The sequence below is a fragment of the Streptomyces sp. NPDC058145 genome, from assembly GCF_042884245.1.
Lineage (GTDB): Bacteria > Actinomycetota > Actinomycetes > Streptomycetales > Streptomycetaceae > Streptomyces.
Genome location: NZ_JBHVUH010000008.1, coordinates 224441 through 337094, shown reverse-complemented (window position 1 = coordinate 337094; position 112654 = coordinate 224441). Strand labels below are relative to the sequence as shown.

Here is a 112654-nt window from a genome sequence, read left to right as displayed (position 1 = left end):
CGGCCGTCGGCCCACGTGTCTCGCCTCTCGGGAGAGCTGTGACCTGCGGCACGGGCATTCTGCACAATGCCGAGCGGCCTTGGCCAGGCCGACCACGCGACATTGTGCGGCGGAAAACCGACGTCGTGCGGCCGGAACAAAACGGCCCGGACGGCCGAACCGAGCCACGCCCGGACGGCGCAACGGCGACGGCCGGGTCAGCCGAGACGGGCGGCCACCAGGTCCCAGACGACGTCCGCGAGGGCCTCCTTGGGACCGTGCGGCACGGGGGTCTCGCTGCCGTCGGCGCCCAGCACCACGGCCTCGTTCTCCTCGGAGCCGAAGGTCTTGCGCTCCCCCACCTCGTTGACGACGAGGAGGTCGCAGCCCTTGCGGGCGAGCTTCGCGCGGCCGTTGGCGAGCACGTCGTCGGTCTCCGCGGCGAAGCCGACGACGACCTGCGCGGGCCGGGCACGCTCGGCCGAGATCTCCGCGAGGATGTCCGGATTCCGCACCAGGGTGATGGGGGCGGGCTCCTGGTCGTCCTTCTTCTTGATCTTCCCGGCCGCGTAGACGGCGGGACGGAAGTCGGCGACGGCGGCGGCCATGACCACGGCGTCGGCGTCGGCCGCGGCCTTCAGGACGGCCTCGCGCAGCTGGACGGCGGTGCCCACCGGGACGACGTCGACGCCGGCCGGGTCGGGCAGCCCGGTGTTGGCGGCGATCAGCGTGACCCGGGCGCCGCGGGCGGCGGCCGTGCGGGCGAGGGCGTAGCCCTGCTTGCCGGACGAGCGGTTGCCCAGGAAGCGGACCGGGTCGAGGGGCTCGCGGGTGCCGCCGGCCGAGACCACGACGTGCCGTCCCTGGAGATCGGGCGCCTGGGCACCCCGGGCCAGGACCCGGCGGCACACCTCGAAGATCTCCACCGGGTCGGGCAGCCGGCCCTTTCCGGTGTCGACCCCGGTCAGACGGCCGACCGCGGGCTCGATGACGACGGCGCCGCGATGGCGCAGCGTCGCCACGTTCTCCTGGGTGGCGGGGTGCTCCCACATCTCCGTGTGCATGGCCGGCGCGAAGACGACCGGGCAGCGGGCGGTGAGGAGGGTGTTGGTCAGCAGGTCGTCCGCGAGGCCGTGGGCGGCCTTGGCGAGCATGTCGGCGGTGGCCGGGGCCACCACGACCAGGTCGGCGTGCTGGCCGATGCGGACGTGCGGCACCTCGTCGACGTGGTCCCAGACCTCCGTGGAGACCGGGTTGCCGGAGAGGGCGGACCAGGTGGCCGCGCCGACGAAGTGCAGCGCGGAGGCGGTGGGCACCACGCGCACGTCGTGACCCGACTCCGTGAACCTCCTCAGCAGCTCACAGGCCTTGTATGCGGCGATGCCGCCACTGACCCCCAGAACGACCCTCGGCTTGTCCACCATCTCTCCCGGGCTCGGCGACGTACGGGAACGTACGGGACCATCACACACCACAGGCCCGGCAGCATGACTGCCGGGCCTGTGGATAAGTCAACCGCGATCTGAAAGTACTACCGCGCGGTTCTACTGGGCGGGGCCCTCGATGGCCTCGGAGGTCAGCAGACCGGCGTTGATCTCACGCAGGGCGATCGACAGCGGCTTCTCGTGGACGTGGGTGTCGACGAGCGGACCGACGTACTCGAGCAGGCCCTCGCCGAGCTGCGAGTAGTAAGCGTTGATCTGGCGGGCCCGCTTGGCCGCGTAGATCACGAGGCTGTACTTCGAGTCGGTGGCCTCGAGAAGCTCGTCGATCGGCGGGTTGATGATGCCCTCGGGCGCGGTGATGGAAGAGGACACGCTCTACCTTCCGATGGATGGGAAAGAATCAGTCGGTGCGACCGGCCCGCTTGCACCTGGGTGCGGCGGTATCGATCACACAACGTCCATCAAGGCTAGCAGCTCGCGGGCCACGTCCTCGACGGAGGTGTTGACGAGGGTCTCGTGGAACTCCGGCTCGGCCGCCAGCTCGGTCTTCGCCGCGTCCAGCCGGCGCTCGATCACCTCGGGCGGCTCGGTCCCCCGGCCGGTCAGCCTGCGCACCAGTTCGTCCCAGGAGGGCGGGGCCAGGAACACCAGCTGGGCGTCGGACATCGACTCGCGGACCTGCCGGGCGCCCTGGAGGTCGATCTCCAGCAGCACGGGCTCGCCCTTCTCCAGCCGCTCCTGCACGGCGGCGCGGGGCGTGCCGTAGCGGTTGCCGGCGAACTCGGCCCACTCCAGCAGCTCGCCGTTGGCGATCAGCTTGTCCATCTCGTCGTCGGTGACGAAGAAGTAGTGGACTCCGTGCTGCTCGCCGGGGCGCGGCTTGCGGGTGGTCGCGGACACCGAGAGCCAGACCTCGGGATGTTTCTTGCGCATATGGGCGACGACCGTGCTCTTGCCGACCCCGGAGGGGCCGGAGAGCACGGTCAGCCGCGGACGTGCGTCCGGGGGCACGGGGGTCGTCCCCCGGGGTGTTACAGCCATGCAGCGATTATTCCAGCAATCCCGGCATGCCCGGGACTCCCGGTCCGGCGGGGGCCGGACTCAGGAGCCGGTGCTGCCGAACTCACGCTCCAGGGAGGCGATCTGGTTGGAGCCGAGACCGCGCACGCGACGGCTCTCGGAGATGCCCAGACGCTCCATGATCTGCTTGGCGCGGACCTTGCCCACGCCCGGCAGGGACTCGAGCAGGGCGGAGACCTTCATCTTGCCGATGACGTCGTTCTCCTGGCCCTGCTTGATGACCTCGTGCAGGGAGGCGCCGGAGTGCTTGAGTCGATTCTTGACCTCGGCCCGCTCCCGGCGAGCCGCGGCGGCCTTTTCGAGCGCGGCTGCGCGCTGTTCAGGGGTAAGGGGCGGAAGAGCCACGCCTACGTCACCTCGGATGTCGAACTGTCGGATACGGACCGGTGAGGAACCTAGTCGCCCCACACCTGGGGAGCCACGAGCAACACGCTGCCCGTTCTCCCCCACTACCTGCGGAGGCGCGGGAGGTGCCCCCACTGCTCGGAGACTAGCGGGCAAGTCCGCCAGAGTCAGCGAGAACAGCGGAAAAGTACAGGTCAGCCGCCGCCAGGCCGGACATTTCAGACATACTGCCCTGGATTTGAGGATGTATTCACACTCAAGCCGCCCGCCCGCCGCGCACCGGACCGCCCTCCCGGCAGCTCAGCCGCCCGCGACGGCGGTCCGGATCTCCTCCGCGAAGCGCTCCGTGGCCGAGCGCAGGGCTCCGACGTCGGGACCCTGGCGCAGCACGCCCCGGCTGACGTTCGGCACCACGTTGCGCACCGCCGACCCGAACACGCGGGGGAGGTCGGCCGCCGTCGCCCCCTGCGCCCCGACGCCGGGTGCCAGGAGCGGGCCGTTGACACCGAGGTCGTACGAGGACAGGTCGCCCACCGTGGCGCCGACGACCGCGCCGAACGAGCCCAGCGGCTCCTCGCCGGCGTTCTCGGCGGCCAGGTGCGCCAGCATGGTCGCGCCCACGTCGCGCCCGTCGGCGCGGACCGCGTGCTGGACCTCCGCGCCCTCCGGGTTCGAGGTCAGCGCCAGCACGAACAGCCCGGTCCCGCTCTCCCTGGCCAGCGCGACGGCCGGGCTGAGCGAGCCGTAGCCGAGGTAGGGCGAGACGGTCAGCGCGTCGGAGAACAGCGGGGAGTCCTTGTGCAGGTAGGCCTCGGCGTACCCGGCCATGGTCGAGCCGATGTCGCCGCGCTTGGCGTCCATCACGACCAGGGTGCCGGCCGCGCGCGCCTCCTGGACCGTCCGCTCCAGCACCGCGACGCCGCGCGAGCCGAACCGCTCGAAGAACGCGCTCTGCGGCTTCATGACGGCGACCCGGTCGGCCACCGCCTCGACGACCGTGCGGCTGAACCGCTCCAGACCGGCCACGTCGTCGGTCAGGCCCCACTCGGCGAGCAGGGAGGCGTGCGGGTCGATGCCGACGCACAGCGGGCCGCGTTCGTCCATCGCGCGGCGCAGGCGCGCGCCGAAGGGTTCCAGAACCGTCATGCGTCGTTCCTCACGTCGGCGCCGACCGCGTCGGCGAGGGTGGCGTACGGGCTGGTCCGCAGGCGCGCGGCGAGGCCCTTGTGGATCGCGCGGGACCAGAACGGGCCCTCGTAGATGAATGCGCTGTACCCCTGCACCAGCGTGGCACCGGCCAGGATGCGCTGCCAGGCGTCCTCGGCGGTCTCGACGCCGCCGACGCCCACCAGCGTGATCCGGTCGCCCACGCGCGCGTACAGGCGGCGCAGCACCTCCAGGGAGCGCGCCTTCAGCGGTGCGCCGGAGAGGCCGCCGGTCTCCTTCACCAGCGACGGCGCGGAGGTCAGACCGAGGCCTTCGCGCGCGATGGTGGTGTTGGTGGCGATGATGCCGTCCAGCCCGAGTTCCACCGCAAGGTCGGCGACGGCGTCGACGTCCTCGTCCGCGAGATCGGGAGCGATCTTCACCAGCAGCGGGACGCGCCGGTCCGGGACCGCGCGGTCGGCGGCCTCGCGCACCGCGCCGAGCAGCGGGCGCAGCGCCTCGGTCGCCTGGAGGTTGCGCAGGCCGGGCGTGTTCGGGGAGGAGACGTTCACGACCAGGTAGTCGGCGTAGGGCGCGAGGCGCTCGGCGGACTTCACGTAGTCGCCGACGGCCTCCTCCTCGGGGACGACCTTGGTCTTGCCGATGTTGACGCCGACCACGGTCCGGAACACCGGCTCGCGGGCGGCGAGGCGGGCCGCGACGGCCAGTGAGCCGTCGTTGTTGAAGCCCATGCGGTTGATCAGCGCGCGGTCGGCCACGAGCCGGAACAGTCGCTTCCTGGGATTGCCGGGCTGCGGTTCACCGGTGACCGTGCCGATCTCGACGTGGTCGAAGCCCAGCATCGACATGCCGTCGATGGCGACGGCGTTCTTGTCGAAGCCGGCGGCGAGCCCGAAGGGGCCGTGCATGCGCAGCCCGAAGGCCTCGGTGCGCAGCTCCCTGTGGCGGGGCGCGAGGGCGGCCGCGACGAACGTGCGCAGCACGGGGACGCGGACGGCCAGCCGGATCCAGCGGAAGGCCAGGTGGTGGGCCGTCTCGGGGTCCATCCGTTTGAAGACGAGGTTGAAGAAGATCTTGTACATGATGTCCTCATGAAGAGGGGGACACCGTTTCCGGTGTCCCCCTCAGGGCTGCTAGTCGCGGGCCGCGGTCAGGTGTTCCGCGTGTTCCTGGAGCGAGCGGACGCCCACGTCGCCGTGGTTGAGGGCGTCGATGCCCTGAACGGCCGCCGCGAGCGCCTGGACGGTCGTCAGGCACGGCACGGAGCGGGCCACCGCCGCGGTGCGGATGTCGTAGCCGTCGAGGCGGCCGCCGGTGCCGTACGGGGTGTTGACGATGAGGTCGACCTCGCCGTCGTGGATGAGCTGGACGACGGTCCGCTCACCGTTCGGGCCGGTGCCCTCGGACTGCTTGCGCACGACCGTGGCGTTGATGCCGTTGCGCCTGAGCACCTCGGCGGTGCCGGAGGTGGCGAGCAGCTCGAAGCCGTGCGCGACCAGCTCGCGCGCCGGGAAGATCATCGAGCGCTTGTCCCGGTTGGCGACCGAGATGAACGCGCGGCCCTTGGTGGGCAGCGGCCCGTAGGCGCCGGCCTGCGACTTGGCGTACGCCGTGCCGAAGACCGAGTCGATGCCCATGACCTCGCCGGTGGAGCGCATCTCCGGGCCGAGGATCGTGTCGACGCCGCGGCCCTGGATGTCGCGGAAGCGCGACCACGGCATCACGGCCTCCTTGACGGAGATCGGCGCGTCCAGCGGCAGTTCACCGCCGTCGCCGTTCGCCGGGAGCAGGCCCTCGGCGCGCAGCTCGGCGACGGTCGCGCCCAGCGAGATCCGGGCGGCGGCCTTGGCCAGCGGCACCGCGGTCGCCTTGGAGGTGAAGGGCACCGTACGGGAGGCGCGCGGGTTGGCCTCCAGGACGTAGAGGATGTCGCCCGCCATCGCGAACTGGATGTTGATCAGGCCGCGCACGCCGACGCCCTTGGCGATCGCCTCGGTGGAGGCGCGCAGGCGCTTGATGTCGAAGCCGCCGAGGGTGATCGGGGGCAGAGCACACGCCGAGTCGCCGGAGTGGATGCCGGCCTCCTCGATGTGCTCCATCACGCCGCCGAGGTACAGCTCCTCGCCGTCGTAGAGCGCGTCGACGTCGATCTCGATGGCGTCGTCCAGGAAGCGGTCGACGAGGACCGGCCGGGAGGGGCTGATCTCGGTCGACTCGGCGATGTAGGAGGCCAGGCGGGACTCGTCGTAGACGATCTCCATGCCGCGCCCGCCGAGGACGTACGAGGGCCGGACCAGGACCGGGTAGCCGATCTCGTCGGCGATGGCCTTGGCCTCCTCGAAGGTGGTGGCCGTGCCGTGCTTCGGGGCGGGCAGGCCGGCCTCGGCGAGGACCCGGCCGAAGGCGCCGCGGTCCTCGGCGGCGTGGATCGCCTCGGGCGAGGTGCCCACGATCGGCACGCCGTTGTCCTTCAGGGCCTGCGACAGGCCGAGCGGGGTCTGGCCGCCGAGCTGCACGATCACGCCCGCGACCGGGCCGGCCTGCTGCTCCGCGTGGACGATCTCCAGCACGTCCTCCAGCGTCAGCGGCTCGAAGTACAGCCGGTCGGAGGTGTCGTAGTCGGTGGAGACGGTCTCCGGGTTGCAGTTGACCATCACGGTCTCGTACCCGGCGTCGGACAGCGCGAAGGAGGCGTGGACACAGGAGTAGTCGAACTCGATGCCCTGACCGATGCGGTTCGGGCCGGAGCCCAGGATGATCACCGCGGGCTTCTCGCGGGTCGCGACCTCGGACTCCTCGTCGTAGGACGAGTAGAAGTACGGCGTCCTCGCGGCGAACTCGGCGGCGCAGGTGTCGACCGTCTTGTAGACCGGGCGGATGCCGAGGGCGTGCCGGACCTCCCGGACGACGTCCTCGCGCAGACCGCGGATGTCGGCGATCTGCTGGTCGGAGAAGCCGTGGCGCTTGGCCTCGGTGAGCAGGTCACCGGTCAGCTCGGGCGCCTCGGCCAGCTCGTCCGCGATCTCCTTGATCAGGAAGAGCTGGTCCACGAACCACGGGTCGATCTTCGTGAACTCGAAGACCTCCTCGGGCGTGGCGCCCGCGCGGATGGCCTGCATGACGGTGTTGATCCGGCCGTCGGTGGGGCGCACGGCCTCGTGGAGCAGCGCCTCCTTGTCGCCGGGCTCGCCGGTGAAGGCGAACTGGCTGCCCTTCTTCTCCAGCGAGCGCAGCGCCTTCTGGAAGGCCTCGGGGAAGTTGCGGCCGATGGCCATGGCCTCGCCGACCGACTTCATGGTGGTGGTCAGCGTGGAGTCGGCCTGCGGGAACTTCTCGAAGGCGAACCGCGGGGCCTTGACGACCACGTAGTCGAGCGTGGGCTCGAAGGAGGCCGGGGTCTCCTGGGTGATGTCGTTCGGGATCTCGTCGAGCGTGTAGCCGACGGCCAGCTTGGCGGCGATCTTGGCGATGGGGAAGCCGGTCGCCTTGGAGGCGAGCGCCGACGAACGCGACACGCGCGGGTTCATCTCGATGACGATGACCCGGCCGTCCTCGGGGTTCACCGCGAACTGGATGTTGCAGCCGCCGGTGTCGACGCCGACCTCGCGGATGACGGCGATGCCGATGTCGCGCAGGATCTGGTACTCGCGGTCGGTCAGCGTCATCGAGGGCGCGACCGTGATGGAGTCACCGGTGTGCACGCCCATGGGGTCGAAGTTCTCGATGGAGCAGACGACCACGACGTTGTCGTGCTTGTCGCGCATCAGCTCCAGCTCGTACTCCTTCCAGCCGAGGATGGACTCCTCCAGGAGCACCTCGGTGGTCGGGGAGAGCGTGAGGCCCTGGCCGGCGATGCGGCGCAGCTCCTCCTCGTCGTGCGCGAAGCCGGAGCCGGCGCCGCCCATGGTGAAGGAGGGGCGGACGACCACGGGGTAGCCGCCGAGCGTCTCGACGCCCTTGAGGACGTCGTCCATGGAGTGGCAGATGACCGAGCGGGCGGACTCGCCGTGCCCGGTCTTGCGACGGACCTCCTCCACGACCCCCTTGAACAGGTCGCGGTCCTCGCCCTTGTGGATGGCCTCGGGCTTGGCGCCGATCAGCTCGACGCCGTACTTCTCCAGGACGCCGTTCTCGTGCAGCGCGATGGCGGTGTTGAGGGCCGTCTGGCCGCCCAGGGTGGGCAGGAGCGTGTCCGGGCGCTCCTTGGCGATGATCTTCTCGACGAACTCGGGGGTGATCGGCTCGACGTAGGTGGCGTCGGCGATCTCCGGGTCGGTCATGATCGTCGCCGGGTTGGAGTTGACGAGGACCACGCGCAGGCCCTCGGCCTTGAGCACCCGGCACGCCTGGGTGCCGGAGTAGTCGAACTCGGCGGCCTGGCCGATGACGATCGGGCCGGAGCCGATGACCAGGACGGACTGGATATCGGTGCGCTTAGGCACGCTGGCCCTCCATCAGGGATACGAAGCGGTCGAAGAGGTAGGCGGCGTCGTGCGGGCCCGCTGCCGCTTCGGGGTGGTACTGGACGGAGAAGGCCGGCTGGTCGAGCAGCCGCAGCCCCTCCACCACGTCGTCGTTCAGGCAGACGTGGGAGACCTCGGCGCGGCCGAACTTGGTCTCGCTGACCTTGTCGAGCGGCGCGTCGACGGCGAAGCCGTGGTTGTGCGCGGTGACCTCGACCTTGCCGGTCGTACGGTCCTGGACCGGCTGGTTGATGCCCCGGTGGCCGTACTTCAGCTTGTAGGTGCCGAAGCCGAGGGCGCGGCCGAGGATCTGGTTGCCGAAGCAGATGCCGAACAGCGGCGTCCGGCGCTCCAGGACGGCGGCCATCAGCGCGACCGGGCCGTCGGCGGTGGCCGGGTCACCCGGGCCGTTGGAGAAGAAGACACCGTCGGGCTCGACGGCGTAGACCTCGTCGGGCGTGGCGGTGGCCGGGAGCACGTGCACCTCGATGCCGCGCTCGGCCATGCGGTGCGGGGTCATGCCCTTGATGCCGAGGTCGATGGCGGCGACGGTGAAGCGCTTCTCACCGACCGCCGGGACGACGTACGCCTCCTTGGTGGCGACCTCCTCGTAGAGGCTCGCGCCCTTCATGTGCGGCTGCGCCTGCACCCGCTCGACCAGCTCGGCCTCGGGGGCGACGCCCGCGCCGGAGGCGCTGCTCAGCGCGGTGCCGGAGAAGATGCCGGCGCGCATCGAGCCACGCTCGCGCAGGTGGCGGGTGAGCGCGCGGGTGTCGATCCCGGAGATGCCGACCACGCCCTGCTCGACCAGCGCGTCGTCCAGGGACCGCTTGGCGCGCCAGTTGGACGGCACGCGCGCGGGGTCGCGCACGACGTACCCGGAGACCCAGATGCGCCGGGACTCGTCGTCCTCGTCGTTCCAGCCGGTGTTGCCGATCTGCGGGGCGGTCGCGACGACGATCTGGCGGTCGTAGGACGGGTCGGTGAGGGTCTCCTGGTAGCCGGTCATGCCGGTGGAGAACACGGCCTCGCCGAAGGTCTCCCCCACGGCCCCGTAGGCGCGGCCGCGGAAGGTGCGGCCGTCCTCCAGGACGAGTACGGCGGGAACCTTCGCGGTTCCCCTGGTGGAGGTCGTCATCGTGCGCCTTCCGTGTCGTTGATCATCTTGTTCAGGGTGTCGGCCCACTCGGTGTGCTCGGCCGCGTGGTCCGAGCGGAAGCCGGAGTCGATCAGCCTGTCGCCGAGCGCCCAGGTCACCACCAGCAGTCCGCCCTCGGTGAGGACCTTGCCCGCGATGCCCTTGTCGAGCCGGGCGCCGCGCAGCGCGGCCGTGGGGACGAAGAAGTCGGTCGCTCCGGGGCGCTCGACCTCCAGGCCCGCGTCGGTCAGGGTGAGCTCGGCCCGGCTGCGGGTGCCGAGGCCGTGGGCCACGATGCGGTCCAGCCACTGCCCGGCGGTCGTGGAGCCGTGGTAGCGGCCGCTCATGCTCAGTCTCACCGGGCCGGTCTCGTCCGGCGCGCTGGGCGGGGCGGGCAGGTCCCCCTGGAGGGTGCCGCGCCATTTCCAGCCCTCGCGCATCAGCCAGTAGAGGAGCGCGACGAAGAGGGCGAGTCCGACGAGCCAGCCGATGCGGGCGCCCCAGTCGGTGACCTCGGCCGACTTCTTCGCCTCGGCCAGCAGGATTACAGGTGTCACGTGAGCTTCCCGTCGACGAGCGTGGCCTTGCCCCGGAGCCACGTGTGCGTCACACGGCCCGGCAGCTCGCGTCCCTCGTACGGGGTGTTGCGGCTGCGCGAGGCGAAGCCCGCGGGGTCCACCTGGCCACGGTATGCCGTGTCGACGAGGGCGAGGTTGGCGGGCTCACCAGCCGAGACGGGGCGGCCGTGCCCGGTTGCCTGCCCGATCTGCGCGGGCTTGACGGACATCCGGTCGGCGACGCCGGCCCAGTCCAGCAGGCCCGTGTCGACCATCGTCTCCTGGACCACCGACAACGCGGTCTCCAGGCCCACCATGCCCATGGCGGCGGCGGCCCACTCGCAGTCCTTGTCCTCGTGCGGGTGCGGGGCGTGGTCGGTGGCGACGATGTCGATCGTGCCGTCGGCGAGCGCTTCGCGCAGGGCGTGCACGTCGCGTTCGGTGCGCAGCGGCGGGTTGACCTTGTAGACCGGGTTGTACGTGCGCACCAGCTCGTCGGTGAGGAGCAGGTGGTGCGGGGTGACCTCGGCGGTGACGTCGATGCCGCGGGACTTGGCCCAGCGGACGATCTCCACGGACCCGGCGGTCGACAGGTGGCAGATGTGCACGCGGGAGCCCACGTGTTCGGCGAGCAGCACGTCCCGCGCGATGATCGACTCCTCGGCGACGGCCGGCCAGCCGCCCAGGCCCAGTTCGGCGGAGACGACGCCCTCGTTCATCTGGGCGCCCTCGGTGAGGCGCGGCTCCTGCGCGTGCTGGGCGACGACGCCGCCGAAGGCCTTCACGTACTCCAGCGCGCGGCGCATGATCACCGCGTCGTCCACGCACTTGCCGTCGTCGGAGAAGACGGTGACGCCGGCGGCGGACTCGTGCATCGCGCCCAGCTCGGCGAGCTTCCTGCCCTCCAGGCCGACGGTGACGGCGCCGATGGGCTGCACGTCGCAGTAGCCGTGCTCCTTGCCGAGCCGGTAGACCTGCTCGACGACGCCGGCGGTGTCGGCGACCGGGAAGGTGTTGGCCATGGCGAACACGGCCGTGTAGCCGCCGCTCGCGGCCGCGCGGGTGCCGGTCAGCACGGTCTCGGAGTCCTCGCGGCCCGGCTCGCGCAGATGGGTGTGCAGGTCGACCAGGCCGGGGAGCAGTACCTTGCCGGCGGCCTCGACGACCTCCGCGCCCTCGGCACTGAGGCCCTGGCCCACCTCCGCGATCGTCTCGCCGTCGATCAGCACGTCCTGCGGCTCGCCGCCGAGCACCTTCGCACCACGGATCAGGATCTTGCTCATGGTTCTTACTTCTCCTCGGTGGCGCGGGCGTGGGTGAGGGCGGGCTCGTTGCCGCCGAGCAGCAGGTACAGGACGGCCATCCGGATGGAGACGCCGTTGGCGACCTGCTCGACGACGGTGCAGCGGTCGGAGTCGGCGACCTCGGCGGTGATCTCCATGCCGCGGACCATCGGGCCGGGGTGCATCACGATGGCGTGCTCGGGCATCTTCGCCATGCGCTCGGCGTCGAGGCCGTAGCGCCGCGAGTACTCGCGCTCGGTGGGGAAGAAGGCGGCGTTCATGCGCTCGCGCTGGACCCGCAGCATCATCACCGCGTCGGACTTCACCAGCGTGCTGTCGAGGTCGTACGAGACCTGGCAGGGCCAGTTCCCGACGCCGACCGGCACCAGGGTGGGCGGGGCGACCAGGGTGACCTCGGCGCCGAGGGTGTGCAGCAGGTCGACGTTGGAGCGGGCGACCCGGCTGTGCAGGACGTCGCCGACGATGGTGATCCGCTTGCCGCTCAGGTCCTGGCCCAGTCCGGCGTCCCGGCCGACCAGGCGGCGGCGCATGGTGAACGCGTCCAGCAGGGCCTGGGTGGGGTGCTGGTGGGTGCCGTCGCCGGCGTTGACCACGGCGGCGTCGATCCAGCCGGAGGTGGCCAGGCGGTAGGGGGCTCCGGAGGCGCCGTGCCGGATGACGACCGCGTCGACGCCCATCGCCTCCAGGGTCTGCGCGGTGTCCTTCAGGGACTCGCCCTTGGACACCGACGACCCCTTGGCGGAGAAGTTGATGACGTCCGCGGACAGCCGCTTCTCGGCGGCCTCGAAGGAGATCCGGGTGCGGGTGGAGTCCTCGAAGAAGAGGTTGACGATCGTGCGGCCGCGCAGGGTCGGCAGTTTCTTGATCGGCCGGTCGGCGACCCGGGCCATCTCCTCGGCGGTGTCGAGGATCAGGACGGCGTCGTCGCGGGTGAGGTCGGCGGCCGAGATGAGATGACGCTGCATCTGTCAGGCTCCGTAAGGCAGTTCATACAGGGAGATTCGGTGCGGACCGGTGCGTGTACGGGCGCGCCGGGGCGGCCGTACGCCGGACTCGCTACTGGTCGGCCGGCTTCACACCGAGCAGCACGGTGTCGCGGCCGTCCTCCTCGGTGAGCTGGACCTTGACCGTCTCCCGCAACGACGTGGGGAGGTTCTTGCCGACGTAGTCGGCGCGGATGGGCAGTTCGCGGTGGCCGCGGTCGACCAGGACCGCGAGCTGCACCGCGCGCGGGCGCCCGATGTCGTTCAGGGCGTCGAGGGCGGCGCGGATGGTGCGGCCGGAGAAGAGCACGTCGTCGACGAGGACGACCAGCTTGCCGTCGATGCCGTCACCGGGGATCTCGGTGCGGGCCAGCGCACGCGGCGGGTGCATGCGCAGGTCGTCGCGGTACATGGTGATGTCGAGCGAGCCGACGGGGACCTTGCGGTCGGTGATCTGCTCCAGCTTGGCGGCGAGCCGCTGCGCGAGGAAGACCCCCCGGGTCGGAATGCCGAGGAGCACCACGTCGTCGGCGCCCTTGGCGCGCTCGACGATCTCGTGGGCGATGCGGGTCAGAACGCGTGCGATGTCGGGGCCCTCGAGCACGGGCCGCGCATCGGACGCGGAGGAACTGGCGTGTGTGTCCATACGAAACGGACCCCCTTCTCCGCCTCACGGGACGGACCTTAAAGGACGTCGGATTTGCGCCATCCACCGTATCAGGTCCCCGGGAGTCTCCGATCACCCGTCCGGCGTAATCGGCCGCCACCGGAACGGAAGAGTCGGGGTGGACCATTCGGCTTGACGCGCAAGAGTCACGCTGCGTAACCTCACAGTGAGTTACCAGCCGCGCGGCGGAAATCACAGCCGACCGCGTCGACACAGTGCCGGGGAGCTATATGTCCAGCGAATACGCCAAACAGCTCGGGGCCAAGCTCCGGGCCATCCGCACCCAGCAGGGCCTTTCCCTCCACGGTGTCGAGGAGAAGTCCCAGGGTCGCTGGAAGGCCGTGGTGGTCGGTTCCTACGAGCGCGGTGACCGTGCCGTGACCGTGCAGCGCCTGGCCGAGCTGGCCGATTTCTATGGCGTCCCGGTGCAGGAGCTGCTGCCGGGCACCACGCCCGGCGGCGCCGCCGAGCCGCCGCCGAAGCTGGTCCTGGACCTGGAGCGGCTGGCCACCGTGCCGGCCGAGAAGGCGGGCCCGCTGCAGCGCTACGCGGCGACGATCCAGTCCCAGCGCGGCGACTACAACGGCAAGGTGCTCTCGATCCGCCAGGACGACCTGCGCACACTCGCCGTCATCTACGACCAGTCCCCCTCGGTGCTCACCGAGCAGCTGATCAGCTGGGGTGTCCTGGACGCGGACGCGCGCCGCGCCGTGGCGACCCACGAAGAGGCCTGAGCCGCACAGCGCCTCAGCAGAAACGTGCCGCCGGGGTGGCCGGAACTCTACGGTTCCGGCCACCCCGGCGGCTTTGCGCGCCCTCTCAGGGCCTCCCGAGGGGGCACCGGCACACCACGCCACAGGGCCCGCGGCGATCGCTCACCGCGGGCCCTGTGGCGTTCGTCGTACCGTCTACGCCTCGTCCCGGCGCAGTGACGGCTTGAGTTCCTTCAGCCGGCCCAGGAGGCCGTTGACGAACGAGGGGGACTCGTCCGTGGAGAACTCCTTCGCCAGCTGCACCATCTCGTCCAGGACGACGGCGTCCGGGGTCTCGTCGACCCAGATCAGCTCGTAGGCGCCCAGGCGCAGGATGTTCCGGTCCACCACCGGCATCCGGTCGAGCGTCCAGTCCACCGCGTACTGCGCGATCAGCTCGTCGATCCGCTTCGCGTGCTCGGCGTAGCCCTCGACGAGTTGCATCGTGTACTCGCTCACCGGCGGCTGCCGGGTGTCGGACCGGGAGAGCCGGATCCAGTCGGCGAGGACCGTCAGGACGTCGGCGCCGCGCTGGTCGCCCTCGAAGAGGATCTGGAAGGCGCGCTTGCGGGCCGTGTTGCGGGCGGCCACGGTTAGTTGTTCACCCGGCCGAGGTAGTCGCTGGTGCGGGTGTCGACCTTGATCTTCTCACCGGTGGTGATGAAGAGCGGGACCTGGATCTGGTGGCCGGTCTCCAGGGTGGCGGGCTTGGTGCCACCGGTGGAGCGGTCGCCCTGGACGCCCGGCTCGGTCTCCTGCACGACCAGCTCGACGGCGGCCGGCAGCTCGACGAAGAGCACCTCGCCCTCGTGCTGGGCGACGGTGGCCGTGAAGCCCTCGATGAGGAAGTTGGCGGCGTCGCCGACGGCCTTGCGGTCGACCATCAGCTGGTCATAGGTCTGCATGTCCATGAAGACGAAGTACTCGCCGTCCATGTACGAGAACTGCATGTCGCGTTTGTCGACAGTGGCCGTCTCGACCTTGACACCGGCGTTGAAGGTCTTGTCGACGACCTTGCCGGAGAGCACGTTCTTGAGCTTGGTGCGCACGAATGCCGGGCCCTTGCCGGGCTTGACGTGCTGGAACTCGACGACGGACCAGAGCTGGCCGCCTTCGAGCTTGAGCACCAGGCCGTTCTTGAGGTCGTTCGTGGAAGCCACGGTTGCGGAATCTCCTGGACTGACGTACGACCCCGGGGCACGCACCTGCCTGCGGCTCCAGAGAGGTCCGGGTGCGTTCCCGCGTCGTTCGGTGCGTGCTCTCGGTGTGCCGGGTGAAGGTTCTCGTAGCGGGGCTACCAAGGCCTTCGGCCGGTGCGGCGAGAGTGCGTGCCGGGCGGCGTGGGGATGTGCCTGGACTTCGCTGGGGTCACTCAGAGGGCGAGCAGCTCCTTGGTCGTGATGGTGAGTAGCTCGGGTCCGCCGTCCGCCTCTGGGCGTACGACGAGCGTGTCATCGATCCGGACACCGCCCCGGCCCGGGAGGTGGACCCCCGGTTCGACGGTGACCGGCACGCAAGCGTCCAGTTTACCCATGGCGGCGGGGGCCAGCTGCGGGTCCTCGTCGATTTCGAGTCCGACGCCGTGTCCGGTCAGCGGTGGCAGTGCTTCCGCGTAGCCCGCGGAGTCCAGCACCTGGCGGGCCGCGCGGTCCACCTCACGGTACGCGGCACCCGGCATCAGGGACTCGCGTCCGGCCCGCTGGGCGGAGAAGACCAGGTCGTACAGCTCGATCTGCCATTCGGCCGGCGAGGTGCCGATGACGAACGTGCGGCCGATCTCGCAGCGGTAGCCCCGGTAGGTGGCCCCCAGGCAGACGGAGAGGAAGTCGCCCTCCTCCACACGCCGGTCGGTGGGCCGGTGCCCGCGCCGGCCCGAGTTGGGTCCGGTGGCCACGGAGGTGGGGAAGGCCGGCCCGTCGGCACCGTGGTCGACCAGCCGGCGCTCCAGCTCCAGGGCGAGGTGCCGCTCGGTGCGGCCGACCAGGATGGACTCCAGCAGTTCCCCGAGGGCCTGGTCGGCGATCTCGGCGCCGATGCGGAGGCAGGAGATCTCCTCCTCGTCCTTGACGACCCGGAGCTGCTCGACGGCTCCGCCGAGGTCGGCCAGGCGCAGCCGCGGGGCGACGGAGGACACGGCCCGGTACCGGGCCACGGTGAGGTCGTGCTCCTCCACGGCCAGGGCGTCGGTGCCCTGGACGTCGGCGAGGCCGGCCGCGGCGACCGCCGCGTCGCCCCCGGGCGAGGAGAGGACGTGCACTCGCACGTTCTCGTCCGGCCGTCCGTCGGCGGGGCGGTCTTCCGGGGGCGCGGCGCACACCAGGAGGTCCTCCGGCCCGCCGAGCAGCAGGACGGCGCCCTGGGGGGCGGCGCCCGCCAGGTAACGCACATTGGCGGGGCGGCTGACCAGGGCGGCGGGGGCGCCGGCCGCGTTGCAGCGCTCCCTCAGGCGGGATCGGCGGGTCGCGTGCACCTCTGACATGAGATGAGCGTAGGAGTTCTGGGCGAATTGTGCTGGTTGGGTGGGGCCGAGTGGGGCTCGGAGGGGGTGATGCCGCCGGTCACCAGCTCGGCGGGCTGGCCATCGCCCTGGCGAGGACCTCGTCCAGCAGCCGGGCCGTGCCCGGGACGTCCAGCTGGGAGTTGTCGATGATCGGCAGGCCCGAGCCGTACCAGCCCGCCATGCGGCCGTGGATCCTGGCCACCTCCTCGTCGGTGAGGCGGCGGTTGCCGGAGCGTTCGGCGTTGCGCTCCAGGACGATGTCGAGGCCCGGGAGCAGGACGACCGGGAGCAGGCCGGGGCCGACATGGCGCTTCCAGCCGCCGAGGCCCACGACCGGCCGGTCCGGGAAGACGGCGTCGTCGAGGATGCAGGAGATGCCGTTGGCCAGGAAGTTCCGGGCGGCGAAGCCGCAGGTCCGGCGGGCCAGGCGGTACTGAGCCTCGGAATGGTCGTTCCAGCCCGACTGGGGGTCGGCGAAGCCGGAGCGGACCCATTCGCGCACGTCGTCCAGGCTGATGTGGGCCGTGGGCACCCGCCGGTGATCCGCCCAGTACTTGGCGACGCTGGTCTTGCCGGCGCCCGCCGGGCCGATCAGCAGGATGGCCAGGGTGGTGGCCGCCGGATCGGGCGCGGGGGCGGAGGCCGGCGGCGCGACGGGCACACCGACGAGGCCGCCGGGCGGCAGCGGCACATGACCGGTGGAGTCCGGGGGCGGTGGGGCGGGGGCGTGCCGCGGGGCGGGAGGCCGCGCGTGCGACGGCGGCACCGGACCGGACGGAGGCACGGGCGCGGACGGAGGCACGGGTGCGGACGGAGGCACGGGCCCGGACGGGGGTACGGATCCCACTCCGGCTCCCGGGTAGCCGGGTGGCGGCGGAGGTACGGGTGCGGGACCCTGCGGGGCTCCCGGGTGGTGCGCGGCCGACGCCCAGCCGGCGTGTGGTCCCCGCCCCTGCTCGTGGGGCGGTGGCAGCGGAGACCCCACTGCGTGCTGCATCCGTTGCCACTCCGTCTCGTACACACATCTGGCACTGGCAGGCGGGTGCGGAGCCCGCTCTCCCCCACAGCCTAAAGGGCGTGGGAGGGACCCCCACCCGAACGGTACCGCCCCCGGCCGTCGTTTGGTGCAACGACCGGGGGCGGTCCGAAGTGCCCGTTCCGCAATGGGAATCGAACGGAGTGGTACAGCGGGGTACTTACTCCCCCACTTCTCCGTAGGCGGCGAGCAGGACCGCCGGGTCCGGGCCCTCCAGCACGGTCGGCTTGGCCAGTCCGTCGAGCACGATGAACCGCAGCAGGTCACCGCGGGACTTCTTGTCGACCTTCATCGTCTCCAGCAGCTTGGGCCACTGGTCGTAGCGGTAGTGCAGCGGCAGGCCGACCGCTTCGAGGACGGTCCGGTGGCGGTCCGCCGTCGCGTCGTCCAACCGGCCCGCCAGACGTCCGAGTTCGGCGGCGAAGTGCATGCCGACCGCGACCGCGGCGCCGTGCCGCCACTGGTAGCGCTCGTTCTTCTCGATGGCGTGAGCGAGGGTGTGGCCGTAGTTGAGGACCTCCCTGAGGCCCGACTCCCTCAGGTCGGAGGAGACCACCTCGGCCTTCACCCGGATCGAACGCTCGATCAGCTCGGCCGTGTGCGGTCCCACCGGGGTACGAGCTGCCTCGGGGTCGGACTCGATGAGGTCCAGGATCACCGGGTCGGAGATGAAGCCGGCCTTGATGACCTCGGCGAGCCCGGACACGTAGTCGTTGACCGGGAGGGAGTCCAGTGCGGCGAGGTCGCACAGCACACCGGCCGGCGGGTGGAAGGCGCCCACCAGGTTCTTGCCCTCGGCGGTGTTGATGCCGGTCTTGCCGCCGACGGCCGCGTCCACCATGGCGAGCACGGTGGTCGGGATCGCGATCCAGCGCACCCCGCGCAGCCAGGTCGCGGCCACGAACCCGGCGAGGTCCGTGGTCGCGCCGCCACCGACGCCGACGATGACGTCGGTGCGGGTGAAGCCGGACTGGCCGAGCGCCTTCCAGCAGTAGGCGGCGACCTCGGCGGTCTTGGCCTCCTCGGCGTTGGGCACCTGGACGGCGACGGCCTCGAAGCCCTGCTCGGCCAGGTCGGCGCGGAGCGCGTCGCCGGTCTCGGCCAGTGCCTCCGGGTGGATCACCGCCACCCGCTTGGCCTTCGTGCCGATCAGCCCGGCCAGCTCGCCCAGGAGTTGCCGGCCGATCAGCACCTCGTAGGGGTCGGTGCCCGCGCTGCCGGCGACCTGGATCCGGGTGACTGACTCGCTCATGCTTCTTTCAACTCCAGTGCGTCCAGCGCTGCTTGGGTGACCTCTTCGGGCGTGCGGCCGTCCGTCGCCACAACGGCGGTGGCGATCTCCTCGTACAGGTGCCGCCGCGCCTCCATCAGCTCGCGCCACTGCTTGCGCGGATTGACCGCGAGCAGCGGGCGGGCCACGTTGAGGCCGGTGCGCCTGACGGCCTCCTCCACGTCCATGGAGAGGTAGACCACCCGGTGGCCGGCGAGCAGCGCCCGGGTGTCCGCGTCGAGGACGGCTCCGCCGCCGAGCGCGAGGACGCCTTCGTGCCCGGCGACAGCCTGGTGCACCGCCCGCTTCTCGATGGCGCGGAAGACGGGCTCGCCCTCCTCCACGAAGATGTCGGCGATGGTCCGGCCCTCTGCGGCCACGATGTCCTCGTCGGTGTCCCGGAACCCGGTTCCGAGGCGCTCGGCCAGCAGCCGGCCCACCGTGGACTTGCCCACGCCCATCGGACCGACGAGTACGACGGCAGGCATCGCGCTCACCGGATCCTCAGGTTCTCGAGGTACGACCGGACGTTGCGGCTGGTCTCGGCCACCGAGTCGCCGCCGAACTTCTCCGCCACCGCGTCCGCGAGGACGAGGGCGACCATCGCCTCGGCGACGATGCCCGCGGCCGGCACGGCGGAGACGTCGGAGCGCTGGTGGTGCGCCTGGGCGGCCTCGCCGGTGGACACGTCCACCGTCTGCAGGGCCCGGGGCACGGTCGCGATCGGCTTCATCGCGGCCCGCACCCGCAGCAGCTCACCGGTGGTCAGACCGCCCTCGGTGCCGCCGGAGCGGCCGGACACGCGCCGGATGCCCTCGTCGGTCCGCACGATCTCGTCGTGCGCCTTCGAACCCGGCACCCGCGCGAGCTCGAAGCCGTCGCCGATCTCGACACCCTTGATCGCCTGGATGCCCATGAGCGCGCCGGCGAGGCGCGCGTCCAGCTTGCGGTCCCAGTGCACGTGCGAGCCCAGGCCCACCGGCACGCCGTAGGCGAGGATCTCGACCACGCCACCGAGGGTGTCGCCGTCCTTGTGGGCCTGGTCGATCTCGGCGACCATCGCCTTCGACGCGTCGGCGTCCAGGCAGCGCACCGGGTCGGCGTCCAGCCGCTCGACGTCGGCCGGCGTCGGGTAGACGCCCTGCGGGGCCTTGGCGGAGGCCAGTTCGACCACGTGGGAGACGATCTCGATGCCCGCGGTCTCCTTCAGGTACGACCGGGCCACCGCGCCGAGCGCCACGCGGGCGGCGGTCTCGCGGGCGGAGGCGCGCTCCAGGATCGGGCGGGCCTCGTCGAAGCCGTACTTCTGCATGCCGGCGAGGTCGGCGTGGCCGGGCCGGGGCCGGGTCAGCGGCGCGTTGCGCGCGAGCCCGTCGAGGATCTCGGGGTCGACCGGGTCGGCCGCCATGACCTGCTCCCACTTGGGCCACTCGCTGTTGCCCACCATGATCGCGACCGGCGAGCCGAGGGTGAGGCCGTGCCGGACACCACCGAGGAAGGTGACCTCGTCCCGCTCGAACTTCATGCGCGCACCGCGGCCATAGCCGAGCCGCCGCCGCGCCAGGTGGTCCGCCACCATCTCCGTGGTGATCGGCACGCCGGCGGGAAGCCCCTCCAGCGTCGCGACAAGTGCGGGACCGTGGGACTCCCCCGCGGTCAGCCAACGCAGCCTGCTCAACGGTGCTCCTCAGTGCTCGCGCCCGGTACTGCCCTGGGTACGCGTGTCCTCGCGTACGGCGACGACGTGACCGGGTGCGCGACCCCGGCCCGCCACCTCCGATCCTCCCACGTCCGAGGCCCTGATCCGGCGGCCGGTCCAGCAGGCGGACGCGATATCGGGCGGTCAGCGCCCGGCGAGCGCCTTCTCGCCGGCGTGCCGCATGGCCTCCAGAGGTGCCGGGGAGCGGCCGGTCATCCGCTCGACCTGCAGGACGGCCTGGTGGACGAGCAGGTCGAGGCCGCCGACCACCGCGCCCCCGAACATGGACCAGCGGGCCGCCAGCTCGGTCGGCCAGGGGTCGTAGAGCACGTCGAACAGAGTGGTGGGACGCTCCGGCACGGCGGCGGCGAGGGCGTCGGTGGTGCCGGCCGGGGTGGTGGCGATCACCAGCGGGGCGTGCAACGCCTGCTCGGCGTCCGCCCAGTCCACCGTGCGGACGTCCACCTCGAGCCGTTCGCCCCACTGCCGCATCTCGGCGGCGCGGGCCTCGCTGCGCACGTAGGCGACCACCTCACCGGTGCAGATCCGGGACAGCGCGGCGAGCGCGGACGACGCGGTGGCGCCGGCGCCGAGGATCGCCGCCGACTCGACCTCCTCGATGCCGTGTTCACGCAGCGCGGCCACCATGCCCGGGATGTCGGTGTTGTCGCCGACGCGGCGGCCGTCCTCGCCGAGGACGACCGTGTTGACCGCGTCGACGGAGGCCGCCGTGTCGCTGATCTCGTCCACCAGCGGGATGACCGCCCGCTTGAGCGGCATGGTCAGCGACAGCCCCGCCCACTCCGGTCCGAGCCCGTCGAGGAAGCCGGGCAGGGCGGCCTCGTCGATCTCGAAGCGGTCGTACGACCAGCCGCTGAGCCCGAGGGCGTCGTAGGCCGCCCGGTGCAGCACCGGGGAGAGCGAGTGGGCGATGGGCGAACCGAGCACGGCGGCCCGGCGGGCGTCAGTTGCCCGAGGAGGCATTGAACTTTTCCTTGAGCTGCTTGAATTCCTCGTACGTCTTGGCGAATTCGGTGTTGGTGGTGCCGTCCGTCGCCACGAAATAGAACCAGCCGTCGTGTGTCGGATTCAGCGTCGCCCGCAGTGCGTCGTCGCCCGCGTTTCCGATCGGACCGGGCGGAAGCCCCTTGTTGGTATAGGTGTTGTAGGGGCTCCGGTTGCTGTTGATCTCCTTCTCGGAGATATGGATGTTGCTCGTGCCCTTGAGGTAGTTGTAGGTCGAGTCGAACTGCAGCAACTGGTTGGTCTCGGTGTTGGTGGGCTTGAGACGGTTGTAGATCACTTCCGCCATCTTGCGGAAGTCGTCGTGCGTCTTGCCCTCCGCCTGGACCAGGCTCGCGACCGTGAGCAGCTCGAACGCGTTCTTCAGGCCCATGGCCTTCGCCTTTGCGGGCAGGTTGTACGGGGCGTACTTCTGCTTCGACTGGGCGACCATCTGCTTCAGGACCGCCTCGGGCTTCATGCCCTTCGCGGCCGGATACGTGGCCGGCCACAGGAAGCCCTCCAGCGGGTCCTGGACGGAGCCGCTGTTCTGCGCCCAGCTCGGCAGGCCGAGGTTCTTGTACTCCGCCTTGGCGATCTTCTTCGTGGTGCCGGCGGAAACACCGAGCTGTTTGTCGATGGCCTGGTACACCTGTGCGTTACGCTCGCCCGGCTTGACGAGCACATTGCTCTGGCTCCTGGGGTCCAGCATCAGCTGCACGGCACTGGCGGCGGACATCTCCTTCTTCAGGAGATACGCGCCGGCCTGGATGGTGTCCCCCTTGGGGTTCTGCCCCTGGGCGCTTACGAAAGCGTCGGCGCTCTTGACCACGCCCGCTTCCTTCAGCCGCCGCCCGATCTCCCAGCCGCCGGCGCCCTTGGGGATCTCGACGGTCACGCTCTCGCTGGTCCCCTCGCCCGCGTAGTCGGGGGCCGGGGCGAAACGATTTTGGTAGAACTTCCAGCCGAAATAGCCGGCTCCGCCGAGGCCCCCGCCGAACACCAGGCAGACGACCAGGCAGGCGCAGCCGTTGCGCCGTTTCTTGCCCTTGACGGGTTTCTTGCCCTTGCCCCGCCGCTCACGCCTGCTCTGCAGCTCGTGTTCGGTGTCGTCCTCGTCGTCCTCGCCGGTGAAGAAGGCGTGCTCCTCCTCGTCGGCCACGGGTTCCGGTTCCGGTTCGGGACGCCGGCGGCCGGGCGGCTCGGGCGGCGGGTAGGCGTCCTCGGTGCGGTAGAAGTCGTGCTGCTGCGCGGCGTAGGCGGCGGGCTGCTGGCCGTAGGGGTCGCCGGGATCGGGCGGGTACGGCACCTGGCCCTGGGCGCCGCTCGTGTTCCAGGCGTCCTGGTGCTGGTACTGCTGCTGGGTGTGCGCGGCGTACTGCTGGTCCTGGCCGGGGTACTGCTGGCCGTACTCCTGCCGGCCCTGCTCGGGGTAGTACGGGTACTGCTGCTGGTCGTAACCGGGCTGCCCGCCCTGGGTCCAGTCGCCGTGCTGCGGCTGCTGGGGGTACTGCTGCTGCGCCTGGCCGTCGTAGAGGGACTGCTGACCCGCGTGGGTCTGCTGCCCTCTCCATCCGTCGTCCCCGTACAACGGGTCCTCCGGATGCCACGGTTCGGGGCCAGGGCCCCGGCCATACTCAGTCATCGATCCCCTAGAGCCGCGAGGCGGACGGTCACGCGGCCGGGGCCGGATCCCGTTCCGCCTCTTGCTGTGCGGCGGCTGTTCGAACACCGCCGCATCGCGCGGAACGTTACCGTATCGCGATCAGATGACCACTTCGACGCCCTCGCCGGGTGCTTTGCCTGACACCCGTTCGGATTCCAGGGCCTGCTGCAGGATGATGACGGCGGCGGCCTGGTCGATCACGGAGCGGCCTTTCTTCGATTTGACCCCCGAGGCGCGCAGTCCCTGACTGGCCGTCACGGTCGTCATCCGCTCGTCCACCAGGCGGACCGGCACCGGTGCGATGCCCTTGGCCAGCTCCTGGACGAAGGCGCGGACCTTGGCGGCGGCCGGACCCTCGCCCCCCTTGAGGGAGCGAGGGAGTCCGACGACGACCTCGATCGGCTCGTACTCCTCCACCAGCTGCCGCAGCCGGCGGTGGGCGGCGGGGACGTCCCGGCCCGGGACGGTCTCCACCGGGGTGGCGAGGATCCCGTCGGGGTCGCACGAGGCGACCCCGATCCGGGCGTCCCCGACGTCGATCGCGAGCCGGCGTCCTCTGCGCATGTCCGGCCGCTCCCCTACTTCGCGGTCTCGGCGACGAGCCGCTCGACGGCGTCGACGGCCTCGCCGACCGCGGCCGGGTTCTGGCCGCCGCCCTGGGCGACGTCCGGCTTGCCGCCACCGCCGCCGCCGAGCGTCTTGGCGGCGGCGCGGACCAGGTCACCGGCCTTGAGACCGCGCTCGCGGGCGGCCTCGTTGGTGGCGATGACGGTCAGCGGCTTGCCGTTGTTGACCGTGAACAGGGCGACCACGGCGGCCCGGCCGCCCTGGATGCGGCCGCGCACGTCGAGGACCAGCTTGCGCAGGTCGTCGGGGGTCGTGCCGTCCGGGACCTGGCCGGTGACGAGCGCGACGCCCCGGACGTCCTTGGCGGACTCGGCGAGACCGGCGGCGGCCTGCAGCACCTTCTCGGCGCGGAACTTCTCGATCTCCTTCTCGGCGTCCTTCAGCTTGCCGAGCATGGCGGAGACCTTCTCCGGAAGCTCCTCCGGGCGGCCCTTGACCAGTTCCTGGAGCTGGGCGACGACCGTGTGCTCACGGGCGAGGAAGTTGTAGGCGTCGACGCCGACCAGGGCCTCGATGCGCCGCACACCCGAGCCGATCGACGACTCGCCGAGCAGCTTGACCAGGCCCAGCTGGGCGGTGTTGTGCACGTGCGTGCCGCCGCACAGCTCCTTGGAGAAGTCGCCGATGGTCACCACGCGGACGCGCTCGCCGTACTTCTCGCCGAACTCGGCGATGGCGCCCTGCTTCTTCGCGTCGTCGATGCCCATGACCTCGGCGTGCACGTCGAGGTCGCGGGCGAGCACCTCGTTGATCTTCTGCTCGACGTCGGTCATCACAGCCGTCGGGACGGCGGCCGGGGAGCCGAAGTCGAAGCGGAAGCGGCCGGGCTGGTTCTCGGAACCGGCCTGGGCGGCCGTCGGGCCGAGGGCGTCGCGCAGCGCCTGGTGGGTCAGGTGCGTGGCCGAGTGGGCGCGGGCGATGGCCTTGCGGCGCCGGGAGTCGATCGAGGCGTGGGCCTTGGCGCCGACGGTCACCTCGCCGACCTGGACAACGCCCTTGTGGACGTAGACGCCCGGGACCGGCTTCTGGCAGTCGCGGACCTCGATCACGGCACCGGAGTCGACCTTGATCCGGCCGGTGTCGCCGATCTGGCCGCCGCCCTCGGCGTAGAACGGGGTGCGGTCGAGGACGACCTCGACCTCGTCGCCCTCGGTGGCGGCCGGCGAGGAGACACCGTCCACCAGGATGCCGACGATCGTGGTCTCGCCCTCGGTGTCGGAGTAGCCGATGAAGTCGGTGGCACCGGCGGAGTCGGCGATCTCGCGGTAGGCGCCCATGTCGGCGTGGCCGGTCTTCTTGGCCTGGGCGTCGGCCTTGGCGCGCTCCCGCTGCTCCTTCATCAGGCGGCGGAAGCCGTCCTCGTCCACGGAGAGGCCCTGCTCGGCGGCCATCTCCAGGGTGAGGTCGATCGGGAAGCCCCAGGTGTCGTGGAGCAGGAAGGCCCTGTCGCCGGAGAGGACGGTGCCGCCGGACTGCTTGGTCTCGGTGACGGCGGTGTCGAGGATGTTGGTGCCGGCCCTCAGCGTCTTCAGGAAGGCGTTCTCCTCGGCGACGGCGACCTTCTCGATGCGCTCGCGGTCGGTGACCAGCTCCGGGTACTGCTGGCCCATCATGCCGATGACGACGTCGATCAGGTCGTTGACGACCGGGCCGGTGGCGCCGAGGAGGCGCATGTTGCGGATGGCGCGGCGCATGATGCGGCGCAGCACGTAGCCGCGGCCCTCGTTGCCCGGGGTGACGCCGTCACCGATGAGCATGGTGGCGGTGCGCATGTGGTCGGTGACCACGCGCAGGGAGACGTCCGAGCCGTGGGCTTCCCCGTAGGCCACGCCGGTCAGCTCGGTGGCCTTGTCGATGACGGCCATGGAGGTGTCGATCTCGTACATGTTCTGCACGCCCTGCAGAATCATGGCGAGCCGCTCGAGGCCGAGGCCGGTGTCGATGTTCTTGCTCGGCAGTTCGCCGAGGATCTCGAACTTGTCCTTGCCGGTGCCCTCGCCGCGCTCGTACTGCATGAAGACGAGGTTCCAGATCTCCACGTACCGCTCGTCGTTGACGGCGGGGCCGCCCTCGACGCCGAACTCGGGGCCGCGGTCGTAGTTGATCTCGGAGCAGGGGCCGCAGGGGCCGGGGACGCCCATGGACCAGTAGTTGTCCTTCATGCCCAGGCGCTGGATGCGCTCCTTGGGCACACCGACGACGTCGTGCCAGATGCGCTCGGCCTCGTCGTCGTCCTTGTAGACGGTGATCCACAGGCGCTCGGGGTCGAGGCCGTAACCGCCCTTGTCCTGGGGCGAGGTGAGCAGCTCCCAGGCGTGCTTGATGGCACCTTCCTTGAAGTAGTCGCCGAAGGAGAAGTTGCCGCACATCTGGAAGAACGTGCCGTGCCGGGTGGTCTTGCCGACCTCTTCGATGTCGGGCGTGCGCACGCACTTCTGCACGCTGGTGGCGCGCGCGAAGGGGGGCTTGACCTCACCCAGGAAGTAGGGCTTGAAGGGCACCATGCCGGCGGGGACGAGGAGCAGAGTCGGGTCGTCCGCGATGAGCGACGCCGAAGGGACGACGGTGTGCCCGCGCTCCTCGAAGAAGCTCAGCCAGCGGCGGCGGATCTCGGCCGACTCCATCAGTGGTCCTCATTCCGGTTGTGCGAGTACGTCGTGTTCTCGATGTACTTCGGGTTGCTGCGGTTGTCCTCCAGGGCGGCGTACCGCCCGGGCGCGGGGAGTTCGGGGTCGGCGTCGATGCCCAGCGCCTCCCCCAGTTCGGCCTCCCGCCGGGCCATGTTGTCGCGGACGTCGAGCGCGAAGCCGACCGCGCCGTCCTTCAGTCTCCGGCCGGTCTCCAGGGCCTTGTTGGCCGCGGTGGCGGCGAGGCTCTCCGGAGTCAGCTGCCTCAGCTTGCGGTTGACCTTGGTGGTGGCCCACACACCGGCGGCGACGCCAGAGGTGAACCAGAACGTACGGCGGAACATCGCTGGGTCTCAGTCCTTCTTCCGCTTGCGTCGTGCGGCGGGAACCGTGCGGCCCACGATCACCGTGCGCCGGGGCGGCTTCGCGGGCGCGTCCTCCCTGCGGCCGCCCAGGGCCCGGCGCACGCCGTAGCCGAAGGCGGCGACCTTGACCAGCGGGCCGCCGAAGGTGGAGGCGACGGTGGTGGAGAGCGCGGAGGCGTTCGACGTGACTTCCTGGACGTCGGAGGCGATCGCGTCGACCCGGTCGATCTGGGTCTGCGCGGAGCGCACGGCCGCGGAGGCGTCCGCGAGCAGGGGGACGGCCTGGTCGGTCACATCCGCCACGAGCTTGGTGGTCGCCTTGAGCGTCTGGGCCACCCTCACCAGTGCGACGGCGAGGAAGGAGACCAGGATCGCCCAGAAGACGGCCACCAGGATCCCGGCCACCTCTCCACCGGACACTGTGCGCACCCGCTCCCTGAAACGTGCTCTGAACATCGGAACCATGAGAAAAGCAGTGCACCGAGCCTATCGCGCCGGTGGTGGGGCTCCGTACCGGATTACCGTCGGCGGCGGGTGGAGTCGCGGGAAGCGATTGTACGGAATGAACACGGTTCAGTACGCTCCGTGTCCCATGCGAGGTCCTCAGCGCCCCGGCCCGTGCGCGGACGGCGATCCGCCCCTTGAACTCACCGCCTTCGTCGGGCGCTCGGCCGAACTCGACGGGCTGGCCGAGACGATGGCGGCGGCCCGGCTGGTGACGGTGACCGGCGCCGGCGGGGTGGGCAAGTCCCGGCTCGCCCTGCGGGCGGCGATGCGGCCGGCGGCCGGGGGCGGGGTGTCGCGGGTCGAGCTGGCGCCGGTTCAGGACCCGCTGTTCGTCGAGTACGCGGTGGCGGAGGCGCTGGGTCTGACCGACCACACCACCCGGCCGCTCCGCGAGACGCTGCTCGGCCATCTGGCGGGCCGCCGCTTCCTGCTGGTGCTGGACGGGTTCGAGCATCTCGTGGAGGCCTGCGCCGAGCTGGTCGCGGAGCTGCTGCGCAGGCTTCCGGAACTGCGGGTGCTGGCCGTGGGACGGCGTCCGCTGGGACTGGCGGGCGAGCGGCTGTTCCCGCTGGCGCCGCTCGGCGCCGACGAGGCGGTGGAGTTGTTCGCCGACCGGGCCCGGCAGCACGGTGCCGAGGTGGCGGACTGCCCCGCGGTGCGGGAGCTGTGCCTGCGGCTGGAGGGGATCCCGCTGGCGGTGGAGCTGGCCGCGGGGCGGCTGCGGGCGCTGTCCCCGGCCCAGTTGCTCGAGCGTCTCGACGACCGGTTCCGGCTGCTGACCGGCGGCGGCCGGGACGCCCTGCCGCGGCACCGGACGCTGCGCACGGCGATCGGCTGGAGCCATGAGCTGTGCACTCCGGCCGAACGGCTGCTGTGGGCGCGGCTGTCGGTGTTCGCGGGGACCTTCGACCTGGACGCGGCCGAATACGTGTGCAGCGGCGACGGGCTGCCCGCCGAGGACGTCCTGGACGTGCTGTCGGAACTGCTCGCCCAGTCGCTGGTGACCCGCGATGAGACGGCGACGGGTCCCCGTTACCGGATGCTGGACACCGTCCGCGCCTACGGCGCCGACTGGCTGGAGGCCACCGGGGACACGACCCGGCTGCTGCGGCGGCACCGCGACTGGTGCCTGGGCCTGGCCACGATGTGCGAGCTGGACTGGTTCTCGCCGCGGCAGCGGGAGGTGGCCGCGCGGGTCGAGGCGGAGCTGCCGAACCTGCGGGGCGCCCTGGAGTTCTGCCTCACCGAGCCGGAGGAGGCGCATCTGGGCCAGTACCTGGCGGGCTCGCTGTGGTTCTGCTGGGCGGGCTGCGGGCGGCTGTCGGAGGGGCGGCGCTGGCTGGAGCGCAGCGTGGAACTGGAGTCGGGGTACGAGCGGTCGCGGCTGAAGGCGCTGTGGGTGCTCGGATATGTGGCGATCCTGCAGGGCGACACCGTGCCGGCGCTGGCGGCGCTGCGGGAGTGCCGGGAGCAGGCGGAGCGGGTCGCGGACGGCACGGCGGTGGCGTACGCGGAGCACCGCACGGGCTGTCTGGCGCTGGTGACGGACGACATGGCGCGGGCGGAGCGGCTGCTGCGCTCGGCGCTCGGGCGGTACCAGGAGATCGGCGAGCTGAACAGCAACGTCCTGATGAGCCAGGTGGAGCTGGCGATGGCGCGGGCGTTCCAGGGCGACCTGGCGGACGCGGTACGGCTGTGCGAGGACGTGCGCCGGGTGTGCGAGGACCACGGGGAGCACTGGGCCCGCTCGTACGCGCTGTACGTGCTGGCGTACGCGTCCTGGCGGGACGGGGACCAGCACCGTGCGCGGGAGCTGCTCGTGGACTGTCTGGGCGACGCGCACGCCTTCCACGACCTGCTCGGCTCGGTGCTGTCGCTGGAGCTGCTGGCCCTGGTGACGGCGTCCCAGGGCGACCCGGCCGAGGCGGCGGTCCTGCAGGGTGCCGCGGGCCGGCTGTGGCCGTCGGTCGGGCTGCCGCTGTTCGGCTCGGTCCACTACAACGCCCCGCACGAGCTGTGCGAGGCGGCGGCCCGGCGGGCCCTCGGCGACGAGCGGTACGAGGAGCTGCTGGGCGAGGGGGCCCGGCTGGGCCGGGAGGCGGCCGTGGCCCGGGCGCTGGCACACGACGGGGTCGGGCCGCCGCACGGGGTGCCCGGCCCGCGCGGACCGGTGCCGCACGCGCGCGGGGAGGCCGGGAAACGCGAACCCGCCGCCTCCCGCACCCTGAAGGGCGGGGAGGCGGCGGGCGGAGTGCCTACGCCGTGACCGGGATCAGCGGGCGTAGTACTCGACGACGAGCTGCTCGTCGCAGATCACCGGGATCTCCTTGCGGTTCGGCTCGCGGTCCAGGCGGAACGCCAGGGCCCTGAGGTTCACCTGCAGGTAGCGCGGGGTCTCACCGTCGGGGGCGAAGCCACCCTCACGGGCGACCTGGAAGAGCGTCTTGTCCTTGGAGCGGTCGCGGACCTGCACGACGTCGTCCGGACGGACACGGAAGGACGGCTTGTCGACCTTCTGGCCGTTGACCTGGATGTGGCCGTGGACGACCATCTGGCGGGCCTGGTAGATCGTGCGGGCGATGCCCGAACGCAGGACCAGCGCGTCGAGACGGCGCTCGAGCTCGATGATCAGGGCCTCACCGGTCTTGCCCTGGACCTTGGAGGCACGCTCGTAGGCGCGGACGAGCTGACGCTCGGACACGTCGTACTGCGCGCGCAGACGCTGCTTCTCGAGCAGACGGACCTTGTAGTCCGAGTTCTGCTTGCGGCCGCGGCCGTGCTCACCCGGCGGGTAGGGGCGGGCCTCGAAGTACTTGACGGCCTTCGGGGTCAGCGCGATGCCGAGGGCACGCGACTTCTTGACCTTGGGGCGGGACTGGTTCGCCACTGTCTGTTTCTCTTTCCTGGATTCGGCTTGTCAGGGTTGAGGGAGGTCGCATCCGCAGCCGGGGAAACCCGCCGGGTCCGCTTGGGACCTGCCGGGCAGCCGCTCCCCTGATCTGGGCACATACGTGCAGCACGCGAGTGGCCCACCGACCGCTCCCGAAGACTCCGGGTGGTGGTGGGCTGCCCGCGACACCGTTCGACGGTGCGCGACGCTCCTGGAGCCGGTCCTCGAAGGACCGGGCCTCCGGCTGGCTGTCCCGCTCTGACTGCGCGGGACTCAGCACTTCGGGGCAGTCTACAGGCTGCTCAGGGCCGCTTGCGACCGAGGTGCTTCCGCGTCCACTCCACCGCGTCCGCGTACCGGGCCTCCGCGCCGTGCCGGGTCGGGGCGTAGTACTCGCGGTCCTTGAGGGCGTCGGGGGCGTACTGCTGCTGGGCGATGCCCTCGGGCAGGTCGTGCGGGAACACGTAGCCCTGGGCGTGGCCGAGCTTGGCCGCGCCCTTGTAGTGCCCGTCCCGCAGGTGAGGCGGGACGGGGCCGGCCTGTCCCTTGCGCACGTCGTCAAGCGCGGCGCCGATCGCGGTGGTGGCGGCGTTGGACTTGGGGGCGAGCGCGAGGGCGATGGTGGCGTGGCTGAGGGTGAGGGCTGCCTCCGGGAAGCCGATCATGGCGACGGCCTGGGCGGCGGCGACCGCTGTGGGCAGGGCGTTCGGGTCGGCGAGGCCGATGTCCTCGCTCGCGGAGATCATCAGGCGGCGGGCGATGAACCGGGGGTCCTCGCCGGCCTCGATCATGCGGGCCAGGTAGTGCAGCGCGGCGTCGACGTCGGAGCCGCGGATGGACTTGATCAGGGCGCTGGCGACGTCGTAGTGCTGGTCGCCGTCGCGGTCGTACTTCACCGCGGCGCGGTCGACGGTCTGCTCGAGCGTCTGCAGGCTGATCTCGCTCTCGCCCTTGTCGAGGGCGGCTCCGGCGGCGGCCTCCAGCGCGGTCAGGGCGCGGCGGGCGTCGCCGCCGGCGATGCGCAGGAGGTGGTCCTCGGTGTCGTCGGGCAGGGCGACGGCGTCCCTCAGACCGCGCTCGTCGGTGAGGGCCCGCTTCAGCAGCCCCCGGACGTCGTCGTCGGTGAGCGGTTCGAGGGTGAGCAGCAGGGAGCGGGACAGCAGCGGGGAGATCACCGAGAAGTACGGGTTCTCGGTGGTCGCCGCGATCAGGGTCACCCAGCGGTTCTCGACCGCGGGGAGCAGGGAGTCCTGCTGGGCCTTGCTGAAGCGGTGGATCTCGTCGAGGAAGAGGACGGTCTCCTTGCCGAAGCCGCCGGTGGCGCGGCGGGCGCCGTCGATGACCGCGCGGACCTCCTTGACGCCCGCGGTGATGGCCGACAGCTCCACGAAGCGCTTGTTGGTGGCCTTGGACACTACGTACGCCAGGGTCGTCTTGCCCGTGCCTGGCGGGCCCCAGAGGATCACCGAGGACGGTCCGGCGGGGCCGCCCGCGCCCTCACCCACCAGTCGGCGCAGGGGCGAGCCGGGCTTCAGCAGGTGCTGCTGGCCCACCACCTCGTCGAGGGTGCGCGGGCGCATCCGCACCGCCAGGGGGCTGGCGGCGGGGTCCTTCTCCTGGCGTTCTTCTGCTGCGGCGGTAAACAGGTCGGGCTCCACGCAGAAACCCTAAAACACCGCACTGACAGTCCGGCGCGGGCGGTCAGCCGGCCGTCAGCCGGTCCAGAAGTCCCACCATCGGGTGAGCACCAGCATGCCGATGACGCCGACGTGCAGGACCGGCACGACCCAGGTGAACTCGCCGAAGAAGGACTTCAGCCAGCGCGGGGAGGGCAGGAAGTCGTTGCGGACGTTGAACGAGGTCACGTACCAGAACATGACGATCGTGGCGACCCAGGCCAGCGAGCACCACAGGCAGAGCGCGTTGATCCGGTACAGGGACTGGAACTGCAGCCAGGTGCAGAAGGCGACGCCGAAGAGCGTGCCGAAGTTGAAGGTCAGCCAGTACCAGCGCGGAAAGCGGGCGCGGGCCAGCAGGCTCATGCCTACGCAGATGACGATGCCGTAGCAGACCAGGCCGAGCATCGGGTTGGGGAAGCCGAAGACGGCGGCCTGCTTGCTCTCCATGACGCTGCCGCAGGACACGACCGGGTTGAGACTGCAGCCGGGGGTGAAGGTCTTGCCCGCGACCTTGGCCTCGAGGATCTTGAACTTGTCGAGCGTGATGACCCAGGCGGCCAGCAGCCCGGCGGCGCCGGTGATCACCAGCAGGATGGCGAAGGCACGGCTGCCGCCCGCCGCGCGCGGTGCGCCGGCGGCCTGCCCGGACCCGGGCTCGCTGGAGACGTCCTTCACTGTCGTCTTGCTCATCACGCCGATTCCGTCACTCGAGAGGTGGACCTTCTTCGGGCAAGCCTCATTCTGCCGCACGCGCGCGGGGGTTCACCGTTCGCTCCGCATAAGGATGTACGTATGACCGCTGCCGTTCGTTCGGCTCCGGACAGCGGCCGTGCCGCCACGCCAAGGGCGCCGGACGCCCCCGTCGGGAAGTCTCCGGCGCCCACGCGCGCGTGCGCTCAGCCGAGCCGTGCCTCCAGTTCCGCCACGATCTCGTTCACGCCGACCGCCGTCTGCTCGCCGGACTCCATGTCCTTGAGCTGCACGACGCCCTCGGCGAGATCCCGTTCGCCGGCGACGATCGCGTACCGGGCGCCGCTGCGGTTGGCGTTCTTCATGGCGCCCTTCAGGCCCTTGCCGCCGTAGGCGAAGTCCGTCGCGATGCCGGTCCTGCGCAGTTCGGTGACCTTCGCGAACAGGACCCGGCGGGCCTCCTCGCCGAGCGGGACGGCGTAGACGCTGGTCGTTGACGGCAGGTCGAGCGTGATGCCCTCGGCCTCCAGGGCGAGGACCGTGCGGTCGACGCCCAGGGCCCAGCCCACCGACGGCAGCGCGGGGCCGCCGATCATCTCGGACAGGCCGTCGTAGCGGCCGCCGCCGCCGACCGCGGACTGGGAGCCGAGGCCGTCGTGCACGAACTCGAAGGTGGTCCGGGTGTAGTAGTCCAGGCCGCGGACCAGCTTCGGGTCGTTCTCGAAGGCCACGCCGGCCGCGGTGAGCAGCTCGCGGACCTCCTCGTGGTACGCCTTGCAGCCGTCGCACAGGTAGTCGCGCAGCAGCGGCGCGCCGGTCAGCTGCTTCTGCACCGACTCGCGCTTGTCGTCGAGGACCCGGAGCGGGTTGATCTCGACGCGGCGGCGGGTGTCCTCGTCCAGGTCCAGGGCGCGCAGGAACTCCTGCAGCGCGGCCCGGTACAGCGGCCGGCACTCCTTGTCGCCCAGGCTGTTCAGCAGGATGCGGAAGTCGCGCAGGCCCAGCGAGCGGTAGGCCTGGTCGGCCAGGATGATCAGCTCGGCGTCCAGCGCCGGGTCCTCGGCGCCGATCGCCTCGGCGCCGACCTGGGAGAAGTGCCTGTAGCGGCCCTTCTGCGGGCGCTCGTAGCGGTAGTACGAGCCGGAGTACCAGAGCTTGACCGGGAGGTTGCCCGACTTGTGCAGGTTGGCCTCCAGGGCGGCGCGCAGCACGGACGCCGTGCCCTCCGGGCGCAGGGCGAGCCGGTCGCCGCCCTTGGTCTCGAAGGCGTACATCTCCTTGGTGACGATGTCGGTGGACTCGCCGACACCGCGCGCGAACAGCTCGACGTTCTCGAAGCCGGGGGTCTCGACGTAGCCGTAGCCGGAGTTGCGCAGCGGGGCCGCGATCGCCTCACGGACCGCCAGGTAGGTGGTGGAGTCCGGGGGGATCAGGTCGTAGGTGCCCTTGGGGGCCTGGAAGGTGCTCACGGAAGTCTCTCGTCACATTCCTCGTCGGGGAGCCTGGAGGGCTCCCTGGCCGGCCGCCACCTGCCGCAGATAGGGGTTGGTGGCGCGCTCCTGGCCGATGGTCGTCTGGGGGCCGTGGCCGGACAGCACCACGGTGGAGTCCTCGAGCGGCAGGCACACGCGGGCCAGCGAGTCGAGCATGTCCTCCATGGAGCCACCCGGCAGATCGGTGCGTCCGACGGAGCCGGCGAACAGCAGATCCCCGGAGAAGAAGACCGGCGGGATGTCCGCGGTCTCGGGCATCTGGAAGGTCACCGACCCCTTGGTATGGCCCGGTGCGTGCGCGACGGAGAACGTGAGACCGGCCAGCTCCAGCCGCGCGCCGTCGGTCAGCTCCCGGACGTCGTCCGGCTCGCCCACGGTCAGCTCGCCCATGAGCGGCATGCCGAAGGAGCGGCCGAGCGCCTTCTCGGGGTCGCTCATCATGTACCGGTCGCTCGGGTGGATCCAGGCCGGTACGTCGTGCGCGCCGCACACGGGGACGACCGAGGCCACGTGATCGATGTGGCCGTGGGTGAGGACGACGGCGACGGGCTTGAGCCGATGCTTCTTCAGTGCTTCCTCGACTCCGTCGGCGGCCTGGTGGCCCGGGTCGATGATCACGCACTCCTCACCGGCGGCGGGGGCGACGAGATAACAGTTCGTCCCCCAGGCCCCGGCGGGGAACCCGGCAATGAGCACGATCGTCCTTCGTTGTGTCGATACGGGAGGGCCTGCGAGCAGGCCGCCTGTGGTCCGGAAGCCTACCGGCGCTGCCGTTTCCTCAGCGAACCCATATACGGTACGGGCCTACACGCGGCCGTCGGCTCACAGGACGCACGCGTACCGTCGGCAACACGACACGCATGAGGAGAGAACCCGGTGGTCAGCCAGGAGCAGCGGCGGCGTCAGCTCGCCCGGGAGAAGTTCTTGCGGCAGCAGCAGCGGCGCACCAGCGCGCGGAACAAGGCACGCATGCGCAACTCCGTGATCGCGTCGGTGCTCGGCGTGGTCGTGATCGGCAGCGTGGCGCTGTACACGACCGGCGTGCTGAAGAGCGACGACGACAAGAAGACCAGCGCCGGCGCGGACGTGTCGCCGAGCGCCTCGCCGAGCAGCAAGGCGCCGGACCCGTGCGGGAAGCCGGCGGCGGGCTCGGTGAAGAAGCTGAGCTGGAAGAAGGAGCCGGCGGTGACGATCGACACGTCGGCGAAGTACACGATGAAGCTCGCGACGACGTGCGGCGACATCGACATGTCGCTGAAGGCGTCGGCGGCCCCGCACACGGTGAACTCGTTCGACTTCCTCGCGGGCAAGGGCTACTTCGACCACACCAAGTGCCACCGGCTCACCGCCGAGGGCATCTTCGTGCTGCAGTGCGGCGACCCGTCGGCCACCGGCAGCGGCGGACCCGGCTACACGATCCCGGACGAGAACCTCAAGGACAAGAGCCTGAAGGCCAACGTCTACCCGGCCGGCACGGTCGCGATGGCGAACACCGGTCAGAAGCACACCGGGGGCAGCCAGTTCTTCCTGGTCTACAAGGACAGCCCGCTCCCGCCCAGTTACACGCCGTTCGGAACGATCACCGAGGCGGGCATGAAGGTGCTCACGAAGATCGCCGCGGCCGGTGCCCAGGCGGCCGATCCGACCACCGGGAACACCGCGCCGAACGCGACGGTCGTGATCGACAAGGCGACGGTCACCAAGTCCTGACCCGGCGGGAAACCGGGAGCGGCCGCCAGCGCAATTTCGCCCGCGCTGGATGCGGACAGGTCACCCGCCGGTCGCCTATGTTGGCCGTGACGAAACTGTGGACGATGCCTGGGGGCGCTGAGGCCCCCCGCAGGCATCATGTGGAGGAGGCGCTGTGAGCAGCGACCCGTGGGGCCGCGTCGACGAGACGGGGACCGTGTACGTGCGTACGGCCGACGGTGAGCAGGTCGTCGGTTCCTGGGCGGCCGGCTCCCCCGAGGAGGCGCTTGCCTACTTCGAGCGCAAGTACGAGGGCCTGGTTGTCGAGATCGGCCTCCTCGAGAAGCGAGTCAAGACCACCGACCTGTCGGCGAAGGACGCCCGGACCGCGATCGACCACCTGCGCGAGCAGCTGGACGCGCACCACGCGGTGGGCGACCTCGACGCGCTGCGGACCCGCCTCGACAAGCTCGTGGAGACGGTCGAGGCCCGGCGTGAGGAGCGCAAGGCGCAGCGGGCCAAGCAGTCCGACGAGGCACGCAGGTCCAAGGAGGACCTGGTCACCGAGGCGGAGCAGCTCGCGCAGTCCGATCAGTGGCGGGCGGCCGGCGAACGGCTGCGCGCCCTGGTGGACACCTGGAAGGGCCTGCCGCGGCTCGACCGCAAGTCGGACGACGACCTGTGGCACCGCTTCTCGCACGCCCGGTCGGCGTTCTCCAAGCGGCGCAAGGCGCACTTCGCGCAGCTCGACGCGCAGCGCGAGGAGGCCCGCCGGACCAAGGAGCGGCTGGTGTCCGAGGCCGAGGCGCTGTCCGGTTCGACGGACTGGGGTGTGACGGCGGCCCGTTACCGCGATCTGATGACGGAGTGGAAGGCCGCGGGCCGCGCCCAGCGCGAGCACGAGGACGATCTGTGGAACCGCTTCCGCGGGGCCCAGGACGTGTTCTTCGCGGCCCGAAGCTCGGTCTTCGCCGAGCGGGACGCGGAGCAGGCCGAGAACCTGAAGCTGAAGGAGGAGCTGGCCGAGGATGCCGAGAAGCTCCTGCCGATCTCGGATCTGAAGGGCTCGCGGGCGGCCTTCCGCTCGATCAACGAGCGCTGGGAGGCCATCGGCCACGTCCCGCGGGACGCGCGTCCGAAGGTCGAGGGCCGGATGCACGCGGTCGAGCGGGCGCTGCAGGAGGCCGAGGAGGCCGAGTGGCGCCGGACGAACCCGGAGGCACGCGCGCGTGCCGCGGGTCTGACCGGCCAGCTCCAGGCCGCCGTGGACAAGCTGCGGGCGCAGATCGAGCAGGCCCGCGCCCAGGGCAACGGCGCCAGGGCCGACAAGCTGGAGCGGGAGCTGGAAGGCCGTCAGGCGCTTCTGGACCAGGCTCTGAAGGGCCTGCAGGAGTTCGGCGGCTGAGTTCCCCACCGCGCGGACGAGAGGGCCCCATACAGGCGTATGGGGCCCTCTCGTGTGTCCGGTTACGCCCGGCTGCGCGCCGAGGTCACGCGGTAGACGTCGTAGACGCCCTCCACGCCCCGCACGGCCTTGAGGACGTGGCCGAGGTGCTTGGGGTCGCCCATCTCGAAGGTGAAGCGGGAGGTGGCCACCCGGTCGCGGGACGTCTGCACGGCCGCGGACAGGATGTTGACGTGCTGGTCGGACAGCACCCGGGTGACGTCCGACAGCAGCCGGGAGCGGTCCAGCGCCTCGACCTGGATGGCGACCAGGAAGACCGAGGACTGGGTGGGCGCCCACTCGACGTCGAGGATGCGCTCCGGCTCGCGGGACAGCGACTCGACGTTCACGCAGTCGCTGCGGTGAACCGAAACACCGCTGCCACGGGTGACGAAGCCGATGATCGGGTCGCCGGGTACGGGCGTGCAGCAGCGGGCCAGCTTGACCCACACGTCGTCGACGCCCTTGACGACGACACCGGGGTCGGCGTTGGAGCGGCGCTTGCGGCCGCGGCCGCGGGCCGGCGGGACCGTCTCGTCGATCTCCTCGGTGGCGGCCTCCTCGCCGCCGAGGGCCTGCACCAGCTTCTGGACGATGTTCTGCGCGGAGACATGGCCCTCGCCGATCGCCGCGTAGAGCGCTGAGATGTCCGAGTAGCGCATCTCGTGCGCGAGCGTGACCAGCGAGTCGCCGGTGAGGATGCGCTGGATGGGCAGGTTCTGCTTGCGCATGGCCCGCACGATGGCGTCCTTGCCCTGCTCGATCGCCTCGTCGCGGCGCTCCTTGGAGAACCAGGCCCGGATCTTGTTCCGGGCGCGCGGCGACTTGACGAACCCGAGCCAGTCGCGGGACGGGCCGGCGCCGGGCGCCTTGGAGGTGAAGACCTCGACCAGGTCGCCGTTGTCCAGAGTGGACTCGAGCGGTACGAGCCTGCCGTTGACCCGTGCTCCTATGGTGCGGTGGCCGACCTCGGTGTGGACGGCGTACGCGAAGTCCACCGGCGTCGCCCCGGCCGGGAGCGCGATGACGTCGCCCTTCGGCGTGAAGACGAAGACCTCGTTGCGGGAGAGGTCGAAGCGCAGGGACTCCAGGAACTCGCCGGGGTCCTCGGTCTCCTTCTGCCAGTCCAGCAGCTGCCGCAGCCACGCCATGTCGTTGATGGCGTCCTTGTCCTTACCGGAGGCCTTGGGCACGTCCGTGCGGACCTTGGAGGCGCCGGCGACGGCCTCCTGCTTGTACTTCCAGTGCGCCGCGATGCCGTACTCGGCGCGCCGGTGCATGTCGAAGGTGCGGATCTGCAGCTCGACGGGCTTGCCGTTGGGCCCGATGACCGTCGTGTGCAGCGACTGGTACATGTTGAACTTCGGCATCGCGATGTAGTCCTTGAACCGGCCGGGCACCGGGTTCCATCGCGCGTGCACGGTGCCCAGGGCCGCGTAACAGTCCCGGACCGTGTCGACAAGTACACGAATCCCCACCAGGTCGTAGATCTCCGCGAAGTCACGGCCGCGGACGATCATCTTCTGGTAGACGCTGTAGTAGTGCTTGGGGCGGCCGGTGACGGTCGCCTTGATGCGGGCGGCGCGCAGGTCGGACTGGACCTCGTCGGTCACTATGGCGAGGTACTCGTCGCGCTTCGGCGCCCGCTCCGCGACCAGCCGCACGATCTCGTCGTACATCTTGGGGTAGAGGATCGCGAAGGCGAGGTCCTCCAGCTCCCACTTGATGGTGTTCATGCCCAGCCGGTGCGCCAGCGGGGCGTAGATCTCGAGCGTCTCGCGCGCCTTCTTCTCCTGCTTCTCGCGCTTGAGGTAGCGCATGGTGCGCATGTTGTGCAGACGGTCGGCGAGCTTGATGACCAGGACGCGCGGGTCCTTCGCCATCGCCACGACCATCTTGCGCACGGTCTCGGCCTGCGCGGCCTCACCGAACTTGACCTTGTCCAGCTTGGTCACGCCGTCGACGAGCAGGGCGACCACGTCGCCGAAGTCGCGGCGCAGGTCCTCCAGGCCGTACTCGGTGTCCTCGACGGTGTCGTGCAGCAGCCCCGCCATGAGGGTGGCGGGGTCCATGCCCAGCTCGGCGAGGATGGTGGTGACGGCGAGCGGATGCGTGATGTACGGATCGCCGCTCTTGCGCTTCTGCCCCCGGTGCCAGCGCTCGGCGACCTGGTAGGCGCGCTCGATCTGGCGCAGCGTGGCGTTCTCGATCTTGGGGTCGTTGCTGCGCACTATCCGCAGCAGCGGCTCCAGGACCGGGTTGTACGGGTTCGCACGCTGGACGCCGAGGCGGGCGAGGCGGGCGCGGACGCGGTTGGAGGAGCCGGTGCGGGCGGGCTGGCCGGCGGCGGGGCGCACGGGCGGAGCCGGTTTGGGGCGGGTGGCCTCGGGTGTCTTCTCGACGGGCGCGGACTGGGCGTGCTCGACCGCCCCGCGGGTGTCGTTCTTGGCGGACGACACGTTCCGCGCGGGCTTGGCCGCGGGCGCCGAGGCGGGCTCGGGCTTGGCGGCGGTCAGTGGCTGGGCCTCGTCTGGCAAGAGGACTCCTCGTGCGCGATCCGGGTCCCCCGGTCAGGCTCCGGAAACCCCATGGTATCGATCCTGTGCCTTGTCATCGCCCGGAGGCGGCTGTGAGGACCGTCTACCCGTGAAACGCGAGGGACTCCCCCGGGATTCCGCACGGGTCACGTGGAGAGGGATTCGGGGCGGGCGGCGGGTGACCGCACGACGAACGGCCGCCCCCGGGAGGTACCCGGGGGCGGCCGTTGCCGGCAGCGAGGTGTCAGATCCGCAGGAGCGCCCTCAGCGGTGCCTCGCCGAGCGCCGGCTCCAGGCGGTCCCGGCCGCTCAGGAAGCCCAGCTCCATGAGGACCGCGAGCCCCGAGACCTCGGCGCCCGCGCGCTGGATGAGCTGGATCGCGGCCTCGGCGGTGCCGCCGGTGGCAAGCACGTCGTCGACGATCAGCACGCGGTCGCCGGACACCAGGTCCTCCGCGTGCACCTCGATCTCCGCCGAGCCGTACTCCAGGTCGTACGCCTGGCGCAGCGTCGCGCCCGGCAGCTTGCCCGCCTTGCGGACCGGGATGAAGCCGAGGCCCGCGCGGACCGCGACCGGTGCGCCCAGGATGAAGCCCCGGGCCTCCAGGCCGACGACCTTGGTCGCGCCGGTCTCGGCGGCGATCCGGGCCAGGGCGTCGGTCAGCACGGAGAACGCCGCGGGGTCCGCGAGCAGCGGGGTGATGTCCTTGAACATCACGCCCGGCTCGGGGTAGTCGGCCACGTCCCGGATGCGGCTGAGCAGCAGCGACGTGATGTCGGCGAGCTCGGTCATCGGCGCTTCCCGGAGGGTCGGCCCCGGCCCCGGTTGCGGGAGGCGGGCTGGTTGCGGGGACCCACCACGGCGGGTGCCGCCTCCTCGGCCTCGTCACCCTCGCCGGGCCGGCCCGCCACGCCGTCCTCGCCGGCCGCGGCCTGCGCGCGCTTGGCCATGACGCGCTTGCGGAGCGCCCTCATCGCCGGCTCGCGCTCCTTGAGGTCTGCGACGAGCGGTGTGGCGATGAAGATCGAGGAGTACGCACCGGCCGCGAGACCGACGAACAGCGACAGCGAGATGTCGTTCAGGGTGCCGGCCCCGAGGAAGCCGCCGCCGATGAACAGCAGGCCCGCCACCGGCAGCAGGGCGACCACGGTGGTGTTGATGGAGCGGACCAGCGTGCCGTTGATCGACAGGTTGGCGATGTCGCTGTAGGTGAAGCGGGTCTGCTTCGTGATGTCCTTCGTCTGCTCCTTGAGGCTGTCGAAGACGACGACCGTGTCGTAGAGCGAATAGCCGAGGATCGTCAGCAGACCGATGACCGTACCGGGCGTGACCTCGAAGCCGACCAGGGCGTAGATGCCGGTCGTGATGGTGATGTCGTGGATCAGCGCGACGAGGGCCGCGATGGCCATGCGCCACTCGAAGGCGATCGCCAGATAGATCACGACGAGCACCATGAAGATCGCCAGGCCCTGCCAGGCCTTACTGGCGATCTGCTCGCCCCAGCTCGGGCCGACCAGGTCGGCGTTGAGCTTCTCGGGGTTGAGGTTCAGGTCCTTGGCCAGCGTCTGCTTGATCTGGTCGGACTTGTCGGTGTCGATGCCCGCGATCTGGATGCGCAGGCTGCCGTTGCCGAGCTTCTGCACGACGGCCTCGTGGCCGGAGGCGTTCGTCGCGAACTCCTCCGCCTGGGCCACCGACGCGCTCATCTTCGTCGGCGTGGTGAAGACCGCCCCGCCCTGGAACTCGATGCCCATGTTCAGGCCGCGCACCGCCAGGCCGACGATGGCCGTGATGGTGATCAGGATGGAGATGCCGTACCAGATCTTGCGCTTGCCGACGAAGTCGTAACTGATCTCGCCGCGGTGCAGTCGAGCGCCGAGGTTGCCGAGTTTCGACATCGCTCACGCCTCCTTCGGGTCGACAGGGCCGGCGGCGGGACCGGCGGGACGGCGGGTGCGGCGCAGCGGCGGCTTGGCACCCAGGCTCTTCGGGTCGAGGCCGGACCACTTGTGGCCGTTCGCGAAGAACTTGCGGCGGGCGAGCAGCGTCATCAGCGGCTTGGTGAACAGGAAGACGACGACCACGTCGAGCACGGTGGTCAGACCGAGCGTGAACGCGAAGCCCTGGACCTTGCCGACGGTCACGATGAACAGCACGGCGGCGGCGAGGAACGACACGAAGTCGGAGACCAGGATGGTGCGCCGGGCGCGCGGCCAGGCCCGCTCGACGGCGGGACGCAGCGAGCGGCCCTCACGGATCTCGTCCCGGATGCGTTCGAAGTACACGATGAACGAGTCCGCGGTGATGCCGATGGCGACGATGGCACCGCAGACGGCCGGCAGGTTCAGCGCGAAGCCGATGGCCGGGCCGAGCAGCGCCATGATCACGTAGGTGAGGATCGCGGAGACCAGCAGGGATGCCATGGCCACGAGCGACAGGCCACGGTAGTAGGCGATCAGGTAGATCACGACCAGGGCGAGGCCGATCGCGCCGGCGATCAGACCCGCGCGGAGCTGCTCACCGCCGAGCGCGGCGGTCACCGTGGTGACGGTCTCCTCCTTGAAGGAGAGCGGGAGCGCGCCGTAGGACAGCATGTTGGCGAGGTTCTGGGCCTCCTGCTGCGTGAAGCTGCCGGAGATCTCCGCCTGGCCGCCGGTGATGGCGTTCTGGACGTACGGGCTGGAGACGACCTCGCCGTCGAGGACGATGCCGAACTCGTTCTGCGGGGACTGGTTCTTGGCCAGCTCGCCGGTGATGGTCGCGAACTTCTTCGACCCGGTGTTGGTGAAGGTCATCTGGACCTGCCAGCCGGAGGCGCCCTGGGTGTCGAAGACCGCCTGGGCCTTCTTCACCTCGGTGCCGTCCACGCCGGCCGGGCCGAGCAGGTACTTGTACCAGACCTTGTCCCGCTGGCCGCAGGCCACGGTGGGCTCACCGGGCTTGGCGTTGGTGCCGGCCTTGGCGCGCTCGGCGGGCTTGGCGCAGTTCAGAGCCGTGTACTGGGCCTGAAGCTTGGCGGTGTCCACGCTGCCGGTGGCCGAGGCGGAGGGGCTGGCGGAGGTCTTGGCGCCGGACGAGGCGCTCGGCGAGGACGAGCCCGACGGCGTGGCGTCGGCCTTCAGCGCGTCGGTGACGGCGCGGCCCTGCGAGGTGGCGGAGGCCGTCGGGGAGGCGGAGGAGGACGAGGACGCCTTCTCCTTGCTGGAGCCCGACGGGCTCGGCGAGGCGCCGCCACTGGAGGACGCGCTCGGCGAGGGGCTCGCCGGGGTGGCGCCGCTGGGCTCGCTGGTGAGCACCGGGCGGAAGTACAGCTTGGCGGTGGTGCCGACCTGCTGCTGGGCCTCCTTGGAGTTGGTGCCCTTGGGGATGTTCACGATGATGTGATCGGCCCCCTGGGTCTGCACCTCCGCCTCGGAGACGCCCAGGCCATTGACACGACGGTTCATGATGTCGACCGCGGTGTCCATGTTGGCCTTGTTGATCGCGGACCCCTGGTCGGCCTTCGCCTTGAGCGTGATGCTCGTACCACCGGCGAGGTCGATGCCGAGGCGCGGTGTCGTGTGCCCGGAGACGAACATCCCTCCGGTGAGCGCCACGATGGCGATCAAAATGAGGGCCAGCGAGCGCCCTGGCTTGCTCTGGGCGCTCGCGCTCCGGCCCCTCTTAGGTGCTGCCACCTTCTCGTACTCCCTCTCGGGCCGCCCCGCGCCAGGTCGGCGCGGTCAGCCATGACATGGTGTCGGGCTCCGTGCGGCGAACAGAAGCGCCCGGGGTGCGCGGGGCGCGGCCGGGCCGCGCCGCACACCCCGGGACGTGACTACTTCGCCTCGGAGTCGCCGTCGGTCTTCTTCGGCTCTTCGTCCGTCTTGGCCTCGGCGACCTCGGCATCGGCGGTCCCGTCCTCGGCGACGTCCTTCTTACCGAGGTCGACGGCCTTGTCGCCGGAGGCGGCGGCAGCGGCGGGCTCGTCGGTCTCGGTGAGGGAGGAGGCGTCGTCCGGGACGACGTGGGCGTCGGCCTTGAGGTCGTGCTCGATGCCGTGGACGATCCGGTTGTACTCGTCGTCGGTGAGGACGGCGCCGATCGCGTTCTTGGCGAAGAGGAGGTCGACGCCCGGTCCGGCGTCGAGGAGGACCGTGTCCTCGCTGACCTCCTTGACCGTCGCGTACATGCCCCCGATCGTGCGGACGCCGGAGCCGGGCTGCACCTCATTGCGCATGCTCGCGGCCTGCTGCTGCTTCTTCTTGGCCGAGCGGGTCATCAGGAACATGGCCGCGATGAGCACGATGAACGGGAGGAGGGTCAAGGTATTCACGGGACGGGGTTTCCTTCGCGCGACCGCGCGGTGAGAGCGGCCTGTTGGATGGGGGTGGGTCGGCGCCGCCCGCAAGGGCGGCATCGGCGGAGTCTAAGCGAGTCCGCGCGCATGGAACAACGCTCAGCATGGCACCTGGGTTCCTGCCCCCGCCAATGCCCTCGCCGTCACGCCCCGAACAGGTCCTGTTGTCCGTTTCCCCCGGTGGCCGTGCGGGGCGGGGTGAGACCGAGGTGCGCCCAGGCGGCCGGGGTGCCGACACGGCCGCGCGGGGTGCGGGCCAGCAGGCCCTCCCGCACCAGGAAGGGTTCGGCGACCTCCTCGACCGTCTCGCGTTCCTCCCCCACCGCGACGGCGAGCGTGGACAGGCCGACCGGACCGCCGCCGAACAGCTTCAGCAGTGCCTCCAGCACGGCCCGGTCGAGGCGGTCGAGGCCGCGCGCGTCCACTTCGTAGACGGCGAGGGCGGCCTCGGCGATCTCGCGGGTGATCACGCCGTCCGCCTTGACCTGCGCGTAGTCCCGGACGCGGCGCAGCAGGCGGTTGGCGATGCGGGGCGTGCCGCGGGAGCGGCCGGCGATCTCGGCGGCGCCGTCCGCCTCGATACCTACGTCGAGCAGGCTCGCCGAGCGGTGCACCACGCGCTCCAGCTCGTGCGGCTCGTAGAACTCCATGTGTGCGGTGAAACCGAAGCGGTCGCGCAGCGGGGGCGGCAGCAGGCCCGCGCGCGTGGTGGCGCCGACCAGGGTGAAGGGGGGCAGCTCCAGGGGGATGGCGGTGGCGCCGGGGCCCTTGCCGACGATGACGTCGACGCGGAAGTCCTCCATGGCCATGTACAGCATCTCCTCGGCGGGCCGGGACATGCGGTGGATCTCGTCGAGGAACAGCACCTCGCCCTCCTGGAGCGAGGAGAGGATCGCGGCGAGATCGCCGGCGTGCTGGATGGCGGGGCCGGAGGTGATGCGGATGGGGGCGCCCATCTCGGCCGCGATGATCATCGACAGGGTGGTCTTGCCGAGGCCGGGGGCGCCGGAGAGCAGCACGTGGTCGGCGGTGGCGCCGCGCGCGCGTGCGGCGCGCAGGACGAGGTCGAGCTGTTCGCGGACCTTCTCCTGGCCGATGAACTCCTCGAGGTCCTTGGGACGCAGGGCCGCCTCGACGGCCTGGTCCTCCCCGTCGGCCGCGGAGCCCACCAGCCGCTCGGGGGCGGCGGAGTCGGTCGTGTCGTCCCAGTTCATGTGGTGTGCCTCGGGGTGGTGTGGTCGGTCAGCGGGCGCGGTTCAGGGTCTGTAGCGCTGCCTTCAGCAGCTGACCCACCTGCGGGGTGCCGCTCGCGGCCTCGGCCTGGGGAGTCACGGCGGCGACGGCCTCGTCGGCCTCGCGGGTGGCGTACCCGAGGCCGATGAGGGCCGCGTGCAGCTGGTCGCGCCAGCCCTGGGTGACGGGCGCGCCCACCGCGGGCGCGCCGATCGGCTCGCCGAGGCGGTCCCTCAGTTCCAGCAGGAGCTTCTGGGCGCCCTTCTTGCCGATGCCGGGCACAGCGGTGAGGGCCTTCTCGTCGGCGGTGGCGACGGCCCGGCGCAGCGCGTCCGGCGTGTGCACCGCGAGCATGGCCTGGGCGAGCCTCGGACCGACCCCGCTGGCGGTCTGGAGCAGCTCGAAGACCTGGCGTTCGTCGTCGTCGGCGAAGCCGTACAGCGTCAGGGAGTCCTCACGGACGACCAGCGAGGTGTGCAGCTTGGCGGGCCGGCCCTGGCGGAGCGTGGCGAGCGTGTTCGGCGTGCACTGGACGGCCATGCCGACGCCGCCCACCTCGATCACCGCCGCGTCGGGGGCGAGTGCGGCGACCGTGCCGCTGAGGAAGGCGATCATGCCGTACGGCCTTTCGTTGCGTGGGCCGAGTGCAGAGCCACGGCCTGCTTGAGTCGGTTCTGCGCGGGGGCGCGCCAGATGTGGCAGATGGCGAGCGCGAGGGCGTCGGCGGCGTCGGCCGGCTTGGGTGGCGCGGAGAGCCGGAGCAGCCGGGTGACCATGGCACCGACCTGCGCCTTGTCGGCGCGTCCGCTGCCGGTGACGGCGGCCTTGACCTCACTGGGGGTGTGCAGGGCGACCGGGATGCCCCGGCGGGCGGCGCACAGCATGGCGACCGCGCTGGCCTGGGCGGTGCCCATCACCGTGCGGACGTTGTGCTGGCTGAACACCCGCTCCACGGCGACGAATTCGGGCCGGTGCTCGTCCAGCCAGGCCTCTATGCCCTGCTCGACGGCGACGAGGCGGTGCCCCAGCTCGGCGTCCGCGGGCGTCCGTACGACGCCGACGCCGATCATGGTGAGCGGGCGCCCCGCGACTCCCTCCACGACACCGACACCGCACCGGGTCAGGCCGGGGTCCACCCCCAGTACACGCACCGCGCCCTCCCTCTGTGGTGATCCGCGGATGCCCTGGTGATCCCCACGGATGCCGCCAGGCTAGCCGCTGCCTCTGACAACGGCGGCGGGCCGGTGGACGTGTTCCACCGGCCCGCCGAGCCGCTCAGCCCGCGGCAGCGCTACGCGTCGACCTTCTCCATGATCTCGTCGCTGACGTCGAAGTTGGCGAAGACGTTCTGCACGTCGTCGCTGTCCTCGAGCGCGTCGATCAGTTTGAAGATCTTCTTGGCGCCCTCCTCGTCCAGTTCGACCTGGACGGACGGCACGAAGCTGGAGTCGGCGGAGTCGTAGTCGATCCCGGCCTCCTGGAGGGCGGTGCGGACCGCGACCAGGTCGGTGGCCTCGCTGATGACCTCGTAGGTCTCGCCGAGGTCGTTGACCTCCTCGGCGCCCGCGTCCAGGACGGCGCCGAGGACGTCGTCCTCGGCCAGCTCGCCCTTGGGGACGATGACGACGCCCTTGCGGCTGAACATGTACGACACCGAGCCCGGGTCGGCCATGTTGCCGCCGTTGCGGGTCATGGCGACGCGCACGTCGGAGGCGGCGCGGTTGCGGTTGTCGGTGAGGCACTCGATGAGCACCGCGACACCGTTCGGGCCGTAACCCTCGTACATGATCGTCTCGTAGTCGGCGCCACCGGCCTCGAGGCCACCGCCACGCTTGATCGCGGAGTCGATGTTCTTGTTCGGGACCGACTGCTTCTTGGCCTTCTGGACGGCGTCGTAGAGTGTCGGGTTACCCTCGAGGTCGATGCCGCCCATGCGCGCCGCGACCTCGATGTTCTTGATCAGCTTCGCGAAGAGCTTGCCGCGCTTGGCATCGATCACGGCCTTCTTGTGCTTCGTCGTAGCCCATTTAGAGTGGCCGGACATCTGCCTGTCTCCTTCGCGTAACCCATCTCTGCAACGAACTCCAGAGATCCTACAAGGACTCCGGTGTCCGGTCGGCGCGCACCATGTCGACGAAAAGCGCGTGCACGCGGTGGTCGCCGGTCAGTTCCGGGTGGAACGACGTGGCGAGCACGTTGCCCTGGCGGACCGCGACGATGTGTCCCTCGTGCTCGGCGAGCACCTCGGTCCCGGCGCCCACGGACTCCACCCAGGGAGCGCGGATGAAGACGCCCTCCACAGGATCGCCCGCGATGCCCCGGACGTCGACCGCGGCCTCGAAGGACTCGTTCTGCCGTCCGAAGGCGTTGCGGCGCACGATCATGTCGATGCCGCCGATGGTCTCCTGGCCCGAGCGCGGGTCGAGGATCTTGTCGGCGAGCATGATCATGCCGGCGCAGGTGCCGTAGACGGGCATGCCGTCGCGCACGCGCGCGCGGAGGGGGTCCATCACTCCGAAGAGGACGGCCAGCTTGGAGATGGTGGTGGACTCGCCGCCGGGCAGCACGAGGGCGTCGACCTCGGCGAGTTCCTCGGGGCGCCGCACCGGCCTGGCCACGGCGTCGGCCGCGGCCAGGGCGATGAGGTGCTCCCGTACGTCGCCCTGGAGTGCCAGGACGCCTATGACGGGGGTGTTCATGTGTTCCGTCGCCCTACCAGCCGCGGTTGGCGTAGCGCTCGGTCTCGGGCAGGGTGTCGCAGTTGATGCCGACCATGGCCTCGCCGAGGTCGCGGGAGGCGTCCGCGATGATCTTCGGGTCGTCGTAGAAGGTGGTGGCCTTCACGATGGCGGCGGCGCGCTTGGCCGGGTCGCCGGACTTGAAGATGCCGGAGCCGACGAAGACGCCCTCGGCGCCGAGCTGGCGCATCAGCGCGGCGTCGGCCGGGGTGGCCACGCCACCGGCGGAGAAGAGGACCACCGGGAGCTTGCCCAGCTCGGCGACCTCCCTGACCAGCTCGTAGGGGGCGCGCAGCTCCTTGGCGGCGGCGTACAGCTCGTGGTTGTCGAAGCCGCGCAGGCGGGCGATCTCGTTCTTGATCTGGCGCAGGTGGCGGACGGCCTCGACGACGTTGCCGGTGCCGGCCTCGCCCTTGGAGCGGATCATCGCGGCGCCCTCGGCGATGCGGCGCAGGGCCTCGCCCAGGTTGGTCGCACCACAGACGAAGGGGGTGGTGAAGGACCACTTGTCGGAGTGGTTGACCTCGTCGGCCGGGGTGAGCACCTCGGACTCGTCGATGTAGTCGACGCCGAGGGACTGCAGGACCTGGGCCTCGACGAAGTGGCCGATGCGGGACTTGGCCATGACCGGGATGGAGACGGCCTCGATGATGCCCTCGATCATGTCCGGGTCGGACATGCGGGCCACGCCGCCGTCCTTGCGGATGTCGGCCGGGACCCGCTCAAGGGCCATGACGGCGACGGCGCCCGCGTCCTCAGCGATCTTCGCCTGCTCCGGGGTGACGACGTCCATGATCACGCCGCCCTTGAGCTGCTCGGCCATGCCGCGCTTCACACGGGCGGTGCCGGTCTCGGGAGCCTGGTTCTCGGTGGTGGACACGGGTGACCTCACTGAAGTGGAAAGGGTGACTGCACCGACGAGGAAACGCGAGAGGACCAGTCCACAGCAAGGGCCAATGAGGACCCGGTGGATCCTTTTGTCCGGCGACGGGTCACGGCGCCCGGTTCAGGCGGCCCGTTCCACCAGGGCCGCGGGCGGCTCGTCGTCCATCTCGAAGGCCAGCGGGAAGGGGGCGTGGCCGGCCAGCCGGAACCAGCGCACCTTGCGGTGCTCGCGGAGCCTGCGGGCGGCCCCCACTGCGTCGTTGTGGAAGCGGCGGGCCATGGGGACCCGGCGTACCGCCTCGGCCAGCTCGTGGGCCGCCTCGTCGCCGCCCGGCGCGTCCCGGACGACCTCGACCTGCCGCGGGTCCTCGAACACCGCGCGCAGGGCCTGGCTCAGCTCGCTCTCCGCGACCTCCCGCTGGTCCTCCTCCGCCTGCCGGGCGGCGTGCGCGGCCTCGTAGAGCACGATCGAGGCGGCGGGATCCAGGACGCCCGAGGTGGCCAGTTCCTGGGTCACGGAGGCCCGCCGCAGCAGCTGGGCGTCCAGCGCGGCCCGCGCGGCGTCCATGCGCACGTGCAGCCGGTCCAGCCGCCCGGCCGTCCAGCTCAGGTACACGCCGACGGCGACGAGGGCGAGGAGGATCCAGATGAGGGTTGCGGTCACGGGCGAAGGCTATCGGGACGCCGTGGCCGTGCCGTCGCCCCCTTCGGTTCAGTCCCGGGCCAGCCCGAACCGTGAACGCCGGCCGGGGCGCTCGTCCGTGGCCACCGCCGCCGTTCCGGTCGTGACGGTCTCGTACACCGACATGATGTCGGCGCCGACCGTCGACCAGTCGAAGCGGCGGACGTGCGCGCTGCCCCGCTCCCGCAGTTCGGCCCGTCGCTCCGGGTCCGCCAGCAGATCCACGGCGGCCTGTGCCAGTGCGTCGGCGTCCTCGTTGGCGAATACCTCACCGGCCTTGCCCTGGTCGAGGACCTGGACGAAGGCGTCCAGGTCCGAGGCGAGGACAGGGGCGCCCCCCGACATCGCCTCGACCAGGATGATGCCGAAGCTCTCGCCGCCGGTGTTGGGCGCGACGTACAGGTCGACGCTGCGCAGGAAGCGGGCCTTGTCCTGGTCACTGATCATGCCGAGGAACTCCACGCGCGAGCGCAGTTCGGCGGGCAGGTCCTCGACGGCCGCCTCCTCGTCACCGCGCCCCGCGACCAGCAGCCGGGTCTGCGGGCGGGCGGCCAGGATCTTCGGCAGCGCCCCCATCAGCACCGGCAGGCCCTTGCGGGGCTCGTCGATGCGGCCGATGAAGCCGATCGTGTCGCCCTGCCACTCCGGCCTGGGCTCGGCGTCGGCGAAGAAGTCGACGTCGACGCCGTTGGGGATGACCACCGCGTCCCCGCCCAGATGCTCGACCAGGGTGCGGCGGGCGTACTCGCTCACCGCGATCCGCGCGCTGATCTTCTCCAGCGCGGCCTGCAGGATCGCGTACGCGGCGATCATCGCGCGCGAGCGGGGGTTGGAGGTGTGGAAGGTGGCCACGATGGGGCCCTGCGCGGCCCAGCAGGTCAGCAGGCCGAGCGAGGGGGACGTCGGCTCGTGGATGTGGACCACGTCGAACGCGCCCTCGTGCAGCCAGCGGCGCACGCGCGCGGCCGACAGGAAACCGAAGTTCAGCCGGGCCACCGAGCCGTTGTACGGCACCGGGACCGCGCGGCCGGCCGAGACGACGTACGGCGGCAGCGGGGTGTCGTCGTCGGCGGGCGCGAGGACGGAGACCTCGTGGCCGAGCCGGATGAAGTACTCGGCCAGGTCACGGATGTGGAACTGGACGCCGCCGGGCACGTCCCAGGAGTACGGGCAGACGATCCCGATTCTCACGAGGGTCCCTTCGTGGGGTCGAGGTCGGCGAGCCACAGCCGCTGGAGCATGTGCCAGTCCTCCGGGTGCTCGGCGATCCCGGTGGCGAAGGCGTCGGCGAGCGACTGTGTCATGGCGGACGTCTTCTCGGCCCGCGTACCCGCCTCCGGTACCTCGATCGGGGGATGCACGCGGCCCTTCATGACCGGGGAGTCGTCGTACCGGAGGGTGACGGGCAGTAGCAGCGCGCCGGTCTGCTGGGCCAGCAGGGCCGGTCCCGCGGGCATCCGGGCCCGGGCGCCGAAGAAGTCCACCTCGGTGCCGGACGCGGACAGGTCGCGGTCGGCGACCAGACAGACCAGGCCGCCGTCGCGCAGCCGCCGGGCCAGGGTGCCGAAGGCCGAGCCGCCGCTGTGCGGGAGCACCTCCATGCCGAGGCCCTCGCGGTAGGCGACGAAGCGGTCGTAGAGGGTCTCGGGCTTGAGCCGCTCGGCGACCGTGGTGAACGGGGTCCGCAGTTCGGTGGTGACCCAGGCGCCGGCCAGGTCCCAGTTGGCCAGGTGCGGCAGGGCCAGGATCACGCCGCGGCCGGAGGCGAGCCCGTCGGTCAGGTGGTGGAGGTCCTTGGCCTCGAAGCCGGTCCTGACGCGTTCGGGGCTCCAGGCCGGGAGCCGGAAGGACTCCATCCAGTAGCGCAGGTAGGAACGCATGCCCGCGCGCGCGAGTTCGGCCAGCCGCTCCGGGCCGGCGTCGGGCACCACGCGCGCGTAGTTGGCCTCCAGACGCTGTACGCCCTTGCCGCGCCGCTTCCAGGCGAGGTCGGCGACGGTCCGGCCGAGGCGGACCGCGACGGGTTCGGGGAGGTTCTTGACGGTGCTCCAGCCGAGCCCGTAGAGCGCGTCGGTGAGCCGGTCCGCGGTGCTCACTTCGCCGTCTCCCTCCCCTGGGGGGCGTTCTCCCCGGCCGCCGCCTCGGCTTCGGCGGACTCGCGGCGGACGGTGACGACCCGCTGGATCAGCGTCACGAGGCTGCCCACGGCGACGATCCACAGGGCGATCGGCAGCAGCCACTGGATGCCTGGTACACCGAACTTGTGCAGTCCCGCGAAACCGGCCGCGACCAGCGAGATCACCAGCCGCTCGGCGCGTTCGACGAGCCCGTTGACAGCGACCGGCAGCCCGATCGACTCGCCGCGCGCCTTGGTGTACGAGACCACCTGGCCGCTGGCCAGGCAGAAGATCGTGACAGCGCACAGGACGTTGTCGTTCCCGTTGCCCGCGTACCACAGCGCGAGGCCGCCGAAGATCGCGCCGTCGGCGACCCGGTCCAGGGTGGAGTCCAGGAAGGCGCCCCAGCGGCTGGAGCGGCCGAGCTGGCGGGCCATGTTGCCGTCGACCAGATCGGAGAAGACGAAGAGCGTGATCACGACCGTGCCCCAGAAGAACTCGCCTCGGGGATAGAAGACCAGCGCGCCCGCCATCACACCGGCGGTGCCGATGAGCGTGACCGCGTCGGGACTGACGCCCCGGCGGATCAGAAACGCGGCGAACGGCGTGAGGACACGCGTGAAGAATGCACGCGCGTACTTGTTCAGCATGGCCTTCCCGACGGTCGTTGTCGCCGCGGCCCTGGTGGCCTCCGGCTGGCCCATCGTAGTCACGCGTGCGCGTGCGTGACGGGCGGGCACCCACGAGCCCGCACCGCCGCCCCGCGCACACCCGGCCGGGGCACGCCCGGCGCGCCCGGGCCGCCGTGGCCGCTTCGCGGCCGTTCGTATGGACGCGGCGTTACGGGAGTGGAAAGCTCGAAGGACCGCGGGCGTCGCCGGAGCCGCCAGAGCACGCGGGTCCCGCGTGTCCGCGCCCACAGTGACCTCACCGTGCACGGGAGGCAGGATCATGGGCGACAAGGCACAGACACATCCTGGAGCCGCCGGCAGGGCAAGGGCGGCCGACCACCCCGCGTCCATAAGGAATGTGGTGCTGGTCGGCCACTCCGGATCGGGCAAGACCACTTTGGTGGAGGCCCTCGCGCTGACCGCGGGGGCGGTGAACCGGGCGGGCCGCGTGGAGGACGGCGGCACCGTCTCCGACCACGACGACATCGAGCACCGGCAGCAGCGCTCGGTGCAGCTCTCGCTCGTCCCGGTCGAATGGGACGGCATCAAGATCAACATCCTGGACACCCCCGGGTACGCCGACTTCGTCGGGGAGCTGAGGGCCGGTCTGCGCGCGGCGGACGCGGCCCTCTTCGTCGTCTCGGCCTCGGACGGGGTGGACGGCTCGACCCGGATGGTCTGGGAGGAGTGCCAGGCCGTCGGCATGCCGCGGGCGATCGTGGTGACGCACCTGGAGAGCGCGCGCGCGAACTTCGAGGAGATGACCCGGGTGTGCGCGGAGGCGTTCGGCGCCGACGACCCCGACGCCGTGCTGCCGCTGTACCAGCCGCTGCGCGGCCCCGAGGGCCCGGACGGGCACGCTCCGGTGACGGGCCTCGTCGGCCTGCTGTCGCAGAAGCTGTTCGACTACTCGACCGGCGAGCGCAAGGAGTCCGAGCCCGGCGAGGACCAGCTCCCGGACATCGAGGAGGCCCGCGACCGGCTGATCGAGGGGATCATCGCCGAGAGCGAGGACGAGACCCTCATGGACCGCTATCTGGGCGGCGAGCGGGTCGACGTCAAGACGCTGATCCAGGACCTGGAGCGGGCGGTGGCACGCGGCACGTTCTTCCCGGTCCTGGCCGCCGCCCCCGCCGCCGAGGGCGCCCGGCAGGGCCTCGGCACGGTGGAGCTGCTGGAGCTGATCACGCGCGGGTTCCCGACGCCGTTCGAGCACCCCATGCCCGGGGTCACCACGATCGACGGCAGGGCGCGTGAGCTGGCGGTCTGCGACACGGACGGCCCGCTGGTCGCCGAGGTCGTGAAGACCTCCTCCGACCCCTATGTCGGCCGTATCTCCCTGGTCCGCGTCTTCTCCGGCACCCTGCACCCCGACGAGACGGTGCACGTCTCCGGGCACGGGCTGGCGGACCGCGGGCACGAGGACCACGACGTCGACGAGAAGATCGGCGCCCTGTCCACCCCCTTCGGCAAGCACCAGCGCCCGGTGACGCACGCCGTCGCCGGCGACCTGGTGTCCGTGGCCAAGCTCGGCCGCGCGGAGACCGGGGACACCCTCTCGGCCAAGGACGACCCGCTCCTGATGGAGCCCTGGCGGATGCCCGACCCGCTGCTGCCGCTCGCCATCCAGGCCCACAGCAAGGCCGACGAGGACAAGCTCTCGCAGGGCCTGGCCCGCCTGGTCGCCGAGGACCCGACGATGCGCCTGGAGCAGAACCAGGACACCCACCAGGTGGTGCTGTGGTGCCTGGGCGAGGCGCACGCGGACGTCGCCCTGGAGCGGCTGCGCAGCCGCTACGGCGTCCAGGTCGACGCCGTACCGCACAAGGTCTCCCTGCGCGAGACGTTCGCGGTGAAGGCCGCCGGGCGGGGCCGGCACGTGAAGCAGTCCGGCGGGCACGGGCAGTACGCCATCTGCGAGATCGAGGTGGAGCCGCTGCCCGGCGGCTCGGGCATCGAGTTCGTCGACAAGGTGGTCGGCGGCGCCGTACCGCGCCAGTTCATCCCGTCCGTCGAGAAGGGCGTACGGGCGCAGGCGGCCAAGGGCGTCGCGGCGGGCTATCCGCTCATCGACGTCCGGATCACGCTGCTGGACGGCAAGGCGCACTCGGTGGACTCCTCCGACGCCGCCTTCCAGACGGCGGGCGCGCTGGCGCTGCGCGAGGCCGCGGCCGACGCGCGGATCCATCTGCTGGAGCCGGTGTCCGAGGTGGGCGTGCTGGTCCCGGACGACTACGTGGGCGCGGTGATGAGCGACCTGTCGAGCCGGCGCGGCCGGGTGCTCGGCACCGAGCAGGTGGGCTCGGGACGGACCCTGATCCGGGCCGAGGTGCCCGAGTTCGAGATCGGCCGCTACGCGATCGACCTGCGTTCCCTGTCCCACGGCACGGCCCGCTTCGACCGCGCCTACGCCCGGCACGAGCCGATGCCGCCGCAGATCGCCGAGCGGATCCGCGAACAGGCGGGCGAGACGCCGTAACCCACACCGGTCGACTCCGTGCGCCGGTGGGTGGCTTCGGCCGTCCACCGGCGCGCTGTCGGTGGCTGCGGATACGCTGATCTCCTGATCACGTCGTGCCGAACTCGTGCGGTTGTCCTGCCGATTCGGCAGGTTGGCCTGTTCAACAGGTGTGCGGGGCAGTGAAGTCGGGAAGGCCGCAGGAGCGACACCGGCGGCGAGGGGGCGGGAATGTCGGTTGGCATGGAGTGGGACGGACCGCAGGTGCCCGTCTCCGGCGACGAGGGACAGGCGGCGACGTACGCGCTGGCCTCGGCGGCCTACCGGGACAACGTGATCGAGGACATCAAGAAGACCGACAACGAATGGCACCAGTCGACCGTCAAGGCCGGCCGGATATCCCTGCTCAAGCCCAATCTCGGCGAGGCCTTCTCGCGGGCCGTGGTCGACCGCATGCTCGCCCCGGGCCGCAAGCCGCTCATCCAGTCCTTCGGCACCGAGCCCCAGGTCGTGGTGGAGCACGCGCTCGCGGCGAACAACATCCGCCGCGAACGCGACAACCGGTTGTCCGTCGTCGTGGTGCTGTGCGGCCTGATCTTCCTGCCGGGGTTCATCGGCTGGCTGCTCGTCTTCCAGGTGCGCATGCTCGTCGCCAGGCGCGACGACAAGCGCGCCGGGACGCTCGCCACCGTCCTGCTCACCGGGGTGGGTGTGCTCGCCGCGCTCTTCCTGCTGAAGATGCCCTTCGGCGGATTCTGGGGATGGTACGCGCGGGGCTGCGTCGTGATCCCGGTGCTCGGCTGGTTCTGGGCCAAGCGGATCTGCGAGCGCAGCGCCCGGGATCTGCGGGCGCGCTGGGAAGGCCTGCTCTCCGGCAGCAGCGTCGGCGCCAAGGTGCCCGAGGCCGTGCCGCGCGCCCCGGGCGAGACCGCGGCCGAGCAGCTGCGCCAGTCACTGGCCCGGCTCGGTGCCGAGCAGCGGTCCAACTCCGTCTTCTACGCCGGGCCCAAGGGCATACTCGGCATGGGCACCCGCTGGGGCTCCTGGCAGCTCGCCGAGGACCTCGAGCCCGCCGACCCCTCCCGGGAGATCCATCCCTTCCGCAGCTGGGACGTCATACGCTCCATCCACGACAAGCTGCGCATGCTGGAGCGGGGTCCGCTGAACACCGGCGGTTTCCCCCGGCCGTCGATACGGCACTGGATCGTCACGCCGATCGGGGAGAACGCCAAGGAGGTGTCCCGGCCCGAGGGCACGGACGTGGAGGCGTTCCAGATCAAGCAGCACGCCATACAGGACATCTGCAACAAGCAGCAGTTCGGCAGCGGTGACCGGCACTACCTGGGCGTGCAGTGGACCCTGTGGGACGGGCAGCTCGTCATCACCATGATGATCACGGTGACGGTGCTCCACGAGACGCTGCGCATCGAGGTGACCGGGCACGCCCTGGGACCGGTGAACCCGCTGTTCACCACGAAGCCGACGGCGCCCACCAAGGAGGTCGCCAAGTCGCTCAAGCCCTGGGAGAACCGCACGGTCAATCTGCCCCTGGTGCCCACCGACGAGGTGGTACGGCTCACCGCGCGCGCCCCGCTGGCCTGGTACCCGCCGATGCTCAAGTGGCTCGGCGGCTCGCTCGTCCTGCCGGAGCCGTTCGGGCTGCGGCACGCCTGGGCGGACCAGCCGTGGCGGCACCGCTTCATGGCCGACGACGCGCTGCGCGCGGCCACCCCGGTGCTGCGGGTGGTGCACTCGGCCGCGATCCGGGTGCTGCGGGAGAACGGCGTGGACACCGAGAAGTTCGGCAACCGCTCGTCCGTCCTCAGCGGCCTGGTGCAGGACCCGACGCCGAAGAAGGCCGACCTGTACGACGCGTGAGCGGTGCCCTCGGGACCGAGGGCACCGGTGGGTCTACTGGGACTACGCCGGCGCCGGCCAGGCCTCCGCCAGCATCTTCCTGGTGTCCGCCAGCAGCTGCGGCAGCACCTTCGTCTGGCCGACCACCGGCATGAAGTTCGTGTCGCCGCCCCAGCGCGGGACGATGTGCTGGTGCAGGTGGGCGGCGATGCCGGCGCCGGCCACCGTGCCCTGGTTCATGCCGATGTTGAAGCCGTGCGCGCCGGACGCGGTGCGCAGCGCGGTCATCGCCTGCTTGGTCAGCTCGGCCAGCTCGGCCGTCTCCGGCAAGGTCAGGTCCGTGTAGTCGGCCACGTGCCGGTACGGCACGGTCATCAGATGGCCGCCGTTGTACGGGTAGAGGTTGAGGACCGCGTACACGTGCTCGCCGCGGCGGACGATCAGGCCGTCGTCGTCGGACTTGGCCGGGATCGAGCAGAAGGGGCAGCCGTCGTCGGCCCCCGGACCGGTCGGCTTGTTCTCGCCCTGGATGTAGGCCATCCGGTGGGGCGTCCACAGGCGCTGGAACGCGTCCTGCGTCCCCACTCCGATCTGCTGTTCCGGCTCACTCGTCATGCAAGGCAGCATATGGCTTCGCCCGTTCGCGGCGTGTCGCCGGGGCGGCCGGAACGCCGTCACCGGACAAGCTGGGCCGGTGGACGACGACAACACCGCGGCCCGCTGGGAGCAGCGCACCGAGATCCCGCTCTTCGTTGGGTCACTGCTCTTCATCGGCGCCTACGCCACCCGCGTCCTGGCCGTGAGCATCCCGTCCTTCTGGCGGAACCTGTGCCTGGCCGCGATGCTCACGCTCTGGGTGCTGTTCGCGGCGGACTACCTGGTGCGCTGGCGACTCGGCGGTCAGCGGTTCCTGCGCTTCGTCAGCACGCACTTCCTGCACACCGTCGTGGTGGTCCTGCCGCTGCTGCGCCCGCTGCGGATCGTTCCGCTCTACGACGTGATCCAGCGCCGGCAGGGGGAGCCCCGGCTCTCGTTGTACGCGCGCGTGATCGCGTATGCGAGCCTGTCCACCCTGCTGCTCGGCTTCTCCGGCGCTCTCGCGGTCTACCAGCAGGAGCGCGGGGCACCCGGCGCCACCATGCGGACGTTCGGCGACGCCGTGTGGTGGGCCGCCTCGACGCTGAGCACGGTCGGCTACGGCGACATCACCCCGGTGACCCGGCTCGGCCGGGTGATCGCGACCGGGATGATGGCCGGCGGTCTCGGCCTGCTCGGCGCGGTGACGGGCTCGTTCTCGTCGTGGCTGATGCAGACCTTCACCCGCGAGGGCGACGAAGCGCCCCCGGGGAAGTGATCCCCGGGGGCCTTCGGGTGGTGCGGATCAGACCTGGGCCCGCTCCGCCACGACCTTCGCGATCTTGGCGATGGCCTCGTCGAACGGGATGCCGTTCTCCTGCGAGCCGTCGCGGTAGCGGAAGGACACCGAACCGCCCGACATGTCCTCGTCGCCCGCGATGACCATGAAGGGCACCTTCTGCTTCTGGGCGTTGCGGATCTTCTTCTGCATGCGGTCCGAGGAGGAGTCCACCTCGACGCGCAGGCCCTGCTTCCTGGCCGCGGCCGCGAACTTCTCCAGGTACTCCACGTGCGCGTCCCCGATCGGGATGCCGATCGCCTGGACGGGGGCGAGCCAGGCCGGGAAGGCGCCCGCGTAGTGCTCGAGGAGCACCGCGAAGAACCGCTCGATGGAGCCGAACAGGGCGCGGTGGATCATCACCGGGCGCTGCTTGGCACCGTCGGGGCCGGTGTACTCGAGGTCGAAGCGCTCGGGCAGGTTGAAGTCGAGCTGGATGGTCGACATCTGCCAGGTCCGGCCGATGGCGTCCTTGGTCTGGACGGAGATCTTCGGGCCGTAGAAGGCGGCGCCGCCCGGGTCCGGCACGAGGGGCAGGCCCTGCTTCTCGGCGACCTGGCGCAGTGTCTCGGTCGCCTCCTCCCAGACCTCGTCCGAGCCGACGAACTTCTCCGGGTCCTTGGTGGACAGCTCCAGGTAGAAGTCGGTCAGGCCGTAGTCGCGCAGCAGGCCGAGGACGAAGGTGAGCGTCTTGTCCAGTTCCTCGGACATCTGCTCACGGGTGCAGTAGATGTGCGCGTCGTCCTGGGTGAAGCCGCGGGCACGGGTGAGGCCGTGCACGACGCCCGACTTCTCGTACCGGTACACGGTCCCGAACTCGAACAGGCGCAGCGGCAGTTCGCGGTAGGAGCGGCCGCGCGCATCGAAGATCAGGTTGTGCATCGGGCAGTTCATGGGCTTGAGGTAGTAGTCCACGCCCTCGTCGAGCTGCATGGGCGGGTACATGCCGTCCGCGTACCAGTCCAGGTGCCCGGACGTCTCGAAGAGCTTCCCCTTCGTCGCGTGCGGGGTGTAGACGAACTCGTAGCCCTCCTCCTCGTGCCGGCGGCGCGAGTAGTCCTCCATCACCCGGCGGACGATGCCGCCCTTGGGGTGGAAGACGGCGAGGCCGGAGCCGATCTGCTCCGGGATGGAGAACAGGTCCAGCTCGTTGCCGAGCTTGCGGTGGTCGCGCTTCTCGGCCTCGGCGAGGAAGTCGAGGTACGCCTTCAGCTCGTCCTTGGACGGCCAGGCGGTGCCGTAGATGCGCTGGAGCATCGGGTTCTTCTCGCTGCCGCGCCAGTAGGCGGCCGCGTTGCGCATCAGCTTGAACGCCGGGATCAGGCGGGTGGAGGGCAGGTGGGGACCGCGGCAGAGGTCCTTCCAGCACAGCTCGCCGGTCTTGGCGTCCAGGTTGTCGTAGATCGTCAGCTCACCGGCGCCGACCTCGACGTCCGCGCCGTCGTCGTGCGACGCCGAGCCCTTGAGGCCGATCAGCTCCAGCTTGTACGGCTCGTTGGCCAGTTCCTCGCGGGCGGACTCGTCGGTGACCACGCGGCGGGAGAAGCGCTGCCCGCGCTTCTGGATCTCCTGCATCTTCTTCTCGACGGCCTTGAGATCCTCGGGCGTGAACGGCTTCTCGACGTCGAAGTCGTAGTAGAAGCCGTCCTTGACCGGCGGGCCGATGCCCAGCTTGGCCTCGGGGAAGAGCTCCTGCACGGCCTGCGCCATGACGTGCGCGGTGGAGTGGCGCAGGATGTTCAGGCCGTCCTCGGAGGAGATCTCGACGGCCTCGACCTCGTCACCGTCGGACAGCTCGTGGCTGAGGTCCCTGAGCTCACCGGCCACGCGCGCGGCGATGATCGAGCGCTCGCCCGCGAAGAGGTCGGCGGCCGTAGTCCCCGTCGTCACCACGCGTTCTTCCCGCTCGGAATCGCGTTGGATGATCACACGGACGTCTGACACCGGTCTCTCCTGACTGAAGGTGGGTGCGGCGCCATACCCGGAGCGCGCGCACAACGGATCGTACCGACCCGGGACCGCCGACCGCGAAACGGTTACTTTCAGTCTCTCTCCCGGTACGCCTCGGACCCGTGTCCCGGTTCGCCTCGATCCCCCGTCCCGGAACGCCTCAGTCCCCGTCCCGATACGCCTCCCCGCACGCCTCCTCGAAGAAGTCGAGATTCTCGTGCAGTGACTTCATCAGCCGGTCCCGCTCGGCGTCGTCCACCTGGACGGGTACGACCCCGCCGGCGCCGGTGAGCCTGCGGAAGCCGCCCCGGCGCTCCAGCCGGCCGTGCACCCGGACCGGGAGCCCGACGAGGTGGGCGTGACCGGCGATGCGGTAGTCCTCCTCGCTCAGGGTGACGCGGACGTGCGGGACGTCGGCGCCCGCGAGCACCCGCAGCCGTACGGCGCCCTCGCCGAACGGTCCGGAGCGGCGCAGCCGGACGACGGCGCCGGTGATCCGGACCGGTACGGAGGGTTCGTCGCGCAGATAGCGGGCGCCGGCGGCGCGCAGGGCGGGCAGGTCACCGGGTGAGAACTCGACGGGTTCCGCCGGGGCGGCGCAGCCCTCTGGGACACCGGCCCCGGGCGCCCAGGCGACGGCGACGCGGGCGCCCTCGGTGCCGCGCACGAGCGTGGTGAGCGCGTCGGTCAGTTCGCGGCTGGCGCCGGCCTCGACGGCGCCGTCGAAGGCGTCCATGCCGCCGGTGGCGCGCTGGTAGTCGATGGCCTCGCGGACCGCGTACAGCGCCTGGTGGAGCCGGACGGCGAGCGGGCGGCCGGTGGGCACGGGCACGAAGGCGGTGAGCCGGCGCCCCTCCGCGCCGGGGCCGACGAGCACGTTCTCCAGGAGGGTGGCGGCGGCCGACCGGTGCCGGGCGCCGTGGTAGCCGGCACGCGCGCGCGTGGCGAGCGCGGCGGCGAGGAGCAGCTGGCGGGCGGCGGCGCGCAGCCGCTCGTCGGCCGTCCAGGGCGCGGCGCCGGACGGTCCGCCGGGGGCGTCCCGCCACCAGCGGATCTCGTCGCTGGGCACGGCGAGGGAGATCAGCACCTCGCGCGCGGACGGAGTGTCGCTGCGGGCGAGCGCGTCGAGGGCCTCGCCGAGCAGGTCCTCGCTGTCGGGGAAGGCGCGGCTCTCGGGGACCAGCAGGCTGGTGCCGGCGCCGCCGGGACCCGGCGGGGTCCAGCGGCCGTAGCGCCCGGCCGCTCCCCCGCGCCGCTGCCAGCCGTGCCGGTGCAGCAGGGCGCCGAGCACGGCGGGGTCGACCGCGGCGGGGTCGGGCGGCCGGTTCCACGCGGGATCGTCGGGGTGCGGCCGGGCCTGGCGCGGAAGTTCCTCCTGGGGACGGCTCCTCATGGCCTGCCTCCCGTTCCGACCCGCGTCATGATCTCGCACAGCGCCCGGTCGTCGAAGATGCGTGAGGTCGGTATCCGCACGGTGGTCCGGTGCCGGCCGGTGACCGGATGGCCGGCGAGGTTGACCCAGTAGCAGCAGTGCCTGAGGTCGAGCCGGTCGTGGCCGGCGCGCAGCCAGTCGTCCTGGGACCGCGGGACCAGCATGACGATTAGGATCTTGTGCACCGAGACGGGTGTGCGGGCGAGTTTGCGCAGGTGCTCGTTGTCGAGCGTGAAGGAGAAGAAGCGGCCCGGGGGGTTCGGCGCGATCTGGTAGGTGCACTTGAGCTGCACCTTGATGGTCACCTCGTCGTCGACGGTGTGCCCGGGTGCGCCGTGGCTGACGTGCCAGTCGATGCCGTTGTCCGGGAAGGGCTGGGACAGCGAGCAGCCGGCCGCGGCGGCGACCGCGTGCAGATAGCCGACCTGCAGTGTCTCCATGCAGGCGGTGGTGGCGAGCGTGCCGCGGAGGTGACCCGTGCGTTCGGGCAGCAGCCCGCCCCGCTCGGGCTGCGCAATGGCCATGACCAACAGCCTTCCGAGCCATGGGTTTCCCCGTTGCGGGCCGCTGAACTGCAAAGACCCGTACTCCTGTTGTGTCCTTCCGGCGTACGGCGCAAACGGCCCGGGTATCACCAAACAGGCAGAAGACGGGATGTCACCTGCCCCGGGTGAACGAGGAGTTGAATTGCGATGACGAGCTGGTACGAGGGGCCGCTGGCCGCCTTCGACACGGAGACGACGGGTGTGGACGTCGAGGCCGACCGGATCGTGTCGGCCGCCGTCGTGGTCCAGGATGCGCCGGGCACCCGGCCGCGGATCGTCCGCTGGCTGGTGAACCCCGGCGTGCCGGTGCCCGAGGCGGCGACCGCGGTGCACGGGCTGACGGAGGAACACCTGCAGCACAACGGCCGCTGGCCGGCGCCGGTGATGTACGAGATAGCCGATCAGCTGGCCGAGCACGCGGCGATGGGGCGGCCGCTGGTGGTGATGAACGCGCCGTTCGATCTCACCCTGCTGGACCGGGAGTTGCGCCGGCACCGGGCCTCCTCGCTGGACCACTGGTTCCAGGCGGCCCCGCTGCGGGTGCTGGACCCGCGAGTGCTGGACAAGCACCTGGACCGCTACCGCAAGGGCCGCCGCACGCTGACCGACCTGTGCGCGCACTACGACGTCGGTCTGGAGGGCGCGCACGACGCTGCGGCGGACGCGCTGGCCGCGCTGGAGGTCGTACGGGCCGTGGGCCGCCGCTTCGCGACCCGCCTGGAGCGCCTCTCCCCCACCGAGCTGCACACCCTCCAGGCCAACTGGCACGCGGCCCAGGCACGCGGCCTGCAGGCCTGGTTCGCCCGCAGCGGCTCGGAGGAGATAGTCAGCACGGACTGGCCCCTGCGACCGGAACTGCCCGCGGCCGCGTGAGCCTCGCCCGCCGACGGCCGCCGGACACGCCATGCCGCCGTCTCCGCGGAGCCGACCGCTGCCGGAGCCTTCGGAGGCCGGGCCGCTGGAGTCGAAGGCGACACCGGACCTGGCGCAATCGCCCCGTTTACCCCCCGGAGCGTGCGTGCCATCCTGCCCTGTGAAAGCTCACTCGAAGCAGATGAGCACGGGGGCGGACATGGATCTGGCAGCGCTGGTGACCCCGACGAGCACCGAGGAATTCCTCGGCGATGTCTGGGGGCGACGAACGGCCGTCTTCTCCGGCCCGCCGGACCGGTTCGTGGAGCTCCTCGACTGGCGAATGCTCAGTTCCCTGCTCTCCGAACACCGACACGCCCACCCGCGCTTCCGGCTGTCCCGTGAGGGGAACATCATCCCGAGGGAGAGCTACATGCGGCAGGCGGGCCCGCCGGACACCGCGGAAGTACCCGAACCGACCGAGCTGTACCGGCAGTTGCAGGATGGGGCGATGCTGGTCCTGGACTCGGTCGACGACATGGTTCCCGAGATACGTGAGCTGGCCGTCGCGCTCGAGTCCGCCTTTCGCGAGCGAGTGATCATCAACGCCTACGCGGGGTGGTCCGAGATCGAGGGTTTCGATCTCCACTGGGACGACCACGACGTCATCGTGTTGCAGGTGTACGGCCAGAAGGCGTGGAGCTTCTACGGCAGCACCCGTGACTGGCCCATGCGCAAGGACGTCGAGGCCAACACCGAACCGCCGTCGGACCCGAAGGACACGCTCCTGGTCGATGCCGGCGATGTGCTGTACGTGCCCCGGGGCGAGTGGCACCGCGTCCACGCCACCAAGACGCCCTCACTGCATCTGACGATTGGCGTGACCCGCCGCACCGGATACGACTTCCTGTCATGGCTGGCTGAGGACCTGATCAGCAGTGCCGTGCTGCGTCAGGACATTCCCCGGCACGCCGACGCGCAGGAGCGCGGCAGGTACTTCGCCCGGTTGCGGGATGAGGTGCTGGCGCGGCTGACCGAGGACAGCCTGGAGCGTTTTCTCTACGTCAGCGACGCGACCGCGGCGAGTCGTGCGCTGATCAACCTCGACGCGGTGCGTCCCGATCCGCAGAACATCGGAGACGAGTCGCTGCTGGAGTGGCTCGCACCCCGGGCGGTGCCGCGCACCGCCGAGGGGCGGACAACCCTGGGCGCCCTGGGACGCGTCTGGACCTTCGCGGAGCCGGCTTCCGTGGTCCTACGGGAGCTCATGTCACACCGGAAGCTGAGCTTCGCGCGTCTGTGTTCCGATCTGAGCGCGCAGGTCGACAAGGAACGGATTCGCGCGTTCGTCCTGGAGCTCCAGGTCGCCGGGCTGCTCAGCGTGAGAACTTCAGCCCCCTGAGAAGCCACTCGAGGAGAAGGGCCTGGAGGCCGGCGTCCCGTGTCGACGCGATCACCATCACTATCACGAGGAGCAGGGTCACCTCCTGCGAAGTCGGACGGTTGGTTCCATTCGGCTGCTGATCCTCGTGCATCGCTCGCGTCACCTCGTTCGAATACCGCGTGGGTCAAGAGGCCCAGGAGTGCTTCCACTTCCGGGCGGTATCCCCAGAATGGGTTCGGCGTTGATCCAACGAAAGGTGGTGCGAGTTGCATCATGGAACAGCGGGGGTCCGGGTGTCCGCTCGAAGTTTCGGTTGAACGCGGAGTTGAACGGCGGCACTTCGGCTACTATCGATCACGCGATCGTCGTATTCTCGGCTTGGTACTGCCGTGCAGGCGGAGAGGCAGACGATGGCGACCCAGAACAGTCAGCTCCGGAAAGTCATGACAGAAGCTGGATGCTCCTACGAAGGTCTGGCTCGCCGCGTCAACACCATCGGAATTTCGTACGGGCTTTCACTGACGTACGACAAGTCGTCCGTGAGCTACTGGGTGAAAGGAAAGACTCCGCGCGGCATGGTGCCACTCATCGTGGCCGAAGCGTTGAGTCAAAAACTGGACAGGGTGGTCACCCCGGCGGAGATAGGGTTCGGAGACGAATGGGAGCTCGATCTGGTATCGAGCTCCCTCAAACAGCAATCCGACCTGGCCGCGACCCTGGACATCACCGAGAAGCTGGGAAAAGCCGACATGGAGCGACGTGAGTTCCTCTACCTTCTGCCGTTCTCCGCCAGCGCCGCCCTCGGTCCCCAACGTGACTGGCTCCTGCACCTGCTACGCGGAGAGGACGGAGTCGGCAATACGGTGCGCATGGAGCAGGTCGAGAACATGCGCCTGATGATGAAGGTCTTCATCGAGGCGGACAACACGTACGGCGGCAGTCACGCGCGGACGGCACTGGCGAGTTACCTGCACCACGACGTCGTTCCGCTGATCCGCACCCAGTCGACGGACACCGTCCGCCGGGAACTCTTCATCGCCTCGGCCGAACTGTGCATGACGCTGGGCTGGATGACCTACGACATCGGAGCCTGGGGGCTGGCACAGCGGTACCTCACCCAGGGGCTTTCCCTGGCCGCCGAAGCCGGATCCCCGGGGTTCGCGATCGGCAGCAATCTCCTGTCGGCCCTCAGCCATGTCGCCACCTTCACCGGCAACGCGGCGGAGGCGGTGAACATTGCCCAGGTGGCTGTCCATTCAGCAGTGCGAAGCGGCAGCCCGGCGAGCCTGACGCGCGCCCTGGCCATGGAGGCGAGGGCATACGCCACCCTGGGAGACAGGAAAACCGCAGCCGTCATGGCCCGGACGGAAGCCGCGAGGGCGGCTCAGGGCGACGATCCCGAGTGGATGGGCTTCCTCGACGAGCACTACATGACGAACCAGTTCGCCTATTGCTGCCGGGAGACCGGACAGACGCAGCGCATGTTCGACTTCGCGGAAAGCAGCCTCGCCCACAGCACCGGACGTCAGATCGTCTCCAACACCACATACATGGCGTGGGCGCGACTGGACGACGGTCATCTGGAAGAGGCTTGCCGCCTCGGCATCCGGGCAGCAGATCAGGCGACCAGGATGCAGTCCCGCCAGGTGGGCAGACTCGTTCTGGATCTGGCTGATCGCATGGTCGCCAAGGGTCATGAAAGAGAGCCGCTGGCAGCGGAGTTCCTCCGTCACACAACGGCTCTCCAGCACCGGGAATCATGACATGGAAAGCTCGGCCCGGTTGTTGCCGTTCTTCCCCACAGCCGCACAGCGCTCACGCGCCACAGGCACCTCGTCAATCTGAATGATGAGTCCCGGAGCCTCGGATTCCGTTGCGCTTCCGGAGGCTTCCCTCACCTTGTGTTCCTTGGTTCGCGACTCCATGAATTCCCTTCCTGCACCATGATGGGGGAATACCGAGCTGCGCGGTGATCGGCAGCGAACGTACGCTGCCAGCAGTATGGCCGAACAGAATGGCGAGCGAAAGGCGGCGAGCTGCCGCGGAGCCGGCAGCCGCGAGCGGGGAGCCGCGTCGAACGACACAGGGCCCTTCCTCGTCGGAGGAAGGACCCTGGCGTACCGGACATGGTGGGCGATACTGGGTTCGAACCAGTGACCTCTTCGGTGTGAACGAAGCGCTCTCCCACTGAGCTAATCGCCCGGGAACGCCCTGAACAATACAGGGCTCCGCGGGGTTACTTCAAACCGCTTGGAGGTGGCGCAGCAGTCCGCGGCGGCCGGCGGCCATCATCAGCCCGTGGTTGGCCCGGAAGAGGGGCCGGCCCGGTACGGCAAGCCGCCTGAGCAGGGGCTTGGTCACCTCGACCACCTGGTCGTAGCGGGCGAGTGTGCCCGGGCCCGCGGGGGTGACGGTCCAGCGGGCCCAGCCCTCGATGTCGCCGGACACGGTGACCTCCAGGACACCGGCGGCCGGGTCGCGGCGCGTCTCGCGGGCGGTGAGCGTCATGTCGTACGGCAGCAGGGAGCGGATGGTGAGGACGCCGGTGGCCGCGTCGAGGCGGGTGACCGAGCGCACCTGGGGCCACCAGCGCGGATAGTCCTCAGGCCGCTCCAGCACGGCGAACACGTCGGCCGGCGGGGCGGGCAGGGACCACAGGGTGCGGAAGCGGTAGCGGTTCCAGTCCATGACCCGAGTCTGCCCGCGACTGCGCGCGGATCTGAGTACGCGTACTCATGCGCCCCCGAGTGACGCACACCACACTCGGGGAACGAGCGCCGCCGCCCGTGCGACGGCGCTCCCCCATCGCCTCCCTCTAACCGGGCATCCTGTCGCCGAGCAGGGCCAGGTTCTCGATGGCCGCGAGGCCGTACAGCGCGGTGTCGTTGCCGGACACCCAGCTCGCCTCACCGCCCTCGACCAGGGTGGCCGGTCCGGTCAGCTTCTCGGTCTTCCAGGGTGAGTTCTCGGTGTAGCCGTCCGAGCCGTAGAACTTGGTCCAGGCACGCTTGGCGAGCGCCTCGTCCCCGGTCTGGACGGCGGCGTAGGCGTCGAGGCGCGAGTGGCCCTGGAAGAGGATCAGGCTGCCGGAGTTGGAGCCGTAACGGGCCGCCTGCTCGGCCTTGCTCGCGTTGAAGTACCGGCAGTAGTCCAGGTACGCCTCCTTGAACTTCGGCATGTCGACCAGGTGGATCGGCTCGGCGCACAGCTCGTTGAGGCCGAAGACCGCGGAGAGGTGGGAGACGGCCACCACGGGCTCGGCGGCGACGGCGAACCTCCCGGTGTCCAGGTCGTAGAGCCCGCTGCCCTGCACGAAGCCGTTGGGCTGGGCGGCGATGCCCTCCATCGTGGACAGCACGCGGGCCTTGGCCTTCTCCCACTTGGGTCCCCGGCGTTCCCACTCGGTCAGCCAGGCCGACACCAGCCCGCTCCAGTCGGTGCCGAAGCCGATCGACAGGGCGTGCCGGTCGGGTGTGTAGGGGTCGGTGCGGACCTTGCGGTTGGGGTCGAGGACGAGGAACGTCTCGTCGGAGTCGACGTTGGCGTGCATGAGGTCGCCGACGCGTTCGTCGGCGGTGAGGAAGTAGTAGAAGCGCCGGTATGTGGTGTTGGCGATGCGCTGCTGCTTGGCGCTGTCGGCGAAGTGCTGCACGCCGTGCCGGGTGCCGAGGCCCGCCCACTTGCCGAGGTGGTAGACGTCGACCTCGCCGGTGTGCCGGGTCATGGCCTCGGCGAAGCGGAAGATGTCGGAGCGGCCGCTGCGCAGGTAGGCGTACCAGAGCCACAGGTCGGGCGAGAGCTCGGAGTTGTCCCAGGCGTAGCCGCCGATGTCGTACCGCCACACGTGCCGGGCGGAGTGTGAACTGGGCGACCTCCTTGGGGTGCGCGGTGCGGGCGGAGGCGCTGAGCATCAGGGAGGCCAGGTACTGGCCGGTGTTCTTGCCGTCGGTGGTGGGTATCGGGGCGAGGCCGTAGGTGCTGTCACCCTCGGCCGTGTAGCGGACGGTGAAGTTGTCCCAGGTGAACTCCGAGGCCCGTGGCGGGCGGAGAGGGAGGACTTGGGCAGGTCCTGGGAGACGGTCTTCGGGTCGGTGACGATGCCGGCCTTGACCCGGTTGTAGCCGTCGGTCCACCACTCCGTCAGATCGGCCCTGTCGAAACCGAGCCCGTCCTCGGTGAAGAACGCCTTGCCGTTCTGCCGGAGGTAGAGGTCGTACAGGTACATGATGGTGAAGTAGCCGGTGTCACCGGCGATCTTCGTCTTGTCGTGGATGGTCTTCAGGGCCTTGAAGTACTCGTCCCAGGTCCAGCCCCGCTCCGGCTCGACACCCGCCTGCTGGAAGAGCTTCATGTCGACGACCAGTGCCATGGTGTTGGAGCCGACGGGAATTCCTAGCTGCTTGCCGTCGACCTCGCCGACCTTCGTGACGCCCGCCCGGAAGTGATCCAGGCTCAGATTCCCTGCCCGCACCTGGGACTTGAGGTCGAGGAGAATTCCGCGCTTGTCGTACTTCCGAAGGAACGTGACGGCGTTTTGGAAAACATCCGGGGGATTTCCGCCGGCGGCCTGCGTCTGGAACTTCTCCCAGAACGATTGATACGTCTGGAAGTCGGTCTTGACCTTGATCTTGGGGTACTTCTTCTCGAAGAGCGCGATGGTCCGGTTGATCTTCTTGGCCCGCTCCTCGGCACCCCACCAGGAGTAACGGATCGTCACCGTGCCGTCCCCGGAACCGCTGCCGCCGCCGCACCCGGTCGTCGCCGCGAGCCCTAGGGCGGCGGCCGACACTCCGGCCGCCTTCAGGATCGTACGCCTCTCAAGGTTCCTGCTGGTTCCCACAGTCGGGCCCTCCCCGCAGCGTCGTCGCCGCTCATGAATCGTTTCAAGTAAGCGCTTGCTGGCACAAGCTACGGAGGGGCCCGGGGTGCGTCAATGATTCGGACAGGATTTTCTTCGGCCACCGGGCGGCGGGAGGCGCGGGGGCCGCGCGAGCACGGGGAGGACCTGGCAGGTGGGGGGAGGTGCGGCCGAGGGGCCGAACACGGAAGACGGTCGCCGGGACGCCCGGAATCGGCCCCGCCGCGCGTGGTGACGGCGCGTCGGCTCCCGGCACGGTGACCGCAGGGATCCGGTGGCGCCCGACACGCGCAACGACGACGGCCCACCTGCCGTTCGCAGGTGGGCCGTCTTCCGGGTGGGCGATACTGGGTTCGAACCAGTGACCTCTTCGGTGTGAACGAAGCGCTCTCCCACTGAGCTAATCGCCCGGACGCAGGAAGAACATTACCCCATGTCAGGGGGTGCCTCCGACCAGAGGCCGGACGCGCGGCCGCCGGCACCCGGTGCACCGGCGGCGGCCCTGGTCACTGGTCCTGGATCTTCCAGGGCATGACGAAGCCGAACTTCCACAGGTAGATCCCCGCCAGCACGCCGACTATCACCAGGCCGATCGCCGTCAGCGTGATGTTCCGCCGGCGCACCCGGGGATCGAGGGCCCGCTGGGCCGCCTCGGTGACCTTGCGTTTGGTCCAGCGCAGCACGAGCTGGGCCCAGACGAACTCGGTCGCCCAGATCGCCATGCCGCCGAAGATCACCACCCAGCCGGGGCCGGGCAGCGGCAGCATGACGACACCGGCCGCGACGACCGCGAGGCCGATCACGAAGACGCCGACCTGCCAGCTCAGATGCAGAGCACGGCGTGACTTGACGAACTGCGGAGCCCGGGAGCCGAGTCCCCGCTCGGCCCGCTCCTCGCCTGCCTTCATCTCGTCCGCCTCGTCGATGGCCACGGCAACGTCGCCCGGCTGGTCACTCCCCGTATTCATACAGACAAACCCTACCGTAGTGAATCAGTCACTGGAATGGTCGCAGGTCTCACCAAAGTTCTCGGCCGGAAGAGTTACGTAAAGGCACGCAAAACCCTCAGAGGGGTTTACAACGGCACCGTAGGTGGCATGTCGATTTCGCCGACGTGCGAATCCCCGAGCGCACACTGAGCGAAAGGCCCTGGCGCTTATGAACACCACGGTCAGCTGCGAGCTGCACCTGCGCCTCGTTGTGTCGAGCGAGTCCTCCCTGCCTGTCCCCGCAGGCCTGCGGTACGACACGGCCGACCCCTACGCCGTGCACGCCACCTTCCACACCGGAGCCGAGGAGACCGTCGAGTGGGTGTTCGCCCGCGACCTCCTCGCCGAGGGTCTCCACCGTCCTACCGGCACCGGAGACGTCCGAGTCTGGCCGTCCCGCAGTCATGGTCAGGGCGTGGTCTGTATCGCCCTCAGCTCCCCTGAGGGAGAGGCTCTGCTCGAGGCCCCGGCGCGGGCCCTGGAGTCCTTCCTGAAGCGAACCGACGCCGCCGTGCCGCCCGGCACGGAACACCGGCACTTCGATCTGGATCAGGAGCTCTCGCACATCCTGGCGGAGAGCTAGGTCGCGCCCCTCGAAGCCGCCCGGCGCCGTCCACTCGGGGAGACGGCTCGGGCTCAGACAACCGCATACGGCAGGCCCGCGCCGTCACCGTGAGTGCTCACGGTGATGGCGCCCGCCTGTATGTGTACCGCGCGCGTCCGGGCGTGGGACACTCGGGAACCCCAGGGGCACGGGGGCGCCGTGCCGGCGGTCCGCCGGCGGGGCGGTACCCGGTGCGATGGGCGCGGTTGTCGCTACTATCGGCCGGCATCGGCGGGCGCCCGCCCGACCTCCAGGCCAGGGAGCGAAACGTGCTGATCACCCACGACATCCGCTGTGCCCTAGACACCGTGGTGGATCTGGTGAACTCCGCGCCGGACGACGAGACGGCGGACGGACTGCCGGATGTCGCGGCGCTCGTCGACTTCGTGCGAGGCCACAACATCAGTGATGTCGGGGTGCTCTCGGAGTTCGATCTGTCGGCGGTGCGCAAGGTCCGGAGCCGGTTCGCGGGGATCTTCGCCGCGCCGGACGCCCGGGCGGCGGCGGGGCAGATCAACGAGCTGGTCGCCGCGGCCGGCACCACCCCGCGCCTCACGGACCACGACGGCTACGACTGGCACGTGCACTACTTCGCTCCCGGCGCGTCCGTGGCGGACCACCTGGCCGCCGACTGCGGTATGGCGCTCGCCTTCTTCGTGGTGGCCGGGGAGCAGGAGCGGCTGCGGCGCTGCGAGGCCCCGGACTGCCGGCGCGCCTTCGTGGATCTGTCCCGCAACCGCTCGCGGCGCTACTGCGACAGCCGGACCTGCGGCAACCGCCTGCACGTGGCCGCGTACCGGGCACGGCGCAAGGAGGCGGCGGGCTGACGGCCGGGCGGGGCGCTCGCGCTCATCGGGGCGACGCCTGTCCCGGCGGGTGACGCCGGGACGGACGTGTACGGCTCACAGCAACAGCAGGTCGTGCAGCGCAGCCATGAGGATGAGACACCCGATCACCGCAAGGAAGATCATCAGCGGTGGCTGGGAAAGGGCGAAGAGGCACCCGCGCGGCTCGTCCTTCGGCGGCGCGGCCTCGCTCTCTGACGTGTCCAGCATCTCGCGGGTGATGATGGCCCAGGCACCACCCCCTTGGCGATCAACACACTCACCGAGTGCGGGTGTTCACCGTTTTCCCCACTGACCGGCTCACTTTGGTTCCGGTTGTGAACGGTTTCAGGTCATATGCCGCGCTTCTTGAGGATGGCCTCGATGTCGCTGAAGTCGTCGGCGGAGGTCGTGCCGACGGGCGGGGCGGCGGGCCGGGTCGCGGGGCTCTTCCCGGCGCCGAGCGAGGGGGCCGAGGCCGCCGGCGCCACCGCGTCGTCGGCCCGAGCGCCGCGGGCCGCAGCGCGCTCGGCCTTGCGCTCGGCGCGGGTGCCGCCGCGCCGGCGCTCGACGGCGCGGGTCCCGGCGAACAGCAGCCAGGCCGCGCCCAGCACGCCGAAGCCGGCCCAGGCCGTGGGGCTGAGGGCGGTGTCGGAGAGCCAGCCGACGATCCCGGTCATCACCAGGCCGATCGGCACGAGGGAGTAGGCCGCGATCCGCGCGGCGGAGAGGTAGCGCTTGCGGTAGGCCGTGACCACGGCTATCCCCAGGCCCGCCGCGGAGACGGCGGAGCAGACGGTCTCGGCAATCATCCGGTCCTCCTGGCGGGCTCGGTCGGGTGGCGGGACGAGAGCGGCACGGGGCGTGCGCTTCGTCCGTTCCATCCTGCACCGTCCCGGTCCCGCGAGGCCATGCTCCGGCCCGACATCAGGGAGATCTCCGGGTCGTCTCCTCCGCGGGTCCAGTCCGCGTCCTCCATGGATCCGGTCCGCGTGAGAGCCCCCGGGGCCGGCGGATCGGGCCCGAACGAGAGGCCCCGGGGGCCGCGGCGGGCACCGCGTCAGCGCCCGATTCGGCCCCCGAGGGCTCGCCTGGAAGACTGGTGGCCATGAGCGACTCCTCACCCCACCGCGCCGAGGCCCTCGTCCTCGACGTCTGGTGCGAACTCCAGTGCCCCGACTGCCTGAGCGCCTTGGACGACGTCCGCGCCCTGCGGGCCCGCTACGGGGACCGGCTGGAGCTGCGGCTGCGGCACTTCCCGCTGGAGAAGCACAAGCACGCCTTCGCCGCCGCCCAGGCCGCCGAGGAGGCCTTGGTGCAGGGGCAGGGCTGGCCGTACGTGGAGGCGGTGCTGGAGCGGGTGGCGGAGCTGGACCGTGAGGGAGAAGCCCTCCTGGTCGAGGTGGCCCGGGAACTGGGCCTGGACGCCGAGGAGTTCGACACCGCGCTGATCGACGGCCGGCACATCCTGATCGTCGACGCCGACCAGGCCGAGGGCAAGGCCATCGGCGTGAGCGGCACCCCGACGTACGTCATCGGCGGCGAGCGCCTCGACGGCGGCAAGAGCCAGGAGGGGCTGCGCGAGCGGATCGAGGAGATCGCCGACCGGTTGCTGGCCGAGGAGGCGTGACCCAGCCCGGCTAGAGCAGGGGCTTGGTGAGGGCGCTGACCGTCGTCTCGTAACCCAGTGACTCGTACAGACGCTCGGCCGGGGCGTTGCCGGCGAAGACGTTGAGGCCGAGGACCGGCCGACCGGCGGCGATCGCCTGGCGCTCCGCCAGCAGCATGAGCGTCCGGCCGTGTCCCCGGCCCCGGTGTGCCGGGTCGGTCTCGACGTCGAAGACGAACGCCTTGTCCTCCTGCAGGGCCAGCCACAGCACGCCCACCCGCGTCCCGGCGTGCTCCAGGACGCTGAAGCGCGTGTTCCCGGTCGACTGCCCGTGCGGCAGCAGCGTCTCGTGGTCCCTGCGGGCCTTGGCGTACGCGGCCGCCTCGGAGACGCCCCGCTCGATCCACATCCGGGCGTAGTCCTCGGTCTCGTGCTCCTGCCAGGCGGCGAACTCGGCCGGGGTCATCGGCCGCTCCCGGCTGTCCGGGGGCAGTTCGGGCGGAGTGCCGCCGAGGTGCTTCTCCATGCCACGGTTGCGCAGGGTGTAGCCGAGGGCGTCGGCCAGCCGCAGCGCGCCCTCGGCCGCCGCCGGGACCACGGCATCCATCCGGGTGCAGCCCCAGCCGCGGGCGACCTCCTCCGCGGCCAGCGCGGCCACCGTCCCCCTGCCCCGCCGCCGGTCCGGCTCGGCTATCCGCATCTCGATGATGCGCGCCACCGAGTCACCGAGGTTCGCCGAGGTGCCGAGGTGGAGCACGCCGACGGGACGGCTGTTCACACACACCTGGTACCGGCGTGAACGTGTTCCGTCGGCGTTGTGCTGAAGCGGCTCGGTCGGCCGCAGGGTCGTCGTCATCACGGGTGTTCTACCCGCTCGGCGGCCCCGGGTCAGCCGAATTTCGCGCCGGTCACGGATCCAGGTCGTGCCCGGACCGCTCGTCGAAGATCCGCATCGCCTTGAGGGTCGCCGGCCCGGGCGCGCCGGGCAGTTCCCGGTCGTCGACCCGGTGCACGGCCTGGACGTCGCGCAGGCTGGAGGTGAGGAAGACCTCCTCGGCGCGCTCCAGCACGTCCAGCGGCAGATCGGTCTCCCTGGCGCCGGTCCACTCCACCACGAGGGCGCGGGTGATGCCGGGGAGGCAGCCGGAGGCGACCGGCGGGGTGTGGATCTCGCCGTCCAGGACGACGAAGACGTTCGACCCGGTGCCCTCGCAGAGCTGTCCGACCGTGTTGCCGAACAGCGCCTCGGAAGCGCCGTGTTGGTGGGCGCGGGCGAGGGCGACGACGTTCTCGGCGTACGAGGTGGTCTTCAGGCCGGTGAGCGCGCCCCGCTCGTTGCGGGTCCAGGGCACCGTGATCACGGCGGTGGTCTCCGGGCGGCGGGCGGTGTCGCCGAGGGCGACCACCAGGGTCGGGCCGTGCTCGCCGCGGTCGGAGCCGAGCGGTCCGTGGCCGCCGGTGTAGGTGATGCGCAGCCGGCCGAGCGGCATCGGGGTGGCCTCGAGCACGGCCGCGCAGGCGCGGCGGACCTCGTCGAGGTCGGGGTCGGGCAGGCCCAGGCCACGGGCCGAGCGGGTCAGCCGGTCCAGGTGACGGGTGAGTGCGAAGAGCCTGCCGTCGACGGCCTTCACCGTTTCGAAGACGCCGTCGCCGACGGTCAGCCCGTGGTCGAAGACGGACACCCGGGCGGAATCGATGTCCCGCAGTCCGCCGTCCAGCCAGATCCTCATGTCAGAGCCCCTCTGCTTTCCTGGTACAGCCCCGACGCTACCGCGAGCAGCCGGGACGCCTTCAGCTCGGTCTCCCGCCACTCCCCCTCGGGATCGGATCCCCAGGTGATGCCGGCGCCGGTGCCGAAGCGCAGCATCGGCGTGCCGGGGGTGGAGCGGTCGATCCAGAAGGTGCGGATGCCGACGGCCAGCTCGCCGACACCCCGGTCTGCGTCGACCCAGCCGATGCCGCCGCAGTACGGGCCGCGCGGGGCGGGTTCCAGGGCCTCGATGATCCTGAGCGCGCTGGACTTGGGGGCGCCGGTGACGGAGCCCGGCGGGAAGACCGCGGCGAGCAGCTCCGGCCAGCCGGTGTCCCGGCGCAGTTCGCCGCGGACCGTGGAGACCAGGTGGACCAGGCCGGGGTGCTTCTCCACGGCGCACAGGTCGGGGACGCTCACGCTGCCGGTGGCGCAGACCCGTCCGATGTCGTTGCGGACCAGGTCCACGATCATCACGTTCTCGGCGTAGTCCTTCTCCAGCAGGTCCGCCTCGGTGCGGCCGGTGCCCTTGATGGGGCCCGACTCGACGGTCCGGCCGGCGCGGCGCAGGAACAGCTCGGGCGAGGCGGTGGCGATCTCCACGCCGTGCTCCGGCAGCCGGATCGTGCCCGCGTACGGCGCCGGGTTGCCGCGGGCCAGCAGGGCGGTCAGGGCGTCCACGTCGGCCTCGGGGGCGACGGGCGCGCTCAGCACCCGGCAGAGGTTGGCCTGGTAGACCTCGCCGGCGGCGATGTTCTCGCGGATCAGGTCCACGGCCGCGGTGTACCCTGCGCGATCCAAGGAGGAGGTCCAGTCGGCCACCGCCGGGCCGCGCCAGCCGCCCGGCACCGGGGCGGGCACCGGCTCCTGCCGCACCTCGGCGAAGCGGGCGCAGGTCAGCCGCCCCTCGAAGTCCGCGCAGACGGCCCAGAAACCGGCCGAGTCCAGGGCGGCGGGATCGTCGGTGACGTCGAGCAGGCCGGTGGCGAGGCGGGTGCCGAAGCGGGCCAGCGGAGGTGGGCCGGAAGGGTGGTGAAGCACGAGGCCGAGTCTAGGGCTGGTGTGCGAATCGCGGCCGGGAGATGTCCCCCGGGAGCCGTCGGCCGCCTCATCCGCCGGGTGCAGCGCAGCACGCTGCGCAAACGCGTTTTTGTACTGGCCCGGGAATCCGCTAGAGTTCATCACGTCGCCGGGACGCGAGAGCGGACCGAAACGACAGGCGGACGTAGCTCAGTTGGTAGAGCGCAACCTTGCCAAGGTTGAGGTCGCGAGTTCGAGCCTCGTCGTCCGCTCGAAGGAAGAAGGGGTCGTCCCGATCCCCTACACTCCTGGTGGAGTGGCCGAGAGGCGAGGCAACGGCCTGCAAAGCCGTCTACACGGGTTCAAATCCCGTCTCCACCTCCAAGGACGATTAGCTCAGCGGGAGAGCGCTTCCCTGACACGGAAGAGGTCACTGGTTCAATCCCAGTATCGTCCACTGGATCCGCCGGCTCGTGCGGCAGGACCCGAACCCGCGCGATTAGCTCAGCGGGAGAGCGCTTCCCTGACACGGAAGAGGTCACTGGTTCAATCCCAGTATCGCGCACTGTCTGTGACTCACGGGTCACAGCCCGCGGACGATTAGCTCAGCGGGAGAGCGCTTCCCTGACACGGAAGAGGTCACTGGTTCAATCCCAGTATCGTCCACACAGCAAGAAGCCCCCGGCCGTCGTACGGCCGGGGGCTTCTTCGTGGTCCCGGCCGGGCTCAGCTGGAGAACAGCATGTGGCCGAAGCTCTTGTGGCGGTGGTGACCGCCGTAGTGACCGCCGTGGTGGCCACCACCGTGCGGGGCGCCCCAGGCGGGGGCGGACGGAGCCGGGTACGCCTGCGGAGCGGCCGGGGGCGGGGGCGCCGACTGGGACCACTGGGACTCCAGGCGGGTCAGCGCCTCCAGCTCGCCGTAGTCGAGGAAGACGCCGCGGCAGCCGCTGCACTGCTCGATCTGGACGCCGTTGCGGTTGTAGGTGTGCATCGGCGCATGGCACTTCGGACACTGCATGGTCGGCTCAACTCCTCGCCGGTCGGTCCTGCTTCGTGTTTCCCCAGGACAGACTCCGTGCGGCCCCGGTCGGTTGCACCCTACGCCGGGAAACCGCGCGTCAACTGGTGGGGTACGGGACTCATTCGGGCACAGGCGTCGACCAGGGCCTGCTCCACCTCGTCCAGCGGGCGGCCGGCGGCGATCGCCTTGGTGAGGGCGCGGGCCGCGGTCTGCGCGGTGAGCGCGCGGGCGGCGACGTCCAGGGCGGGCCAGGGGTCGCCGTCCGCCGGTACGGCGGGGCCGCCGGCCTCGCGGTAGGCGGCCAGGAACCGGGTCCACTCGTCGGGCGGGAGCAGGCCGCAGGCGTACCAGGCCGCGGGGCGGGCGAGATCCCAGGCCGGGACGCCGAGGCCGAGGTCGTCCACGTCGATCAGCCGCCAGGGACCGTCGGGCGCCGGGTGCCGCACGAGCTGGCCGAGGTGCAGGTCGCCGTGACAGAGGGCAGGGATGCCCGGCATGGGGGCCTCGGCGCGGGCCCAGGCGGGGAGGGCGGTCCAGGCGCGGAGGACGGGGGGTCCGGCCGGGTGCGGGGCGGTGCTCAGGGCGGTGCGCAGGCGGGCGAGGGCGTGGGCGGCCTTGACGGGGCCGCGCATGGGGGGTGGGGGGACGCGGTCGCCGGGGGCCGTTCGGTGCAGGCGGGCGAGGAGGGTGGCCGCCGCTTCCCAGGGGGCGGCGTCGGGGTCGTCCGGGTCGACGGGGGTGCCGTACGGCCAGAGGGTGACGAGGCGGTCGTGCAGGGCCGTGGGGGTGGTGGTGAGCGGGGGCAGGAGGACGTCCGGGACGCGGGCGGCCGTGGCCAGGCGGAGGGTGAGCTCGGCGGGGTCGGTGCCCGGGGCGTGGGCCTTGGCGACGGTGCCGGCGTGCCGGACGACGGTGGCGTCGGGGCGGTCGGCGAGGGTTGTTCTTGGGCAGGTGCAGGGGGCCTCGCCGGGGCGCGGGTGGGCGGTGGCTCCGGCCTTCGTGGTCAGGGCGGTCAGGAGGTTCACGGGTTCACTTCGGCCTCGGGAGGGCGGTGGGGTGCTGGGTGAGCGTACGCCTGCGGCGGGCCTGGGCGGGGTGGCGCTGGGGGCCCTGTGGAGGTGGGCGGTGTCGGGGCTCGGCGGCGTTGGGCTGGGCGGTGCTGTGGTGGTGGACGGTGCCGGTGCCGGCCGGGACGTTTCGCTTGCCCGCGCTTGCGGGGTGCCGCTCCAGGCGGCACCCATACCCGCAGCCAGGCGGGGCTCGGATGTCCACAGCTTGGCGGGCACTTCGGCCGCAGCCAGGCGGGGACTTCGGCCGTGAAACGGCGTAATGCCGGCGCAGCTCCCCAGCTGCGCCGGCATTTCTGCCGTCCGCCGCACCCCCGTCCCCACGGGGTTTCATGGATGGATGTCCCCGCCCGGACCGCTCTTCCGGGCCTGGGGTCGCCGCTCAGCGCCCCAGCATCACACCCACGGACGACGCCTGTGTGGCCACCGTCTCCCACCCGTCGAAGACGAGCAGGAGCAGGGCCGCCAGAGGGAGGGCCATGAGCGTCGCCACCAGGGGGTGGCGACGGCCCGTGCGGCGGGGGGCGAACGTCGTGCGCCGCGGTGCCGTGTGGGCCATGGTCCCTCTCCTGACCGTGTCTGTCGTACTGGCTCTTGTTCCAGCAGCGGCGGGTGTTTGACCTCGGGGGACGAGTGCTGCACCCGCCGCTTGACCTCAAATCTAGGCGCGCGGGGCCGGGCGGGCGTCATGCCCTCGTACCGATTGCCGGGCCTCCCGGAGGATGAGCGACAACCGGAGGAGTACTCCCCTGGGTGGAGACATGGACCTGGCTCTCGGGGTCTTCCCGGAGGGGGCGCCCGCCGTGTCCTCTCATATCCGGACCTGCCGGCGCGTCACTTCGAGTGAGTTCGATCACTTCCTCCGTTTCCGGGCGGTCGGCGCCGGGTGTCCTGATCGTCCGGTGGCCGGTCCCGCCGGGCACGGTCCGGTTCGATCGCGGGTACCGCGTCCCGGTCGCCGTGGCCTGCGCCCGGGCGCCGTACGCCGGGTCAACGTCCGTGTGCCGAACCATGGTTGGAGTTGCCTCTGCCTCAATGTCACTGCGGCGGACGGCTTCCTGACCTTGCCTCACCTCGCCCGTGCCCGGTGGACAATCCCTCGGGCCGAGAGGGCGCGGCCTATGCGCGCGGGCGGCCGTGGAAACGTAAGCTGTGGCACGTCACAGGGACCGGGCAGCGGGGATGAACATGGCGATGATGCGCCTGAGGCGCGAGGACCCGCGCGTCGTCGGCTCGTTCAGGCTTCACCGACGGCTCGGCGCGGGCGGGATGGGCGTGGTCTATCTCGGCTCCGACAAGAAGGGGCAGCGGGTCGCGCTCAAGGTGATCCGGCCCGATCTGGCGGAGGACCAGGAGTTCCGGTCGCGCTTCGCCCGTGAGGTCTCTGCGGCCCGGCGGATCAGGGGCGGGTGCACGGCCCGGCTGGTGGCCGCGGACCTGGAGGCCGAGCGGCCCTGGTTCGCCACGCAGTACGTGCCCGGGCCCTCCCTGCACGACAAGGTCGCCGACGACGGCCCGCTCGGCGCGGCCGACGCGGCGGCGATCGGCGCGGCCCTGTCCGAGGGGCTGGTCGCCGTGCACGAGGCGGGCGTCGTACACCGGGACCTGAAACCGTCCAACATCCTGCTGTCCCCGAAGGGGCCGCGGATCATCGACTTCGGCATCGCCTGGGCCACCGGCGCCTCCACGCTCACCCACGTCGGCACGGCGGTCGGCTCGCCGGGCTTCCTCGCCCCCGAGCAGGTGCGCGGCGCCGCCGTGACCCCGGCGACCGACGTGTTCTCGCTGGGGGCGACGCTGGCGTACGCGTCGACCGGCGACTCGCCCTTCGGGCAGGGCAGTTCCGAGGTGATGCTGTACCGCGTCGTGCACGAGGAGCCGCAGCTGCACGGTGTGCCGGACGCCATCGCCCCGCTGGTCCGGGCCTGTCTGGCCAAGGACCCCGACGACCGGCCGAGCACGCTGCAACTGTCGCTCCGGCTCAAGGAGATCGCCGCCCGCGAGGCTCAGGGCCTGGCCGACGTACGGCCGCCCGCGCCGCGCGCCGCGGAGGCGGACCTGCCGACCGGGCGGCTGGTCGACACCTACCCCGAGCAGCAGCGCGCCCAGCGGCGCACGGCTCCCGGCACTCCGGTGCCGCGCGGGAACACGCCCGCCAGGGGCAGTACGCCCGCCCGCGGCGGCGGCGTACCGCGGGGCGGCGGGGTGCCCTCGCGACCGGGCACGGCCCGGTCCACCCCGGTCCCGCGCGGCGGCGGACCGCGCTCCGGCAGCCGCCCGGCCCCGCGCGGTGGTACGGGGCGGCCGGCACCGCGCTCGACGGGAAGCCGGCTGCGGCCGGCCAATCCGCGGCTGCTGCGTCAGCGGCTGTTCGTGTTCGTCGTGGTGACGCTGCTGGTCGCGCTCGGCATCGCGGTCGCGCAGGGTTGCCAGGGTCCGGCGCGCGGTCTCGGCGACGACGGGCGGCGGCAGGAGCACGCGCAGCCGGAGGCGCGGCCGGAGGCCGGCGGAGAGCCGCTGCCGCGGGCCCACGGGCCGCTCCTGGAGTCAGGGACCTCGGCGTAAGAGGTCGCGGGCCGAGCGGCGGTCCCGCTCCGGGTCGGGCACGCATGCGGCTTCGAACGCCGCCGTCCGGTCCCGCGCGAGCCGGGCCGGCTGTGGTCGCGACGCGTGCCGGTCGGCCTCGCCGGGGCGTCAGCCCCTCGTCGCGACGGGCGACACCGGCGTCAGCAGGCCTCGCGCCTGGACGGCGGGGAGGGACAGTGTGCGATAGCCCACGCTCTCGAACAGGACCGTGATCCTGTTCCCCTCCTCGCTCATCACCTCGCCCTCGCCCCACGTGCTGTGCCCCACCCGCGTCCCGGGCGGGAAGGCGCCATCGGCCGCCGGGGGTTCCAGCGGATCGGGGCCCGTGCCGGACAGGATGTCTCCCGTCCGGACGGGGGCCTCCTTCAACTCCTGGGTACGGGTGCACGTGTCGCAGCCCGCGCAGTCGCCTTCTGCCAGACTCTCGCCGAAGTACCCGAGCATGTGGCGCCGGCGACAGCCGTTCGTCTCCGCGTACGCCCGCATCATCTCCACCCGGGAACGCTCCAGGTCGATACGGGCGGAGGCGATCCGCATCGCCTCGCGGACGCACGTGTCCCGCCGCGCCCCGGGCACGGCCCGGATGCCGCCGCGTTTCTCCGTCGTCACGGCTCCGGCCTCCTCCAGCAGGTGCAGCATCGACGTCAGCGGCGTCTGGGACAGCCCGGTGCGCTCGCGCAGAGCGGTCGCCGTGACCGGCCCCCGGTGCTCGCGCACCGCGTCGATCAGGCCGCCCAGCGCCTCCGGGTCGGGGTGAGCACCCGTCCGGAACCGCTGGACGCCGAGGTCCTCGGGCCGGTACGCGAGGATCGCCGTCGACGGTTCTCCGTCGCGGCCCGCCCGGCCGATCTCCTGGTAGTAGGTGTCGAGGGAACCCGGCACCGAGGCATGCAGGACGAAGCGGATGTCCGGCTTGTCGATGCCCATCCCGAACGCGGAGGTGGCGACGACCACGTCGAGTTCGCCGTCCCGGAAGCGGTCGTGCGTCCGGGTGCGCTCAGCCGCCGACAGCCCCGCGTGGTAGGCGGCGCTGTCGAATCCGAGCGCGGCCAGTTCCCGCGCGTACTCCTCGGTCTCCCGCCGCGTTCCCGCGTAGACGATGCCCGGTTTGGCCTCGGCGGCGGCACGTTCCACCACCCACCGGCGCTTCTCCGCGTTCTGCCGGTGCCGTACGACCTCCAGCGTGATGTTGCGGCGGTCGAACCCCGCGACCACCTCGTGCACCTCGCGCATGCCGAGCCGCTCCACGATGTCCGCCCGTACGGGGGCCGCCGCGCTGGCGGTGAGGGCGAGGAGCGGAGGCCGGCCGATGCGTTCGCGCACATGACACAGGGACAGGTAGTCGGGCCTGAAGTCGTATCCCCAAGAGGACACGCAGTGCGCCTCGTCGACCACCATCAGCGCCGGAGCGGCCGCGGCAATCTGCTCCACCACCTCGTCCTTCGCGAGCTGCTCGGGCGAGACGAACAGAAAGTCCAGACTCCCTCGGCGGACGCGCTCCCACACGGCTTCGTTGTCCCGTGCGCGCTGCGCCGAGTTGACGGCCGAGGCGTCGGACCCCTCGATACGGGCGAGATGGGCGACCTGGTCCCGCTGGAGCGCTATCAGGGGCGAGACCACGACGGTCGGCCCTTCCAGCAGCACACCCGGCACCTGGTACACGGCGGACTTCCCCGCACCCGTCGGCATCACCACGATGGTGTCGCGTCCCTCCATCACGGCCGTCATGGCGGCGAGCTGGGACGGGCGCAGGCTCTCCCAGCCGAACACCTCACGGGCACAGCGATGCAGGCGCCTGCTGAGTGATCTGGTCCTGAAGTATCCGCCCTTGACGCGCATAGCACTCCTGACGCCGCTCTCCAGTGGGGTTCGGCGCTCGTGTACCCCCGAAGGCACGAAAAACGGGCCGCTCTCAGGGAGATGCCGTTCCGTGTCCTCGGACCCGCTCCCGCGTCACGACGAGGACGTCCACGGGCTCCTCATGACGACCCCCGTCGACCGGACGCGGGACGGCGACCCCGCACCCGTCTTCCGCCGGTCGGTCAGGACCTCGGCCGGGTGGCGTAGAACGCCACCGCGGCGGCCGCGCCGACGTTCAAGGAGTCGACGCCGTGGGACATCGGGATGCGGACCCATTCGTCGGCGGCGGCCAGGGCCCGGGGGGACAGCCCGTCGCCCTCGGCGCCGAGCATCAGAGCCACCCGGTCCATCCGGTGCGGGGCGGCCTCGTCGAGGGTGCGGGCCCTGTCGTCGGGCGTGAGCGCGAGGAGGGTGAAACCGGCCTCGCGGACCGCGTCCAGGCCCTGGGGCCAGGTCTCCAGTCGGGCGTAGGGCACGGAGAAGACCGCGCCCATCGAGACCTTGACGCTGCGCCGGTACAGCGGGTCGGCGCAGGCGGGTGAGAGCAGCACCGCGTCCATGCCGAGGGCGGCCGCGGAGCGGAAGATCGCGCCGATGTTGGTGTGGTCGTTGACCGCCTCCATGACCACGACCCGCCGGGCGTTGCGCAGCAGTTCCCCCGTCGTCGGCAGCGGCTTGCGCCGCATGGAGGCGAGGGCGCCGCGGTGCACGTGGTAGCCGGTGACCCGCTCGGCCAGGTCCGGGGTGACCGCGTACACCGGCGCCGGCATTTCGTCGATGACGTCCCGCATCACGTCGATCCACTTGGCCGAGAGCAGCATGGACCGCATCTCGTACCCGGCGTCCTTGGCCCTTCTGATGACCTTCTCGCCCTCGGCGATGAACAGGCCCTCGGCGGGCTCGCGCCGGCGGCGCAGCTCGACGTCGGTCAGGCCCGTGTAGTCACGCAGACGCGGGTCGTCGGGATCCTCGATGGTGATGAGCTCGGCCACGGGGTGATACTGCCTTGTCCTGGGGTGGGTCGGTTGCCAACGGCTGGGAAGAGGGCGTGAACCCCGGGGTCCTGCGTGATCAGGCCGTCGGTTCGGGGCCCACGTTCACGACCTCGCCGACCACGATGACCGCCGGGGGCCTGACGTCCTCGGTGCGTACGGTCTCGGCGACCGTGGCGAGGGTGGCGTCGACGCGGCGCTGCGCGGCCGTGGTGCCCTCCTGGACGAGGGCGACGGGCGTCTCCGGTGACCTGCCGTGCGCGATGAGCGTGTCGGCGATCTTCCCGATCTTGTCGACGCCCATCAGGATCACCAGCGTGCCGGTCAGCCGGGCCAGGGACGGCCAGTCGACGAGGGAACGCTCGTCGTCGGGGGCGACATGGCCGCTGACCACGGTGAACTCATGGGCCACGCCCCGGTGGGTGACCGGGATGCCGGCCGCGCCGGGCACGGAGATGGAGCTGGAGATGCCGGGGACGACCGTGCACGGAATGCCGGCCTCGGCGAGCGCCTGGACCTCCTCCATGCCGCGGCCGAAGACGAACGGGTCGCCACCCTTGAGCCGTACCACCGATCTGCCCTGCTTGGCGTGCTCGATCAGGGCGTTGTTGATGGCCTCCTGGGCCATGTAACGGCCGTACGGGATCTTCGCCGCGTCGATGACCTCGACGTGCGGCGGGAGCTCGGCGAGCAGGTCGCGCGGGCCGAGGCGGTCGGCGATGACCACGTCCGCCTCGGCGAGGAGACGGCGGCCGCGGACGGTTATCAGGTCCGGGTCGCCGGGGCCACCGCCGACCAGCGCGACCCCGGGGGTGCGGGTGCGGTGGTGCGGGGCGACGAGGGTGCCGTCGCGCAGGCCCTCGACCACCGCGTCGCGGACGGCCGCCGTGTGCCGGGGGTCGCGGCCGCGGGCGTCGGTGGTGAGGACGGCCACCGTGACGCCCTCGCTGTGTCCGGTCGCCGGGGTCCAGGCGGTCGCGCGGTCGGCGTCGTCGGAGCGGACGCACCAGACGCGGTTCCGCTCCGCCTCGGCGGACGCGGCGGCGTTGGTCTCGGGGTCGCTGGTGGCGATGAGGACGTACCAGGCCCGCTCGAGGTCGCCCTCGGCGTACGGCCGGCGCTGCCAGGTGATCTCGCCGCCGTCCGCCATGGCCTCGACGGAGGGCGTGGCCTCCGGGGAGACGAGGACGATGTCGGCGCCTGCCGCGATCAGTGCCGGGAGGCGGCGCTGGGCGACCTGGCCGCCGCCGAGGACGACCACGCGGCGGCCGGAGAGGCGGAGGCCTACGGGGTAGGCGGGGTGTTCGGCCATGAGGGACGGCTCCTCGTGCAGCTCTGCGATGGGCGCGCTGCGGCTTTGGAGCGGCCCTGACGTGCGGATTTTAAGGCGTGGGAGCGAGCGGGGCACGTGCGGTCCGGCAGCTGAACACCGGACCGCCCGCAGCGGGGCCGCTACTTCTCCGTGACCCCCGCCGAGTCGAACGTGGCCACCTCGTGCATCGCCCGCGCGGTGCTCTGGACCAGGGGCAGGGCCAGCAGGGCGCCGGTGCCCTCGCCGAGGCGGAGGTCGAGGTCGACCAGGGGACGCAGGCCCAGCTTGTTGAGCGCCGCCACATGGCCGGGCTCGGCACTGCGGTGGCCGGCGATGCAGGCCGCGAGGACCTCGGGGGCGATCGCGCGGGCGACCAGGGCCGCGGCGCCTGCGCTGACGCCGTCCAGGATCACCGGCGTACGCAGGGAGGCGCCGCCGAGGAGCAGGCCGACCATGGCCGCGTGCTCGAAGCCGCCGAGGGCCGCGAGGACGCCGATCGGGTCGGCGGGGTCCGGCTGGTGCAGCTCCAGGGCGCGGCGGACGACCTCGGTCTTGCGGGCCAGCGTCTCGTCGTTGATGCCGGTGCCCCGCCCGGTGACCTCGGCCGGGTCGGCGCCGGTGTACACCGAGATCAGCGCGGCGGACGCGGTGGTGTTGGCGATGCCCATCTCGCCGGTGAGCAGCGCCTTGTTGCCGGCCGCCACCAGGTCGCGGGCGGTCTCGATGCCGACCTCGATGGCGGCCTTGGCCTCCTCGCGGGTCATCGCCGGGCCGGTGGTCATGTCGGAGGTGCCACCGCGGATCTTGCGGGGCAGCAGTCCGGGCGTGGCCGGCAGGTCGGCGGCGACACCGACGTCCACGACGCACACCTCGGCTCCTACCTGGCCGGCGAAGGCGTTGCACACCGCTCCCCCGCCGAGGAAGTTGGCCACCATCTGCGCGGTGACCTCCTGCGGCCAGGGGGTCACGCCCTGGGCGTGCACTCCGTGGTCGCCGGCGAAGATCGCGACGGCGGCGGGCTCCGGGATCGGCGGCGGACACTGCCGGGACAGCCCGGACAGCTGGGCGGAGATGATCTCCAGCATGCCGAGCGCGCCGGGCGGCTTGGTCATGCGCTTCTGGCGTTCCCAGGCCTCGCCGAGGGCCTTGGCGTCGAGCGGGCGGATCTGGGCGACGGTCTCGGCAAGCAGGTCGTGGGGTTCCTCTCCGGGCAGGGCGCGCCGGCCGTACGTCTCCTCGTGCACCACCCAGGACAGCGGGCGCCGCTTGGACCAGCCGGCCTGCATCAGCTCGGGTTCGTCCGGGAACTCGTCGACGTATCCGACGCACAGGTAGGCGATGACCTCGAGGTGCTCGGGCAGGCCGAGGGCGCGGACCATCTCCCGCTCGTCGAAGAAGCTGACCCAGCCGACGCCGAGGCCTTCGGCGCGTGCGGCGAGCCACAGGTTCTCCACCGCGAGCGCGGCGGAGTACGGGGCCATCTGCGGCTGGGTGTGCCGGCCGAGGGTGTGGCGGCCGCCGCGGGTCGGGTCGGCGGTGACGACGATGTTCACCGGGGTGTCGAGGATGGCCTCGATCTTCAGTTCCTTGAACTGCTTGGCCCGGCCCTTGGGCAGCGACTTGGCGTAGGCGTCCCGCTGGCGCATGGCGAGTTCGTGCATGGCCCGCCGGGTGTCGGCGGAGCGGATGACGACGAAGTCCCAGGGCTGCGAGTGGCCCACGGAGGGCGCCGTGTGGGCCGCTTCCAGGACGCGCAGGAGCACCTCGTGCGGGATCGGGTCGCCGCGGAAGCCGTTGCGGATGTCGCGGCGTTCGCGCATCACCTTCAGGACGGCCTCGCGCTCGGCGTCGTCGTAGGCGGGCGCGGCCGGTCCGGCGGACTGTCTCGGCTCCTCCATCGCGGCCGTGCTCTCCTCCTGGTCGGCGGCCCTGGTCCGCGGATCCTCCGCGTGCTGTACGACATCGGGGGCGACCTCGGCGTCCGGCGCGGCCGGTGCCGCGGCGGGCTCGGCCTCGCGGGGCGCGGGGACCGTGGCCACCGGTTCCTGCCGGTCCTGGGCGGGCAACACCAGGGGGTGCGGCGGGGTCGGGGCCAGGTGGGGTGTGGTCGGCACCTGGCCCTCCACGGGCACGAACCGCCCGAGCGGCTGCTCGGGGTCCGGCCGCAGCGGAACGGCGGAGGGCAGGGGCCCGGCGGCCGCGGCCGGGTCCGCCTCTTCGGCGGGCGCGGGCGGCGTCACGGCCTCGGCGGCGACCGGTGCGGGCGTGGCCTCGGCGGGCTGGTGCTGCGGGCCCGAGGGTACGCCGGGGCCGGTGGCGGGGATGGGCATCCCGTCGGTGGGGGTCCGGGCGGTGCCGTCCTGGACGGCCTGCGGCTGGGCCTGGAGCTGAGGCTGCTGCGGGGCGGTCGCCGCGTCGTCCTGTGCGACGGGTGCGGTGAGCTGCGGGCCCTGCGCCTGCGGGACCACGGGCTCGGGTGCCGCGGTGGCCGGCGGGGCCGTGACGGCCTCCGGTGCCGGGGCGACGGGCTGGGCGGCCTGCGCCGCTTCGGGGGCGAGTGCCGGCTCGGGGGCGAGTGCCGGCTCGGGGGCCTGTGCCTGCTCGGGGGCCGGCGGGGGCTCCGGGGCCGGCGGGGGCTCCGGGGCCTGGGCCTGCTCGGGCGCCCGCAGGGACTCCGCGGCGAAGGTCGGTGCGGCGGCCTCGGCCTGCACGGGCGCGGCACCCGGGATATCGGCGGGTGCGGCGGGCTGGGCCTCGGCGGGCGCCTCGACGGGGCCGGCCAGCTCGACGGGACCGGAAGTCTGCGCGGGGAGGGTCTCGGCCGGCTGAACCACTTCGGCCGGCTCGGTCGCGCCCTGAGGTGCGACTGCGGCGGCGTCGGCCGCCGGTGCCACACCCGGTGCCGGAACGGCGTCGGCAGCTTCGGGGAGAGCGCCGGACACCACGTCGACGTCCGGAGCATCCCCGGCGGGCACGGCCTCGGCGTCGACGGGCGCGTTCCCTTGCGACTGGACGGGTTCGGCGGCCTCGCCGGACAGGACGGGCTCGGGCACCTGAACCGCCTCCGGGCCCTCCGCGGCCGGCGCCGGGATGCCCGGAGCGGCCTGGTCCGCGACGTCCGCGACGTCCGAACCGGAGACCACCTGACCGGGCTCGGCGCCCTGGACCGCTTCCCCGGCCTCGGCCTCGGGTACGGATCCCTCGGCCTCCGCCACCGGCGGTGCCTCCACCACCGGCGACGCGTCCGCACTGCCGTCCGCACCGGGAACGGTCCCGGCCCGCGGTTCCTGACCGGCGTCCACCGGAAGCGGACCGCCCTCGGCATCCTGGCCCTGGTCCGCCGGAGCGAGGTACACCCCGTCGTGACCTTGCGCGGGCTGGACCCCGTCGTGGCCGGGCACACCCTGGGCCGCGGCCGGAGTCTGGGGCTCCTCGGCCGGCGCCTGCGCCGCCGCCTGGGTGGTGAGGCGGGCCACCGCGGCCTGGGCGGCGCCGGAGGCGTCGGCGGTGGGCTCGGGCTCACCGGCCGGAGCAACCGTTTCCGCAGCCGGCGCCTGAGCGTCGACCTGGGCCACGGCGGCGGGCACCGCGCCCCAGGGCGCCGCGCTCTGCGGGGCCACACCGGGCAGGGCCTGGACGTCGAGGTACTCGGGTCCGGTCGTGGCCGGTCCGGGCTGCCGGGCCGGCGCTCCGGCGGGGCCGCGGTCGGCGAGGGAGCGGACCGGGCTGGCGGAGGCGTCGGGGATCGGCGGGCCGAGGTGCAGCGGCCGGCGCGGCTGCTGCGCCGCTGCCGCCGTCGCCTCGTGCGGGGCCGAGAGAATAGGGGAATGAGGTACGGACGCCGGACCCGGGTCGGGCAGCCGGACGCCGCTGAGGTCGACGGAGCCACTGTCCCGGCCGGCCGTCTCGTGCGGACCCGGCTCGTGGAAGGTCTCGACGACCGGTTCCGGCGCGGGCGGCTGAACCTCGTTGCCCCAGGCGCCCTGAGCACCCGGCAGCAGCAGGTCTTCGTCCTCGACGGGAAGCTCGGAGAGGTAGGTGTACGCGCCGTGCGCGGGGACGCCCGGCTGCTCCACCATGCCTGCGCTCTCCGGCTGTCCCTCGGCCGGGACCTGCCCGGTGTCGGTCATGCGTACCCCTCGCCCATCGGTTAGTGCTTCTCTACGACCAGCTCACCCGGAACGGCGCACCGACCGCCCCGTAGTGAAGAACGAGCGTGCGTGCCCAGCGGCACGAACGACCGCCCGGAAAAAGCGACAAAGCCATTCAGTGGCATTGTCCCGGCCGTTCCGCCGTCGCGACAGCATGATCCGCGACAGCCCGCTGTGGACTGCGCCACGTTGCGCGTCCTCGGGTTCTGCCGTACCACACCCACCCCAAAACGGGCGCGCTTTCCGGACATTGACGAACGAAGCTCCGGGCCACGGGTACGGCACAACGATCGGCCAGCCTACCGCGCGCGGTACGACAACAGGATCACGGGGCGCGATCGGGCAGGCCCGCCCGTCGCCCGACCGCTGTCCCTCAACGAGGCGCTTCGCGCCGCTGAATTTCTCCGGTGAGCAGGAACGCAACGTTCCGCTCGGTCTCCGTCCAGGCCCTGGTGTCCAGTTCGACGGACTGCAGCAGGGCGCACTCGACCCGGTATCCGTGCTCGGTCAGCCCGCGGCCGACGAGTTCGGCCTCGTCGCGGGTCGCGGCGTGGGTGACGATGCGCTGCGGCCGGCGGTCGGCGACGGCGGAGACCACGGCCGCTCCCCCGCCGCCCACTCGCACGACGTCGGGTTCGGGCAGGTTTTCGAGGACGTGCGGGGCGGTGCCGTGGACCACCTGGAGCTGGACGCCGAAGCGGCGCGCGGCCGCCTCGGTCCGGGCGCAGGCCTCGGGCAGCCGGTCCACGGCGATGACGGCGGCCCCGGCGCGCGCGGCCTCGGTGGCCAACGCGCCGCTGCCGCAGCCGATGTCCCAGACGAGGTCGCCGACGCGGGGTCCGAGGCGGGCGAGTTGGGCGGCCCGCAACAGCTGGGTCTCCCCCTCGCCGAGACCGCCGCGCGCGCCGTACTCCTGGTCCGGCTGCACCCAGCCGCGCGGCCCGGTGCCCGGGTCGCGCCCGGCGATCCAGCCGCTGTCCCCGGCAACCGCCGCCCGGCCGCCGATGACGATGACGACGTTCGGATCGCGCCAGGTGTGGTCGGCGGCCTTGTCGGAGGTGACGACGGTGACCTGTTCGCGCGCGGTGCCCAGTTCCTCGCAGATGACGAAGGTCCGGTGCACTCCCTCGAGCAGGAGGCCGAGTTCGGCGGGTCCGGCGCCCGGTGAGGTGAGGACGGCGACCTTGGTGTGGGCCCGGCACACGTTGACGGCGCGGCGCAGGGTGCGCCGGTGCGCGACGACCACCTGGGCGTCGTCCCAGGGCATGCCGGCACGCGCGAAGGCGGCGGCCACCGAGGAGACGGCGGGGACGACCTCGACCTCGAGTCCGAACTCCGGTGCGCGCAGGGTCCGTACGACGCCGAAGAAGCCGGGGTCGCCGTCGGCGAGCACGACCGCGGTGCCGCGGTGCCCGGCGATGCGGCGGGCGGCCAGGGCGACGCTGCCGAGGCGGACGCGCTCGGCGGCGGGCGGGATCTCGGGGAGCTCCAGGTGGTGGGCCGCGCCTGCCACGAGCGTGGCGGCGCCGAGGGCGGCGCGTGCCGCTTCGGTCGGCGGCGAGCCGTCCCAGCCGATCACCGTGACCCGGTCGGCCATCGTCGTCAGTCTCCGTTTTCGCAGGTCGTCTGGGGTACGGGGCCCTGGGCGGGCTCCGTGAGCGTACCCGGTGAAGCCGGCGGACGCGCGGTGGGGGCGGTGCGGTGCGCGGTTGCGCGCGGCCCCGGTGGTGTCAGTTCCAGTCGGAGTAGGAGGTGAAACCACCGGTATCGGCGAACTCCTCGTCGCCGCCTTCGAGGTCCTCCGGAAGCAGGCTCCAGACGATGAAGTCGGTACGCGTGTCGGTCCAGGTGCCGTCCTCGGTACGGACGTGGGCTATGCAGGCGTTGCGCAGCACGCCCTCGCTGATGCAGCCGATCTTCTGGGCCACCTGCTGGGAGGCGGTGTTGTCGGCGGCGGTGCGGAGTTCGATGCGCTCGAACTTCTGGTCGCCGAAGAGCCAGTGGGCGGTGGCGAGCGCGGCCTCGGACGCGTAGCCCTCGCCGCGGGCCCAGGGCGCGATGATGTACGACAGCTCGGTGGAACGGATGTGCCAGTTGGCCTTGGTCAGCTGGACGATACCGACCAGGCGCTGGGTGAGGAACTCGGTGACCGCGAGGTCCAGGCCCCGGCCCGCGGCGCGTTCGGCGGGCGCGTACGCGGTGATCCAGTGCCGGGCGCCGTTCTCGGTGAACGGCTGCGGTACGTCGGTCCAGGCGGCGATCTGCTCGTCGTTCATCATCTCGGCCATCGCGGGCACGTCGTCCTCGTCGAGGGGTCGCAGCACCAACCGCTCCGTGCTGATGGAGATGTTGGGGAAGGTGCTACTCATGCGCCGCTCCGTAACCTTCGGAAAAACCTGCAGGGGCTGCTGAACTGCCCAGCATGCAGCATGAAAGCACCGAATCGCACAACGGGGCCCTCCCCCACGGCCCGAAAGGCGTGGGGGCACCCCCACCTCGTGAGTGCGCGGACCCCGTGCGTGGCGATATGGGCTCAGAAGGACGGGATGACCGAGCCCTGGTACTTGTCCTCGATGAACTTCTTCACCTCGGGCGAGGTCAGCAGCTTGGCGAGCTTCTTGACCCGGGGGTCCTTCTCGTTGCCCTCCTTGACCGCGAGGAAGTTGCCGTAGGGGCTGTTCTTCGCGGACTCCAGGACCAGCGCCTCCTTGGCGGGCTTGATGCCGGAGGAGATGGCGTAGTTTCCGTTGATCACCGCCGCGTCCACGTCGTCGAGGGAGCGCGCGGTCTGGGCCGCCTCGACCTCCTTGAACTGGAGCTTCTTCGGGTTCTTGGTGATGTCCCGCGGGGTGGCCTCGGTACCGACGCCGTCCTTGAGGGTGATCAGCCCGTTGGTGGCGAGCAGCTTCAGGGCGCGGGCCTCGTTGACGGCGTCGTTCGGGACGGCGATGGTCGCACCGCTCTTCAGGGCGTCGGCCTTCTTGACCTTGTGGGAGTAGAGGCCGAGCGGCTCCAGGTGCACCGTGACGACGGGCGCGATGTGGGTGCCCCGCTTCTTGTTGAAGTCGTCGAGGTACGGCTGGTTCTGGAAGTAGTTGGCGTCCACCGAGCCGTCCTCGGTCGCCGTGTTCGGCGTGATGTAGTCGGTGAACTCCTTGACCTCGAGGTCGAGGCCCGCCTTCTTCGCCAGGTTCTTCTTGACGAAGTTCAGGATCTCGGCGTGCGGGGTCGGGCTCGCGGCGACGACCAGCGGGCCGCTGTAGTCGGAGGAGCCGGCGGAGTCCTTGTCGGAGCCGCAGGCGCTGAGCCCGAGGGTGAGGGCTCCGGCGGCGAGGACGGCGGTGGTGAGCTTGGCGGTGTTACGCACGAAAAGTGCCTTTCCTTGGGTGGTGCGACCCCGTGATATGTGGACGGGGAGTTCCGGGGGCGGGACGGTGACGCTCAGGCGACCTCGGTGACGTCGGCGGCCGCGGGCTCCTTGGCCTTGAGCAGGCGGAGCTTCGGCGTGGGACCGGAGCGGGCGCCGCGGTGGTGCAGGGCGCGGGCCGCGTAGTCGCCGCCGAACTGGATGAGGGAGATGACGACGGCGAGGATCGCCACGATCACCCACATCAGGCCGGTCTCGAAGCGCTGGTAGCCGTAGCGGACGGCCAGGTCGCCGAGGCCGCCGGCGCCGACGGTGCCGGCCATGGCGGAGTAGCCGATGAGAGCGACGAGGGTGGTGGTCGCGGAGGCGATCAGCGACGGCAGGGCCTCCGGCACGAGGACCTTGCGGACGATGGTGAGGGTGTTGCCGCCCATCGACTGCACGGCCTCGACGAGCCCGCCGTCCACCTCGCGGACGGCCGTCTCGACGAGGCGCGCGAAGAACGGGATGGCGCCGATGGCCAGTGGCACGATGGCCGCGTCACGGCCGATGCTGGTCCCGGTGATCCACCGGGTCAAGCTGGTCAGGGCGACCATGAGGATGATGAACGGCATGGAGCGGGTGATGTTCACGACCTGCCCGAGGACCTTGTTCACCACGACGTTCTGCAGCAGGCCGCCGCGCTCACTGACCACGAGCAGGATGCCCAGCGGCAGACCGCCGACGACGGCGATGAGCGTGGACCACCCGACCATGTAGGCGGTGTTCCAGCACTCCGGTTCCAGCAGCGACCACATCTCGGACCAGGTCACTTCGCGCCCTCCTTCACCAGCACGGGCTCCTGGCCCTCGTGTTCGACGACGTCGATCTGCAGGCCCTGCTCGCGCAGGAATCCGACGGGCACCACGTTGTCCTCGTAGCGGCCGGGCAGCTCGATGCGCATCCGGCCGATCTGGAGTCCGCCGACGGTGTCGATGGCGGCGCCGAGGATCGAGATGTCGATGTTGTAGGTGCGCGAGAGCTGGGAGATGACCGGCTGGGTGGCGGCCTCGCCGTGGAAGGTGACGTCGAGGACGGTCCGGTCGGTGCCGGTGGCCTCGCCCCCGACCGGGAAGAGGGCGGAGGCCAGCTCGGAGCCCGGGGTGGCCAGCAGCTCGCTGACCGTGCCGGACTCCACGATCCGGCCCCTCTCCATGAGGGCGGCGGAGTCGCAGATCGACTTCACGACGTCCATCTCGTGGGTGATGAGCAGGACGGTCAGGCCGAGCTGCCGGTTCAGGTCGCGCAGCAGCTGCAGGATGGAGCGGGTGGTCTCCGGGTCGAGGGCGCTGGTGGCCTCGTCGGAGAGCAGCACCTTGGGGTCGCCGGCCAGGGCGCGGGCGATGCCGACGCGCTGCTTCTGGCCGCCGGAGAGCTGGGCGGGGTGGGCCTTCGCCTTGTCGGCGAGGCCGACCAGGTCCAGCAGTTCCAGGGCCTTGCGGGAGCGCTCCTTGCCGGACTTGCCGAGGATCTCCAGCGGCAGTTCGACGTTGTCCTGAACGGTCCGCGAGGAGAGCAGGTTGAAGTGCTGGAAGACCATGCCGATCCGGCTGCGTGCCTGGCGCAGTTCCCGGCCGGCCCGCGGGCCGTGGCCGGCGAGGGCGGTGAGGTCCTGTCCGGCGACGGTCACGGTGCCGGAGGTGGGCCGCTCCAGCAGGTTGACGCAGCGGATGAGCGAGGACTTGCCGGCGCCGGACTGGCCGATGACGCCGTAGACCTCGCCCTCGCGGACATGGAGATCGACGCCGTCGAGGGCGGTGACCTCGCGGCCGCGGGAGCGGTAGACCTTGGTCAGGCCCGATGTGGTGATCACAGGGATTCCGTCACTGTCGAGTGCGCGGGCGTGGGTGTGCCCGGGCACGGGTGCATTCATTGCATTCGGTCAGGGACGCGGCACGGTTCTCGCTGTGGCGATGGAACCGGGGAGAACATCGTGTGCGCGGCGGGGGTCCCCCCAACCCGTTCAGGCAGTGGGGGAGGCGTCAGTCCGCGGTGCCGCTGCGGCGGCGGGGACAGGCCACGGCTCTCGCTTCGGGGCGCGAGGCTCAGGTGGTGCGGGGGCCCTCTAGAAGGCGCACATTCGACACATACAGCGAGCACCGGGCGGCATGGTCGCCTCGGTCGCGGGGATGCGGTTGCTCGTCGTGGTCATGCGATCAGTAAACCAGACCTACGGTGCTGACCGGCGACCGCTGTCCGCATAGTGGACGGCGGTGGACAGGGGCGGGACACGCTCAGCCGCGGACGGAGATCTCCACTCCCTCGTCGGTGACCAGTGCGGACAAGGCCGAGAGGTCCCTGACCACCAGGTCGGCCCGCAGTTCCGCGGCCCGGTGGGTTGTGGTCAACGCCACGGTGGTCATTCCGGCCGCGCGGCCCGCCTGGAGCCCGGCGGGGGCGTCCTCGAAGACCACGCAGTGGGCCGGGTCCACGCCGAGCTGCCGGGCCGCCAGCAGGTAGGGCTCGGGGTCGGGCTTGCCGCGGGTGATGTCGTCGGCGGCGACGAACGTCTTGGGCAGGATGCCGACGGCGTCCAGCCGGGCCTCGGCGAGCCGCCGGGTGGCGGAGGTCACGACGGCCCAGCGGTCGGCGGGCAGCGAGTCCAGGAAGTCCCGCGTCCCGGGCAGCAGCCGCACCCCTCCGTCGGGCACGTCCTCCACCTCGAGCTGCTCGACCCGCGCGACCGCCTCCGGGACCAGGCGGGCGGGCAGCAGGTCGGCGACTATCTCCGCCGCGGGCCGCCCGTGCAGCTCCACCCGCCCGAACTCCTCGGCCGTGATCCCGTACTCCCGCGCCCAGCGGGTCCAGCAGCGCTCGACGGATTCGAGGGAGGAGACCAGGGTGCCGTCGTTGTCGAACAGGAGGGCTTGTGCGTGGATCGTCATGGTCTAGACCCTACGGCGTACAGCGGGGTCGGCGGCGGCGGGTCGTTTCCGCCGTAATAAGGTCACCGCATGCTCAATGCCCTGACGCTGGTGACCGGGCTCACCGCGCTGCTGCTCGCCGCCTGGTGCGGCTGGGCCGCCTACCGGGACCAGCCGACCAAGGACTGGCACTTCATCGGCATGGCCGTGGTGTCCCTGCTGGCCGTGGTCCAGCTGGTCGTCGGGGTCGTGCGGCTGGCGCGGGGCGAGAAGCCGGAGCAGGGCACGGTGATCTTCGTGGCGTATCTGCTGGGCGCGTTCGCCTGCCTGCCGGCGGCGGGCTTCATGTCGCTGGCCGAGCGGACCCGCTGGGGCTCCGTGACGGTGGCCGCCGGCGGCGTGGTCCTCGCCGTGCTGGAGGTGCGGCTGTATGACATCTGGGGAGCCTGAGATGACGGCGGTTCAGGAGAAGCCGGCCCGGCTGATCAGCGGGCCGGGGATACTGCTGGTCTGGTTCTACGGCGTGATGGTGGTCGGGGCGGTGTCGCGCTCGGCCTACCAGATCGCGACGGACTTCGACCGGGCACCGCTGGCCTACTCACTGTCGGCGGCCGCCGGCATGGTGTACGGGTTCATCACGTACTCGCTGGTCCGGGGCGGGGAGAGGGCCCGCAGGGCGGCACTGGTGTGCTGTGCCGCCGAGCTCGCGGGCGTGCTGATCGTGGGTACGTGGACCCTGGCCGACCCCTCCGCCTTCCCGGACGCGACCGTCTGGTCCGACTACGGCATGGGATACGTCTTCATCCCGGTGCTGCTGCCGCTCTCGGCGATGTACTGGCTGCGCAGGTCGCGCGAGCGCGTCACGCGGTAGCCGCGTACGTGCCCGCCCGCTTCTCCAGGATGATCAGTTCCACTCCGTCGGCGCCCGTGGACCGGCCCACCGTCTCGTAGCCGACCCGGCGGTACAGACGGAGGTTGCCCTCGCTGCGGTGGCCGGTGTGGAGGCGGAACCGGGTGGCGCCGCGCTGCTCGGACAGTGCCGTCTCGGCCGCGCGCAGCAGTCGCGCGCCGATGCCGTGGCCCTGGAGCCGCGGGTGGACACAGAGCTTGCCGATGGCGGCCGCGCCGTCCTCGGTCACCTTGCCGTGGACCGAGCCGACCACCTCCTCGCCGAGCCGTGCGACGAACACGCAGTCGGCGACGACCTCCTGACGGACGGAGTCGAGGCTCTGCACGAGCGGGTCGATGCGGTAGTTGCCGTACAGTGCCGCCTCCCTCTGGAAGCACAGGTACTGGAGCCTGAAGATCTGCTCCGCGTCCTGCTCGGTCGCCACCGAGATGGTCACGCTCATGCCCATGTGCGCATGCCTCCCGCTCACCTGATCACCGGTCGTCCCCCACTCCTATCCCCGCGCTTCGCGGGCCGCAACCTCCGGTGCGAGCAATCGCCGCAGACATCCCAGACATCGGGAGCGTTCCGGTCCGAGACTGCCCTGTGAGATACCCAACTCCCCGGCGATTTCCCGGTATGTCGGGTCCTTCGGCGAGAGCAGTGCCTCCAGCAGCCGGGGGCAGCGCCCGGGCAGTCGGCGGACCGCGTCGCGCAGGGCGCGGTAGCGGGCGGCGGTGAGGGCGAGCTGCTCCGGTCCGGGGCGCGCGTCGTCGGCCGGTTCGGCTCCGTACGGCCGTTCGCGCCGGGCGGTACGGCGGCTGCGGCGGCCCTCGGCGCGAACGGCGTCGCGCAGCCAGCCGTGCGGGTCCGGGGGCGGCCCGCCGGCCGCGAGGCGCTCCAGCAGCCGCAGCCAGACGGCCTGTTCCAGGTCGGCCGGCTCGCTCCCGGACGCCTGCGCCTCGGCGGACGCCTCGGCGGTGAACAGGGGACCGAGGGCGGCTACCAGGTCGTGCGTCATACGCGGAACGACGCGCCGTCCCGGTGCCGGGTTCCGGGACGACGCGCGCTCACACCGAAAGAGTGCGTGCGGCTGGGGCGTTGACGCGGGCCGCTGGGTCAGCGGGCCAGGAAGTCGGCCCTGGCGAGCAGGCCGGTGTCGGCGTTGTCGGTGAAGACGCCGTCGATACCGGTGGCGAAGTAGGTGGCGAAGGCGCCGAAGGCGTCACCGTAGGCGTCCGCCGCGCCGCCCTTGCGGTACTCGGCCGGGAGGAAGGGGTTCTCGTTGCGCATGGTGTAGGGGTGCAGGATCAGCCCGACCTTGTGCGCGTCGGCGACCAGCGTGCTCGGCTCGGCGAGGGTGCCGTCCGCCTTCCTCGGGATGACCAGGTCCAGCGTCGGGCCGATGCCCTGGGCGTAACCGGCGATCTCCCGCAGACCCTTGGGCGCGATGAGGTCGGCGACCGTGCGCGGGTCCCCCGTGTCGACGAAGTCGTAGGGGCGGCTGTTGGCCGAGGAGAGCAGCACGACGAGCGGGTTGTCGACGAGCCGGTTCAGCCGCTGGATGCTGGTCGGCTCGAAGGACTGCAGGATCACCGGCGCGTTCCGGCCGTCCTTGCCGTGCTTGCGCAGCACCTTGGCCACGCGCTCCTCCAGGCCGAGGCCCAGTTTGCGGAAGTAGGTGGGGTGCTTGGTCTCCGGGTAGATCCAGACCTGCCTGCCCCGCCTGTGGGTCTGCTCGTCCTGCCACTTCAGGACCTCTTCGAAGGTGGGGATCTCCCAGCGTCCGTCGTAGAGGGTGTTGTGCGGCCGGTTGGCCGGGATGCGCTCGACGGCGCGCAGCCTCTTCAGCTCGGCGAGGGTGAAGTCCTCGGTGAACCAGCCGGTGGTGGAGACGCCGTCCAGCACCTTGGTGGTCCGGCGGCTCGCGAACTCGGGGTGCGAGGCGACGTCCGTGGTGCCGCCGATCTCCGGCTCGTGCCGGCAGACGAGATGGCCGTCCCGGGTGGGCACCAGGTCTCCGGCCTCCACGATGTCCGCGCCGAGGTCGAGGGCCAGCTCGTAGGAGCCGAAGGTGTGCTCGGGGCGGTAGCCGCTGGCCCCTCGGTGGCCGATGATCGTCGGCACCGGCAGGCTCTTCAGCCCCCGCCCGCCGTGTGCGGCCGCCCCGGCACCGGCCGCCCGGGCGGCGCCGGGCAGTCCGAGGACCGCCCCGCCCGCGCCGAGCACCGCCGCGCCGAGCACGGCCCGCCGTCCGGTGGTCCGCTGCCGCTCGTTCGCCCGGTCGCCGTCCATGCGGTCCATGCGCCCTCCTGCCGTTCGCTGCGTGTCTGTCCCCGGCGCTCCGGTTCCGGGGCGCCGGTGCGCGCCGATCGTAGGGGTGTCGGTGTGACATACGGGAGACCCTTGTTCGAACAAGCGGGTGACGCCGGATGTCCGGCGGGCGGCGGGATGTGACGATGCGTCGGTATCGCCGGGCGCGGAGCGGGTAGCCGGAGGGTGCGGGCTCCGCGCGATGTCCGTCACATCGCCCACCCGGACGCCACACCTCGGTTCCGGCGCTTCACCGCAGGTAAACCAGTGTCAACAGTGCGTAAGACCTCGGTGAACCGGGCCTCCCCGATGTGCGCTTCCCCCGGAGCCGCGAGTAATGTCCTCACCTGCACAGACACATATCGTTCACCTCGACATCGGAGGACCCGTTGTCCCGCTTCGCGCTCATCAAGGCAGTGCTCGGACCGATCATGCGTCTGATGTTCCGCCCTCAGGTGGAGGGCGTGGAGCACATCCCGGGGGACGGGCCGGTCATCCTGGCCGGTAATCACCTGACCTTCATCGACTCGATGATCCTGCCGCTGGTCTGCGACCGTCAGGTCGTCTTCATCGGCAAGGACGAGTACGTCACCGGCAAGAGCCTCAAGGGCCGGCTCATGGCGTGGTTCTTCATCGGCGTCGGCATGATCCCGGTGGACCGCGACGGCGGCCGCGGCGGTGTGGCGGCCCTGATGACCGGGCGCCGCGTTCTCGAGGAGGGCAGGATCTTCGGCATCTACCCCGAGGGCACCCGCTCCCCCGACGGCCGCCTCTACCGTGGCCGCACCGGCATCGCCCGGCTCACCCTGATGACGGGTGCCCCGGTGGTCCCCTTCGCGATGATCGGCACGGACAAGCTGCAGCCGGGCGGGGCGGGTATCCCGCGGCCCGGCCGGGTGACCGTGCGCTTCGGCGAGGCGATGGAGTTCTCCCGGTACGAGGGGATGGACCGGGACCGCTACGTGCTGCGGGCGGTGACCGACTCGGTGATGGCCGAGGTCATGCGGCTGTCCGGTCAGGAGTACGTGGACATGTACGCGACCAAGGCGAAGGCGGCCTGAGCCTCCGGCGGTTCGGCAGGCTCTTGGGTGCGGGCGCGTGGGGGCTGGTCGCGCCCGCGCGGCGGAGCCGCGGATCGATACAGCCCGCGCCCCTTTCCGGGCGCTTCGCTCAGCCTGTGTTTTCCAGGTTGTGGCCCTTCAAGAGGAACCACGCCGCCGCCGCTGTGGCGAGCAGGACTGCCGCTCCTGCGCCCGAGGCGAGATGGAGGCCGTGGACGAAGGAGTCGCGGGCCGCGTCCAGCATGTGCTGTGCCGGGTGGGTCGGCATGTCCTTCGCGGCCTCCACCGCGCCGCCCAGTGACTCGTGGGCCCGGGCCGGGGTGCCCGCCGGGCCGGTGAAGCCGCGGTAGGCGCCCGTCACGATGGAGCCCAGCAGGGCGATGCCCAGCGCCGCGCCCAGTTCGTACGCCGTCTCCGAGACCGCGGACGCCGCGCCCGCCTCGTCCTTGGGGACGCCGGCGAGGATGACGTCGGCGGTCACCGTGAAGGAGAAACCGGCGCCCACGCCCACGACGAGCAGCGCGGCGCCGAGCAGCGGGTAGCCCGTCGACCGGCTCAGCGTCGTCAGCACGGCCAGGGCCGCACCGACCGCCGCCAGGCCGCCGGAGACCACCACCCGCACCGAGAAGCGGCGGGCCGCGCGGCCCGCGACCAGGCCGGCCGCCACCGCGCCCACGGCCGCGGGCAGTTCCGCCAGACCCGCCTCGAACGGGCGCCTGCCCTGGACGAGTTGCAGGTACTGGGAGAGGAAGAACACCAGGCCGGACATGCCCAGGACGGTCAGCAGGTCGGCGAGGACCGCCCCGCTGAAGCCCCGGCGCCGGAACAGGCGCATGTCCAGCAGCGGGGTCGGCATGGTGAGCTGGCGGCGCACGAAGCCGTACAGCGCGGCCGCGCCCAGCAGGCCCGCGGTCAGTGCGACCGGGGTCGGCCCGTGAGCGGCGGCGTCCTTGACCGCGTACACGACGCCGATCATGCCGACGAGGGACAGCACGACGCTGCTCAGGTCCCAGGGGCCCGGGTGGGGGTTGCGGGACTCGGGGAGCGTGCGGATGCCGACCAGGACCAGCACCCCCATGACCGGCAGGTTGATCAGGAACACCGAGCCCCACCAGAAGTGCTCCAGCAGGAAGCCGCCCGCGATGGGGCCGACGGCCGTGCCGGCGGAGGCGGTGGCGCCCCAGATGCCGATGGCGAGGCTGCGCTCGCGCGGGTCGTGGAAGAGGTTGCGGATCAGGGCGAGGGTGGCGGGCATCAGGGTGGCGCCCGCGACGCCGAGCAGCGCCCGCGCCAGGATCATCAGTTCGGGTGTGGTCGCGTAGGCGTTCAGGACGGAGATCGCGCCGAACGCCGTGGCGCCGACGAGCAGGATGCGCTTGCGGCCGATGCGGTCACCGAGGCTGCCCATGGAGACCAGCAGCCCGGCGATGACGAAGGAGTAGACGTCGCCGATCCACAGCAACTGGGTGCCGGAGGGGCGCAGGTCCTCGCTGATGTAGGGGGTGGCGAGGCCGAGGACGGTGGCGTCGACGGCCACCAGCAGCACGGCCAGGACGAGGACCGAGAGCGCGAGCCAGCGGTCCGGGCGCCTCACCGCCCCGGTCGTGGCGGCCGGCTGCAGGGTGCTGGTCATGATTCCTCTCTTCGCGGTGCGTTCGCACGTCGTGCGCCGCCGAGCAGCAGCTCGCCGACCATGTGGCTGAAGTCCTTGCCGGCCACCCGGCCCTCCGCGACCGCCCAGGCGCCGGACGCCAGCAGGCCGTACAGCGCCTCGGTGAGCCAGGCAGGGGTGAGGTCGATGCGGAACTCGCCGCTCTCCTGGCCGCGCCGGAACAGGCCCGTGAGGCGCTCGTCGAGGCGGGTCCAGCCCTGGTTCTGCTCCTCGCCCTCGAACAACTGGTTCTCGGTGTAGAGGAAGGCGAGCAGGCCGGCCGCGGGTTCGATGGCGCGGACCAGACGGCGGACCGCCTCGCCCGCCGGGCCCTCGTCCAGGCGGGCCGCGTCCAGGGCGGCCTCGCACTCCGCGATGCCGAGCGCCTCCAGGGCCCGGACGAGGGCGTCGCGTCCCGCGAAGTGGCGGTGCAGGGTGGCCCGGCTGATCCCGGCGGCCTTGGCCACCTCGTCCATGGTCGCGGTGGACTTGCGGGTCAGCAGGGCGGCTGCGCTGCGCAGCACGAGGTCACGATCCAGGGCCATGAGACAAGGATAGCCCAGATGAGACACTGATGTCTCATCTTAGGCATGCGTGACTCATGACCGCTGGTCGGAGCTGGTTCGGAGCGGGTGCCCGTCAGTGCCAGGGCAGCTGTCCGCGCCGCTCCCAGTAGGCGTGCCGGTCCTCCACGAGCGTGGCGAGCCGGGTGAGCTGGTCCATGTCGAGGTCCACGACGGCCGCGTGCAGGTTGGAGGCGAGCTGGTTGAGCGTCGCGGCGCCCGAGAGGATGACCCCGGCCCAGGGCTGTCGCAGGATCAGGGCGAGGGCCACGGCGTCGCAGCCGAGGCCGGTCTCCCCTGCCACCGCCTTCAGCATGTCCGGGGCGTGCGGCGCGGCGAGCCGGCCGTTGGCCATGCCCTCCTTGACGATCACGGTCAGCCCAGCGTCGTGCGCCTCGGCCAGCGCGGGCCCGGCCGAGGTCTCGAGGGCGTTGTACGTCGACTGGACGGTGCGGAAGAGGGGCTCGCCCTCGACCCTCACCTCGAGCGCGGCGCGGATGGCGTCGGCCTGGGCGGGTCCGCTGGTGGAGAAGCCGACGGTGAGTCCGCCGGCGGCGGCCTCGGCGAGCCTGGCGTGGAGTTCCTTGTCGGTGAGGGCCGGGCTGTCCGGGGTCACCGAGTGGATCTGGTAGAGGTCGAGCCGGTCGCCGAGCAGTTCGTCGGTCTCGGCGCGCTGCCGCTCGTAGGTCGCCAGGCCGTGGTCCTTCACCTCGTGCCGTTCGGCGTCGGTGGACCAGTCGGCGGTGTAGGTGTAGCCCCACTTGCTGCCGACGACCACATCGCCGATGTCCGGGCGGGCGGCCAGCCAGCCGGCGAGGAACTCCTCGGAGCGGCCGTAGGAGCGGGCCACGTCGAAATAGCGCACGCCCTGCGCGTAGGCGGCGTCGAGGAGTTCGTGGGTGCGCTCGCGCAGTGCCTCGGCGCTGCGGTTCTCTCCGAGGTCCTGGTCGCGGCCGAGGTTGATGTAGCCGGGGCGGCCCACCGCGGCCAGGCCGAGGCCGATGTGGCTCGTCGGCGTGGTCGCTGTCGCGAGGCGGGCGAAAGGCATCGCAGGCTCCGTTCGGTCGGCTCCGGTACGGCTTTGACGACCAACGTAACCCGCGATGACCTCCGGGTCCGCCCAACAACTCGGTCGGATCGCTGCTTTGGCGAGGGCGGGTGCCCTACGACTCGTGGCGCGGTTCCCCGTGCGCCTTGCGGGGCGCCGTGGCCCACGCGTGCTGTGCCGCGACGTCCGCCTTGACCTCGGCAAGCTGGACGGCGACCGCGCTGGGCGCCGTACCGCCGCGGCCGCTGCGGGAGGCGAGGGCGCCGGGGACGTCGAGGACCGAACGGACCTCCGGGGTGAGGTGGACGGAGATCTTCGCGAACTGCTCGTCCGTGAGCTCGTCCAGCTCCTTGCCCTCGGCCTCGGCGACCTTCACGCACTCCCCCGCGACCTCGTGGGCCACGCGGAACGGCACGCCCTGCTTCACCAGCCACTCGGCGATGTCGGTGGCGAGCGAGAAGCCGGCCGGGGCCAGCTCCTCCATGCGCTCGCGGTTGACCGTGAGGGTGGCCATCATGCCGGTGAAGGCCGGGAGCAGGACCTCGAGCTGGTCGCAGGAGTCGAAGACCGGCTCCTTGTCCTCCTGGAGGTCGCGGTTGTAGGCGAGCGGCAGAGCCTTCAGTGTCGCCATGAGACCCGTCAGGTTGCCGATCAGCCGGCCGGACTTGCCGCGCGCCAGCTCGGCGATGTCCGGGTTCTTCTTCTGCGGCATGATCGACGAGCCGGTGGAGAACGCGTCGTGCAGGGTCACGAAGGAGAACTCCTTCGTGTTCCAGATGATGATCTCCTCGGCGATCCGGGACAGGTTGACCCCGATCATCGCGGTGACGAAGGCGAACTCCGCCACGAAGTCGCGGGAGGCCGTGCCGTCGATCGAGTTGCCGGCGCTGCCGTGCTCGAAGCCGAGGTCCTTCGCCACCGCCTCCGGGTCCAGGCCCAGCGAGGAGCCCGCCAGGGCGCCGGAGCCGTACGGCGAGACGGCCGTGCGCTCGTCCCACTGGCGCAGCCGCTCGGCGTCCCGGGACAGGGACTGCACATGGGCGAGCACGTGGTGGGCGAAGAGCACCGGCTGGGCGTGCTGGAGGTGGGTGCGGCCGGGCATCGCCACGTCCGGGTGGGCCTCGGCGAGGCCGATCAGCGCGTCCTGGAGTTCGGCGATCAGGCCGCCGATGATCCGGGCGTGGTCCCGCAGGTACATCCGGAAGAGCGTCGCGACCTGGTCGTTCCTGGACCGGCCGGCGCGCAGCTTGCCGCCGAGGTCGGGGCCGAGGCGCTCCAGCAGGCCGCGCTCCAGGGCGGTGTGGACGTCCTCGTCGGCGATGGTGCCGACGAAGGAGCCGTCCGTCACGTCCGCCTCCAACCGGTCCAGGCCGCCGATCATGCGCGTCAGCTCGTCCTCGGTGAGGAGCCCCGCCTTGTGCAGGACGCGCGCGTGGGCGCGGGAGCCGGCGATGTCGTAGGGCGCGAGCCGCCAGTCGAAGTGGACGGACGCGGACAGCTTCGCCAGGGCCTCGGCGGGACCGTCGGCGAAACGGCCGCCCCAGAGCCGTACGTCACCGCTGTTGCTGCTCACTTGCGTTGCTCCTCGGAAGTCGTCTCTGTGCGACCGCCCCCTCACCCTTGCAGGCGAGGAGGCGGCTGTCAGGCGGCCGTCGCGAGGTGACCCGTACGGGGTCCCCCGCCCTGGCTCAGGCCAGGTCCACGTCAGGCTCCGCCTGCCAGATCACGCCGCGCGGCGATCTTCGACGACAGGCTGTAGATGTCGATGAAGCCCTTGGCCGCGGCCTGGTCGAAGGTGTCGCCGGTGTCGTAGGTGGCGAGGTTGAAGTCGTACAGCGACGACTCCGAGCGCCGGCCGGTGACGACGGCGCGGCCGCCGTGCAGGGTCATCCGGATGTCGCCGGAGACGTGCTGGTTGGCCTCGTTGATGAAGCCTTCCAGGGCGCGCTTGAGCGGGGAGAACCACTGGCCGTCGTAGACCAGCTCGCCCCAGCGCTGCTCGACCTGCCGCTTGTAGCGGGCCAGCTCGCGCTCGACGGTGACGTTCTCCAGCTCCTGGTGGGCGGTGATCAGGGCGATCGCGCCGGGCGCCTCGTACACCTCGCGGGACTTGATGCCGACCAGGCGGTCCTCGACCATGTCGATCCGGCCGATGCCCTGGGCGCCGGCCCGCTCGTTGAGCTGCTGGATGGCCTGCAGCACGCTGACGGGCTTGCCGTCGACGGCGACCGGGACGCCTTCCTTGAAGGTGATGACCACCTCGTCCGCCTCACGCTGGACGGCCGGGTTGGAGGTGTACTCGTAGATGTCCTCGATCGGGGCGTTCCAGATGTCCTCCAGGAAGCCCGTCTCGACGGCGCGCCCGAAGACGTTCTGGTCGATGGAGTACGGGGACTTCTTGGTGGTGGCGATCGGGAGCTGCTTGGCCTCGCAGAAGGCGATCGCCTTGTCCCGGGTCATCGCGTAGTCGCGGACCGGGGCGATGCACTTCAGGTCGGGGGCGAGGGCGACGATGCCGGCCTCGAAGCGGACCTGGTCGTTGCCCTTGCCGGTGCAGCCGTGGGCGACCGTGGTGGCGCCGTGCTTCTTGGCGGCGGCGACCAGGTGCTTGACGATCGTCGGCCGGGACAGGGCGGAGACCAGCGGGTAGCGGTCCATGTAGAGGGCGTTGGCCTTGATCGCCGGGAGGCAGTACTCGTCGGCGAACTCGTCCTTGGCGTCGGCGACCTCGGCCTCGACGGCACCGCACGCGAGGGCGCGCTTGCGGATGACGTCCAGGTCCTCGCCGCCCTGGCCGACGTCGACCGCAACGGCGATGACCTCGGCGCCCGTCTCCTCGGCGATCCAGCCGATGGCGACGGAGGTGTCCAGACCGCCTGAGTAGGCGAGTACGACGCGCTCGGTCACGGGTTTCTCCTCACAGTGCATTCGCTGATATGCATGAGTATGCAGAACTCCGCATGATTCGTCAATCGCCGCTCCGGCGAGCCGGAGGTTCCGGGGAGTCCTGACATCCTGTTGAACGGATGAAACCGCTTCCCCGTAATCCCCTCCGAACGCGGGCGCCGACTTCGTCGACAACGCCATCCTCGGACCCTCAAGGACGAGCGCGCCTCCGCCGTCGACCGCATCGCCATCCCCCTCGGGCGCGCCTCCACCAAGCCCACCAGCCTCGGCACCCTCGCGGCCTGCACGCTCACGAAGTGAGGTGACAGGCGGCCGCGGCCACCCCGCAGACGCCGGCCGGGGTGGCCGCGGTGGGGCGAAACCCGTACTCCGAACGACCATTGGTCAGACAGACGAAGGAGTCGCGTCGATAATCGTCCGACATGGGAAAGACCTATGAGCGCATAGACGGCAGACTCCGGACGTTCATCGAGGAGCAGCCCCTCTTCTTCACGGCCACCGCTCCCCTCTCCGGCGACGGCACGATCAACCTCTCGCCCAAGGGACTGCGCGGCTCGTTCGCGGTGCTGGACGAACTCACCGTGGCCTACCTCGACTTCGCCGGTTCCAACGCGGAGACGATCGCGCATCTGCGGGAGAACGGCCGCATCACCCTCATGTGGTGCGCCTTCCAGGGCCCGCCGAACATCGTCCGGGTCCACGGCCGGGGCGAGCCGGTCTTCCGCGACGACCCGCGCTTCGCCGGGCTGCTCGCCCGCTTCCCGGACATCGACCCGAGCGCCCACGGACTGCGCGCGATCGTCGTCGTGCGCGCCGAGCTGATCCGCGACACCTGCGGCTACGCCGTCCCCCGCATGGCGTACGAGGAGGACCGCGACCTGCACGGGAAGCGGTTCGCGCGGGAGGACAACGCCTCGCTGAGCGCGTACTTCACCAAGAAGGAGCACGTGGCGACGAGCCTGGACGGCCTACCCGGGCTGCCGTTGCCGCTCCCCCCGTCTAGCGTCTGAGCCATGCGCCCCGGTGTCGTCCTCGCCCTCGTGTCCGCGTCCGTCTGCGTGCTCGGTCTCTCCCCCGGCCACGGCACGGAGCCGTTGCCCGCGCGGATGGCGGACACCGGCGGCGGCACCCAGCTGATCACCGCGTCGGCACCGGTCACCGGCTCGACGTCGGGGACGGTGACCTGGTGGGACCTGCGGGACGGGCAGTGGGTGGAGGCCGGCTCCGCGCCCGCCCGGTTCGGGGCGAACGGGCTGGTGGAGGGAGGGGCGCGCGAGCAGGGCACGAACACCACGCCGACCGGGCTGTACGGCATCCCGTTCGGCTTCGGCATCAAGGCCGCCCCGGCCGGGACCCGCGTCGAGTACCGGCCGGTGACGGCCGCTTCCTGGTGGTGCCAGGACAACGACTCCACGTCGTACAACCGCTGGACCGAGCCGCTGCCGGCCGACTGCCGTGCCTCGCAGTCCGAGAAACTGGGCTCCTACGACCCCCAGTACGGGTACGCGCTCGTCATCGGCTTCAACTACGACCGGCCCGTGCGCGGGCGCGGCGCCGGGATCTTCCTGCACGTGAACGGCAAGGCCGCGACGGCGGGTTGTGTGTCCGTGCCCGAGGACGCGATGCGGAAGATCCTGAGCTGGGCGGATCCGGCGCGCAAGCCGCACGTCGCGATCGGGACGGCGGACGGCGCCACGGCCGTCACGCGGTACTGAGGAGCACCGTGAAGGTCGTCGATCCCGGCCCGCTCTCCAGTTCCACGCTCCCTCCGTGCGCCTCCACCACGGCCGCCACGATCGACAGCCCGAGCCCCGCGCCGCCGCCGGAGGCGTCCGCGCGGCGGCGGTGCTCTGCGCGGGTGAAGCGTTCAAAGACACCCGGCTGTACGTCCTCGGGGACGCCGGGGCCGTCGTCGTGGACGGCGAGGCGGGCCGTGCCGCCCCCGGCCGTCAGGGTCACCGTCACCTCGGTGCCCTCGGGGGTGTGCAGCCGGGCGTTGGCCAGCAGGTTGGCCAGCACCTGGTGAAGCCGGTGGGCATCGCCCGTCACCGTCACCGGTTCCTCGGGCAGGTCCAGCGTCCAGCGGTGGCCGGGGCCCGCGGCCCGGGCGTCCGTCACCGCGTCCAGCACCAGCCGGGTCAGGTCGACCGGGCGGCGCTCCAGCGGGCGGCCGGCGTCGAGGCGGGCCAGCAGAAGCAGGTCGTCGACCATCTCGCCCATGCGGGAGGACTCGGCGGCGATGCGCTCCAGGGCCCGGCTCACCTCCACCGGCACCGGGCCGGGGTGCAGCAGGGCCAGCTCGGCGTGGCCGCGGACCGAGGCGACCGGGGTGCGCAGCTCGTGGCTGGCGTCGGCGGCGAAGCGGCGCAGCCGCTCCTCGCTGGCGTGCCGTTTGGTCAGGGCACCCTCGACATGGCCCAGCATGCGGTCGAAGGCGGCCGCCACCCGACCCACCTCGCTGCGCGGGTCGGACACCGGGGCGCGGGGCGGCAGGGCGACCTCACCGCTGGCGAGCGGGAGCTCGCTGACCCGGGTGGCGGTGGCCGCGACCCGGCTGAGCGGGCGCAGCGACCAGCGGACCCAGAGCGCCCCGGCCACGCCGGTGATCACGAGGGCGAGGCCGAAGACGATGCCCGCCACCCGTTCCAGGCGGTGGACGGTGGCCTCGACGGGCTCCAGCGGGAGGCCGACGATCAGGACGTCCCCGTCCCGGCCCGAGGAGGCGATGACCCGGTAGTCGTGCAGGGCGGACAGCTCGACGGTGTGGGGGCGGCCGTCGGCCGGTACCCGGGCGAGCCGCTGCTGGTCTTCGGCCGTCAGGTCGACGTTCAGGTCGGCGGACGGGTCGCCGGAGCGGATGAGGCCCTTGTTGGTGACCTTGCCGTCCAGCAGGCGGGCGCCGAAGGTTCCGGTGGCCTGACGGCGGGTGTCGCCGTGCTCGTCGCCGTCGTGGTCCGGGAGCGGCGCGTTGTGCTCCATGCTCTCCGGGAACCGCGTGCCGACCTGGACGAGCTGTTCGTCCAGGCGCTGGGTCAGGAAGCCGTTCAGCTCGACGACCGCGGCGAGTCCCACGGCCGCGCAGCTCACCGCGAGCAGGACCACGAGGCCGACGGTGAGCCGGGCGCGCAACGTGCGGGGGCGGGGCAGACGGCGTACGGCCCTCACCGGGTCACCGGCTTCAGCACGTAGCCCGCCCCGCGCACCGTGTGGATCATGGGTTCGCGGCTCGCGTCCACCTTCTTGCGCAGGTAGGAGATGTACAGCTCGACCACATGGGCCCGGCCGCCGAAGTCGTAGGACCAGACCCGGTCGAGGATCTGGGCCTTGCTGAGCACCCGGCGCGGGTTGCGCATGAGGAAGCGCAGCAGCTCGAACTCGGTCGGGGAGAGTTCGATCAGCTCCCCGGACCGGGTCACCTCGCGGGCCTCCTCGTCCATGACCAGGTCGCCCACGACCAGCCGGGGCCCGTCCTCCAGCTGGCGGGCCATGCCGGCCCGGCGCAGCAGGCCGCGCAGCCGGGCGACGACCTCCTCGAGGCTGAAGGGCTTGGTGACGTAGTCGTCGCCGCCCGCGGTGATGCCGGCGATGCGGTCCTCGACCGCGTCGCGGGCGGTGAGGAACAGCACGCAGACCTCGGGCTTGACCTCGTGCAGACGCCGCAGCACGGCGAAGCCGTCGGTGTCGGGCAGCATCACGTCGAGGACGACGGCGTCGGGCAGCAGCTCGCGCGCGGCACTGACCGCCGAGGCCCCGTCGCCGGCCGCGCGCACCTCCCAGCCCTCGTAGCGCAGGGCACCGGTCAGCACCTCCGCGAGGTCGGGATCGTCGTCGACGACGAGGACGCGCAGCGGGGTGCCGTCGGGTCGGGTGAGGGCGGGGCGGCCGGAGCGAGTGGTGTTCATGGCGTCTACCAGCATCGCGCGTACGGCGCCCGGCGGGCCTCCGGGGGAGCTGTGAGTTTGCTCTGAGTCGGCCGGATCCCGGGCCGCTCAGAGCTTCCTCAGAGCTTGTCCACGCACAGTGGCCTGGCACGACGACCGAAGGGACGGCACTCGATGACCACCGTGGAAATGGGACGGGCGGCGCCATCCAGGCCCCGGACCGCTCGGCGCTCCCCCGCGGGGCCCGTGCTGGCCGTGCTGTGGGCGGGGGCCGCGGGCGTGGTCGCCCTGTGGTGGACCGGTACCGGGTCCGTGGTCGGCACGGCCGGCTGGCTGACCGGGGCCGGGCGGATCGCCGGACTGCTGTGCGGGTACGCCTGCGCGGTGCTGGTCGGGCTGATGGCCCGGGTGCCGCTGCTGGAGGTGCGGATCGGCTCGGACCGGGTGGCGCGCTGGCACGCGATGGCCGGCCGCTACACGATCTGCCTGCTGCTCGCGCACGTGGGGTTCATCCTCGCCGGGTACGCGGCGCAGGACCGGGCCTCGCTGTGGCACGAGACGGTGACGGTGGTCCTGGACTACCCGGACATGCTGAAGGCGACCGCCGGCACGGTGATCCTCCTCGCGGTCGGCATCACCTCGGCACGGGCCGCGCGACGCCGCACGAGTTACGAGTTCTGGTACTACGTCCATCTGCTGACGTACGCGGCCGTGTTCCTGGCCTTCTTCCACCAGCTGACGCTGGGCGACCAGTTCAACGGCAGGCCGGTGGCCACCGCTCTCTGGTACGCGCTGTACCTCGGGGTGGCGGCCCTGGTGGTGTGGTTCCGGCTCCTCGCGCCCGTGCGGCTCAACCGGCGGCACCGGCTGCGGGTGGACTCGGTGCACCAGGAGGCGCCGGGCGTGTACTCGGTCGTCGTGCGGGGCCGGTACCTGGACGAACTGGGTGCGCGGCCGGGGCAGTTCTTCCGCTGGCGGTTCCTGGGCGAGGGCATGGGCTGGACGTCCACGCCGTACTCGCTGTCGGCGCCGCCGCGCCCGGACCTGCTGCGGATCACGGTCAAGGCGCTCGGCGACCACAGCGCGGCCGTGCCGCTGCTGCGGCCGGGCACCCGGGTTTGGGCGGAGGGCCCGTACGGCTCCCTGACCGCCGACCGGGCCACCTCGCACCGCTCCCTGCTGATCGCCGCCGGCGTCGGCATCACCCCGCTGCGGGCGCTGTTCGAGACGCTGCCCGGCGAGGTCACCCTGCTGTACCGGGCCCGCGGTGCCGAGGACCTGGCACTGGGCGGCGAGCTGGAGGCGATCGCCCGCTGGCGCGGTGCCCGGGTGCTGTACGCGCTCAACGGGCCGCACGGGCAGCGCCCGAACATCACGGCCGAGTCGCTGCGGTCGACGTTCCCGGACCTGGCCGGGCACGACGTCTACATATGCGGCCCGCACGGCTTCGCGCAGGACGTGTACCGGGCGCTGCGGGCGGCCCGGGTGCCGGACCGCCGTATCCACCACGAGTCGTTCGAGCTGTGAGGCTGCTTCCGTGCACGCGTTGAACAAGAACCGCCCCTTCCGCCGCATCGTGCTGGCGAGCGCGGCCACCGTCTCCGGGATGGTGCTGCTGCTGTCGCTGAAGCCGCACGCGGGCCCGGCGCTCGCCGCCGGCACCCCCGCGCCGGCGCCGACGAGCAGCAGTTCCAGTGCCTCCCCGGGGACGACGAAGGCGCCCTCCACCGGGACCAGAACGGTCACCGGTGACTCCGTCCAGACCCGCTGGGGCCCCGTCCAGGTGCGGGTGACGATCAAGAGCGGCAAGCTCACCGACGTCACCGCGGTCGCCTACCCGACGGAGAACCCTCGCGACCAGGAGATCAACAGTTACGCCGTCCCCCAGTTGCGGCGCGAGGCGCTGAACGCGCAGAGCGCGCAGATCGACTCGGTCTCGGGAGCCACGTACACCAGCGACGGTTACCGCCAGTCGCTGCAGTCCGCGCTGGACTCGGCGGGGCTCTGAACACTCGGCGCGCCCGGCACGTATCTCTGGGCCAAGGGTCAAGTCCCCACGGAGGAACCGTGACCACCACGCTCGCAGGCGGACGTGCCGCCCGCCGCCAGACGATGCGCCGCATCCGCCCGCGCCGCTCCCCGGCCGTTCCGCTGCTGATCGCGGTCTGGGCGGGCGCGGCGGCCGTGCTGTGGCTCTGGTGGCACAACACCCCGGCCATCGCGGACAACAACGGCAGGGTCCTGAACGCGGGCCGGATCACCGGTCTGCTGGCCGGCTATCTGATGGCGCTCGTCGTGCTCCAGATGGCGCGCGTACCGGCGCTGGAGCGGCGGGTCGGCTCCGACCGGGTGGCCCGCTGGCACGCGATGAGCGGCCGTTACACGCTCTGCCTGATCGTCGCGCACGTCTTCCTCACCATGTGGGGGTACGCGCTGCAGGCGGGCAGATCGCTCGGCGACGTGGTCCAGCAGACCGTAGACTCCGTCAACCAGCTGCCGGACATGGGCAAGGCCGCCATCGGCACGGGTCTGTTCGTGCTGATCGGGGTCAGCTCGGTGGGCGGGATCCGCCGCCGGCTGCCGTACGACGCCTGGTACCACGTGCATCTGCTGACGTACGCGGCGGTGTTCCTGACGTTCTGGCACCAGATCAGCACCGGCAACGACTTCGCGGTCGAGCCGGTCGCCAAGACCTTCTGGTACGGGCTGTACGGCGCCGTCACGGCGCTGGTGCTCTGGTACCGGATCCTCACCCCGGTCCGGCTCAACGTCCGTCACCGGATGCGCGTGGAGGCGGTGATCGAGGAGACGCCGGGCATCGTGTCGGTGCTGATCGGCGGGCGGAGGCTGCACCGGATGGGCGCGGAGGCGGGGCAGTTCTTCCGCTGGCGGTTCCTGGCCCCCGGGATGCGGTTCAGCTCGCACCCGTACTCGCTGTCGGCGGCGCCCCGGCCCGACATGCTGCGGATCACGGTGAAGGCGATCGGCGACCACAGCTCCCGGCTGCGCGAGCTGGTGCCCGGCACCCGGGTGTGGGCGGAGGGCCCGTACGGGGCGCTCACCGCGCAGCGGCGCAGCCGGGGCAAGGTGTTGCTGGTGGCGGGCGGGGTCGGCATCACGCCGATGCGGGCGCTGTTCGAGACGCTGCCCGGGGCGGCCGGTGACATCACCCTGCTCTACCGGGCCAACACCACCCAGGACCTGGCACTGTGGGACGAGTTGGCCGCGATCGCCGAGGAACGGGGCGCCCGCCTGATGTACGCGGTC

General features: G+C 71.4%; 101 protein-coding genes, 7 tRNA genes and 2 pseudogenes (1 of these 110 only partly in view). 27 read left to right on the top strand and 83 right to left on the bottom strand.

What is annotated here, in order from left to right; all coding sequences use genetic code 11:
- Positions 1 to 197: 197 nt before the first annotated feature.
- The 12 genes from coaBC to pyrR form a co-directional block, all read right to left on the bottom strand.
- Positions 198 to 1400: a bifunctional phosphopantothenoylcysteine decarboxylase/phosphopantothenate--cysteine ligase CoaBC gene (coaBC, locus tag ACFVVO_RS20520; protein ID WP_390056888.1), complete on the bottom strand. Its 1203-nt coding sequence runs from the start codon at positions 1398 to 1400 to the stop codon at positions 198 to 200.
- A gap of 123 nt (positions 1401 to 1523) precedes the next feature.
- Positions 1524 to 1796 (bottom strand): DNA-directed RNA polymerase subunit omega, encoded by a 273-nt coding sequence (gene rpoZ, locus ACFVVO_RS20515; RefSeq protein WP_005319902.1) that lies wholly within the window; start codon positions 1794 to 1796, stop codon positions 1524 to 1526.
- A gap of 75 nt (positions 1797 to 1871) precedes the next feature.
- Complete coding sequence (gene gmk / locus ACFVVO_RS20510) at positions 1872 to 2465, bottom strand: guanylate kinase (protein ID WP_390056746.1); 594 nt, start codon at positions 2463 to 2465, stop codon at positions 1872 to 1874.
- 60 nt (positions 2466 to 2525) lie between these two features.
- The gene (locus ACFVVO_RS20505; protein ID WP_003977346.1) at positions 2526 to 2849 is read right to left on the bottom strand and encodes an integration host factor; all 324 of its coding nucleotides are present in this window, start codon (positions 2847 to 2849) and stop codon (positions 2526 to 2528) included.
- Between the two features lie 300 nt (positions 2850 to 3149).
- Positions 3150 to 3995 (bottom strand): orotidine-5'-phosphate decarboxylase, encoded by an 846-nt coding sequence (pyrF, locus tag ACFVVO_RS20500; RefSeq protein WP_390056745.1) that lies wholly within the window; start codon positions 3993 to 3995, stop codon positions 3150 to 3152.
- Positions 3992 to 5098: a quinone-dependent dihydroorotate dehydrogenase gene (locus ACFVVO_RS20495; RefSeq protein WP_390056743.1), complete on the bottom strand. Its 1107-nt coding sequence runs from the start codon at positions 5096 to 5098 to the stop codon at positions 3992 to 3994. Before ACFVVO_RS20495 ends, pyrF begins: the two co-directional genes overlap by 4 nt.
- Positions 5099 to 5149: 51 nt before the next feature.
- A complete protein-coding gene (gene carB, locus ACFVVO_RS20490) occupies positions 5150 to 8458 on the bottom strand; it encodes a carbamoyl-phosphate synthase large subunit (protein ID WP_390056741.1) in 3309 nt (1102 codons plus the stop codon).
- Positions 8451 to 9617, bottom strand: coding sequence for a glutamine-hydrolyzing carbamoyl-phosphate synthase small subunit (carA, locus tag ACFVVO_RS20485; RefSeq protein WP_390056739.1), 1167 nt, complete (start codon positions 9615 to 9617; stop codon positions 8451 to 8453). Before carA ends, carB begins: the two co-directional genes overlap by 8 nt.
- Positions 9614 to 10174 (bottom strand): hypothetical protein, encoded by a 561-nt coding sequence (locus tag ACFVVO_RS20480; RefSeq protein WP_390056737.1) that lies wholly within the window; start codon positions 10172 to 10174, stop codon positions 9614 to 9616. The genes carA and ACFVVO_RS20480 overlap by 4 nt, the downstream gene beginning before the upstream one ends.
- On the bottom strand, positions 10171 to 11457 hold the full coding sequence (locus tag ACFVVO_RS20475) for a dihydroorotase (RefSeq protein ID WP_390056735.1): 1287 nt from the start codon (positions 11455 to 11457) through the stop codon (positions 10171 to 10173). Before ACFVVO_RS20475 ends, ACFVVO_RS20480 begins: the two co-directional genes overlap by 4 nt.
- A 5-nt stretch (positions 11458 to 11462) precedes the next feature.
- Complete coding sequence (locus tag ACFVVO_RS20470) at positions 11463 to 12443, bottom strand: aspartate carbamoyltransferase catalytic subunit (protein WP_390056733.1); 981 nt, start codon at positions 12441 to 12443, stop codon at positions 11463 to 11465.
- 91 nt (positions 12444 to 12534) lie between these two features.
- A complete protein-coding gene (pyrR, locus tag ACFVVO_RS20465) occupies positions 12535 to 13107 on the bottom strand; it encodes a bifunctional pyr operon transcriptional regulator/uracil phosphoribosyltransferase PyrR (RefSeq protein ID WP_390056732.1) in 573 nt (190 codons plus the stop codon).
- A 251-nt stretch (positions 13108 to 13358) separates the two neighbouring features.
- On the opposite strand from pyrR, the gene bldD reads away from it, so the two are divergent.
- Positions 13359 to 13862: a transcriptional regulator BldD gene (gene bldD, locus ACFVVO_RS20460; RefSeq protein WP_014671524.1), complete on the top strand. Its 504-nt coding sequence runs from the start codon at positions 13359 to 13361 to the stop codon at positions 13860 to 13862.
- 174 nt (positions 13863 to 14036) lie between these two features.
- Here the strand turns inward: bldD and nusB are convergent, their stop codons facing one another.
- From nusB to ACFVVO_RS20395, 13 genes are all read right to left on the bottom strand, one after another.
- The gene (nusB, locus tag ACFVVO_RS20455) at positions 14037 to 14471 is read right to left on the bottom strand and encodes a transcription antitermination factor NusB (RefSeq protein WP_390056729.1); all 435 of its coding nucleotides are present in this window, start codon (positions 14469 to 14471) and stop codon (positions 14037 to 14039) included.
- Between the two features lie 2 nt (positions 14472 to 14473).
- A complete protein-coding gene (gene efp, locus ACFVVO_RS20450) occupies positions 14474 to 15040 on the bottom strand; it encodes an elongation factor P (protein ID WP_390056728.1) in 567 nt (188 codons plus the stop codon).
- A 212-nt stretch (positions 15041 to 15252) separates the two neighbouring features.
- Complete coding sequence (locus ACFVVO_RS20445; RefSeq protein ID WP_390056726.1) at positions 15253 to 16359, bottom strand: aminopeptidase P family protein; 1107 nt, start codon at positions 16357 to 16359, stop codon at positions 15253 to 15255.
- 79 nt (positions 16360 to 16438) lie between these two features.
- Positions 16439 to 17377, bottom strand: a complete 939-nt coding sequence (locus ACFVVO_RS20440; RefSeq protein WP_390056724.1) for a Pro-rich N-terminal domain-containing protein — start codon at positions 17375 to 17377, stop codon at positions 16439 to 16441.
- Positions 17378 to 17576: 199 nt separating this feature from the next.
- Positions 17577 to 18668, bottom strand: coding sequence for a 3-dehydroquinate synthase (aroB, locus tag ACFVVO_RS20435; RefSeq protein WP_390056722.1), 1092 nt, complete (start codon positions 18666 to 18668; stop codon positions 17577 to 17579).
- Entirely contained in the window at positions 18665 to 19183 is a 519-nt protein-coding gene (locus ACFVVO_RS20430) for a shikimate kinase (protein ID WP_390056720.1), read from the bottom strand. Before ACFVVO_RS20430 ends, aroB begins: the two co-directional genes overlap by 4 nt.
- Positions 19180 to 20364, bottom strand: a complete 1185-nt coding sequence (gene aroC, locus ACFVVO_RS20425) for a chorismate synthase (protein WP_390056718.1) — start codon at positions 20362 to 20364, stop codon at positions 19180 to 19182. Before aroC ends, ACFVVO_RS20430 begins: the two co-directional genes overlap by 4 nt.
- A gap of 165 nt (positions 20365 to 20529) precedes the next feature.
- Positions 20530 to 21369, bottom strand: coding sequence for a shikimate dehydrogenase (locus tag ACFVVO_RS20420; protein ID WP_390056716.1), 840 nt, complete (start codon positions 21367 to 21369; stop codon positions 20530 to 20532).
- The gene (mltG, locus tag ACFVVO_RS20415) at positions 21350 to 23032 is read right to left on the bottom strand and encodes an endolytic transglycosylase MltG (RefSeq protein WP_390056714.1); all 1683 of its coding nucleotides are present in this window, start codon (positions 23030 to 23032) and stop codon (positions 21350 to 21352) included. Before mltG ends, ACFVVO_RS20420 begins: the two co-directional genes overlap by 20 nt.
- Positions 23033 to 23152: 120 nt before the next feature.
- Positions 23153 to 23617 (bottom strand): Holliday junction resolvase RuvX, encoded by a 465-nt coding sequence (gene ruvX / locus ACFVVO_RS20410; RefSeq protein WP_358938222.1) that lies wholly within the window; start codon positions 23615 to 23617, stop codon positions 23153 to 23155.
- A gap of 14 nt (positions 23618 to 23631) precedes the next feature.
- Complete coding sequence (gene alaS / locus ACFVVO_RS20405) at positions 23632 to 26304, bottom strand: alanine--tRNA ligase (protein WP_390056713.1); 2673 nt, start codon at positions 26302 to 26304, stop codon at positions 23632 to 23634.
- The gene (locus tag ACFVVO_RS20400) at positions 26304 to 26651 is read right to left on the bottom strand and encodes a hypothetical protein (protein ID WP_390056711.1); all 348 of its coding nucleotides are present in this window, start codon (positions 26649 to 26651) and stop codon (positions 26304 to 26306) included. The genes alaS and ACFVVO_RS20400 overlap by 1 nt, the downstream gene beginning before the upstream one ends.
- A gap of 9 nt (positions 26652 to 26660) precedes the next feature.
- Positions 26661 to 27101 (bottom strand): DUF948 domain-containing protein, encoded by a 441-nt coding sequence (locus ACFVVO_RS20395; RefSeq protein ID WP_390056887.1) that lies wholly within the window; start codon positions 27099 to 27101, stop codon positions 26661 to 26663.
- Between the two features lie 163 nt (positions 27102 to 27264).
- Here ACFVVO_RS20395 and ACFVVO_RS20390 point away from each other — a divergent pair, with 163 nt between their 5' ends.
- Positions 27265 to 29445: an ATP-binding protein gene (locus ACFVVO_RS20390; protein ID WP_390056710.1), complete on the top strand. Its 2181-nt coding sequence runs from the start codon at positions 27265 to 27267 to the stop codon at positions 29443 to 29445.
- Between the two features lie 6 nt (positions 29446 to 29451).
- Here the strand turns inward: ACFVVO_RS20390 and rpsD are convergent, their stop codons facing one another.
- The 5 genes from rpsD to ACFVVO_RS20365 all read right to left on the bottom strand — a co-directional run bounded on the left by rpsD (position 29452) and on the right by ACFVVO_RS20365 (position 34627).
- Positions 29452 to 30066 (bottom strand): 30S ribosomal protein S4, encoded by a 615-nt coding sequence (gene rpsD, locus ACFVVO_RS20385; RefSeq protein WP_121789752.1) that lies wholly within the window; start codon positions 30064 to 30066, stop codon positions 29452 to 29454.
- Positions 30067 to 30371: 305 nt separating this feature from the next.
- Positions 30372 to 31727, bottom strand: a complete 1356-nt coding sequence (locus tag ACFVVO_RS20380) for a replication-associated recombination protein A (protein WP_390056708.1) — start codon at positions 31725 to 31727, stop codon at positions 30372 to 30374.
- Between the two features lie 54 nt (positions 31728 to 31781).
- Complete coding sequence (locus tag ACFVVO_RS20375; RefSeq protein ID WP_390056706.1) at positions 31782 to 32438, bottom strand: vitamin K epoxide reductase family protein; 657 nt, start codon at positions 32436 to 32438, stop codon at positions 31782 to 31784.
- A gap of 206 nt (positions 32439 to 32644) precedes the next feature.
- Positions 32645 to 33907 carry a histidine--tRNA ligase gene (gene hisS / locus ACFVVO_RS20370; RefSeq protein WP_390056704.1) on the bottom strand — a complete coding sequence of 421 codons (1263 nt, stop codon included), beginning with the start codon at positions 33905 to 33907 and terminating at the stop codon, positions 32645 to 32647.
- Between the two features lie 12 nt (positions 33908 to 33919).
- Positions 33920 to 34627 (bottom strand): MBL fold metallo-hydrolase, encoded by a 708-nt coding sequence (locus ACFVVO_RS20365; RefSeq protein ID WP_390056702.1) that lies wholly within the window; start codon positions 34625 to 34627, stop codon positions 33920 to 33922.
- A 180-nt stretch (positions 34628 to 34807) separates the two neighbouring features.
- Between ACFVVO_RS20365 and ACFVVO_RS20360 the strand changes: the two genes are divergently transcribed.
- Complete coding sequence (locus tag ACFVVO_RS20360; RefSeq protein WP_390056700.1) at positions 34808 to 35641, top strand: peptidylprolyl isomerase; 834 nt, start codon at positions 34808 to 34810, stop codon at positions 35639 to 35641.
- Between the two features lie 154 nt (positions 35642 to 35795).
- Positions 35796 to 37025, top strand: coding sequence for a DUF349 domain-containing protein (locus ACFVVO_RS20355; RefSeq protein ID WP_390056699.1), 1230 nt, complete (start codon positions 35796 to 35798; stop codon positions 37023 to 37025).
- Positions 37026 to 37087: 62 nt separating this feature from the next.
- On the opposite strand, the gene ACFVVO_RS20350 is transcribed toward ACFVVO_RS20355, so the two are convergent.
- The 15 genes from ACFVVO_RS20350 to pgsA form a co-directional block, all read right to left on the bottom strand.
- Positions 37088 to 39601, bottom strand: a complete 2514-nt coding sequence (locus tag ACFVVO_RS20350) for a RelA/SpoT family protein (RefSeq protein WP_390056698.1) — start codon at positions 39599 to 39601, stop codon at positions 37088 to 37090.
- 244 nt (positions 39602 to 39845) lie between these two features.
- Complete coding sequence (locus ACFVVO_RS20345) at positions 39846 to 40394, bottom strand: adenine phosphoribosyltransferase (protein ID WP_390056696.1); 549 nt, start codon at positions 40392 to 40394, stop codon at positions 39846 to 39848.
- A complete protein-coding gene (secF, locus tag ACFVVO_RS20340; protein ID WP_390056694.1) occupies positions 40391 to 41500 on the bottom strand; it encodes a protein translocase subunit SecF in 1110 nt (369 codons plus the stop codon). The genes ACFVVO_RS20345 and secF overlap by 4 nt, the downstream gene beginning before the upstream one ends.
- 3 nt (positions 41501 to 41503) lie before the next feature.
- A complete protein-coding gene (gene secD / locus ACFVVO_RS20335) occupies positions 41504 to 43279 on the bottom strand; it encodes a protein translocase subunit SecD (RefSeq protein WP_390056693.1) in 1776 nt (591 codons plus the stop codon).
- 140 nt (positions 43280 to 43419) lie between these two features.
- The gene (gene yajC / locus ACFVVO_RS20330) at positions 43420 to 43917 is read right to left on the bottom strand and encodes a preprotein translocase subunit YajC (RefSeq protein WP_390056691.1); all 498 of its coding nucleotides are present in this window, start codon (positions 43915 to 43917) and stop codon (positions 43420 to 43422) included.
- Between the two features lie 167 nt (positions 43918 to 44084).
- Entirely contained in the window at positions 44085 to 45155 is a 1071-nt protein-coding gene (gene ruvB / locus ACFVVO_RS20325; protein WP_390056689.1) for a Holliday junction branch migration DNA helicase RuvB, read from the bottom strand.
- Positions 45156 to 45183: 28 nt separating this feature from the next.
- Entirely contained in the window at positions 45184 to 45789 is a 606-nt protein-coding gene (ruvA, locus tag ACFVVO_RS20320) for a Holliday junction branch migration protein RuvA (RefSeq protein WP_390056687.1), read from the bottom strand.
- On the bottom strand, positions 45786 to 46325 hold the full coding sequence (gene ruvC / locus ACFVVO_RS20315) for a crossover junction endodeoxyribonuclease RuvC (protein ID WP_390056685.1): 540 nt from the start codon (positions 46323 to 46325) through the stop codon (positions 45786 to 45788). The genes ruvA and ruvC overlap by 4 nt, the downstream gene beginning before the upstream one ends.
- A 140-nt stretch (positions 46326 to 46465) precedes the next feature.
- Complete coding sequence (locus ACFVVO_RS20310; protein ID WP_390056683.1) at positions 46466 to 47218, bottom strand: YebC/PmpR family DNA-binding transcriptional regulator; 753 nt, start codon at positions 47216 to 47218, stop codon at positions 46466 to 46468.
- A gap of 49 nt (positions 47219 to 47267) precedes the next feature.
- Positions 47268 to 47873, bottom strand: coding sequence for a pyridoxal 5'-phosphate synthase glutaminase subunit PdxT (gene pdxT / locus ACFVVO_RS20305; RefSeq protein ID WP_390056681.1), 606 nt, complete (start codon positions 47871 to 47873; stop codon positions 47268 to 47270).
- A 13-nt stretch (positions 47874 to 47886) separates the two neighbouring features.
- On the bottom strand, positions 47887 to 48792 hold the full coding sequence (pdxS, locus tag ACFVVO_RS20300; protein WP_390056680.1) for a pyridoxal 5'-phosphate synthase lyase subunit PdxS: 906 nt from the start codon (positions 48790 to 48792) through the stop codon (positions 47887 to 47889).
- Between the two features lie 126 nt (positions 48793 to 48918).
- Entirely contained in the window at positions 48919 to 49461 is a 543-nt protein-coding gene (locus ACFVVO_RS20295) for a hypothetical protein (RefSeq protein ID WP_390056678.1), read from the bottom strand.
- Positions 49462 to 49509: 48 nt separating this feature from the next.
- Complete coding sequence (locus ACFVVO_RS20290) at positions 49510 to 50670, bottom strand: glycosyltransferase family 4 protein (RefSeq protein ID WP_390056677.1); 1161 nt, start codon at positions 50668 to 50670, stop codon at positions 49510 to 49512.
- The gene (locus ACFVVO_RS20285) at positions 50667 to 51575 is read right to left on the bottom strand and encodes a phosphatidylinositol mannoside acyltransferase (RefSeq protein ID WP_390056676.1); all 909 of its coding nucleotides are present in this window, start codon (positions 51573 to 51575) and stop codon (positions 50667 to 50669) included. The genes ACFVVO_RS20290 and ACFVVO_RS20285 overlap by 4 nt, the downstream gene beginning before the upstream one ends.
- On the bottom strand, positions 51572 to 52300 hold the full coding sequence (pgsA, locus tag ACFVVO_RS20280) for a phosphatidylinositol phosphate synthase (RefSeq protein WP_390056886.1): 729 nt from the start codon (positions 52298 to 52300) through the stop codon (positions 51572 to 51574). Before pgsA ends, ACFVVO_RS20285 begins: the two co-directional genes overlap by 4 nt.
- 247 nt (positions 52301 to 52547) lie before the next feature.
- Here pgsA and ACFVVO_RS20275 point away from each other — a divergent pair, with 247 nt between their 5' ends.
- Together ACFVVO_RS20275 and ACFVVO_RS20270 are read left to right on the top strand one after the other, a co-directional pair.
- A complete protein-coding gene (locus ACFVVO_RS20275) occupies positions 52548 to 54746 on the top strand; it encodes an elongation factor G-like protein EF-G2 (RefSeq protein WP_390056675.1) in 2199 nt (732 codons plus the stop codon).
- 210 nt (positions 54747 to 54956) lie between these two features.
- Positions 54957 to 56603 carry a hypothetical protein gene (locus ACFVVO_RS20270; RefSeq protein WP_390056674.1) on the top strand — a complete coding sequence of 549 codons (1647 nt, stop codon included), beginning with the start codon at positions 54957 to 54959 and terminating at the stop codon, positions 56601 to 56603.
- Positions 56604 to 56645: 42 nt separating this feature from the next.
- Here the strand turns inward: ACFVVO_RS20270 and ACFVVO_RS20265 are convergent, their stop codons facing one another.
- On the bottom strand, positions 56646 to 57209 hold the full coding sequence (locus ACFVVO_RS20265; RefSeq protein ID WP_390056672.1) for an HIT family protein: 564 nt from the start codon (positions 57207 to 57209) through the stop codon (positions 56646 to 56648).
- A gap of 67 nt (positions 57210 to 57276) precedes the next feature.
- Here ACFVVO_RS20265 and ACFVVO_RS20260 point away from each other — a divergent pair, with 67 nt between their 5' ends.
- The gene (locus ACFVVO_RS20260; protein ID WP_390056671.1) at positions 57277 to 57936 is read left to right on the top strand and encodes a potassium channel family protein; all 660 of its coding nucleotides are present in this window, start codon (positions 57277 to 57279) and stop codon (positions 57934 to 57936) included.
- Positions 57937 to 57963: 27 nt separating this feature from the next.
- Here ACFVVO_RS20260 and thrS read toward each other — a convergent pair whose 3' ends face one another.
- The 3 genes from thrS to ACFVVO_RS20245 all read right to left on the bottom strand — a co-directional run bounded on the left by thrS (position 57964) and on the right by ACFVVO_RS20245 (position 61902).
- Complete coding sequence (gene thrS / locus ACFVVO_RS20255; protein ID WP_390056669.1) at positions 57964 to 59940, bottom strand: threonine--tRNA ligase; 1977 nt, start codon at positions 59938 to 59940, stop codon at positions 57964 to 57966.
- A 166-nt stretch (positions 59941 to 60106) separates the two neighbouring features.
- The gene (locus ACFVVO_RS20250) at positions 60107 to 61339 is read right to left on the bottom strand and encodes a hypothetical protein (RefSeq protein ID WP_390056667.1); all 1233 of its coding nucleotides are present in this window, start codon (positions 61337 to 61339) and stop codon (positions 60107 to 60109) included.
- Positions 61336 to 61902, bottom strand: a complete 567-nt coding sequence (locus ACFVVO_RS20245) for a DUF4365 domain-containing protein (RefSeq protein WP_390056665.1) — start codon at positions 61900 to 61902, stop codon at positions 61336 to 61338. Before ACFVVO_RS20245 ends, ACFVVO_RS20250 begins: the two co-directional genes overlap by 4 nt.
- 168 nt (positions 61903 to 62070) lie before the next feature.
- Here ACFVVO_RS20245 and ACFVVO_RS20240 point away from each other — a divergent pair, with 168 nt between their 5' ends.
- The 3 genes from ACFVVO_RS20240 to ACFVVO_RS20230 all read left to right on the top strand — a co-directional run bounded on the left by ACFVVO_RS20240 (position 62071) and on the right by ACFVVO_RS20230 (position 65922).
- Positions 62071 to 62796, top strand: a complete 726-nt coding sequence (locus ACFVVO_RS20240; RefSeq protein ID WP_390056663.1) for a 3'-5' exonuclease — start codon at positions 62071 to 62073, stop codon at positions 62794 to 62796.
- Positions 62797 to 62995: 199 nt separating this feature from the next.
- The gene (locus ACFVVO_RS20235; RefSeq protein ID WP_390056662.1) at positions 62996 to 64177 is read left to right on the top strand and encodes a cupin domain-containing protein; all 1182 of its coding nucleotides are present in this window, start codon (positions 62996 to 62998) and stop codon (positions 64175 to 64177) included.
- 392 nt (positions 64178 to 64569) lie between these two features.
- Positions 64570 to 65922 carry a hypothetical protein gene (locus ACFVVO_RS20230; protein WP_390056660.1) on the top strand — a complete coding sequence of 451 codons (1353 nt, stop codon included), beginning with the start codon at positions 64570 to 64572 and terminating at the stop codon, positions 65920 to 65922.
- Positions 65923 to 66286: 364 nt separating this feature from the next.
- Here ACFVVO_RS20230 and ACFVVO_RS20225 read toward each other — a convergent pair.
- The 6 genes and pseudogenes from ACFVVO_RS20225 to ACFVVO_RS20200 all read right to left on the bottom strand — a co-directional run bounded on the left by ACFVVO_RS20225 (position 66287) and on the right by ACFVVO_RS20200 (position 69985).
- Positions 66287 to 66361 (bottom strand) — tRNA-Val (locus ACFVVO_RS20225).
- A 39-nt stretch (positions 66362 to 66400) separates the two neighbouring features.
- Positions 66401 to 66847, bottom strand: a complete 447-nt coding sequence (locus ACFVVO_RS20220; RefSeq protein ID WP_390056658.1) for an SRPBCC family protein — start codon at positions 66845 to 66847, stop codon at positions 66401 to 66403.
- Positions 66848 to 66974: 127 nt separating this feature from the next.
- Positions 66975 to 68015, bottom strand: a pseudogene (locus tag ACFVVO_RS20215) (Tat pathway signal sequence domain protein); the annotation flags it as partial.
- A 4-nt stretch (positions 68016 to 68019) separates the two neighbouring features.
- Positions 68020 to 68999: pseudogene (locus ACFVVO_RS20210) on the bottom strand (ABC transporter substrate-binding protein); the annotation flags it as partial.
- A gap of 356 nt (positions 69000 to 69355) precedes the next feature.
- Positions 69356 to 69427: transfer RNA gene (locus ACFVVO_RS20205), tRNA-Val, on the bottom strand.
- Positions 69428 to 69523: 96 nt separating this feature from the next.
- Positions 69524 to 69985 carry a TIGR02611 family protein gene (locus tag ACFVVO_RS20200; protein ID WP_390056657.1) on the bottom strand — a complete coding sequence of 154 codons (462 nt, stop codon included), beginning with the start codon at positions 69983 to 69985 and terminating at the stop codon, positions 69524 to 69526.
- A 190-nt stretch (positions 69986 to 70175) separates the two neighbouring features.
- Between ACFVVO_RS20200 and ACFVVO_RS20195 the strand changes: the two genes are divergently transcribed.
- Positions 70176 to 70589, top strand: a complete 414-nt coding sequence (locus ACFVVO_RS20195) for an SsgA family sporulation/cell division regulator (RefSeq protein WP_004002642.1) — start codon at positions 70176 to 70178, stop codon at positions 70587 to 70589.
- Positions 70590 to 70879: 290 nt separating this feature from the next.
- Positions 70880 to 71437 (top strand): CGNR zinc finger domain-containing protein, encoded by a 558-nt coding sequence (locus ACFVVO_RS20190; RefSeq protein ID WP_390056656.1) that lies wholly within the window; start codon positions 70880 to 70882, stop codon positions 71435 to 71437.
- A 75-nt stretch (positions 71438 to 71512) separates the two neighbouring features.
- Here ACFVVO_RS20190 and ACFVVO_RS20185 read toward each other — a convergent pair whose 3' ends face one another.
- Positions 71513 to 71665 carry a hypothetical protein gene (locus ACFVVO_RS20185; protein WP_174266498.1) on the bottom strand — a complete coding sequence of 51 codons (153 nt, stop codon included), beginning with the start codon at positions 71663 to 71665 and terminating at the stop codon, positions 71513 to 71515.
- Positions 71666 to 71787: 122 nt separating this feature from the next.
- The gene (locus ACFVVO_RS20180; protein ID WP_390056654.1) at positions 71788 to 72246 is read right to left on the bottom strand and encodes a hypothetical protein; all 459 of its coding nucleotides are present in this window, start codon (positions 72244 to 72246) and stop codon (positions 71788 to 71790) included.
- Between the two features lie 296 nt (positions 72247 to 72542).
- Between ACFVVO_RS20180 and ACFVVO_RS20175 the strand changes: the two genes are divergently transcribed.
- On the top strand, positions 72543 to 73064 hold the full coding sequence (locus ACFVVO_RS20175) for a DsbA family protein (protein ID WP_390056652.1): 522 nt from the start codon (positions 72543 to 72545) through the stop codon (positions 73062 to 73064).
- Between the two features lie 10 nt (positions 73065 to 73074).
- On the opposite strand, the gene ACFVVO_RS20170 is transcribed toward ACFVVO_RS20175, so the two are convergent.
- Genes ACFVVO_RS20170 through ACFVVO_RS20160 form a run of 3 tightly spaced genes read right to left on the bottom strand, consistent with a single transcriptional unit; the run spans position 73075 to position 75834 of the window.
- A complete protein-coding gene (locus ACFVVO_RS20170; RefSeq protein ID WP_390056650.1) occupies positions 73075 to 73899 on the bottom strand; it encodes a GNAT family N-acetyltransferase in 825 nt (274 codons plus the stop codon).
- 52 nt (positions 73900 to 73951) lie between these two features.
- Positions 73952 to 74773 carry an aminotransferase class IV gene (locus ACFVVO_RS20165; RefSeq protein WP_390056649.1) on the bottom strand — a complete coding sequence of 274 codons (822 nt, stop codon included), beginning with the start codon at positions 74771 to 74773 and terminating at the stop codon, positions 73952 to 73954.
- Positions 74770 to 75834, bottom strand: coding sequence for a chorismate-binding protein (locus ACFVVO_RS20160; protein WP_390056648.1), 1065 nt, complete (start codon positions 75832 to 75834; stop codon positions 74770 to 74772). Before ACFVVO_RS20160 ends, ACFVVO_RS20165 begins: the two co-directional genes overlap by 4 nt.
- A 178-nt stretch (positions 75835 to 76012) precedes the next feature.
- On the opposite strand from ACFVVO_RS20160, the gene ACFVVO_RS20155 reads away from it, so the two are divergent.
- The 5 genes from ACFVVO_RS20155 to ACFVVO_RS20135 all read left to right on the top strand — a co-directional run bounded on the left by ACFVVO_RS20155 (position 76013) and on the right by ACFVVO_RS20135 (position 76479).
- Positions 76013 to 76085 (top strand) — tRNA-Gly (locus tag ACFVVO_RS20155).
- Between the two features lie 38 nt (positions 76086 to 76123).
- A tRNA-Cys gene (locus ACFVVO_RS20150) sits at positions 76124 to 76197 on the top strand.
- A 1-nt stretch (position 76198) separates the two neighbouring features.
- A tRNA-Val gene (locus ACFVVO_RS20145) sits at positions 76199 to 76270 on the top strand.
- Between the two features lie 36 nt (positions 76271 to 76306).
- A tRNA-Val gene (locus ACFVVO_RS20140) sits at positions 76307 to 76378 on the top strand.
- Between the two features lie 29 nt (positions 76379 to 76407).
- Positions 76408 to 76479: transfer RNA gene (locus tag ACFVVO_RS20135), tRNA-Val, on the top strand.
- 60 nt (positions 76480 to 76539) lie between these two features.
- Here ACFVVO_RS20135 and ACFVVO_RS20130 read toward each other — a convergent pair.
- The 3 genes from ACFVVO_RS20130 to ACFVVO_RS20120 form a co-directional block, all read right to left on the bottom strand.
- Positions 76540 to 76833: a zf-TFIIB domain-containing protein gene (locus ACFVVO_RS20130; RefSeq protein ID WP_390056647.1), complete on the bottom strand. Its 294-nt coding sequence runs from the start codon at positions 76831 to 76833 to the stop codon at positions 76540 to 76542.
- Between the two features lie 80 nt (positions 76834 to 76913).
- The gene (locus ACFVVO_RS20125) at positions 76914 to 77861 is read right to left on the bottom strand and encodes a phosphotransferase family protein (RefSeq protein ID WP_390056646.1); all 948 of its coding nucleotides are present in this window, start codon (positions 77859 to 77861) and stop codon (positions 76914 to 76916) included.
- Positions 77862 to 78285: 424 nt separating this feature from the next.
- Positions 78286 to 78462 (bottom strand): hypothetical protein, encoded by a 177-nt coding sequence (locus ACFVVO_RS20120; RefSeq protein ID WP_185091440.1) that lies wholly within the window; start codon positions 78460 to 78462, stop codon positions 78286 to 78288.
- A 623-nt stretch (positions 78463 to 79085) separates the two neighbouring features.
- On the opposite strand from ACFVVO_RS20120, the gene ACFVVO_RS20115 reads away from it, so the two are divergent.
- Positions 79086 to 80468: a protein kinase gene (locus tag ACFVVO_RS20115; protein WP_390056884.1), complete on the top strand. Its 1383-nt coding sequence runs from the start codon at positions 79086 to 79088 to the stop codon at positions 80466 to 80468.
- A gap of 129 nt (positions 80469 to 80597) precedes the next feature.
- Here ACFVVO_RS20115 and ACFVVO_RS20110 read toward each other — a convergent pair whose 3' ends face one another.
- The 10 genes from ACFVVO_RS20110 to ACFVVO_RS20065 all read right to left on the bottom strand — a co-directional run bounded on the left by ACFVVO_RS20110 (position 80598) and on the right by ACFVVO_RS20065 (position 95095).
- Positions 80598 to 82328, bottom strand: coding sequence for a RecQ family ATP-dependent DNA helicase (locus tag ACFVVO_RS20110; protein ID WP_390056645.1), 1731 nt, complete (start codon positions 82326 to 82328; stop codon positions 80598 to 80600).
- A gap of 203 nt (positions 82329 to 82531) precedes the next feature.
- A complete protein-coding gene (locus ACFVVO_RS20105) occupies positions 82532 to 83341 on the bottom strand; it encodes a TrmH family RNA methyltransferase (protein ID WP_390056643.1) in 810 nt (269 codons plus the stop codon).
- A gap of 79 nt (positions 83342 to 83420) precedes the next feature.
- The gene (gene cobA / locus ACFVVO_RS20100) at positions 83421 to 84653 is read right to left on the bottom strand and encodes a uroporphyrinogen-III C-methyltransferase (protein ID WP_390056641.1); all 1233 of its coding nucleotides are present in this window, start codon (positions 84651 to 84653) and stop codon (positions 83421 to 83423) included.
- A 140-nt stretch (positions 84654 to 84793) separates the two neighbouring features.
- Complete coding sequence (cobT, locus tag ACFVVO_RS20095) at positions 84794 to 88783, bottom strand: nicotinate-nucleotide--dimethylbenzimidazole phosphoribosyltransferase (protein WP_390056639.1); 3990 nt, start codon at positions 88781 to 88783, stop codon at positions 84794 to 84796.
- 394 nt (positions 88784 to 89177) lie between these two features.
- On the bottom strand, positions 89178 to 90401 hold the full coding sequence (gene cbiE, locus ACFVVO_RS20090) for a precorrin-6y C5,15-methyltransferase (decarboxylating) subunit CbiE (protein ID WP_390056637.1): 1224 nt from the start codon (positions 90399 to 90401) through the stop codon (positions 89178 to 89180).
- Between the two features lie 133 nt (positions 90402 to 90534).
- Entirely contained in the window at positions 90535 to 91173 is a 639-nt protein-coding gene (locus ACFVVO_RS20085; RefSeq protein WP_390056635.1) for a GNAT family N-acetyltransferase, read from the bottom strand.
- Positions 91174 to 91337: 164 nt separating this feature from the next.
- Positions 91338 to 92171 carry a MetQ/NlpA family ABC transporter substrate-binding protein gene (locus ACFVVO_RS20080; RefSeq protein WP_390056633.1) on the bottom strand — a complete coding sequence of 278 codons (834 nt, stop codon included), beginning with the start codon at positions 92169 to 92171 and terminating at the stop codon, positions 91338 to 91340.
- 74 nt (positions 92172 to 92245) lie between these two features.
- The gene (locus ACFVVO_RS20075) at positions 92246 to 92983 is read right to left on the bottom strand and encodes a methionine ABC transporter permease (protein ID WP_390056631.1); all 738 of its coding nucleotides are present in this window, start codon (positions 92981 to 92983) and stop codon (positions 92246 to 92248) included.
- On the bottom strand, positions 92980 to 94023 hold the full coding sequence (locus ACFVVO_RS20070) for a methionine ABC transporter ATP-binding protein (RefSeq protein WP_390056629.1): 1044 nt from the start codon (positions 94021 to 94023) through the stop codon (positions 92980 to 92982). Before ACFVVO_RS20070 ends, ACFVVO_RS20075 begins: the two co-directional genes overlap by 4 nt.
- A gap of 421 nt (positions 94024 to 94444) precedes the next feature.
- Positions 94445 to 95095, bottom strand: a complete 651-nt coding sequence (locus ACFVVO_RS20065; protein ID WP_390056627.1) for an HAD family hydrolase — start codon at positions 95093 to 95095, stop codon at positions 94445 to 94447.
- 69 nt (positions 95096 to 95164) lie between these two features.
- On the opposite strand from ACFVVO_RS20065, the gene ACFVVO_RS20060 reads away from it, so the two are divergent.
- On the top strand, positions 95165 to 95524 hold the full coding sequence (locus ACFVVO_RS20060; protein WP_390056625.1) for a hypothetical protein: 360 nt from the start codon (positions 95165 to 95167) through the stop codon (positions 95522 to 95524).
- A 1-nt stretch (position 95525) separates the two neighbouring features.
- Positions 95526 to 95945, top strand: a complete 420-nt coding sequence (locus tag ACFVVO_RS20055; protein ID WP_390056623.1) for a hypothetical protein — start codon at positions 95526 to 95528, stop codon at positions 95943 to 95945.
- Here ACFVVO_RS20055 and ACFVVO_RS20050 read toward each other — a convergent pair.
- The 3 genes from ACFVVO_RS20050 to ACFVVO_RS20040 all read right to left on the bottom strand — a co-directional run bounded on the left by ACFVVO_RS20050 (position 95935) and on the right by ACFVVO_RS20040 (position 98267).
- Positions 95935 to 96432: a GNAT family N-acetyltransferase gene (locus tag ACFVVO_RS20050; RefSeq protein ID WP_390056622.1), complete on the bottom strand. Its 498-nt coding sequence runs from the start codon at positions 96430 to 96432 to the stop codon at positions 95935 to 95937. The genes ACFVVO_RS20055 and ACFVVO_RS20050 overlap by 11 nt on opposite strands.
- A 45-nt stretch (positions 96433 to 96477) precedes the next feature.
- Positions 96478 to 96984, bottom strand: a complete 507-nt coding sequence (locus ACFVVO_RS20045; protein ID WP_390056620.1) for a sigma-70 family RNA polymerase sigma factor — start codon at positions 96982 to 96984, stop codon at positions 96478 to 96480.
- A 98-nt stretch (positions 96985 to 97082) separates the two neighbouring features.
- A complete protein-coding gene (locus ACFVVO_RS20040; RefSeq protein WP_390056618.1) occupies positions 97083 to 98267 on the bottom strand; it encodes a glycerophosphodiester phosphodiesterase in 1185 nt (394 codons plus the stop codon).
- A gap of 398 nt (positions 98268 to 98665) precedes the next feature.
- On the opposite strand from ACFVVO_RS20040, the gene ACFVVO_RS20035 reads away from it, so the two are divergent.
- Positions 98666 to 99337 (top strand): lysophospholipid acyltransferase family protein, encoded by a 672-nt coding sequence (locus ACFVVO_RS20035; protein WP_390056617.1) that lies wholly within the window; start codon positions 98666 to 98668, stop codon positions 99335 to 99337.
- 109 nt (positions 99338 to 99446) lie between these two features.
- On the opposite strand, the gene ACFVVO_RS20030 is transcribed toward ACFVVO_RS20035, so the two are convergent.
- The 5 genes from ACFVVO_RS20030 to ACFVVO_RS20010 form a co-directional block, all read right to left on the bottom strand.
- Positions 99447 to 100970, bottom strand: a complete 1524-nt coding sequence (locus ACFVVO_RS20030) for an MFS transporter (protein WP_390056615.1) — start codon at positions 100968 to 100970, stop codon at positions 99447 to 99449.
- Positions 100967 to 101533, bottom strand: a complete 567-nt coding sequence (locus ACFVVO_RS20025) for a TetR/AcrR family transcriptional regulator (RefSeq protein ID WP_390056614.1) — start codon at positions 101531 to 101533, stop codon at positions 100967 to 100969. The genes ACFVVO_RS20030 and ACFVVO_RS20025 overlap by 4 nt, the downstream gene beginning before the upstream one ends.
- A gap of 94 nt (positions 101534 to 101627) precedes the next feature.
- Entirely contained in the window at positions 101628 to 102599 is a 972-nt protein-coding gene (locus ACFVVO_RS20020; protein WP_390056612.1) for an aldo/keto reductase, read from the bottom strand.
- Between the two features lie 115 nt (positions 102600 to 102714).
- Complete coding sequence (gene argH, locus ACFVVO_RS20015) at positions 102715 to 104172, bottom strand: argininosuccinate lyase (RefSeq protein WP_390056611.1); 1458 nt, start codon at positions 104170 to 104172, stop codon at positions 102715 to 102717.
- Between the two features lie 131 nt (positions 104173 to 104303).
- A complete protein-coding gene (locus tag ACFVVO_RS20010) occupies positions 104304 to 105506 on the bottom strand; it encodes an argininosuccinate synthase (protein WP_390056609.1) in 1203 nt (400 codons plus the stop codon).
- 422 nt (positions 105507 to 105928) lie between these two features.
- On the opposite strand from ACFVVO_RS20010, the gene ACFVVO_RS20005 reads away from it, so the two are divergent.
- Together ACFVVO_RS20005 and ACFVVO_RS20000 are read left to right on the top strand one after the other, a co-directional pair.
- Positions 105929 to 106516: a pyridoxamine 5'-phosphate oxidase family protein gene (locus ACFVVO_RS20005; RefSeq protein WP_390056607.1), complete on the top strand. Its 588-nt coding sequence runs from the start codon at positions 105929 to 105931 to the stop codon at positions 106514 to 106516.
- Positions 106517 to 106519: 3 nt separating this feature from the next.
- The gene (locus ACFVVO_RS20000; RefSeq protein WP_390056605.1) at positions 106520 to 107221 is read left to right on the top strand and encodes a L,D-transpeptidase; all 702 of its coding nucleotides are present in this window, start codon (positions 106520 to 106522) and stop codon (positions 107219 to 107221) included.
- Here the strand turns inward: ACFVVO_RS20000 and ACFVVO_RS19995 are convergent.
- Entirely contained in the window at positions 107208 to 108671 is a 1464-nt protein-coding gene (locus ACFVVO_RS19995; protein WP_390056603.1) for a sensor histidine kinase, read from the bottom strand. The genes ACFVVO_RS20000 and ACFVVO_RS19995 overlap by 14 nt on opposite strands.
- Positions 108668 to 109408 (bottom strand): response regulator transcription factor, encoded by a 741-nt coding sequence (locus tag ACFVVO_RS19990; protein ID WP_390056601.1) that lies wholly within the window; start codon positions 109406 to 109408, stop codon positions 108668 to 108670. The genes ACFVVO_RS19995 and ACFVVO_RS19990 overlap by 4 nt, the downstream gene beginning before the upstream one ends.
- Before the next feature lie 153 nt (positions 109409 to 109561).
- Between ACFVVO_RS19990 and ACFVVO_RS19985 the strand changes: the two genes are divergently transcribed.
- The 3 genes in view from ACFVVO_RS19985 to ACFVVO_RS19975 are tightly spaced (at most 59 nt apart) and all read left to right on the top strand, a layout consistent with a single transcriptional unit that may run on beyond the window.
- On the top strand, positions 109562 to 110914 hold the full coding sequence (locus ACFVVO_RS19985) for a ferric reductase-like transmembrane domain-containing protein (protein WP_390056599.1): 1353 nt from the start codon (positions 109562 to 109564) through the stop codon (positions 110912 to 110914).
- Between the two features lie 10 nt (positions 110915 to 110924).
- On the top strand, positions 110925 to 111395 hold the full coding sequence (locus tag ACFVVO_RS19980) for an FMN-binding protein (RefSeq protein ID WP_390056597.1): 471 nt from the start codon (positions 110925 to 110927) through the stop codon (positions 111393 to 111395).
- A gap of 59 nt (positions 111396 to 111454) precedes the next feature.
- On the top strand, positions 111455 to 112654 hold the 5' portion of the coding sequence (locus tag ACFVVO_RS19975; RefSeq protein ID WP_390056596.1) for a ferric reductase-like transmembrane domain-containing protein. 183 nt of this gene lie beyond the right edge of the window; only the first 1200 of its 1383 coding nucleotides appear in the window; its start codon is at positions 111455 to 111457; its stop codon lies off the right edge, out of view.

What these genes read in the sequence shown, in the direction of transcription:
- ACFVVO_RS19990 (WP_390056601.1), bottom strand. Translation starts at nt 109,408, where the DNA reads ATGAACACCACTCGCTCCGGCCGCCCCGCCCTCACCCGACCCGACGGC.
- ACFVVO_RS20265 (WP_390056672.1), bottom strand. Translation starts at nt 57,209, where the DNA reads ATGCTGCCTTGCATGACGAGTGAGCCGGAACAGCAGATCGGAGTGGGG.
- ACFVVO_RS20185 (WP_174266498.1), bottom strand. Translation starts at nt 71,665, where the DNA reads ATGCTGGACACGTCAGAGAGCGAGGCCGCGCCGCCGAAGGACGAGCCG.
- ACFVVO_RS20060 (WP_390056625.1), top strand. Translation starts at nt 95,165, where the DNA reads ATGCTCAATGCCCTGACGCTGGTGACCGGGCTCACCGCGCTGCTGCTC.
- ACFVVO_RS20240 (WP_390056663.1), top strand. Translation starts at nt 62,071, where the DNA reads ATGACGAGCTGGTACGAGGGGCCGCTGGCCGCCTTCGACACGGAGACG.
- ACFVVO_RS20120 (WP_185091440.1), bottom strand. Translation starts at nt 78,462, where the DNA reads ATGGCCCACACGGCACCGCGGCGCACGACGTTCGCCCCCCGCCGCACG.
- ACFVVO_RS20245 (WP_390056665.1), bottom strand. Translation starts at nt 61,902, where the DNA reads ATGGCCATTGCGCAGCCCGAGCGGGGCGGGCTGCTGCCCGAACGCACG.
- ACFVVO_RS20170 (WP_390056650.1), bottom strand. Translation starts at nt 73,899, where the DNA reads ATGACGACGACCCTGCGGCCGACCGAGCCGCTTCAGCACAACGCCGAC.
- cobA (WP_390056641.1), bottom strand. Translation starts at nt 84,653, where the DNA reads ATGGCCGAACACCCCGCCTACCCCGTAGGCCTCCGCCTCTCCGGCCGC.
- ACFVVO_RS20055 (WP_390056623.1), top strand. Translation starts at nt 95,526, where the DNA reads ATGACGGCGGTTCAGGAGAAGCCGGCCCGGCTGATCAGCGGGCCGGGG.
- ACFVVO_RS20000 (WP_390056605.1), top strand. Translation starts at nt 106,520, where the DNA reads ATGCGCCCCGGTGTCGTCCTCGCCCTCGTGTCCGCGTCCGTCTGCGTG.
- ACFVVO_RS20250 (WP_390056667.1), bottom strand. Translation starts at nt 61,339, where the DNA reads ATGAGGAGCCGTCCCCAGGAGGAACTTCCGCGCCAGGCCCGGCCGCAC.
- ACFVVO_RS20085 (WP_390056635.1), bottom strand. Translation starts at nt 91,173, where the DNA reads ATGAGTAGCACCTTCCCCAACATCTCCATCAGCACGGAGCGGTTGGTG.
- ACFVVO_RS20115 (WP_390056884.1), top strand. Translation starts at nt 79,086, where the DNA reads ATGAACATGGCGATGATGCGCCTGAGGCGCGAGGACCCGCGCGTCGTC.
- ACFVVO_RS20220 (WP_390056658.1), bottom strand. Translation starts at nt 66,847, where the DNA reads ATGGACTGGAACCGCTACCGCTTCCGCACCCTGTGGTCCCTGCCCGCC.
- alaS (WP_390056713.1), bottom strand. Translation starts at nt 26,304, where the DNA reads ATGGAGTCGGCCGAGATCCGCCGCCGCTGGCTGAGCTTCTTCGAGGAG.
- ACFVVO_RS20050 (WP_390056622.1), bottom strand. Translation starts at nt 96,432, where the DNA reads ATGGGCATGAGCGTGACCATCTCGGTGGCGACCGAGCAGGACGCGGAG.
- ACFVVO_RS20400 (WP_390056711.1), bottom strand. Translation starts at nt 26,651, where the DNA reads ATGTTCCGCCGTACGTTCTGGTTCACCTCTGGCGTCGCCGCCGGTGTG.
- ACFVVO_RS20440 (WP_390056724.1), bottom strand. Translation starts at nt 17,377, where the DNA reads ATGCAGCACGCAGTGGGGTCTCCGCTGCCACCGCCCCACGAGCAGGGG.
- ACFVVO_RS20230 (WP_390056660.1), top strand. Translation starts at nt 64,570, where the DNA reads ATGGCGACCCAGAACAGTCAGCTCCGGAAAGTCATGACAGAAGCTGGA.
- cbiE (WP_390056637.1), bottom strand. Translation starts at nt 90,401, where the DNA reads ATGGCCGACCGGGTCACGGTGATCGGCTGGGACGGCTCGCCGCCGACC.
- ACFVVO_RS20020 (WP_390056612.1), bottom strand. Translation starts at nt 102,599, where the DNA reads ATGCCTTTCGCCCGCCTCGCGACAGCGACCACGCCGACGAGCCACATC.
- carA (WP_390056739.1), bottom strand. Translation starts at nt 9,617, where the DNA reads ATGACGACCTCCACCAGGGGAACCGCGAAGGTTCCCGCCGTACTCGTC.
- secF (WP_390056694.1), bottom strand. Translation starts at nt 41,500, where the DNA reads ATGTCGAAACTCGGCAACCTCGGCGCTCGACTGCACCGCGGCGAGATC.
- ACFVVO_RS20065 (WP_390056627.1), bottom strand. Translation starts at nt 95,095, where the DNA reads ATGACGATCCACGCACAAGCCCTCCTGTTCGACAACGACGGCACCCTG.
- mltG (WP_390056714.1), bottom strand. Translation starts at nt 23,032, where the DNA reads ATGACTGAGTATGGCCGGGGCCCTGGCCCCGAACCGTGGCATCCGGAG.
- ACFVVO_RS20390 (WP_390056710.1), top strand. Translation starts at nt 27,265, where the DNA reads ATGCGAGGTCCTCAGCGCCCCGGCCCGTGCGCGGACGGCGATCCGCCC.
- ACFVVO_RS20030 (WP_390056615.1), bottom strand. Translation starts at nt 100,970, where the DNA reads ATGACCAGCACCCTGCAGCCGGCCGCCACGACCGGGGCGGTGAGGCGC.
- pyrF (WP_390056745.1), bottom strand. Translation starts at nt 3,995, where the DNA reads ATGACGGTTCTGGAACCCTTCGGCGCGCGCCTGCGCCGCGCGATGGAC.
- pgsA (WP_390056886.1), bottom strand. Translation starts at nt 52,300, where the DNA reads ATGGGCCAGCCGGAGGCCACCAGGGCCGCGGCGACAACGACCGTCGGG.
- pyrR (WP_390056732.1), bottom strand. Translation starts at nt 13,107, where the DNA reads ATGGACACACACGCCAGTTCCTCCGCGTCCGATGCGCGGCCCGTGCTC.
- ACFVVO_RS20200 (WP_390056657.1), bottom strand. Translation starts at nt 69,985, where the DNA reads ATGAATACGGGGAGTGACCAGCCGGGCGACGTTGCCGTGGCCATCGAC.
- ACFVVO_RS20345 (WP_390056696.1), bottom strand. Translation starts at nt 40,394, where the DNA reads ATGACCGAGCTCGCCGACATCACGTCGCTGCTGCTCAGCCGCATCCGG.
- pdxT (WP_390056681.1), bottom strand. Translation starts at nt 47,873, where the DNA reads ATGAACACCCCCGTCATAGGCGTCCTGGCACTCCAGGGCGACGTACGG.
- ACFVVO_RS20180 (WP_390056654.1), bottom strand. Translation starts at nt 72,246, where the DNA reads ATGATTGCCGAGACCGTCTGCTCCGCCGTCTCCGCGGCGGGCCTGGGG.
- ACFVVO_RS19985 (WP_390056599.1), top strand. Translation starts at nt 109,562, where the DNA reads ATGACCACCGTGGAAATGGGACGGGCGGCGCCATCCAGGCCCCGGACC.
- ACFVVO_RS20375 (WP_390056706.1), bottom strand. Translation starts at nt 32,438, where the DNA reads ATGAGCAAGACGACAGTGAAGGACGTCTCCAGCGAGCCCGGGTCCGGG.
- ACFVVO_RS20165 (WP_390056649.1), bottom strand. Translation starts at nt 74,773, where the DNA reads ATGAGGATCTGGCTGGACGGCGGACTGCGGGACATCGATTCCGCCCGG.
- cobT (WP_390056639.1), bottom strand. Translation starts at nt 88,783, where the DNA reads ATGACCGACACCGGGCAGGTCCCGGCCGAGGGACAGCCGGAGAGCGCA.
- ACFVVO_RS20130 (WP_390056647.1), bottom strand. Translation starts at nt 76,833, where the DNA reads ATGCAGTGTCCGAAGTGCCATGCGCCGATGCACACCTACAACCGCAAC.
- ruvB (WP_390056689.1), bottom strand. Translation starts at nt 45,155, where the DNA reads ATGAACTGGGACGACACGACCGACTCCGCCGCCCCCGAGCGGCTGGTG.
- ACFVVO_RS20195 (WP_004002642.1), top strand. Translation starts at nt 70,176, where the DNA reads ATGAACACCACGGTCAGCTGCGAGCTGCACCTGCGCCTCGTTGTGTCG.
- ACFVVO_RS20445 (WP_390056726.1), bottom strand. Translation starts at nt 16,359, where the DNA reads ATGTCAGAGGTGCACGCGACCCGCCGATCCCGCCTGAGGGAGCGCTGC.
- ACFVVO_RS20310 (WP_390056683.1), bottom strand. Translation starts at nt 47,218, where the DNA reads ATGTCCGGCCACTCTAAATGGGCTACGACGAAGCACAAGAAGGCCGTG.
- ACFVVO_RS20045 (WP_390056620.1), bottom strand. Translation starts at nt 96,984, where the DNA reads ATGACGCACGACCTGGTAGCCGCCCTCGGTCCCCTGTTCACCGCCGAG.
- ACFVVO_RS20005 (WP_390056607.1), top strand. Translation starts at nt 105,929, where the DNA reads ATGGGAAAGACCTATGAGCGCATAGACGGCAGACTCCGGACGTTCATC.
- aroB (WP_390056722.1), bottom strand. Translation starts at nt 18,668, where the DNA reads ATGAGCGAGTCAGTCACCCGGATCCAGGTCGCCGGCAGCGCGGGCACC.
- ruvA (WP_390056687.1), bottom strand. Translation starts at nt 45,789, where the DNA reads ATGATCGCCTTCCTCAGCGGCACGGTCGCCGCACTCGCCCCCGACGCG.
- ACFVVO_RS20420 (WP_390056716.1), bottom strand. Translation starts at nt 21,369, where the DNA reads ATGCCTCCTCGGGCAACTGACGCCCGCCGGGCCGCCGTGCTCGGTTCG.
- gmk (WP_390056746.1), bottom strand. Translation starts at nt 2,465, where the DNA reads ATGGCTGTAACACCCCGGGGGACGACCCCCGTGCCCCCGGACGCACGT.
- ACFVVO_RS20110 (WP_390056645.1), bottom strand. Translation starts at nt 82,328, where the DNA reads ATGCGCGTCAAGGGCGGATACTTCAGGACCAGATCACTCAGCAGGCGC.
- bldD (WP_014671524.1), top strand. Translation starts at nt 13,359, where the DNA reads ATGTCCAGCGAATACGCCAAACAGCTCGGGGCCAAGCTCCGGGCCATC.
- ACFVVO_RS20175 (WP_390056652.1), top strand. Translation starts at nt 72,543, where the DNA reads ATGAGCGACTCCTCACCCCACCGCGCCGAGGCCCTCGTCCTCGACGTC.
- ACFVVO_RS20470 (WP_390056733.1), bottom strand. Translation starts at nt 12,443, where the DNA reads ATGCAGCGTCATCTCATCTCGGCCGCCGACCTCACCCGCGACGACGCC.
- ruvX (WP_358938222.1), bottom strand. Translation starts at nt 23,617, where the DNA reads ATGCGCAGAGGACGCCGGCTCGCGATCGACGTCGGGGACGCCCGGATC.
- ACFVVO_RS20275 (WP_390056675.1), top strand. Translation starts at nt 52,548, where the DNA reads ATGGGCGACAAGGCACAGACACATCCTGGAGCCGCCGGCAGGGCAAGG.
- ACFVVO_RS20235 (WP_390056662.1), top strand. Translation starts at nt 62,996, where the DNA reads ATGGATCTGGCAGCGCTGGTGACCCCGACGAGCACCGAGGAATTCCTC.
- ACFVVO_RS20025 (WP_390056614.1), bottom strand. Translation starts at nt 101,533, where the DNA reads ATGGCCCTGGATCGTGACCTCGTGCTGCGCAGCGCAGCCGCCCTGCTG.
- ACFVVO_RS20270 (WP_390056674.1), top strand. Translation starts at nt 54,957, where the DNA reads ATGTCGGTTGGCATGGAGTGGGACGGACCGCAGGTGCCCGTCTCCGGC.
- ACFVVO_RS20475 (WP_390056735.1), bottom strand. Translation starts at nt 11,457, where the DNA reads ATGAGCAAGATCCTGATCCGTGGTGCGAAGGTGCTCGGCGGCGAGCCG.
- ACFVVO_RS20040 (WP_390056618.1), bottom strand. Translation starts at nt 98,267, where the DNA reads ATGGACCGCATGGACGGCGACCGGGCGAACGAGCGGCAGCGGACCACC.
- ACFVVO_RS20495 (WP_390056743.1), bottom strand. Translation starts at nt 5,098, where the DNA reads ATGTACAAGATCTTCTTCAACCTCGTCTTCAAACGGATGGACCCCGAG.